The organism is Buttiauxella massiliensis, from assembly GCF_902500225.1.
Lineage (GTDB): Bacteria > Pseudomonadota > Gammaproteobacteria > Enterobacterales > Enterobacteriaceae > Buttiauxella > Buttiauxella massiliensis.
On sequence record NZ_LR722649.1, the window covers coordinates 57,672 to 173,014 of the forward strand.

Here is a 115,343-nt window from a genome sequence, read left to right on the forward strand (position 1 = left end):
TAGGTAATTTTGTCGCCCTTGATATTGCTATCTACCTGTTCCAGATATGCATTACCGGTCAGAACCACAAAGTCGTTTTGCAACTCATAGTGCATGGTCGCTGAGTGGCCGCTTACAGGCTTACCGCTATCCTGCATCTGATAGAAAGTGGCAGGATTACCATAACCATCAATCACTTCTTTACCTTGCTCACCGCCCGGGCGAGTCACAACGACTTTATCGGCGTTAATTTTGATACTGCCTTGCGTCACTATCACATTGCCGGTGAAGGTGACGACGTTGCCTTGCATATCCAGCGACTGTTGGTCAGATTCAATGTGAATCGGCTGATCGGTATCACCGGTCAGCGCAAATGCCGAAAAACTGGCGGCTAAAAGCGTACTGGTCAGTACTAAATTACGGCTGAGTTTGTTTATTCTGGATTTCATAGGATGTTCTAACCTTTTCAATCAGCTCGGCATTTTTGCTGCGTAAGTTTCCACGCATTTTGAGGCCGGTAGAGTTAAAGCTGGTTCCGTACAAGGTTACCTGGTCATCAGAGGCAACATCCTGAGTGACTAAATTAACCTGCGCATTGTCCGTGGTAATTTTGCGTAGCTGTGAATCTGGTGTCAGGGCTGTCAGCACCACATTTCCGTACAAATACAGCATCCGATCGTTAGTTAGTTTGGCGCGATCTGCCCGTAATGACCAGGTTGCCACTTTGTTTTCGTCATACTGTGTCATCACCGGATTGGTGAACCACGAAACAGCGGTATCGGAAAAGTATTCAACGTGTTCTGCGACCAGCCGATAATTTAAAGCACCTTCAGGACTGTAGGCGAGGGTCGTAGAATGTTCACTTTTATAGGTTGGCTCGTTACTATTCACTGTTTGTGGTGCAACAGTGTCTTTTTCGACCAGATTTACACCAATCAATACCAGTGCCAGCAATGAAAGCAGGATGATAACCCAACGTCTGGTCTTACTCATATAGATAGCCCTTTGGCCTCATCAAGCTTTCCTTGAGCCAGTAAAAGGAGATCGCAGACTTCGCGTACTGCTCCTCGTCCGCCAGCAATACGTGTAACGTAGTCGGCACGAGGAATAAGTAAAGGATGAGCATCCGCAACCGCGACACTCAAACCCACTTTAGCCATTACAGGCCAGTCGATTAAATCATCCCCGACATAAGCCACTTGCTCAGCTGGAATGGCGAGCTTATCTAATAGATCCTGAAAAGCCAGCAGCTTGTCAGATTGCCCTTGATAAAGATGGGTGATGCCAAGCGTTTCGCACCTGTCCTCAAGAAGTTTTGCTTTCCGGCCAGTAATAATCGCCACTTCGATATCAGAGGTTAGTGCACAGCGAATTCCATAGCCATCACGGACGTTGAATGCTTTCAGCTCTTCGCCGCTATTACCCATATAAATCAGGCCGTCAGACATTACACCGTCAACGTCTAAAATAAGCAGGCGCACGTTTGCTGCCTGCTCCATCACGCGCGTGCTTACAGGCCCATAACAAGTGGCAAGAGACGCTTCATGGTTACTCATTAAGGCTAATCCTTTGTTAAACCACGCCTGCGCGTAGCATGTCATGCATATGTACCACACCCAGTAGTTGCTCGCCATCTGCAACCAGTACTGAGGTTATATGGCGGGACTGCATCAAGTTCAGTGCATCAACCGCCAATAGCGTTGGGCGAACACGAATTCCGCCGACAGTCATGACATCTGCAATATTCAGGGAGTGGAGATCAACGCCCATATCAAAGACTCGACGTAAATCACCATCAGTAAAGATCCCTTCAATTTTCATCAGGGAGTCACAGATTACGGTCATACCCATATTTTTGCGCGTTATTTCCAGTAATGCATCGCGCAATGAAGCATCTTTACTGACATGCGGGATCTCATCGCCAGTGTGCATAATATCGCTGACACGTAATAACAGTTTACGTCCCAATGCACCGCCTGGGTGAGAAAGAGCAAAATCTTCTGCAGTAAAGCCACGAGCTTTCAGCAGAGCAACAGCAAGTGCGTCACCCATCACAAGCGTTGCCGTGGTGCTGGACGTTGGAGCCAGTCCTAACGGGCAAGCTTCCTGGGGAACCTTGACACAAAGATGGACGTCGGCCGCTTTGCCCATTGAGCTTTCCGGGCGACTTGTGATGCAAATCAGTGGTACCTGCAATCGTTTGAGAACCGGAATCAGCGCCAGAATTTCGTTAGATTCGCCAGAGTTAGAAATAGCGATAACAATATCTTGCGTGCTAACCATGCCGAGGTCGCCATGGCTTGCTTCACCTGGGTGGACGAAAAACGAAGGTGTACCGGTACTTGCAAAAGTTGCCGCCATCTTTTTACCAATGTGACCGGATTTGCCCATACCCATGACAACGACTTTGCCCTGGCAATAAAACATTTTTTCACAGGCCGCAGAGAAGTCTGTGTTGATGTATTGCCCAAGCTGATCCAGGCCTTCACGTTCGATCTTCAGTACTTCTTTACCTGCTTGCTGAAAGTCAAAACCCGGTTGTAATTCTATCTGTGACATAATTTCCGTTCCGCTTTACCCTACGACAGGTGATGCAATAAACCACAGCATCACAATCCATACGAAGAAACTACATGTTAACAGAGCACCTGCTGCCTTGCCGATAGAGCGTGATTTACGCCAGCAAAGTACTGCAAAAATGGCACTGACTACCAACATGACCCAATAGTCACGAGCAAAGGCATGTGGGTCAATTTCACCCGGTGCAATCAAGGCAGGAATACCCAATACCAAAACAATATTGAATATGTTCGAGCCGATGATATTGCCAATCGCAATATCGTCTTCACCTTTACGTGCACCTGCGATGGTCGTTGCAAGTTCAGGCAGGCTCGTGCCCACAGCAATAATCGTCAGGCCAATCACTAACTCGCTTATGCCAAAGTAATGTGCCAGTACGCTGGCGTTATCGATAACCATGCGAGTGGCCATCGGCATAATAATTAAAGCCACGGCGAGCCATAAAAATGCGACGGGACGGCTCCCTTCACGAGGAAGCTCTGCCAGCTGTTCGCGGGTCAGGTTGTCAGCACCTTCATTTCCGGCAAGGCGAGCTATTTTAATCGTAAACAGCAGATAAGCTACTGCGACAGCAATCAGTATTACGCCATCAAGACGGCTAAGCTGGTTATCAAAAAGAAGCCAGCCGATCACGCCACTGACGACTAACATTAGGGGTAATTCACGCCGTAGAATATCGGAATTCACGGTAAATGGATGCAAAAGTGCCGCTAAGCCGAGAATCAGTAAGATATTGGTGATATTCGAACCTAATGCTGTCCCCACCGCTAAATTCAATTGGCCATTTAGAGCAGCAGAGCTTGCAACGAGCAGTTCAGGTAATGATGTCCCGATGCTAACAACGGTTAAACCGATAAGGAGTGGCGGAACGCCGAAACTACGGCAAAGTATCGAGGCGGCGAACACCAGACGATCCGCGCCATAGACGACCAAAAGCAAACCGATAATTAACAGAGCTGTAGCTAACAGCATGCAAAATCCTTTATTCAGGTATAATCGCCGGTCTCTTGCTGTGAAAGTACCGGCAGAGCATACAGATCTGTAGGCCATGATGAATTCTTAATTCTGACTTTATGTGGCAGAAAAGTAAAACAAATGCCAGTTTTCGCTAATCAGGGCTGATAACATTCTGTGAAAATGTTGGGTTGGAACTGAGTTGCTATCCAATGCTTCGTCCGTGAACTTGATAAAAGGAAAGATGATGAGCCAGACGCAGACGAATCTGGTCGAAATTCGCGATGTTAGTTTTACTCGCGGCAGTCGGCGCATCTTTGACAATATTTCCCTGAACGTGCCCCGTGGCAAAATTACCGCCATCATGGGGCCATCGGGCATTGGTAAAACGACATTGCTGCGGCTGATTGGTGGTCAAATTCAGCCTGACAATGGCGAAATCCTGTTCGACGGTGAAAACGTGCCGGCAATGTCGCGCTCACGACTATATAACGTGCGTAAACGTATGAGCATGCTGTTTCAATCCGGCGCGTTATTTACCGATCTCAATGTCTTCGAAAATGTGGCGTACCCGCTTCGCGAACATCGCCGCTTACCGGAGGAGTTGCTGCATAGCACCGTTATGATGAAGCTTGAGGCGGTGGGATTACGTGGGGCCGCTAAACTGATGCCAAACGAACTCTCTGGCGGTATGGCTCGACGAGCCGCACTTGCGCGTGCCATAGCACTCGAACCTGACCTTATTATGTTTGATGAGCCATTCGTTGGTCAGGACCCTATTACAATGGGTGTGCTGGTTAAACTGATTTCAGAATTAAACAGCGCACTGGGTGTGACCTGTATTGTGGTTTCGCATGATGTACCTGAAGTGCTGAGCATTGCGGATTACGCCTATATTGCAGCTGATCAGCATATCGTCGCTGAAGGGACTCCAACCGCCTTGCGCGAAAATTGTGACCCTCGGGTTCGTCAGTTCCTTGATGGTATTGCCGATGGGCCAGTACCGTTCCGCTATCCAGCAACGGATTATCGGAATGACTTATTATCAAAAACAGGGAGTTAAGTTACTCATGCTCTTTAATGCACTGGCATCGTTCGGGCAGCGGGGACTGAAAACCTGCGCGTCATTCGGCCGGGCTGGGATAATGCTTTTTAATGCGCTGGTAGGGAAACCGGAATTCCGCAAACATGCGCCATTGCTGATTCGCCAGTTGTATAACGTCGGCGTATTGTCGCTGCTGATTATCATTGTTTCTGGTCTGTTTATCGGCATGGTTCTTGGCTTGCAGGGCTACTTAGTTCTGACTACTTATAGTGCGGAATCAAGCCTGGGGATGCTGGTTGCCTTGTCTCTAATGCGTGAGCTTGGGCCTGTCGTGGCAGCGCTGTTGTTTGCCGGACGCGCAGGTTCGGCTTTGACCGCAGAAATTGGCCTGATGAAAGCAACAGAACAGCTTTCCAGTATGGAGATGATGGCGGTTGATCCTTTGCGCCGTGTCGTTTCTCCTCGTTTCTGGGCTGGTGTAATTTCCTTGCCATTACTGACGCTTATCTTTGTCGCAGTAGGGGTATGGGGAGGGGCACTGGTTGGTGTGAACTGGAAGGGAATCGACTCTGGGTTCTTCTGGTCTGCCATGCAAGATGCCGTCAACTGGCGTACCGATCTGATTTACTGTGTTATCAAGAGCGTAGTGTTTGCGATAACCGTGACCTGGATTGCGTTATTCAATGGCTACGATGCTATTCCTACGTCCGCAGGGATTAGCCGGGCAACAACACGAACCGTTGTGCACGCTTCATTGGCCGTTTTAGGGCTGGATTTTGTGCTCACTGCACTGATGTTTGGGAATTAAGTTCATGCAAACTAAGAAATTTGAAACTGGGGTTGGGGCATTTTTAATTATTGCATTGGCAGCCATCGTCTTCTTGTGTCTGAAAGTGGCTAATGTCACTTCGCTGCGCAGTGAGCCAACGTATCGGGTTTACGCGACGTTTGATAACATAGGTAGCCTGAAAACCGGTTCTCCATTACGCCTTGGCGGCGTGGTGATTGGACGCGTTGATGACATTACGCTTGATCCAAAAACTTACTTACCGCGAGTCACTCTGGATATCGAAGAACGCTATAACCATATTCCTGACACCAGTTCGTTGGCTATCCGCACTTCAGGTTTACTCGGTGAGCAATACCTCGCACTGAACCTTGGTTTTGATGACCCTGAACTCGGTTCATCTATCCTTAAAGAGGGCGGCACGATTCAGGACACTAAATCAGCCCTGGTGCTGGAAGATCTGATTGGCCAATTCTTGTATAAGAGCGGTAATGGCGATAATCAGAAATCAGAGGATTCCTCATCGCAGGATTCAGAGAATAATAGTGCAGCGCCACAGCCTGGCACGACGCACTAATCTAAGAGGAAAAGTTTAATGTTTAAAAGACTTATTATGATTGCCATGTTGATTATTGCACCGCTGGCGAATGCTGCGGATCAAAGTAACCCGTACAAATTGATGGGTGAAGCGGCGCAAAAAACATTTGACAGATTGAAAAATGAGCAGCCTAAAATTCGTCAAAATCCCGATTATTTGCGTGAAGTTGTTGGGCAAGAACTTCTGCCATATGTGCAGGTGAAATACGCGGGTGCACTGGTACTGGGGCGTTACTACAAAGATGCAACCCCTGCACAGCGTGATGCCTACTTCAAAGCGTTCGAAGCGTATCTGAAACAGGCCTATGGCCAGGCGCTTGCGATGTATAACGGGCAATCCTACCAAATCGCACCTGAGCAGCCTCTGGGTGATGCCACCATTGTGGCGATTCGCGTAACGATCGTTGATCCAAACGGCCGTCCACCTGTGCGTCTTGATTTCCAGTGGCGCAAAAACACACAAACTGGTAACTGGCAGGCTTACGACATGATTGCTGAAGGTGTCAGCATGATTACCACTAAGCAAAACGAGTGGAGCGATATCCTGCGTACCAAAGGGATTGATGGTTTGACTTCTCAGCTGCAATCAATCTCTAAACTGCCAATTACCCTGGAAAATAAAAAGTAATGGCTGACGAACTTAACTGGCAGCGTGAAGCCGCAACGTTGCACCTGGCGGGTGAGTTAGATAGCGATACGGTGGGGCCAGTATGGCGCCAGCGTGAGCAAATCATGGCAGGTATCAAAGTGTTGAACCTCTCTGGTTTATCGCGTGTTGATACTTCAGGTTTAGCGCTTTTGATTCATCTTGTGGATTTCGCCAGGCGTCAAAATGTTGAGATAGAACTCCAGGGCGCCAGCGAGAACTTACAGACGCTGACTAAACTTTATAACCTGCCAGAAGACATCCTTCCTGCATTTGCAGGCTAGTGTTTTCATAGCGTTACTATCATTGCCCCTGATCTAATTGGATCAGGGGCTTTTTGCTTATTTAAGCCTGCGCCACTTTCCTCTAAGATGTGTGGCTTGTTTCCTTAACCGACGAATTATATCCCATGGAAAATCATGAAATTCAGACAGTGCTGATGAACGCACTGCCCCTCCAGGAAGTCCACGTCTCAGGCGATGGCAGCCATTTTCAGGTGATTGCGGTGGGTGAGTTATTCGCCGAGTTAAGTCGCGTGAAGAAGCAACAAACAGTTTATGCGCCATTGATGGAGCTGATTGCTGATAACCGTATCCATGCGGTTTCCATCAAGACCTATACTCCGCAAGAGTGGGATCGCGATCGTAAACTTAATGGTCTTTGAGCAATTCGCCACGGCGGGTTGTAACGATTTGAATTTAATAGAGAGCAGTTGCAATGGATAAATTTCGAGTTCAGGGGCCAACCCGACTAAGTGGTGAAGTGACGATCTCCGGGGCGAAGAACGCCGCGCTGCCGATCCTCTTCGCAGCACTGTTGGCCGAAGAGCCAGTTGAGATTCAAAACGTTCCAAAACTGAAAGACATTGATACCACAATGAAGCTGTTAAGCCAGTTGGGTACCAAAGTTGAACGTAACGGTTCAGTGTGGATTGACGCCAGTGAAGTAAATATCTTCTGTGCGCCTTATGATCTGGTTAAAACCATGCGTGCTTCTATCTGGGCGCTTGGGCCTTTGGTCGCACGTTTTGGCCAGGGCCAGGTTTCTTTACCTGGCGGCTGTGCCATTGGCGCACGTCCGGTTGATTTGCACATTACAGGTCTTGAACAGCTCGGTGCGGAAATCAAACTGGAAGAAGGCTACGTTAAAGCTTCTGTTCAGGGCCGTCTGAAGGGCGCGCATATTGTGATGGATAAAGTGAGCGTAGGCGCCACTGTCACCATCATGAGTGCTGCAACTCTTGCTGAAGGTACAACTATCATTGAAAACGCAGCCCGTGAGCCGGAGATCGTCGATACAGCGAACTTCCTCAACACGCTGGGTGCGAAAATAACTGGTGCAGGCACCGATCGCATTACTATCCAGGGTGTTGAACGTCTGGGTGGCGGTGTTTATCGTGTGGTGCCAGATCGTATCGAAACCGGTACTTTCCTGGTAGCAGCTGCGATTTCTGGTGGAAAAATTGTTTGCCGTAATGCTCAACCAGACACGCTTGATGCGGTACTGGCGAAACTGCGCGAAGCGGGTGCCGATGTTGAAGTTGGCGAAGATTGGGTTAGCCTGGATATGCACGGTAAGCGTCCGAAAGGTGTGACAATCCGTACTGCGCCGCACCCAGGCTTCCCTACAGACATGCAGGCTCAGTTCACTTTGTTGAACCTCGTGGCGGAAGGTACTGGTGTTATCACTGAAACTATTTTTGAAAATCGCTTCATGCACGTCCCAGAACTTATCCGTATGGGCGCACATGCAGAGATTGAGAGCAATACAGTGATTTGCCACGGCGTTGAGAAGCTATCTGGTGCACAAGTAATGGCAACCGACCTGCGCGCGTCAGCAAGCCTCGTTCTGGCGGGTTGTATCGCAGAAGGGACCACCGTGGTTGATCGTATTTACCACATCGATCGTGGCTACGAGCGCATTGAAGATAAACTTCAGGCGTTAGGTGCGAAGATTGAACGTGTGAAAGGAAATAGCGGCGAATAAAATTCGTTGTTAAAAAGAAAAACCGGGCTTGCCCGGTTTTTTTTATCTTTTCCGCATCAGACTCATTCGGTCAATGAACTGATGAGTTTGCGGATCGTAGTAGCGTGAAGGCCAAATCACCCAAGGTGAAGTTTCCAGTGCCTGTGCGATGATTAATTCACCTTTTGGCCAGGGTCGTGTCAACGTATTAGCCAAAGTTGAGGAGCTTAGACCTGCTTTCCGTGATTCAGCCGCAAGTGATGTTCCGCGTTTGCGTAGCCCTGCAATGATATCTGCCGGGTGCCAGTCAGTATTGTTACTTTCCATGTTTCTCCCTGTAACCGCTTCTATTTACCGGTTTACTCAATTGCGGTTATAGCACAGCATGGATCCAAAAGACTCCAATAAATAGCGTAAAAATTCAAATTTGTGTTAACACACACAAAGTGAATGAAACCAATGAATACAGGATTATAGGGAGAGTGGTTTTGAGGGCTGGAATAAATTTATTGGAAACTTAGTGCGCCTTTGAACGGCGCACTAAATAAAGATTAACGATCGCGTTGAACAGCCATGCGGGCCAGAGCAATTAAAGCTTCTTTGTACTCGCTTTCAGGCAGAACATTCAGAGCTGAAATAGCTTTGTCAGCTTCTTGTTCTGCTCGAAGTTGAGTCCATTCCAGCGAGCCACAGGCCGCCATAGCATCTAACACTGGCTGCAGTAAATGACGCCCGTTGCCTTGCTCAATAGCCTCACGAATCATTTTGGCTTGCTCAGCGTTACCGTTACGCATTGCGTGCAGTAAAGGTAGAGTCGGCTTGCCTTCGTTCAGGTCATCACCCACATTTTTACCAAGCGTTTGGCCATCGGCACTATAGTCCAGAAGATCGTCGATAAGCTGGAAAGCAGTCCCGAGATAGCGGCCATAATCCTGAAGTGCGAGTTCTTGTTCCGCAGTTGCATCAGCTAAAATACCTGAGCATTGAGCTGCAGCTTCGAACAAACGCGCTGTTTTGCTGTAAATCACCCGCATATAGCTTTCTTCAGTAATATCAGGGTCATTACAATTCATCAATTGCAGAACTTCACCCTCGGCAATGACATTCACCGCTTCGGACATCACTTCCAGAACCTTGAGCGAGCCTAGTTGAGTCATCATCTGGAATGCGCGGGTATAAATAAAATCACCAACTAGTACACTCGCGGCATTGCCAAATGCCGCGTTAGCCGTTGCCTTCCCGCGACGCATATCTGACTCATCAACGACATCATCATGAAGCAGTGTCGCGGTGTGGATAAATTCAATGAGAGCCGCAATATTGATATGCGCGCTACCCTGATAACCAAGCGTGCGAGCAGCAAGAACAGCAATCATTGGGCGGATACGTTTACCACCGCCACTGACGATGTAATACCCTAACTGATTGATCAATTGGACATCTGAATTCAACTGTTCAAGGATGACCGCATTGACTCCCGCCATATCTTGCGCGGTTAACTCGTTAATTTTTTCTAAATTCATCGCAAAAGTCTGGCTTAAAGTCCTGTTTACCACATGTCTTTATGGAATCACGTGAGGGTAGAGGAGTAATAATGTAGTACAGATTGTACTGAAAAAACGAGGCAGATAAACGGCTGGTGTGATGTTGCGTTTTTTTTCTACTCTGTTTCATGACAGGGCTTGTCAAAGGCTCTCGTTTTGCGTAATATTCGCGCCCTATTGTGAATATTTATAGCGCCACCTGAAACATACGTAGGGTGCGTGCGGAAAGCGGAGTTTTATATGTACGCGGTTTTCCAAAGTGGTGGTAAACAACACCGAGTAAGCGAAGGTCAAACCATTCGCCTGGAAAAGCTGGACATCGCAACTGGCGAAGCAGTTGAGTTCGCAGAAGTTCTGATGATCGCTAATGGTGAAGAAATCAAAATCGGCGTTCCTTTCGTCGATGGCGGCGTAGTTAAAGCTGAAATTGTTGCTCATGGTCGTGGCGAGAAAATTAAGATTGTTAAGTTTCGTCGTCGTAAACACTACCGTAAGCAGCAGGGTCATCGTCAGTGGTTCACTGATGTGAAAATCACCGGCATCAGCGCTTAATACAGGGGAGCATATTAAATGGCACATAAAAAGGCTGGCGGCTCTACTCGTAACGGTCGCGATTCCGAAGCTAAACGTCTGGGCGTAAAACGTTTCGGCGGAGAAGCAGTTCTGGCAGGCAGCATTATCGTTCGTCAACGTGGTACTAAATTCCACGCTGGCACCAACGTAGGTTGCGGCAAAGATCATACTCTGTTCGCTTTGACTGACGGTAAAGTTAAGTTCGAAGTTAAAGGTCCGAAAAACCGTAAGTTCATCAGCATCGTTGCTGAATAAGTTTTTCGCGTCCCGGTAACGGATAGAAGCCCCGCAACACGTTGCGGGGCTTTTTACATTCTGCGACCGGTAAATCAATGAAGTATTTTCTTCAGATTTCGGGTTGCAGGATTAGATCATGAAACAGCAGGCAGGGATTGGCATTCTCCTGGCGCTTACAACAGCAATTTGCTGGGGTGCATTGCCAATAGCGATGAAACAGGTGCTGACGGTAATGGAACCGCCAACAGTTGTTTTTTATCGCTTCCTGATGGCAAGTCTGGGTTTGGGTAGCATTCTCGCTATACGCGGAAAATTGCCTCCGTTGGCGTTGTTCAGAAAGCCACGTTGGTTGGGCCTACTCGCGATTGCAACGGGTGGCTTGTTCGGCAACTTTTTGCTGTTTAGTTCATCACTACAGTATTTAAGCCCGACGGCATCACAGGTTATTGGCCAGCTTTCCCCAGTGGGAATGATGGTGGCAAGTGTGGTGGTGCTAAAAGAGAAAATGCGCGGCACGCAGGTCATCGGAGCCATAATGTTACTTTGCGGGTTGGTGATGTTTTTTAATACCAGCCTGATAGAAATTTTTACCCGCCTGACAGATTACACCCTTGGGGTGATTTTCGGTGTTCTGGCGGCGACAGTGTGGGTCACCTATGGTGTGGCGCAGAAGGTATTATTACGCCGCCTGGCCTCGCAACAGATCCTCTTTTTGCTGTACACTTTATGTACTCTTGCGCTTTTTCCATTGGCTCAGTTGGATAAAATCTTCCAACTCAGTAATTGGCAACTGGCGTGTTTAGTTTTCTGTGGCCTGAATACACTGGTTGGGTATGGGGCACTGGCAGAAGCCATGGCACGGTGGCAGGCGGCACAGGTTAGCGCCATTATTACGCTAACTCCGCTGTTTACTTTGCTATTTTCAGATTTATTAGCGTTAGCCTGGCCCGATTTCTTCGCCATGCCGTTACTTAACCTTGTGGGTTATTGCGGCGCGTTTATCGTGGTTGCAGGTGCGATGTATTCAGCCATTGGTCACCGTCTTTGGGGACGCTGGCGCAAAACCGAAGCTGTTCTTCCAGTACAACGTTCGGGCGAATGATTTACGGAGAAGTGAAATGAAGTTTGTTGATGAAGCAACGATCCTGGTCGTAGCAGGTGATGGCGGTAACGGCTGCGTTAGCTTCCGTCGTGAAAAATATATTCCCAGAGGTGGCCCGGACGGTGGTGATGGCGGTGATGGCGGTGATGTGTGGCTTGAGGCTGACGAAAACCTCAACACCCTTATCGACTATCGCTTTGAGAAATCTTTCCGCGCTGAACGTGGTCAAAATGGCCAGAGCCGTGACTGTACCGGTAAACGTGGTAAAGACATTACCGTTAAAGTACCTGTAGGGACGCGTGTTATCGATCAAGGCACTGGCGAGACTATGGGTGACATGACCCAGCATGGTCAGAAGCTGATGGTTGCTAAAGGCGGCTGGCACGGTTTGGGTAACACCCGTTTCAAGTCATCTGTAAACCGTACACCACGCCAGAAAACCATGGGTACCCCAGGTGAGAAGCGTGATATCCAACTTGAGCTGCTGCTGTTGGCAGACGTGGGTATGCTTGGTTTGCCAAATGCGGGTAAATCTACCTTTATTCGTTCTGTCTCTGCGGCAAAACCAAAAGTAGCGGATTATCCGTTTACTACTCTGATCCCAAGCCTTGGCGTTGTTCGTATGGATAACGAGAAGAGCTTTGTGGTTGCCGATATTCCAGGGCTTATCGAAGGTGCAGCTGATGGCGCAGGCCTCGGCATCCGCTTCCTGAAACACCTTGAGCGTTGCCGCGTGCTGTTGCACCTCATCGATATCGCACCAATTGATGAATCCGATCCGGTTGAAAATGGCCGAGTCATCATTGGTGAGTTGGAGAAATACAGCGAGAAACTTGCTGAGAAGCCACGCTGGTTGGTATTCAACAAATGCGATTTGATGAGCAAAGAAGACGCCGAAGCGCGTGCAAAAGAAATTGCGACCGCAATGGGCTGGGAAGAGAAATACTACCTGATCTCTGCAGTTAACCGCGAAGGCGTTAATGCGCTGTGCTGGGATGTAATGGACTTCATCATTGCTAACCCGAAAATCGCTGAGCTCCAGCCGATTGCACCGGAAAAAGTTGAGTTCATGTGGGATGACTATCATCAGCAGCAACTCGATGCAGTGGAAGCGGAAGAAGACGAAGACTGGGATGACGACTGGGATGAAGATGACGACGAAGGTGTCGAAATCATCTACCAGAAATAAGACGTTATCTAAAAAAAGGCCGGAATTTTTCCGGCCTTTTTTTATTGGCTCTGCGAAGGTATCCAACAACTTGCTAGCAGACCAACCCCGTCAGGGCCGTTTTCCAAATCTAATCTACCATGGTGTAACTGCACAATACGCTGGACAATATTCAACCCAAGACCACTGCCACCATAACGTTCATCCATACGACGGAACGGGTCGGTAATCGTCTTGCGGTGCTGTTCATTAATTCCAGGTCCCTGATCAGCAACCATCAATGACGCGCCAGCACCCTGAGCGTCTAACGAAACCGTTATAATGCTTTTCATCGGGCTGTAACGGGATGCATTTTCCAGCAGGTTACGTAGCATCAGGCGCAGCAACACCGCATCCCCTTGCACCATATTTTCACTTTCTTTTGCCCAGATGATGGTTTGCTCGCGCAAGGTGACCATTTCGTCCATTTCCATTTTGAGCGGCGAAATAATGTCGCGTTGCCAGTTCAACGTATCGTAATGCCCACTCGCCAGAGCCTGCCCTGCACGCGAGAGCATCAGCAACTGCTCTATGGTATGCATCAGCTGATCTATTCGCTCCAACAACATAGGGGCTTGCTGAACGCCTGAGTTTGCCATCAACTCTAGGTGTAGTCGGATGCCGGCAAGCGGCGTACGAAGCTCATGGGCGGCATCTGCAGTAAATAAGCGTTCTTGCTGAATAGTATGAGCAAGCCTTGCCAGCAATTGATTCAGTGAATTGGTGACGGCAACCATCTCTTCCATGTCTGAATACATTGGCAGAGGGGTAAGATTATCAGCGGAACGATTAGCAAGGCTGGTGCGCAGGCGATTCAATGGACGGGTAATCCAGGTGATCGCCCAGAAAGAGAAGAACAATGTGAAACCAATCATCACCAGGGAAGGAACCAGCAATGAAGCAATAGCTTCGCGGATCTCTTTCTCTACATGCTGATTTCGTGCCTTGGCAGACAGCGTTTCACTGACCAGGAAACTGATTTGCTCACGACTTTCATGCCATAACCAAATGACACTAATTAGCTGGAAAAACAAAAGAATAAGAGCGAGAAGAATCATCAAACGCTGGCGCATGCTGTTCATGTTCGGCTCTCCAGTCGATAGCCAACACCACGCACGGTTTTTATTCTGTCTTTGCCTAGCTTGCGTCGAAGATTGTGGATATGCACTTCTAACGTATTTGAGCCAGGGTCATCCTGCCAACTGTAGATATCTTGTTGTAATGTTTCACGGTGCACCGTTTGCCCGATTCGCATCATCAAGCGTGTGAGTAACGCGAACTCTTTTGGCGTGATTTCAACAGGCAGATCTTGTAGCAGCACTTGCTGAGTTTGCAGGTTGAGTGTCAGATCATCATGCTGAAGAAGGTTATCGCTATGTCCCTGATAGCGGCGAATCAATGCCCGCGTACGGGCTTGTAATTCAGCTAGAGCAAAGGGTTTGACCAGATAATCATCGGCACCAGAGTCCAGACCGTTAACGCGATCTTCAAGAGCGTCACGTGCTGTTAATATCAACACTGGTGTACTGATACTACGGCGTCGCCATTGCCTCAAAAGAGTGGCACCATCTTTGTCTGGTAGGCCAAGATCGAGGATGATCATGCCATATTCACCACTTTCTATCAGTGCATCCGCTTCGGCGGCTGTCGTTGCACAATCGAGAGCATAACCCTCGTTGTTTAATGCCAGCACTAAGCCTTCCCGTAACAGTAAATCGTCTTCAACAATCAGCAGTTTCATAACTCAATTATTCTGGTAGATATCCTTATAGAGACGACTTTCAAAGCGCACTAATGGGATACGACGGTTACGTTGATCGGCAGGCTCAACAGCATAGCCTGACAAATATTGCACAAAGGCCATGCGCTGGCCGCTGGCAGTGGTGATAAATCCTGCAAGGTTATATACACCTTGCAGTGAGCCTGTCTTAGCCGAAACTTTGCCGTCAACACCCGCCTGATGTAGGCCAGCACGATACTGCAGCGAGCCGTCATAACCGGCCAACGGTAACATTGAGATAAAGTTAAGCTCAGTGTCATTCTGGGCGATGTATTGCAACACCTGCATCATGGTGGCGGGTGAAATCAGATTATGTCGAGACAACCCCGAACCATCTACCACGATACTATTACCTAAATCGACACCCGCTTTTTGTCGCAGGATTTGTCGTACTGCGTCAGCACCTGAACGCCAGGTCCCTGGGACGCCAAAACGGTTATGGCCGATGGTTCGAAAAACAGTATCGGCGATCATGTTGTCTGATTTCTTCAGCATTACCTTTAGCAAATCGTGCAGTGGTGCAGATTGCTTGCTGGCAATTACCGTTCCTGGGGTATTGGATTGCGTCTGACGCAATAAGGTCCCGCTGTAGCTTATCCCGGCCTCTTTCAGTTCGGCTTTCAAAATCGCGCCTGCGTAACTGGCTCCATCCTGTATTGCGAAGGCTAGCGGGAGGGGGTCTGCACGTTGTGTCATGCAGCCGGTAAGCGTAAAGCGATTCAGGTCGCCTGGCACCACATCCAGTTCACAATATTGTGCATCTGGTGAGCCTTTGGCGAGAGTTCTAACCTGGCTGAACATAACCACAGGATAGTAGGAAGCGATGCGGATGAAGGCTAAATCTTCAGCTTTTGGGGCACTATAGAGCGAAACAGAAAAACAGTTTCGGTCGACAATTGCAGCAGCAGGCGGGGCGCTAAAACACTGAGTCATATCATTCCACGGCCAGCCAGGCGCTTTGTCATGACTGGCGAATATGGATGTGTCGATCAGTACATTACCCTGAATTTGCTGTACGCCTGATTTTTTCAGGACAGCGACCATATTGCGAATATCCTGACGTTTTAGCGTAGGATCGCCACCAAATCGGGCAATAAGGTCACCTTGTAATACACCGTTACTGACTTGTGCATTACTTTCAAGCGTGGTGTTAAACCTGAAATCTGGGCCCAATTGTAATAATGCTGCCAGAGCCGTGATGACTTTTTGGGTACTTGCGGGCAGCGCCATCTGTTGACTGTGATAATCAATCAATGGGGCCGGCGCACCAATTTTTTGCACCATCAAAGCCAGGTTCGCGCCAGCGGGGAGCTGGGAAGTAAAGTCTTCAACGTTGGCGGCCTGGACGGTAAACACCACAGCGCTGGTCAATCCAATGACAAATCTAAAAAATCGCATAATCTCGCGGTAACAACCTGGAAACGTATCGTCATACTACGGTGCATCGCAGTGCAAAGTAAACGATGACCCTTAGTGAACTCCAGGGTAAAATACAGGTCAATTTGGAAACCGTTCCTGACCTGGTGCTTTGCTCCGGGTCAGTTTTATTTTGCTTAGTGCCAGGGGTTTGGCTTATTTAAAGCAAACCAGGCTCTGGATTCAGGAATGCCGTTTGGTAATTCTGAACAGGAAAGTTTTGAAGAGGTATAACAATGCAACCTATTCCGATGACCCTACGTGGCGCAGAAAGATTACGTGAAGAGCTGGATTTCCTGAAGTCTGTGCGTCGCCCACAAATTATTGCCGCAATTGCTGATGCTCGCGAACATGGCGATCTGAAAGAAAACGCTGAGTACCATGCCGCACGTGAGCAACAGGGTTTTTGTGAAGGCCGTATCCAGGATATCGAAGCGAAGCTGTCTAACGCTCAGATTATCGATATCACCAAAATGCCAAACAATGGCCGTGTCATTTTTGGCGCGAGCGTTACGGTTTTGAATCTGGATAACGACGAAGAGCAGACTTATCGCATTGTTGGTGATGATGAAGCTGATTTTAAACAGAATCTTATTTCAGTGAACTCACCGATTGCTCGTGGCCTTGTGGGCAAAGAGCAGGAGGATGTTGTTGTTATCCGCACGCCGGGCGGTGATGTTGAGTTCGAAATACTAAAAGTGGAATATTTATAATATCTGCTACGCTTTTTTATAGCGTGGCGTATTGTAAAGAAAGGAAAAAGGCCGCACCGCGGCCTTTTATCAACTAACAGAGCGTGGCATTTTGCACACTCTCTGCTTATTTTGGCAGAGAGATTTTGCGCTCTTTAGACGCGCGATAGAGCACCAGCGTTTTACCGATAACCTGTACGTTACAGGCGCCGGTTTCACGCACGATGGCATCCACGATCAAGGTTTTAGTTTCGCGATCTTCCGTTGCGATTTTCACCTTGATTAACTCATGATGTTCAAGCGCTTGTTCAATCTCGGCCAGTACCCCTTCGGTCAAACCGTTATTGCCAAGCATAACTACTGGCTTGAGCGGATGAGCAAGACCTTTCAGGTGCTGTTTTTGTTTAGTACTCAGATTCATCGTATTTTTTGCTTACGTTGGGATTGAAAACGGTTCATTCTACCGCCATATCTCCCGTATCGCCAATCGGCTGTGCTGATAACTCTTACAGCCTGCTATTCACGATGAACAAAGTTGGAATTTGAGATGACAGGTAAAAAGCGTTCTGCCAGCTCTAGTCGCTGGCTGCAGGAACACTTTAGCGATAAATATGTAATTCAGGCGCAGAAAAAAGGGTTACGTTCCCGAGCCTGGTTTAAACTTGATGAAATACAGCAAAGTGACAAACTTTTTAAGCCAGGAATGACTATTGTTGATCTTGGTGCTGCTCCCGGAGGCTGGTCACAGTATGTGGTGACTCAAATCGGGAATCAGGGGCGAATCATTGCTTGCGATCTTTTACCAATGGATCCTATCGTTGGTGTTGATTTCCTTCAGGGTGACTTTCGTGATGAATTAGTCGTGAAAGCTCTGTTGGATCGTGTTGGTGACAGTAAAGTTCAGGTTGTCATGTCAGATATGGCTCCAAATATGAGCGGGACACCGGCAGTTGATATTCCTCGGTCTATGTATTTAGTAGAGCTGGCACTGGAAATGTGTCGTGATGTTCTTGCACCGGGTGGTAGTTTTTTAGTGAAAGTGTTTCAGGGCGAAGGTTTCGATGAGTATTTGCGGGAAATTCGCTCCCTGTTTACGACAGTTAAAGTTCGTAAACCGGACTCTTCTCGTGCCCGCTCACGTGAAGTGTACATTGTAGCGACTGGGCGAAAAGTATAGTCCCCTGACGCTGTTTGTTAACACAGTTGTAATATGAGGTTAATCCCTTGAGTGACATGGCGAAAAACCTAATACTCTGGCTGGTCATCGCGGTTGTGCTGATGTCTGTGTTCCAGAGCTTTGGGCCCAGCGAGTCAAACGGCCGTAGGGTGGATTACTCCACTTTCCTGTCTGAAGTAAATCAAGACCAGGTTCGCGAAGCGAGTATCAATGGACGTGAAATCAAAGTTACCAAGAAAGATAGTAACCGATACACGACTTACATCCCCGTTAACGATCCTAAGCTGCTTGATAACCTGCTGACCAAAAATGTGAAAGTAGTAGGCGAACCGCCTGAAGAGCCAAGCTTGCTGGCTTCTATTTTCATCTCCTGGTTCCCAATGCTATTGCTGATAGGGGTCTGGATATTCTTTATGCGCCAAATGCAGGGCGGCGGTGGCAAAGGTGCCATGTCGTTCGGTAAGAGCAAGGCGCGTATGCTCACCGAAGACCAAATTAAGACCACTTTTGCTGACGTTGCGGGTTGTGACGAAGCAAAAGAAGAGGTTGCTGAATTGGTTGAGTACCTTCGTGAGCCAAGCCGCTTCCAGAAACTGGGCGGTAAAATCCCGAAAGGTGTGCTGATGGTTGGCCCTCCGGGTACCGGTAAAACCTTGCTGGCGAAAGCCATTGCAGGCGAAGCGAAAGTACCGTTCTTTACCATTTCCGGTTCTGACTTTGTTGAAATGTTCGTGGGCGTGGGTGCATCTCGTGTTCGTGATATGTTTGAACAAGCTAAGAAAGCGGCACCATGCATCATCTTCATCGATGAAATCGACGCCGTAGGCCGTCAGCGTGGCGCGGGTCTTGGTGGTGGTCACGATGAGCGTGAACAGACACTGAACCAGATGCTGGTTGAAATGGATGGATTCGAAGGTAACGAAGGTATCATCGTTATCGCTGCGACTAACCGTCCAGACGTACTTGACCCAGCGTTGCTGCGTCCAGGCCGTTTTGACCGTCAGGTTGTTGTTGGCCTGCCAGACGTGCGTGGCCGTGAGCAAATCCTGAAGGTGCATAGCCGCCGTGTGCCACTGGCTCCAGATGTCGATCCAGCAATCATTGCACGTGGTACTCCAGGCTTCTCCGGTGCAGATCTTGCAAACCTGGTGAACGAAGCTGCTCTGTTTGCTGCCCGTGGCAACAAGCGTGTGGTTTCCATGGTTGAATTCGAAAAAGCGAAAGACAAAATTATGATGGGTGCGGAACGTCGCTCCATGGTGATGACTGAAGCGCAAAAAGAATCCACCGCATACCACGAAGCGGGTCACGCAATTATTGGTCGCCTGGTTCCAGAGCATGATCCTGTGCATAAAGTAACTATCATTCCGCGCGGTCGTGCGCTGGGTGTGACGTTCTTCCTGCCAGAAGGTGATGCAATCAGTGCCAGCCGTCAGAAACTGGAAAGCCAGATTTCTACGCTGTACGGTGGTCGTCTTGCTGAAGAAATTATTTACGGTGCTGAGCATGTTTCTACCGGTGCGTCTAACGACATCAAAGTAGCAACATCTATCGCTCGTAACATGGTCACCCAATGGGGCTTCTCTGAGAAACTCGGTCCGTTGCTATATGCGGAAGAGGACGGTGAAGTGTTCCTGGGCCGCTCCGTGGCGAAAGCGAAACATATGTCCGATGAAACTGCACGTATCATCGATCAGGAAGTGAAGCTGTTGATTGAACGTAATTACGCTCGTGCTCGTCAGCTACTGAATGAAAATATGGATATTCTTCACACCATGAAAGACGCACTGATGAAGTATGAAACCATCGATGCGCCACAGATTGATGATCTGATGAATCGTCGTGATGTGCGTCCGCCAGCGGGCTGGGAAGAATCAAATAACGGCAACAACAATTCTGATAACAATGGTACACCACAAGCACCGCGTCCGGTCGACGAACCGCGTACGCCAAATCCTGGTAATACTATGTCAGAGCAGTTGGGCGATAAATAATTCGTCTCTGCCGGATATTACTGCAGTAATCTATAAAACCCTGGGCTTGTCCCGGGGTTTTTGTTTTTGTCTTAACCGAAGTCTATGCAGGGAATTTTGATGAAACTCACCGCTCAGGGCACTACGCTCGATCTTTCTCATCCTCATATCATGGGGATATTGAACGTCACACCAGACTCTTTTTCCGATGGTGGAAAGCACAATTCGTTAGTGGAAGCCTTAAAACACGCTAACGCGATGATCAATGCGGGCGCGACGATTATTGATATTGGTGGTGAGTCGACACGTCCGGGGGCGGCGGAAGTGAGTGTTGAGGAAGAGTTGTCCCGCGTGATCCCTGTGGTCGAAGCTATCGCCCAACGCTTCGAAGTGTGGATTTCTGTTGATACGTCCAAACCTGAAGTCATTCGTGAATCGGCACGGGTTGGGGCTCATATCATCAACGATATTCGCTCATTGCAGGAACCAGGGGCGCTTGAAGCAGCCGCTGAAACTGGTTTGCCCGTTTGCCTGATGCACATGCAGGGCGAACCTAAGAATATGCAGCAGGCTCCGCGTTACGATGATGTTTTTGCAGATGTGAATCGCTTTTTTATCGACCAAATAGCCCGCTGTGAAGCGGCAGGCATCGCAAAAGAAAAATTGTTGCTCGACCCGGGCTTCGGTTTCGGTAAAAATCTGACCCACAATTACCAACTTTTGGCCCGACTTTCCGAATTCCATCACTTTGGCTTACCGCTATTGGTGGGTATGTCGCGTAAATCAATGGTTGGCCAACTGCTTAATGTCGGGCCGGATCAACGCCTGAGTGGCAGTATTGCGTGTGCAGTTATTTCTGCGATGCAAGGGGCTAATATTATTCGAGTTCACGATGTAAAAGAGTCAGTCGAAGCGATGCGCGTGGTGGAAGCCACACTTTCAGCGAAGGAAAAAAAACGCTATGAGTAACCGTAAATATTTTGGCACAGATGGCATCCGCGGTCGTGTAGGCGATTCCCCGATTACCCCTGACTTTGTGCTTAAGCTCGGCTGGGCTGCGGGTAAAGTATTAGCACGCCACGGCTCGCGTAAGATTATTATCGGCAAAGATACTCGTATCTCTGGTTACATGCTGGAATCAGCTCTCGAAGCGGGCCTCGCTGCTGCGGGTTTGTCTGCTTCATTCACCGGTCCGATGCCAACACCTGCCGTTGCTTATCTGACCCGTGCATTCCGTGCTGAAGCAGGGATCGTTATCTCTGCATCGCATAACCCGTTCTATGATAACGGGATCAAATTCTTCTCAATCGACGGCACAAAACTGCCAGACGAAGTTGAAGAAGCCATTGAAGCGGAAATGGAAAAAGAGATCACCTGTGTTGATTCCGCGGAACTGGGCAAAGCCAGCCGTATTGTTGATGCGGCTGGTCGCTATATAGAATTCTGCAAAGGCACATTCCCTAATGAATTAAGCCTCAGTAGCCTCAAAATTGTTGTCGATTGCGCCAATGGAGCGACTTATCACATTGCGCCAAATGTGCTCCGTGAGCTGGGTGCTACGGTCATTACCGTGGGTTGTGAACCGAACGGCGTCAACATCAACGAAAAATGTGGTGCCACTGACGTACGTATGCTTCAGGAGCGCGTACTGGCTGAAAAAGCTGACATTGGTATTGCGCTTGATGGTGATGGTGACCGTGTCATCATGGTGGACAATCTGGGCCATAAAGTCGATGGCGACCAGATCCTCTACATCATTGCTCGTGAAGGGCTCCGTCAGGGCCAGTTGCGCGGTGGTGCCGTAGGTACACTGATGAGCAACATGGGGCTGGAGCTGGCATTGAAACAGCTCGGTATCCCGTTTGCACGTGCAAAAGTGGGCGACCGTTATGTTCTGGAAAAACTTCAGGAGAAAGGCTGGAGAATTGGTGCTGAAAACTCAGGTCATGTGATTCTGCTAGATAAGACCACCACTGGTGACGGTATCGTTGCAGGTTTGCAAGTACTTACCGCTATGGTGCGTAACCATATGAGCCTTCATGACTTGTGTAGCGGAATGAAATTATTCCCACAAGTTTTGGTTAACGTGCGCTTTACTGCGGGCAGCGGCGATCCACTTGAGCACGACACCGTGAAAAAAGTGACCGCTGAAGTTGAAGAAGCACTGGGTAACCGCGGCCGTGTCCTGCTGCGTAAATCCGGAACTGAACCTTTAATCCGCGTGATGGTAGAAGGTGAAGATGAAGCGCTGGTTATCGAGTATGCCAACCGCATCGCCGATGCCGTAAAAGCGGTTTAATTTATTACCGCTGTGTTTGTGTGAAAAGGCGGCATTTGCCGCCTGTTTTATATACAAATCCAAATGTATTGCTGTTTTTTTCTCCAGTCAGTGAAATGTGAATAAATTGCCCTTGCGCGTGACCCCGGCTTTGGTTAGTATTCTCACCCGCTTCAGTGGGTAAACTTAAACGTATCCGCTTGACTGGTTTGAAGCTTTGGTATGCGGTAATACCGCAAGGAACAGGTTGATAATATGTACGAAGCTCTTTTAGTTGTTTTCCTTATTGTAGCCTTGGGCCTTGTAGGTCTTATCATGCTGCAACAAGGTAAAGGCGCTGATATGGGAGCCTCCTTCGGAGCAGGCGCTTCCGCTACGCTGTTCGGTTCAAGTGGTTCTGGTAATTTCATGACCCGCATGACCGCTGTGTTAGCAACGCTGTTCTTTATCATCAGCCTGGTACTGGGTAACCTCAATACCAACAAAACCGATAAAGGAAGTGTGTGGGATAATTTAACTCAGCCAACAAAAACTGAGTCACAGCCAGCGGCACCTACCAAGCCGAGCAGCGATATCCCGCAGTAAGTAGTAAGCTTCAATACGGTAAGAAGTGATTACCGTGTTCAAAGTGCCGAGGTGGTGGAATTGGTAGACACGCTACCTTGAGGTGGTAGTGCCCGATTGGGCTTACGGGTTCAAGTCCCGTCCTCGGTACCAAAATATCTGCATTTCTTGCATTTTATGCAATATCGGCGTAATATTTGCCACGTTTTCGGACGCGGGGTGGAGCAGCCTGGTAGCTCGTCGGGCTCATAACCCGAAGGTCGTCAGTTCAAATCTGGCCCCCGCAACCACTTTCCCTGAGAGTTCTTTTTCAAATATACTGTGAACACCAGTTGGTGCCTCGCGAAGAATTTAGAAAAAAATTCTCCTGGATATTGTCCGAGCCGCATTCGCGGTGTACAGGGTTCAGTTATATAAAGCCTCGATTTATCGGGGTTTTTTGTTATCTGACTTTAGAATAACTGGGCTATATGCCCTTTTTTTATTTCTTGGGGGTGGGCTTGTCCACATTAGAGCAAAAATTAACAGAGATGATTTCAGCACCGGTCGAGGCGCTGGGCTATGAATTGGTAGGAATCGAATTTGTTCGAGGTCGCCAATCTACGCTGCGCATCTATATTGATAGTGAAGATGGCATCAATGTTGATGATTGTGCTGATGTCAGTCACCAGGTAAGTGCAGTTATGGATGTCGAAGACCCAATCACTGTGGCTTACAACCTGGAAGTTTCCTCACCAGGCCTTGATCGCCCAATGTTTACCGCCGAGCATTACGTCCGTTTTACCGGTGAAGAAGTAAGCATTGTATTGCGAATGGCCGTGCAAAACCGTCGTAAATGGCAGGGTATTATTAAAGCCGTAGAAGGTGAGATGATCACGGTTACGGTGGAAGGCAAAGATGAAGTGTTCGCGCTGAGCAACATCCAGAAAGCGAACCTGGTACCCCACTTTTAATAGTTTGGATTGAGGTGAAAACCCAGGATGAACAAAGAAATTTTGGCTGTTGTAGAAGCAGTTTCCAACGAAAAATCACTGCCGCGTGAGAAGATTTTCGAAGCGCTGGAAAGTGCACTGGCAACAGCGACCAAGAAAAAATACGAACAAGAGATTGATGTGCGCGTTAGCATCGATCGTAAAAGTGGTGACTTTGATACTTTCCGCCGTTGGGTCATTGTAGAAGAAGTTACTCAACCTACGCGTGAAATCACTCTTGATGCAGCTCAATTCGAAGATCCAGAGCTGAATGTTGGCGGATATGTTGAAGATCAGATTGAATCTGTAACCTTTGACCGTATCACTACTCAAACTGCAAAACAGGTTATCGTACAAAAAGTACGTGAAGCTGAACGTGCAATGGTGGTTGATCAGTTCCGCGAGCACGAAGGTGAAATCATCACCGGTGTGGTGAAGAAAGTTAACCGTGACAACATCTCTCTTGATCTCGGTAGCAACGCTGAAGCTGTAATTCTTCGCGAAGATATGCTGCCACGTGAAAACTTCCGCCCAGGTGACCGTATTCGCGGTGTGCTTTATGCTGTGCGTCCGGAAGCTCGTGGTGCTCAACTGTTTGTTAGCCGTTCCAAGCCAGAAATGCTGATCGAATTGTTCCGCATTGAAGTGCCGGAAATTGGCGAAGAAGTTATTGAAATCAAAGCCGCTGCTCGTGATCCTGGTTCTCGTGCGAAAATCGCCGTGAAAACCAACGACAAGCGTATCGACCCAGTAGGTGCTTGTGTCGGCATGCGCGGTGCGCGTGTTCAGGCAGTTTCTACTGAACTGGGCGGTGAGCGTATTGATATCGTGCTGTGGGACGATAACCCGGCACAATTCGTTATCAATGCTATGGCTCCGGCTGACGTGGCTTCCATTGTTGTTGACGAAGACAAACATACAATGGATATCGCGGTAGAGGCAGGCAATCTGGCACAAGCAATCGGTCGTAACGGACAAAACGTTCGTCTGGCTGCACAGCTGAGCGGCTGGGAACTCAACGTTATGACTGTTGATGACCTGCAAGCCAAGCATCAGGCTGAAGCACATGCTGCCATTGATACCTTTACCAAATACCTCGAGATCGACGAGGATTTTGCCACTGTATTGGTAGAAGAAGGCTTCTCCACCCTCGAAGAGTTGGCATACGTGCCGATGAAAGAGTTGCTGGAAATTGACGGCCTTGATGAAGATACAGTGGAAGCATTACGTGATCGCGCCAAAAACGCCCTCACCACACTGGCATTGGCGCAGGAAGAAAGCCTGGGCGATAACAAACCTCAAGAGGATCTGCTGAACCTCGAAGGTATGGATCGCAACCTGGCCTTTAAACTCGCTTCACGCGGTGTGAGCTCGCTGGAAGATTTGGCTGAGCAAGGTGTCGACGATCTGTCAGATATTGAAGGTTTAACCAACGAGAAAGCCGGGGAATTGATTATGGCTGCTCGCAATATCTGCTGGTTTGGCGGCGAAGCGTAATAAACTGTAGCAGGAAGGAACAGCATGACAGATGTAACCGTAAAAGCGCTGGCCGCAGAGATTCAGACCTCCGTGGACCGCCTGGTACAGCAATTTGCTGATGCAGGGATCCCTAAGGCTGCTGATGATTCCGTCTCGGCCCAGGAAAAACAGACATTACTGGCGCACCTGAATCGTGAACACGGTTCTGCGCCAGATAAGTTGACATTACAGCGCAAAACGCGCAGTACTTTAAACATTCCAGGTACCGGTGGGAAAAGTAAATCGGTACAAATCGAAGTCCGCAAGAAGCGCACCTTTGTGAAACGTGATCCGCAAGAGACAGAACGTCTTGCCGCGGAAGAACAGGCGCAGCGTGAAGCGGAAGAGCAAGCCCAACGTGAGGCGCAGGAAGCTGCCAATCGTCAGGCGCAAGAAAAAGCTAAACGTGAAGCTGAAGATAAAGCTAAGCGTGAAGCCGCTGATAAAGCGAAACGTGAAGCTGCGGAAAAAGACAAAGTGAGCAATCAACAAGACGATATGACGAAAAGCGCCCAGGCAGATAAAGCCCGTCGCGAAGCTGAAGCTGCAGAGCTTAAGCGCAAAGCTGAAGAAGAAGCCCGTCGCAAATTAGAAGAAGACGCCCGCCGTGTAGCTGAAGAGGCCCGTAAAATGGCTGAAGCTAACGCAGGTGTTTGGACGGAAGAAGAGAAAGTGGAAGACGACAAATCTGATTACCATGTAACCACTTCTCAACACGCTCGCCAGGCTGAAGACGAAAACGACCGCGAAGTTGAAGCTGGCCGTACTCGTGCTCGTACTGCGACAACTAAAGCACCACGCCAGAAGAAAGGCGGCAAACACGGCGAGTCTAAAGCTGACCGTGAAGAAGCGCGTGCTGCAGTTCGTGGTGGTAAAGGCAAGCGTAAACCAAGTTCTCTGCAGCAAGGCTTCAACAAGCCTGCGCAGGCAGTTAACCGTGACGTCGTTATCGGCGAAACAGTGACTGTTGCAGAACTGGCTAACAAAATGGCTGTTAAAGGCTCTCAGGTCATTAAAGCGATGATGAAACTGGGTGCTATGGCGACCATTAACCAGGTCATCGACCAGGAAACCGCACAGCTGGTTGCCGAAGAGATGGGCCACAAAGTTATCCTGCGTCGTGAAAACGAGCTGGAAGAAGCGCTGATGAGCGACCGTGACACTGACGCAGTTGCTGAGTCACGTGCTCCAGTTGTTACCATCATGGGTCACGTTGACCACGGTAAAACTTCCCTGCTCGACTACATTCGTTCTACTAAAGTAGCGTCTGGCGAAGCGGGTGGTATTACCCAGCACATCGGTGCATACCACGTAGAAACTGACAACGGTATGGTTACCTTCCTGGATACCCCGGGACACGCAGCGTTTACTTCTATGCGTGCTCGTGGTGCTCAGGCGACGGATATCGTTGTTCTGGTTGTTGCTGCAGACGATGGCGTAATGCCACAAACTATCGAAGCTATCCAGCACGCGAAAGCGGCGCAGGTACCGGTAGTCGTTGCGGTGAACAAAATCGATAAGCCAGAAGCTGATCCAGACCGCGTTAAGCAGGAACTGTCTCAGTACGGCATCATGCCAGAAGAGTGGGGCGGTGAAAGCCAGTTCATCCACGTATCTGCTAAAGCAGGTACCGGTATTGACGAACTGCTGGACGCAATCCTGCTGCAAGCTGAAGTTCTCGAACTGAAAGCAATGCGTGATGGTATGGCGAGCGGTGTAGTTATCGAATCCTTCCTGGATAAAGGTCGTGGCCCGGTAGCAACTGTTCTGGTTCGTGAAGGTTCCCTGAACAAAGGCGACATCGTTCTTTGTGGCTTCGAATATGGCCGTGTTCGTGCAATGCGTGACGAAATGGGTCGTGAAGTTACTGAAGCTGGTCCGTCTATTCCTGTTGAAATCCTTGGCCTGTCTGGTGTTCCGGCAGCGGGTGATGAAGTAACAGTTGTTCGTGACGAGAAAAAAGCTCGTGAAGTTGCTCTGTATCGTCAGGGTAAATTCCGCGAAGTTAAACTGGCTCGCCAGCAGAAATCTAAACTGGAAAACATGTTCGCCAACATGACCGAAGGCGAAGTGTCCGAAGTGAACGTTGTGCTGAAAGCGGACGTTCAGGGTTCTGTTGAAGCGATCAGCGATTCCCTGCTGAAACTGTCTACCGATGAAGTTAAAGTTAAAATCATCGGTTCCGGTGTTGGTGGTATCACTGAGACTGACGCAACGCTTGCTGCAGCTTCTAACGCTATTCTGGTTGGCTTCAACGTTCGTGCTGATGCCTCTGCACGCCGCGTTATCGAGTCAGAAAGCCTGGATCTGCGTTACTACTCCGTCATCTACCATTTGATTGACGAAGTTAAAGCAGCAATGAGCGGCATGCTGTCTCCGGAACTGAAACAACAGATCCTCGGCCTGGCCGAAGTTCGCGACGTGTTCAAATCACCGAAATTTGGCGCAATCGCAGGTTGTATGGTTACCGAAGGTGTGGTCAAACGTCACAACCCAATCCGTGTTCTGCGCGACAACGTTGTTATCTATGAAGGCGAGCTGGAATCCCTGCGCCGCTTCAAAGATGACGCTAACGAAGTTCGTAATGGTATGGAATGTGGTATCGGCGTGAAGAACTACAACGATGTGCGTGTTGGTGATGTGATCGAAGTATTCGAAATCATCGAAATCCAACGTACCATCGCCTGATATCAGCCGGGTACATAGCTAATATCTTTAGGGGGCCGAGCGCCCCCTGATTTTATGGAGAATTTATTATGGCGAAAGAATTTGGTCGCCCACAGCGTGTTTCCCAGGAATTGCAGAAAGAGATCGCAATCATCCTGCAGCGCGAAATTAAAGACCCGCGTCTGGGCATGATGACCACCGTTTCTGGTGTCGAAGTGTCACGCGATCTGGCTTATGCCAAAGTGTTTGTAACCTTCCTGAACGATAAAGACGAACAAGCAGTGAAAGAAGGCATTAAGGTTTTACAGGATGCTTCTGGCTACATTCGTTCTTTGCTGGGCAAAGCAATGCGCCTGCGTATCGTGCCTGAACTGACTTTCTTCTACGATAACTCGTTGGTTGAAGGTATGCGCATGTCGAATCTGGTATCTAACGTCATCAGAAACGATGATGAGCGCCGTGTAAACGATACGGATGACAGCAAGGAGGATTAATGAGTCGTCCTCGTCGTCGTGGTCGTGATATCCACGGAGTACTGTTGTTAGATAAACCTCAGGGTTTATCTTCGAACGATGCATTGCAGAAAGTGAAGCGTATTTATAACGCTAACCGTGCCGGCCATACCGGAGCGCTTGACCCACTTGCAACTGGCATGCTGCCGATTTGCCTCGGTGAAGCGACAAAGTTCTCGCGTTATCTGCTCGACTCCGATAAGCGTTACCGTGTTATTGCCCGCCTTGGGCAGCGCACTGATACTTCTGATGCTGATGGCACAATCGTTCAGGAGCGTCCAGTAACCTTTACCGAGCAAGAGTTGGCGCAAGCACTAGATAGCTTTCGTGGTGAAACACAGCAAGTTCCATCGATGTACTCCGCACTGAAATATCAAGGCAAGCCGCTTTATGAGTATGCGCGCCAGGGTATCGAAGTGCCGCGTGAAGCACGGTCTATCACGGTTTACGAACTACTGTTTATTCGCCATGAAGGCAATGAACTTGAGTTGGAAATTCACTGTTCTAAGGGAACATACATCCGAACTATCACTGATGATTTAGGTGAAAAACTCGGTTGTGGTGCTCATGTGACTTTCCTGCGCCGTCTTGCGGTGAGCAAGTATCCTGTTGAACGCATGGTGACACTTGAGCAATTGCATGCATTGCTTGAGCAAGCACAAGCGCAAGAAATTGAGCCATCGGTGCTGTTAGATCCATTATTGATGCCAATGGATAGTCCGGCTTCAGACTTCCCAATCGTGAATTTATTACCTGCTGTTGCGGGTTACTTCAAGAATGGGCAGCCAGTGCAAGTGGCGGGTAGCCCGGCAGAAGGGCTAGTCCGCGTCACCGAAGGTGATGAAGGCAAATTTATCGGCATGGCTGAAATTGATGATGATGGACGCGTAGCGCCTCGTCGTCTGGTTGTTGAGTATCCGCTCTGACACCTGGAGTTGCCTTGCGATAAGAGGTGGCTACAGGTAAAATGGCGCGGCTTAACTTTCATACCTTTGTTTAACATTGTTGTGAAAGTGCACTGGGGTTGCTGAATTAGAGATCGGCACTCTATCTTTTTATCTATAATTTTGGAGTTTAAAATGTCTCTAAGCGTTGAAGCTAAAGCAAAAATCGTTTCCGAGTTTGGTCGTGGTTCTAACGACAGCGGTTCTACCGAAGTTCAGGTTGCACTGCTGACTGCTCAGATCAACCACCTGCAGGGTCACTTCTCTGAGCACAAAAAAGATCACCACAGCCGTCGTGGTCTGCTGCGTATGGTTTCTCAGCGTCGTAAACTGCTCGACTACCTGAAGCGTAAAGATGTAGCACGTTACACCAGCCTGATCGAGCGTCTGGGTCTGCGTCGCTAAGTCTTGCGAGTTTCAGAAAAAGGGGCCTTTTAAGGCCCCTTTTTTCAACCAGATGGCAGCAATTCTATGGAAACTAATGTATTGTTGCAGTGTATGATCTTTGTTGCAGAGGTTCGCGCGGCTAATGAGAGGCTTTATCCGCAAGGGTGGGTTAGGGTTGTCATTAGTCGCGAGGATGCGATAAAGATCGGGTTAAATGGAGCAAGTGCAATCACCTGCTACCAAAGATTATTAAGGATATTATTTTGCTAACTCCGATTGTCCGTAAATTTCAATACGGTCAGCATACGGTCACAATAGAGACCGGTATGATGGCTCGCCAGGCTACCGCAGCAGTAATGGTAAGCATGGACGACACCGCTGTATTCGTGACCGTAGTCGGTCAGAAAAAAGCGAAAGCAGGCCAGGACTTCTTCCCACTGACTGTTAACTATCAGGAGCGTACTTACGCTGCTGGTCGCATCCCAGGTAGCTTCTTCCGTCGTGAAGGCCGTCCAAGCGAAGGCGAAACACTGATCGCGCGTCTGATTGACCGCCCAGTGCGTCCGCTGTTCCCGGAAGGTTTCGTGAACGAAGTTCAGGTTATCGCGACCGTTGTTTCCGTGAACCCACAAGTTCACCCAGACATCGTTGCAATGATCGGCGCATCTGCCGCTCTGAGCCTGTCTGGTATTCCATTCAACGGCCCAATTGGCTCTGCACGTGTTGGTTATATCAATGACCAGTATGTTCTGAACCCAACTGCTGACGAACTGAAAACCAGCAAGCTGGATCTGGTTGTTGCCGGTACCGAAGGTGCTGTGCTGATGGTTGAATCCGAAGCTGAACTGCTGAGCGAAGACCAGATGCTGGGCGCGGTAGTATTTGGCCACGAACAACAGCAAGTTGTTATTCAGAACATCAACTCTCTGGTTGCTGAAGCTGGCAAACCACGTTGGGACTGGCAGCCAGAAGCCGCTAACGAAGCGCTGAATGCGCGCGTTGCTGCACTTGCTGAATCCCGTCTGAGCGATGCTTACCGTATTACTGATAAGCAAGAGCGTTACGCACAAGTCGACATCATCAAATCTGACGTTATCGCTGCACTCTCAGCTGAAGACGATTCAATTGATGCTGGCGAAGTAAGCGACATCCTGCATGCTATCGAGAAAAATGTTGTTCGTAGCCGTATTTTGGCTGGTGAACTGCGTATCGATGGTCGCGAAAAAGACATGATCCGTGGTCTGGATGTGCGTACTGGCGTTCTGCCACGTACTCACGGTTCTGCACTGTTCACCCGTGGTGAAACTCAGGCGCTGGTTACAGCAACTCTGGGTACCGCACGTGACGCACAGAACCTGGATGAGTTGATGGGCGAACGTACCGACAACTTCCTGTTCCACTACAACTTCCCTCCGTACTCCGTAGGCGAAACCGGCATGGTCGGTTCTCCTAAGCGTCGTGAGATTGGTCATGGTCGTCTGGCTAAGCGTGGCGTACTGGCTGTTATGCCAGAAGCTGACCGCTTCCCGTACACCGTACGTGTAGTGTCTGAAATCACTGAATCTAACGGTTCTTCTTCCATGGCTTCCGTATGTGGTGCTTCTCTGGCACTGATGGATGCAGGCGTGCCAATCAAAGCCGCTGTAGCCGGTATTGCGATGGGTCTGGTTAAAGAAGGCGAGAACTTTGTTGTTCTGTCTGACATCCTTGGTGACGAAGATCACCTGGGTGACATGGACTTTAAAGTTGCTGGTAGCCGTGAAGGTATCTCTGCACTGCAGATGGATATCAAAATCGAAGGTATTACCCGCGAAATCATGCAGGTGGCTCTGAACCAGGCTAAAGGTGCGCGTCTGCATATCCTTGGCGTGATGGAACAGGCTATCAACGCTCCGCGTGGCGATATCTCTCAGTTCGCTCCACGTATTCACACAATCAAAATCAACCCAGACAAGATCAAAGACGTGATCGGTAAGGGTGGTTCTGTGATTCGTGCGCTGACTGAAGAAACCGGTACAACTATCGAAATCGAAGATGACGGCACCGTGAAAATCGCGGCGACCGATGGCGAGAAAGCGAAGTTTGCTATTCGTCGTATCGAAGAGATCACTGCTGAAATCGAAGTCGGCCGTATCTACCAGGGTAAAGTTACTCGTATCGTAGATTTCGGTGCATTCGTTGCTATCGGCGGCGGCAAAGAAGGTCTGGTGCACATTTCTCAAATCGCTGACAAGCGCGTAGAGAAAGTGACTGACTACCTGCAGATGGGTCAAGAAGTTCCAGTTAAAGTACTGGAAGTTGACCGCCAGGGCCGTGTTCGTCTTAGCATCAAAGAAGCAACTGAGCAGTCCCCAGCGGAAAGCGCAGCACCAGCTGCACCAGAAGCTGAGTAAGCTATACCGATTAAGCTCTCCATGGCGACATGGAGAGCTATTTATTACGGGGCAGGGAGTCTCGTTTTAGAGCCGGCGGACAGGACGTCATCCATATGTTGTCTTCGGGAGTGGGAAATGAAGCCTTTTTTGCGCTGGTGTTTCGTTGCGACAGCTCTCGCGCTGGCAGGATGCAGCAACTCCTCCTGGCGTGAACGTGAAGTCCTGGCGGTGCCATTGCAGCCGACTTTGCAGCAAGAAGTCATTCTTGCACGCATGGAACAGATACTTGCCAGCCGGGCTTTAACCGATGATGAGCGCGCGCAGCTTTTATATGAGCGCGGAGTGTTGTATGATAGCCTTGGCTTGCGGGCTCTAGCGCGAAATGATTTTTCACAAGCGTTGGCAATCCGCCCCGATATGCCTGAAGTATTCAATTACTTAGGTATATATTTAACGCAGGCAGGCAATTTTGATGCTGCCTATGAAGCGTTTGATTCTGTACTTGAGCTTGATCCAACTTACAACTATGCGCATTTAAATCGCGGTATCGCCCTCTACTACGGTGGTCGTTATCGTTTAGCGCAAGATGATCTGCTAGCGTTTTATCAAGACGATCCCAATGATCCTTTCCGTAGTCTGTGGCTCTACATTGCTGAAAGCAATTTAGATGCAAAGCAGGCTAAAGTGGCGTTACAACAGCGCCTCGATAAATCGGACAAAGAACAATGGGGATGGAACATTGTCGAGTTCTACCTGGGGAACATTAACGAAAAAACGTTAATGGAACGCCTCGAGGCGGACGCAACGGATAACACCTCGCTCGCTGAGCATCTCAGTGAAACCAACTTCTATTTAGGTAAGTACTACCTAAGTCTGGGGGAAAAGGACAGCGCCACGGCACTGTTCAAGTTAGCGGTCGCTAACAACGTACACAACTACGTTGAGCATCGTTATGCATTGTTGGAATTAGCGCTCTTGGGCCAGGAGCAAGATGACCTGGCAGAATCGGACCAGCAATAGCTGACGAACATCGATCAGCCCATAAACTTTTTAATTAAAGTCATCACCTTAACGGGTGAGGGCGTTTTTGTTCGTTAATCAACCAAATTTGAGCCGGTTCACACTTTTCAATGAAAATTGCAGGTCAATTTCACGATGAGTTATGTAGACTGGCCGCCATCTACGAGGCACGTGTACTACATGACTGACATCATCGAGACTACTACTATCGAAACTACTTTTTCTGATCTGGGTCTTAACGACTCCATCCTTAAAGCCCTGAACGATCTGGGTTACGAAAAACCATCTCCAATCCAGGCAGAGTGTATCCCACAGCTGCTTGCTGGCCGCGATGTACTGGGTATGGCCCAGACGGGTAGCGGCAAAACTGCAGCGTTCTCTTTACCGCTGCTGCACAACCTTGATCCAGAGCTGAAAGCACCACAAATTCTGGTGCTGGCACCGACCCGCGAACTGGCGGTTCAGGTTGCTGAAGCCATGACGGATTTCTCTAAACATATGCACGGCGTAAACGTTGTAGCCCTTTACGGTGGCCAGCGTTATGACGTGCAACTGCGCGCCCTGCGTCAGGGACCACAAATTGTTGTTGGTACCCCAGGTCGTCTGCTTGACCACTTAAAACGCGGTACGCTGAACCTGTCCAGCCTGAAAGGTCTGGTACTGGACGAAGCTGACGAAATGTTGCGTATGGGCTTCATCGAAGACGTTGAAACCATCATGGCTCAGATTCCAGAAGGTCATCAGACCGCTCTGTTCTCTGCAACTATGCCAGAAGCAATTCGTCGTATTACCCGTCGCTTCATGAAAGATCCGCAGGAAGTTCGCATCCAGTCTAGCGTTACTACTCGCCCGGACATCAGCCAGAGCTACTGGACTGTGCACGGCATGCGTAAGAACGAAGCGCTGGTACGTTTCCTTGAGTCTGAAGATTTTGATGCGGCGATCATCTTCGTTCGTACCAAAAACGCAACTCTGGAAGTAGCAGAAGCACTGGAGCAAAGCGGCTACAACAGTGCTGCACTGAACGGTGACATGAACCAGGCGCTGCGTGAGCAAACTCTGGAACGTCTGAAAGACGGTCGTCTGGATATCCTGATTGCAACCGACGTTGCAGCTCGTGGCCTGGACGTTGAGCGTATCAGCCTGGTTGTTAACTACGACATCCCAATGGATTCTGAGTCTTACGTTCACCGTATCGGCCGTACAGGTCGTGCAGGTCGTGCTGGTCGTGCTCTGCTGTTCGTTGAGAACCGTGAGCGTCGTCTGCTGCGTAACATCGAACGCACCATGAAGCTGACTATTCCTGAAGTTGAACTGCCAAACCGTGATCTGCTGAGTGAGCGTCGTCTGGCTAAGTTTGCAGCTAAAGTTCAGCAGCAACTGGAAAGCAGCGATCTGGATCTGTACCGTGGCCTGCTGGCGAAAATCCAACCTTCTGCTGAATCAGAAGAAGCGCTGGATATGGAAACACTGGCTGCAGCACTGCTGAAAATGGCACAGGGCGAACGTCCTCTGATCCTGCCACCAGATGCACCAATGCGTCCACGTCGTGAATTCCGTGAACGCGATGAGCGTTTCGAACGTTCAGACCGTGCTCCACGTGGCGATCGTCCAGATCGTGCACCACGCGGTGACCGTCCAGAGCGTTCAGATCGTCCACAGCGTGATGGCGATGCACCACGTCGCGAACGTCGTGATGTTGGCGATATGGAACTGTACCGTATTGAAGTTGGTCGTGATGATGGTGTTGAAGTTCGTCATATCGTTGGCGCTATCGCTAACGAAGGTGATATCAGCAGCCGTTACATCGGTAACATTAAGCTGTTCGGTACTCACTCTACTATCGAACTGCCAAAAGGCATGCCGGGCGAAATCCTGCAGCACTTTACCCGTACTCGTATTCTGAATAAACCAATGAATATGCAGTTGATGGGCGATGCACAACCTCGTACTGACCGTGGCGGCGAACGTCGTGGCGGCGGTGCTGGTGCAGGTGCTGGCCGTAGCTTCGGTGGCGGTGGTGAGCGTCGTGAAGGCGGTCGCGGTCCACGTCGCGATGGCCCTGCAGGTGCTGGTGCACCACGTAGCTTCAGCGGCGAACGTCGTGAAGGCGGTCGTGGCCCACGTCGTGAAGACGGTGCAGCTCCTGCTCGTCGTCGTACCACAGAAGCATAATCACAGAAGTTTATGCCTGCTGTTTACCAGCAGGCAGTGATAAAAATCCTGGTTAATGCAACCGGGATTTTTTTTATCCAAATTGTACTCATGTACTGGTACAATGTAGCGCAGTAAGCCTGTCGCTTCGACAGTCGTTCATTGTCTCAGGAATTCGTATGGCAACTTTAGCAACCACCCACGCCTCGCCGTCTATTTTCGGTGGGGTAATGATTATTGGCGGCACTATTATTGGTGCAGGAATGTTCTCTCTGCCGGTGGTGATGTCTGGGGCGTGGTTCTTCTGGTCTATTGCAGCGTTATTAGTGACCTGGTTTTGTATGCTGCATTCCGGATTGATGATTCTGGAAGCGAACCTCAACTACCGCGTAGGCTCAAGTTTTGACACCGTAACCAAAGATTTGCTGGGCAAGGGTTGGAACCTGATCAATGGCCTTTCCATTGCATTTGTACTCTACATCCTGACCTACGCCTACATTTCGGCAAGCGGCTCGGTGATTCACCACACGCTTGGCAAAATGTCTGTCGATTTTCCCGCAAGGTTCGCCGGGTTGATATTTGCCTTTGTTGTCGCTTTTATTGTTTGGCTCAGCACCCGTGCAGTCAGTCGCATGACGACCATCGTGCTTGGCGCAAAAATTCTGACTTTCTTTATGACGTTTGGCGGCCTGATGTGGCATGTCGAACCCGCAACGCTGCTGGATAGCAAAGCAGTTAACCCAAGCTATTTGCCCTATCTCTTTATGACGTTGCCATTTTGCCTCGCCTCATTTGGCTATCACGGCAATGTGCCGAGCCTGATGAAGTATTACGGCAAAGATCCACAGACTATTAAGCGTTGCCTTGTCTGGGGAACGCTGATGGCGTTGGTGCTGTACATCATTTGGTTGGTGGGCAGTATGGGAAATATTCCGCGCAGTGATTTTATTGCCATTGCCGACAAAGGCGGAAATATTGATGTGCTGGTCGGTGCATTGAGTGGCGTACTGAAAAGTCGCGCGTTGGATTTGCTGCTGATCGTTTTCTCCAACTTCGCCGTTGCCAGCTCCTTCCTGGGCGTGACCCTGGGCTTATTCGATTATCTGGCCGATCTGTTTAAATTTGACGACTCACCTGTAGGTCGCTTGAAAACCGCGTTAGTGACTTTCATCCCGCCAATGTTAGGGGGTGTTATCTGGCCTGATGGGTTTATCTACGCGATTGGATTTGCGGGACTTGCAGCGACTATCTGGGCGGCAATTGTTCCAGCTCTTCTGGCAAAAGCTTCTCGCAAGAAATTCGGCAGCCCGATTTACCGGGTATGGGGTGGGAATAAAATGATTGTGCTGATTCTTATCTTCGGTGTGACTAACGCCGCCATCCATATCCTTTCAAGTTTCGATTTACTGCCGGTTTATCACTAAAATTTCGCCCCTCAAGCGAGGGGCGGAAACCTTACAGGCTCTCGTACACATCCATCGCCAGATCAAAAGAATGCAGGCGAGCTTGGGTATCAAAAATCTGGCCATTAACCATAATTTCATCAGCCTGCGTTTCACGCAGCAATGAGATCAGACCGTGGCGTACTTTCGCAATATCTCCCACCAGAGACATGCTCAATGCCTGCTGCACGCCATATTTCTCTGCCGGGCTCCAGAAGCTATCCATGTTTTCAATCGGCGGTGGCAACTGGCCCGTTTCACCACGACGTAATTTAGCGAAAGCTTGCTGCATCGAAGTAAACAGGAATTCGGCATCGCGGTTGCTGTCGGCGGCAATAATATTGATGCACACCATCGCATACGGTTTTTCCAGGCGGGCAGACGGTTTGAACTGGGCACGATAAAGTTGCAGCGCCTGGAACAACATATCGGGTGCAAAGTGCGAAGCAAAGGCAAACGGCAACCCGAGTTGCGCTGCCAGTTGGGCGCTATACAGGCTTGAACCCAGAAGCCAGACAGGAATTTTAGTGTTGTAGCCAGGAACCGGGCGCACTGCCGGGTTTGGGTCGGTAGCATCAAACCATGACACCAGTTCACCGACATCGCGGGGGAAGTTGTCGATATCGCCACTCATATGGCGGCGCAATGCCATCATGGTGCGCTGGTCGCTTCCCGGCGCGCGGCCTAACCCTAAATCAATACGCCCAGGATAAAGCGTTTCCAGCGTACCAAACTGTTCGGCAATCACTAACGGTGAATGGTTCGGCAACATTACGCCACCGGAACCGAGACGCAACGTTTCGGTATTCGCCGCCAGATAGCCAATCAACACGGATGTCGCGGCACTGGCGATACCGGTCATATTGTGGTGCTCTGCCAGCCAGTAGCGGTGATAGCCCCGCTTTTCCGCCAGTCGCGCTAAATCTAAAGATCGATGGAAAGCATCGCGAGGCTGAGAGCCTTGAGGGATTGGGGCGAGATCGAGTAGTGAAAAAGGAGTTTGAGACATAACGGCTCACTCTGTTTATTGATGATTGTCTTTCAGTATTGCCGAAAACCATCAACAATTAAGTAACAAAGTGAGCCTTTTCTCAGCTCTGAGTAACCAACTCTAAGCCAGCAACGCGTCGCCAGTAGCCATTACAATCGTTTTGCTGTGCCAGAGATAACGGCGCATTGCCATTCTCATTTTTGCGGAAGGCTTCCAGAACGCGGAGTGTTTCCATACCCATCGGTGATAAACGCACCATATCGACTAAGCCTTTCATCGACGCCAGTTCATTTCCGAGGTTGTACACATAGCCGCTCATGGTCTGAATGCCATTAAGCACAAACACTTGCTGATTCTCCTGAGACAACATGTTGCGGCCGACAGGGTATTTAATGCAGCAGGTTTCGCATTCATCTTTTGGCTTGTCTTCGGAACGCGCGGTGAAGCAGCGTGCGGAATAAGCCAAAGGCAAATGACCATAGCTGAGCACTTCGACTTCAAACTTATTGCGAATACCCAACTCATCACACTGAGTGAGCATGTTTGCCAACCAGTCACGCGAAAGCTCAACCGGCATACACCAACGAACCATGCCTTGTTTGTGCAGCAAGCGTAACGTGACCGCGTTATAGCAGTTGAGCGCGTGGCCTGCGACAAACGGCAGTTTGCGTTCTGCCGCCATATTCACAGCACCGAGGTCATTGGCTTCAATCAGGAAATCACCATTCTCGACGTAGCGTTTGAGCTCGTTTAATTCAGACGGTGCCTGAACCAGCGCCAAAGTCGAAAGCACAACTTGCTTGCCCTGGCCTGCAAGGCTCTTCGCCATATCCAGCCAGTCGCCGGTTTTGGTCGCGCGACGTTTGCTACATACCGATTCACCAAGATAAATCGTTTCGGCACTACTGCTTGCCGCAGCCTGGTAAAATTTTTCCAACGTCTCTTTTGGCCAGTAGTAAAGCACTGGCCCTAATGAATATTTCATGGTCATCCCTACTGCCATTTACGGTGATAGGCACCGAGAGTGGTTTGCGTGCCTTCGGCCATCGCTCCCAGATCTTCCATCCACGCAGGTTTCGCACGGTAGTTTTCCGGATCAGCCATACACAGATCGATTGCCTGACGCCAGACTTTCGCGACCTGGCTGACATAGGCCGGGCTACGCTGGCGGCCTTCGATTTTCACCGACGCAATATTCGCGGCTAATAATTCAGGCAGCAGTTCAAGTGTGTTCAGGCTGGTTGGCTCTTCAAGCGCGTGATATTTCTGATCGTCAACCAGATAGCGACCTTTACACAGCGTTGGATAACCTGCGTTTTCACCATCCTGATACCTGTCGATAAGTACATCATTGAGGCGTGATTCAAGGCCTTGCGGAGTTTGCTGCCAACGCACAAAGCGCGCAGGGGAACAGGCCCCCACTGTGTTAGGCGACTCACCGGTCAGGTAGGAGGAAAGATAGCAACGCCCTTCGGCCATAATGCACAGGCTACCAAAAGCAAAAACCTCTAGCGGTACAGGGGTCACGCGAGCCAGCTGTTTTACCTGATGAATGGATAACACGCGTGGTAAAACAACGCGCGCAACGTCGAAGTTGCGATGATAAAAGCGGACTGCTTCTTCATTGGTGGCGGAGGCTTGTACCGATACGTGGCGCTCAATATGCGGATAACGCTCAGCCGCGTATTCAAGCATGGCGAGGTCGGCCAGAATTAAAGCGTCGGCTCCGAGTTGCGCTGCCATATCTACTGCACGTTGCCAGCGCACGTAGCCGTCCGGATGCGCAAACGTATTGATAGCGATATGCAGTTTACGGCGATGCTGATGCACGTAACTTACCGCTTCTTGCAGTTTCTTCTCCGTGAAATTCAGTCCAGCAAAATGGCGGGCGTTGGTATCATCTTTAAGACCAATGTAAACCGCATCGGCACCATTATCGATGGCCGCTTTCAACGCCGGTAAGTTTCCAGCTGGGCAAAGCAACTCCATAATTTATCCTGAATCATTGGGTAACCTGAGAGGAAACCCATGCGGCCCAGTATCGGACAGCAAAATTGTTAACGAACTGGGATTTTAGTTAACCCGACCGCGACAAATTTTGATTTAAGGCAGCTAATGGCGTATTGATGAAATCAATATGATGGTATTGATAACCCGCAAACTTGTTGATTTACACCGCTACGGAGAATGGCTGGTGTGGCAAAATGGTGGTTAAATTTCTCAAGGAGTAAAGCTTGTGTTGGATAAATTGCGTTCACGCCTGGTCCATCTTGGCCCGTCACTGTTAAGAACACCGGTTAAACTGACGCCCTTTGCTCTAAAGCGCCAGGTGCTTGAACAGGTTCTTGGCTGGCAGTTCCGTCAGGCAATGGAAGAAGGTGAACTCGAATTTCTTGAGGGACGCTGGTTAAGTATTGAAGTGCGTGATCTCGGTCTAAAATGGTTTACTTCGGTACAAGATAATAAACTGGTTGTGCGTGAAGATGCTCCGGCTGATGTGAGTTTCAGTGCGACAGCCAACGATTTGTTGATGATCGCTGCGCGTAAACAAGATCCCGATACCCTGTTTTTCCAACGCCGCCTGATGATTGAAGGTGACACTGAACTGGGTCTGTATGTCAAAAATTTAATGGATGCCATTGAGCTGGATGCGATGCCAAAACCACTACGCATGCTGCTACTGCAACTGGCTGATTTTGTCGAAGCGGGAATGAAACACAAACCTGCTCCAGAAAGTAACTCGGTAGGTGAGCCATGCTAATTCGTGTAGAAATACCTATTGATGCTCCTGGCATCGATGCATTACTTCGTCGTTCTTTTAACGGCAATGGCGAAGCTGATTTAGTGAAGGATTTACGAGAAGACGGCCTGTTAACTCTGGGTGTGGTTGCCACAGATGACGAAGGTCAGGTCGTTGGTTATGCCGCATTCAGTCCGGTTGCGGTAGAAGGTGAAGAACTTCAGTGGGTTGGTCTGGCACCACTGGCTGTAGACGAAGCTTATCGCGGCCAGGGGCTGGCGAAAAAACTGGTTTACGAAGGACTCGATTCACTCAATGAATTTGGTTATGCCGCCGTTGTGACATTGGGCGAACCTGCGCTATATAGCCGCTTTGGTTTTGTTCCGGCAGCGCAACACGGTTTACGTTGTGCCTGGCCTGATACCGAAGCCTATTTTCTGATTCATCCACTGGCCGATGATGCGCTCAATGGCGTTTCGGGACTGGTGGAATATCACGAACATTTCAATCGAGAGTTTTAATCCCCTTCATCTTTCGTATCACAGCGGTGTTGGCTGCGTTCATGCACCCCAGTCACTTACTTGAGTAAGCTCCTGGGGATTTACTCACTTGCCGCCTTGCTGCGATACGAAATCTATTGGGGATTGAGTTAAGATGCCTGCCAACAGGTCTTCAAAAGGCAAAATCCCGGCCACTAACATCTCTTTCTGCGCTTTAGTTAGCTGCTTGATGCGATACTCCAGGCGCAACGCGCTTGAGCGATCGCCCACCAGATGGCTAAAGGCCAATGTTAACTCACCTTTCCCCCGCAATGCTTTCGCACCTTTACCTGCTTGATGCTGAGAGAAACGGCGCTCAACATCGGTAGTAATGCCCGTATATAAACGGTTATCGAGGGTGCGGACTAAATAGAGATACCAGGGGGACATAGGTCGGGCGCATAATTGATGTTTTCCGCAGAATATCACTCTTCAGGTTGCACATGGAAACTCTCAATGCCATTAGTCGTTGGCTGAACAAACAGCATGTACTGACTTACTGCGCAGGCAGTAATGGTGATTTATGGTGCGCAAATGCGTTCTACTTATTTGATGAACAACGCGTCGCTTTCTACCTGTTAAGCGAAACGCATACCCGCCATGGTGAGTTGATTGGTCAACAAGCCAACGTGGCCGGAACGGTTAATGGGCAGCCCAAAACCGTGGCGTTAATTCGTGGCGTACAGTTTCGCGGTGAAATCACGCTGGTTGCAGAGCAAGAAGCCGACAGCCTACGTGCTCGTTACTGCAAGCGCTTCCCAGTAGCGCGAGTGATGAAGGCGCCGGTGTGGGAAATTCGCCTTGATGAAATAAAAATGACCGACAACACGCTCGGTTTTGGTAAAAAGCTCCACTGGCTGCGAGATGACACTAAACTTGGTTAATAAGCTACAGGAGATCTTATGAACCGGGTTTTGATTACGGGGGCCACAGGCCTTGTTGGTGGGCACTTACTGCGCATGCTAATCAATGAGCCACAAATCAGTCATATCGTTGCTGCAACACGGCGCCCCTTGCCTGCAATGAGTAAAGTCACCAATCCCTACGATCCTCAGTTGAGTGATGCACTCACACAATTAAGCGAGCCGATTGATACAGTCTTTTGTTGCCTTGGTACCACCATGAAAGAAGCGGGCAGCAAAGAAGCTTTTGTGCTGGCGGATTACACGCTGGTGGTGGACACCGCAATCACCGGGCTGCGTCTGGGTGCTAAACAGATGCTGGTGGTTAGCGCCATTGGCGCAAATAGCAAATCGCCATTCTTTTATAACCGGGTAAAAGGTGAGATGGAAGAGGCATTGATAGCGCAACAGTGGCCGCGTCTGACGATTGCTCGTCCATCCATGCTGCTTGGCCATCGGGAATCACAACGCTTAAATGAGTCGCTGTTTGCACCTTTGTTCAAAATCATGCCTGGGAAGTGGAAGTCCATTGAAGCAAGGGATGTGGCGAAAGCAATGCTGCATGAGGCGCTTAAACCTGCAGGCGAGGGTGTGAATATTCTGGACTCAAGTCAGTTACGTGAAATAGCAAAAGCCCCATAAGGGGCTCTATCGCAAATGATGTACGACCTGGTTGCTGCTGCCGCGCCAGACCAGCGCTGGGTCTTTCAAATCCTGAACGAACTTGCCATCTATTAGCACGTTAATTAAATCAACCACTTCGCGCTGAGCTTCGGTTAATTCATCAAGCGTGTAACCCGTCCAAATCCAGATATCTTTGCCAGGGCATTCCGCCCGCACTCGCTGCACCAGCTTCAGCACATCCGCGATGTTTTGCGGATGAAGCGGATCGCCGCCCGAAAGCGACAGACCCTGGCGGCGAATACGAGTGTCATTCAGATCGGCAATAATCCGGTCTTCCATTTCCTGGGTGAACGGCATACCTGAATTTAACCGCCAGGTGCTTTTGTTATAGCAGCCTGGGCATTCATGTACGCAGCCGGAAACGAACAGCGTGCAGCGTGTTCCCGGCCCGTTAACAATGTCTACCGGATAGTATTGATGCACATTCATTTTCGCTTTGCTCTGACGTTAATTGCTTTGCGAAGAATCTAACTGCCCGTTACCCAAATGCTTCACGCGGCGCTTCACTTCTTCCTGCTTGCCAGCGTTAAACGGACGTGCATCCGGGCTACCGAGATAACCACAAACACGGCGTGTTACCGATACACGAGCGGCATCGTGGTTGCCACATTTCGGGCAGGTAAAGCCTTTGCTGGTGCATTCAAACTCACCGGTAAAGCCACACTCATAGCACTCATCAATTGGTGTATTGGTGCCGTAATACGGAACGTGCTTGTAGCTGTAATCCCACACATCTTCCAGTGCTTGCAGGTTATGCTGGATGTTCGGGTATTCGCCGTAACAGATGAAACCACCGTTTGCCACCGGCGGGTACGGCGCTTCAAAGTCGATTTTGTCGTACGGGTTAACTTTCTTCTCAACATCCAGGTGGAAGCTGTTGGTGTAGTAACCTTTGTCGGTCACGCCTGGAACCACGCCAAACTCAGCGGTATCAAGACGGCAGAAGCGGTCACACAGGTTTTCACTTGGTGTGCTGTACAGGCTGAAACCGTAGCCAGTCTCTTCTTTCCAACTGTCGGTTGCCTGGCGCAGGCGTTCCACAATCGCTACAGCTTTCGCGCGTAATTCTTCGCTGTCGTAAACGTGCTGGTTACCAAACAGGGCATTCACCGTTTCGTGGATGCCGATGTAACCCAGAGAAATCGACGCGCGGCCATTTTTGAAGATCTCAGAAACGTCGTCGTCTGCTTTCAGACGCACACCGCAAGCCCCTTCCATATATAGGATCGGTGCAACACGCGCTTTCACACCTTCCAGACGAGCGATACGCGTCATCAGAGCTTTATAAGCAAGTTCCAGGCGCTCATCGAGCAGCGTCCAGAAGGTAGCTTCATCACCTTTTGCTTCCAGCGCAATACGTGGCAGGTTCAGGCTGATAACGCCGATGTTGTTACGACCATCATGAATCTGCTCACCGTTTTCTTCGTACACACCCAGGAAACTGCGACAACCCATTGGCGTTTTGAACGAGCCAGTGACTTTAACGACCTGGTCGTAATTCAGAATGTCCGGATACATGCGTTTGCTGGCACATTCCAGAGCGAGCTGTTTGATGTCGTAGTTCGCATCGTCAGCCTTGTGGTTCAGGCCATCTTTAATGGCGAAAACCAGTTTCGGGAACACCGCAGTTTTACGGTTTTTACCCAGACCCGCGATGCGATTACGCAGAATAGAGGTCTGAATCAGGCGTGATTCCCAGCTAGTTCCCAGACCGAAACCGAAGGTCACGAATGGCGTTTGGCCATTAGCGGTATGGAGCGTGTTCACTTCATATTCCAGCGACTGGAAAGCGTCGTAGCACTCTTTTTCAGTGCGTGAAAGCGCATAACCTTTAGCGTCCGGGATCTGCCATTCTTCGGCGGTTTTGCGGTGTTTCTCAAAGCTTTCTGTAACAAATGGCGCCAGCACTTCATCAATACGGTTAATAGTGGTGCCGCCATAAATGTGGCTGGCAACCTGGGCAATGATTTGTGCGGTAACCGCTGTTGCTGTTGAGATAGATTTTGGCGGCTCAATTTCCGCATTACCCATTTTAAAGCCGTGCGTCAGCATGCCTTTAAGATCGATAAGCATGCAGTTAAACATCGGGAAGAACGGCGAGTAATCCAGATCGTGGTAGTGAATATCACCACGTTCATGCGCCAGAACCACATCACGCGGTAACAGGTGCTGTGAGGCGTAGTGTTTAGCCACAATACCGGCTAACAAGTCGCGCTGAGTCGGGATAACTTTGCTGTCTTTATTGGCATTTTCATTGAGCAAAGCGGAGTTGGTTTGTTCTACCAGACCCCGAATTTCCTGGTTCAGGCGGCCACGCTTCTCACGTTCAATATCGCGGTCGTGGCGATATTCGATGTAAGCGCGTGCAAGTTGCTTGTAGTCACCGGCCATTAATTGGTTTTCGACGGCGGTCTGGATTTCACCAATATCAACCTGGTTACGACCTTCCATCTGCGCACGGACAATATCTGCTACGGTGGCGCAATAGTCTGCGTCATCGACTCCCGCTGCTTTAGCTGCACGAAGAATAGCTTCTTTTATGCGCTCTGAAGTGAAAGGTACTTTGCACCCGTCTCTTTTCATCACATGCGGTGTCATGGTTTCTCCATATTTAAAAATGTTATCCACAAAGGATTAGAATTGCCTACGGGCTGTAATTGCTCGGGCTGTCATAGGCTTTCTGTTTTCTGGCCTACGTTTATCCACAGATAATCCCCAGAATCATCTGTGGAACATGTTGTTATAATAGTCGATAACTACAACATGTTGGGGCGGGGTGCATTTTAAGGTCTATATGTAGTGATTTGCATCAAAGATGTTTGCGGTTTTATTGATGCAGAACAAAGTAAATCAGGCGTAGCAGGAAGGATGGGCGGTGAGGGAAAATCTTTAAATTTGAAGGAGGAGATCTCCCTCAAATATGAGGGAGAAATCGGGTAAGGATTAACCTTGCAACCAATAGACAGCCTCGAATGGCCGTAAACTTATCTCGCCAGGTTTACCTACAGCATCAGAATAGTTGCTCATCAGTACATCCCAGTCACCTTCGAAGGCTTCCGGCATCCACCACTGGTTTTCACGGCTGAGATTGGCTGCGACAATCAATGTTTGCCCTTGCCACTCGCGGCGATAACACCATAAATACGGGTGCTCCGGCAGCAAATCCTGATAACTACCCCAGGTGAAAACAGGGTTTGCTTTGCGCAATTTAATCAGTTGCTGGTAGGCGTAAAACACCGAATCCGGGTCATCCACTGCTGTTTTAGCATTGATGGTTTGATAGTTATCGCAAAGGTTAATCCACGGTGTTCCCTGGGTGAAACCTGCGTTTTCGCCATCGTCCCACTGCATCGGTGTGCGGCTGTTATCGCGTGATTTGCTGGCAAGAATAGCCAGCAGATTATCGCTATCCCGGCCTTGCGCACGCAGTTCGGCGTACATGTTGTGGCTTTCCACATCGCGATAATCAACGATGCGTTTAAAGTGTGGATTGGTCATCCCCAGCTCTTCGCCCTGGTAAATATATGGCGTGCCTTGCATACCGTGCAGCACCATGCCCAGCATTTTTGCTGCCGGAACGCGCAGTTCGCCTTCATCACCAAAGCGCGACACAATGCGCGGCTGGTCGTGGTTACACCAGAACAGGGCATTCCACGCCACGTTGTGCATACCTTGCTGCCAGTGGCTGAAAATAGCTTTCAGTGCCACATAATCTGGAGCCGCCAGCGCCCATTTTTGCCCGTTGGGATAATCCACTTTCAGGTGATGGAAGTTGAAAGTCATCGACAGTTCATCGCTGTTAAGCGCCGCGTATTGCTGGCAATTATCAAGCGTGGTTGACGACATTTCGCCAACCGTCATCAGCTCGCGTGGCACAAACACATCGCGGCTCAACTCTTGCAGATATTCGTGAATGCGCGGCCCGTCGGTGTAGAAACGACGCCCGTCACCGCCTTCAATATCGTCCGGGAAATCCTGATCTTTCGACACCAGATTGATCACATCAAGACGCAAACCGTCTACGCCGCGATCGGCCCAGAACTCACAAATCTTCTTCAGTTCAGAACGAACCTGTGGGTTTTCCCAGTTCAGATCCGCCTGCTCTGGCGCAAACAGATGCAGATAATACTGGCCGCTTTCCGCATGCCAGCGCCAGGCGTTGCCGCCGAATTTAGAGCGCCAGTTGTTTGGCAACACATCCGGCGTGCCGTCGCGCCAGATATAAAATTCGCGGTATGGGCTCTCTTTATTGAGCGCTTCGTGGAACCAGGCGTGCTGAGTGGACGTATGGTTAAACACCATATCCAGAATGATGCGGATGCCGCGGTCATGCGCTTCAGCGACAAGCTTGTCGAAATCATCCAGGGTGCCGTAAGTCGGATCAATCGCGCAGTAGTTGGCAACGTCATAGCCATTATCAATCTGCGGAGAGATATAAAAAGGGGTCAGCCAAATGGCGTCAACGCCCAGCAGTTTGAGGTAATCGAGGCGTTTGATGACACCAATCAGATCGCCAGTGCCGCTGCCGGTCGTGTCCTGAAAACTCTTCGGGTAGATTTGGTAGATGACGCCATGTTGCCACCAGGGAGTTGTATTCATAAATCATTCCTAAACGCCCGTCATACTTCGAGCCGCAGCTGTGTTGGCTGCTCTCGTTCACCCCAGTCACTTACTCTAGTAAGCTCCTGGGGATTCACTCCTTTGCCGCCTTGCTGCAACTCGAATTATTTAGGGCATATTTTGAAAACCAAATTATAAAAAACTAAACCACTAACAACGTGCCCTGACGATGTTTGCGCTTATACATCACGCTGGTCAGTATGATTGGAACCACCACCGCAATCAGAATCGCCAGGGAATATACTTCCCAATAACGCGGCTGGATGGACAAAATACCCGGCAAGCCGCCGACGCCAATCCCGTTCGCCATCACCCCGCTCAAGCCACACAACAAGCCTGCGATACCTGATCCAATCATCGCGCACAGCATCGGGAAGCGGTATTTCAGGTTAATGCCATACATTGCCGGTTCGGTCACGCCGAGGAAGGCGGAAATCGCTGCCGGAACGGAAATCTCACGTTCGTTATGCTTACGGCTGCAAATAATGATGCCGACAACAGCAGATGCCTGAGCAATGTTAGACAGCGCAATCAGCGGCCACACTGGCGTTCCGCCCATGCTCTGAATCATCTGCATATCGATGGCGAGCGTCGTCTGGTGGACACCGGTAATCACCAGCGGTGCGTACAGGAAGCCAAACAGCGCGGCACCAACTGGCGCAAAACTTCCCGTCATCAAATGGCGAACCGCAAAGGCCACGCCATCACCAATCCAGCGGCCAAACGGGCCGATAAACGCGTGAGCCAGGAATACCGCCAGAATCAGCGAACACACAGGCACTATTACAAGATAGAGGTAATCTGGAACAATGCGTTTCAGACGCGTCTCAATAAAGCCCAAAGCCAGGCCGGCTAACAACGCTGGAATCACCTGTGCCTGGTAGCCGACTTTCTCGATAGTGAACCAGCCAAAGTTCCACACTTCTGGAATTTTGCTACCTAATTCATAGGCATTCATCAGCTGTGGTGATACCAGCGTGACGCCGAGCACAATCCCAAGGATAGGCGTTCCACCCATTTTCCGCACAGCTGACCAGCAAATACCGACTGGCAGATAGAAGAAAATTGCCTCGCCAATCAACCATAAGAAGTCGTAGATCGATTGCAGGGAAGGGTGCATTTGCGCGAGCGTAAGCCCGTTGCTCATTGGCAAATCGCCAATCACATTACGGAACCCGAGGATCAAACCACCGCTGATCAACGCCGGTAATAAAGGGAAGAAGATCTCTGCAAAGTGGGAAATAAGCTGTTCGTGCCATTTCATGTTCTGACGCGCAGCAAGTTTCGCTTGTTCTTTATCTGCGGTGCTGTGCCCTGTGGCGGCGATCAATGCCTGGTAGTAATCGCCCACTTCCGGACCAATCACCACCTGGAACTGCCCGGCGTTGGTAAAGCAGCCTTTAACCATCGGCAGCTCTTCAATCTCTTTCGGTTTCGCAATTGCGGTGTTGTTCAATACAAAGCGTAAGCGGGTGATGCAGTGACTGACGGTAGCAATGTTTTCACGCCCGCCGACCAGTTCTATCAGCTTATCGATATCCTGTTGTTTCACTTTGGCCATGATGAGGTTCCAGAGTAAGGAGAGAGTTTTTATCTGCCGCAAGGTTATCTTTTAATCTTCCCAACGAAAATGGGAACGTTCCCGAAATCCAGCGACGATCACAATAAACCGTCATCGTGGTGATTTACTGGAGAGTGCTGGGGATAACGATCTGGCGCAGATCGCGTGCTTGTGTGACTTGCCCGATCAACTGCAATACCGCCTGGCGGCCTGCTTCCGCATAGCCGGGATCGACGGTAATAATCTCCGGATGCAGGAACTTCATTAGAGGCGTATTACCGACGCTCGCCAGTTGCAGCGTGTTGCTCTGGTGTTCCTGCAAATATTTGCTGGCACCCAGAGCGAGGGTATCGGTGGCGCATAACAGGGCGGTGGTCTCCGGCAGCAAAACTTCGGCGACGTGTTCGTAACCCTGTTTCATCGCCAGCCCCGGCAGGGCTACATTTGGCGCCAACTGATGTTGTTTGCAGAAGGCGAGATAGGCTTCATGGCGGCGTAAACCGGTGGTCACATCGCTATGCGGTACGCCGAGGAAACTGATCTGGCGATGGCCTTGCTCATAAAGACGCGACATTAAGGTATTGATTGCCCCTTCGTCGTCATAACAAACCGAGGCAAATCCTTTGGCATCGCGCGCCATCAGCACCAGCGTCGATTGCCACGGGGCGAGCATCTTTTCATTGATACCGGTAAAACCGAACAGGATCACGCCGTCGATATTGCGCCGCTTGAGCATGCCGAGGTGTTCTTCCACCAGGTCCGGGTCGAACTGGCTTTCCATCATGATCGGGTCGTAACCCTGCTCGTAAAGCGCAGGCAGCATGGTTTGTACAGCAAGATTTTCCGATAACGAATCCAGACGCGTCACAATAATGGCGACGACTTTATCGCTCTGGCCCCGCATGGCACGCGCCGAACGGGAAGGAGAAAACCCTTCCTGCTGCATCACCGCTTCCACGCGTTCTCGCGTACGGGCACTGACACCGCTTTCATTATTCAGAACACGCGAAACGGTGGATTTACCGACACCGCTTAAACGGGCGATATCTTTTATCGTGAGGCGGCTTTGCATAACAATCCTTATTCCCGGCAATCAATTGCTCATTAGAGTACGGCGGCGAAACAATATCACAAGGGAAAAAATTCTGGTTTACGTTAGATTGATGTTTCGTAGCGTAGAATGCCCGCGACTAATGTGATGACTTTTCTTTTAACCGGAGGCGACATGGAACCTGATCCCAGTCCAGACCCTGTAATGACAGGAATAATCCGGTAAAAAACCCTTCTCAATAAGAAGTGGCAGCCTTACCGGATAGCGTAAGGCAGCGGCTTCAATCGTCCTTTTCGATTTGTCCCTGCTGATGAAAAAATTTGATCTGTAAGGTCGGCTGAGCCGCGCCTGCATGTCACCAGGCTCCATATTATGTGGGGCCGAGGGACTCTTTTATGCTGTTAAAAAATCTCACCCGGCAGTTGTTCGCACAACTGGGCCGTCACCTGCCTCGTCGCTTGATCCAGCGCGACCTGATGCCCGATGACAATACTGTTGCTCACGCACAAGAAGTTCCGGCTTCATTGAGCGAATCCTGCCTGAAATATGCACAAGCATCCGAAGATCAACTGTATCGTGATTTCCAGAGCAACCCGGAAGGGCTGAACGCGCGTGAAGTTGAAAACGCGCTCGAACGCCTCGGCCCGAACCAAATCCCGGCGCAAAAACCGTCGCCGTGGTGGGTTCATTTGTGGCTGTGCTATCGCAACCCGTTCAACATCTTGCTGACAATCCTCGGCATTGTTTCCTATTCCACCGAAGACCTGTTTGCCGCAGGCGTCATTGCGCTGATGGTGGTGATCGCCACCTTGCTTAATTTTGTGCAGGAAGCGCGCTCTACTAAGGCGGCGGACACGCTCAAAGCGATGGTCAGCAACACAGCCACCGTGCTGCGCGTGGTGAATGAAAACGGTGAAAACGAGTTTGTCGAAATCCCGCTCGACCAACTGGTGCCGGGGGATATCGTCAAACTGGCGGCGGGCGACATGATCCCAGCGGATTTGCGCGTCATTCAGGCTCGCGATCTCTTCGTCGGCCAGGCATCGCTAACTGGTGAATCGTTGCCGGTTGAAAAGGTGGCAGTCAGCCGCGATATGTCGCACAACAACCCGCTGGAATGCGACACTCTGTGTTTTATGGGCACCAACGTAGTGAGCGGCACGGCGCTCGCAATGATCATTTCCACCGGCGGCAACACCTGGTTTGGGCAACTGGCCGGGCGCGTCACCCAGCAAGAAAGCGAGCCGAACGCGTTCCAGAAAGGCATCAGCCGTGTGAGCTGGGTGCTGATCCGCTTCATGCTGGTCATGACGCCAATCGTGCTGCTGATTAACGGCTTTACCAAAGGCGACTGGTGGGAAGCGGCGCTGTTCTCACTCTCCGTTGCCGTCGGTTTGACGCCTGAAATGCTGCCGATGATTGTTACTTCAACGCTGGCTCGCGGGGCGGTAAAACTCTCGAAACAGAAAGTGATCGTCAAACACCTCGACGCGATTCAGAACTTCGGCGCGATGGACATTCTGTGCACCGATAAAACCGGCACGCTGACGCAAGATCGTATCGTTCTGGAAACTCACACCGACATTCTTGGCGCGGTGAGTAACCACGTTCTGCACACCGCCTGGCTCAACAGCCATTATCAGACCGGGCTGAAAAACCTGCTTGATGTCGCGGTGCTGGAAGGGGTTGATGAGGATCATGCGCGTAACGCAGCCACACGCTGGCAAAAAGTGGACGAGATCCCGTTCGACTTTGAACGCCGCCGTATGTCGGTGGTGGTTTCTGAGCAGCCGGATGTGCACCAGTTGATCTGCAAAGGCGCGCTGCAGGAGATCCTCAACGTCTGCACGCAAGTGCGTTATGGCGATGAAATCGTGCCGCTAAGCGAATCCATGTTGGCGCGTATTCGCCGCGTGACCGACGATCTGAATCGCCAGGGTTTGCGTGTGGTGGCGGTGGCGACCAAATTCCTGCCGGCGCGCTGTGAAGATTATGGCCGCGTGGATGAATCCGACCTGATCCTCGAAGGCTACATCGCGTTCCTCGATCCACCGAAAGAAACAACCGCACCTGCATTGAAAGCACTCAAAGCCAGTGGCATTGCCGTTAAGATCCTGACCGGGGATAGCGAGCTGGTAGCGGCGAAAGTGTGCCGTGAAGTGGGGCTGGATGTTGGAGACCTGGTTATCGGTAGCGATATCGAAAACATGGCCGACGAAGAGCTGGCGGCGCTGGCGTTGCGTACCACGCTGTTTGCCCGCCTGACGCCCATGCATAAAGAACGCATCGTGCGCCTGCTGCGCGGCGAAGGCCATGTAGTTGGATTTATGGGCGATGGCATTAACGATGCGCCAGCTCTGCGTGCGGCAGACATTGGTATCTCGGTGGATGGAGCGGTCGATATTGCGCGTGAAGCCGCAGATATCATCTTGCTGGAAAAGAGCCTGATGGTGCTGGAACAGGGCGTAATTGAAGGGCGCAGAACTTTCGCCAACATGCTGAAATACATCAAAATGACTGCCAGTTCTAACTTCGGTAACGTGTTCAGCGTACTGGTGGCGAGCGCCTTCCTGCCGTTCTTGCCGATGTTGCCGTTGCACTTACTGATTCAGAACCTGCTGTACGATGTCTCACAAGTTGCGATTCCATTCGATAACGTTGATGACGAGCAAATCAAGAAACCGCAGCGCTGGAACCCGGCAGATTTAGGGCGCTTTATGGTGTTCTTCGGGCCAATCAGCTCCATTTTCGATATTCTGACGTTCTGCGTGATGTGGTGGGTGTTCAAGGCAAACGTGCCAGAAGCGCAAACCTTGTTCCAGACTGGCTGGTTTGTAGTGGGTCTGCTATCACAAACATTGATTGTGCATATGATTCGTACTCGTCGCATCCCGTTCATTCAGAGCCGTGCCGCCTGGCCGTTGATGATCATGACGCTGGTGGTGATGGTAGTTGGCATCAGCCTGCCGTTCACTCCGCTGGCAAGCTACCTGCAACTTCAGGCGCTGCCGCTGAGCTACTTCCCATGGCTGATTGCGATCCTCGCCGGATACATGACGCTGACTCAGTGCGTAAAAGGTTTCTATAGTCGCCGGTACGGCTGGCAATAATCTTAATATTGGCGGGATGTGATCTACATCCCGTCAGTTCCCTCCATAACCTTGATGAATATTTCCGCACGTGTTACCAGATTGTTTTTGCTTTTTTCTGGCCCGTCATTGTTAAAGGAATATTCATGTTTAAATCAATACGTTTGAGCCTGCTGGCAGGTTGCATCGCTGCAACTTGCCCGGCCTGGGCCGCACCAGCTGGTGATTTGCCACTGATGCCCTGGCCGCAGGAAGTTAACCGTCCGGCAGCGGAAGGCATGCTGCAAATTGATAACGCCGTTTCCATTAAAATCAGCGGCGACAAACTCCCCGGTGCAACCGATCGCTGGCGTCAGAGAATTTCCCAGCAAACGGGCTGGCAGCTCCAGCCCGCTCAGGCAAATCCCGCTAAACCGACTATTGATATCCAAATCAAAAAAGCTGTTGATCCTTTACCTCAACTTAACAGCGATGAAAGCTACGAATTAAGCGTCACTGCAGACGGCGTGAAGCTCACGGCCAACACGCGATTTGGCGCGATGCGCGGCATGGAAACGTTGCTCCAGCTGATTCAAAACGGCCCGGAAAACACGGCTATTGCGTTTGTCGCCATCAAAGACCAGCCTCGCTTCCCGTGGCGTGGATTGTTAATCGACTCCGCCCGCCACTTCATGCCAATCAAAGATATTCTGCGTCAGTTAGATGGCATGGCCGCCGCCAAAATGAACGTGCTGCACTGGCATTTAACCGACGATCAGGGCTGGCGCTTTGCTTCCACTGCGTATCCAAAATTGCAGCAGTTGGCGAGCGACGGTGATTTTTACACCCAGGCGCAGATGAAAGAAGTGGTGCGCTACGCGACTTCGCTTGGCATTCGAGTGGTGCCAGAAATGGACTTGCCAGGACACGCATCGGCGATTGCGGTGGCTTATCCTGAACTGATGAGCGCGCCGGGGCCATATCAAATGGAGCGCCATTGGGGCGTGCTAAAACCGCTGCTCAACCCAACCAAAGACGCGGCGTATAAATTTGTCGATACCATGATTGGCGAGCTGACGGCGATTTTCCCGGACGGCTATTTGCACATCGGCGGCGATGAAGTTGATGATGAACACTGGCAAAATTTGCAAGAAATCCAGGCGTTTATGAAGCAGAACAATTTGGCGGATACCCACGCATTGCAGACGTACTTCAACCAGCGCCTGGAGAAGATCCTCGAAAAACATCACCGTCACATGATGGGCTGGGATGAGATCTATCACCCGGATCTGCCGAAAAGTATTTTGATCCAATCATGGCAGGGACAGGATGCGCTGGGGAGCGTCGCTGCGAACGGGTACAAAGGCATTCTCTCCACCGGCTTCTATCTGGATCAGCCGCAGTCCACCGCTTACCACTATCGCAACGAGATCCTGCCGCAGGGCCTGAACGGCATCGACAAAATTACCGAAGCTGACAGCGCCCAAAGTTGGTTCTTCAATATGCCGCGCCTGAAAGGCAGTGCAGTGGAAGGCAGTTTCACTCTGGTGAGCAGCCAAACGGCATGGCGTGGCTTTATCGACTTTAAAGGTAAATCCCGCCGCGCGGTACGCGATATTAAATGGTTGAGCCCAACCCAGGTGACGTTCACCGTCGATACCTGGATGGGAGAAACACGCCCGGTATTAACGCTCGATAAAGACAAATTGAGCGGATATATGCTGGTGGGCAATGTGCGTTACCCTGCAACTGGCCAGAAATTAGATGACGTGCCTGATGGCATACAGCCGGTGGTGCCAACCCCTGAGCAGATGAGTAATATCCTCGGTGGCGAGGCGGCTCTGTGGGCTGAAAACGTGGCATCTCCATTACTGGATATCAAGCTGTGGCCGCGTGCCTTTGCGGTCGCTGAACGTTTGTGGTCCGCCGAAGATGTGAAAGATATCGATAATATGTATCAGCGTTTGCAGGCGATAGATGCGTGGTCAACCGTTTCAGTTGGCCTACAGCAGCACGCTGCTGCAGCTCTACAAATGACGCGCCTTGCGGGCACGGCAGAAATTATGCCGTTGCAGATTCTCGCTCAGGCGGTTGAACCGGCGCAGTACTACACGCGCCAGCATCTGAAATTCCAGGCGGGTAATTACCATCATTTCGAGCCGCTAAACCGCTTTGCTGATGCACTAGGCGCAGAAAGCAACCAGGTGCGTGCGCTCGATATGTGGGCTGATAAACTGGTGGCCGACCCGGAAGACAGTAACAGTGCTGAGTCGCTGCGCCATACCTTTGCACGTTGGCAAAGTAATACGCCAGATGTGCTGGAGTTAATCAACGGTAATTATCAGCTTAAGGCGTTAAAACCGGTGGCTGAAAATGTCGATAAGCTGGCGGGAATAGGGCTGCGTTTAACGGATTTGGTCGCTAAACAGGGAACGTTGAGCGCTGATGAAGTTCAGGGGATTCAAAAACAGCTCGATGAAGCGGCGCAAACGCAGGATGAAGTGGTGATTGCGGCGGTGTATCCATTGCAGAAATTGTTGCGGGCGAGTGTGAAGTAGGCTGTACAGAAGAGCCATCCGACAAAACAAAAGGCCGCGAAAGCGGCCTTAAATTCAATCGTTAGCGGCGAATGGCAATCGCTTCGATCTCAATCTTCACATCTTTAGGCAGACGAGCTACTTCCACGCAAGAACGCGCTGGGAAAGTCGCTTTGTGCTCATTAAAGAAAGCTTCGTAGGTTGCGTTTACGGTCGCAAAGTCATTCAAATTTTTTACGAAAACAGTCGTTTTAACGATATCGCCCACTTTCAGGCCCGCGGCTTCAACAATCGCCTGCACGTTTTCCAGAGACTGGCGCGCTTGTGCTGCCACGTCTTCCGGTACGGTGCCTGTTTTTGGGTCAACCGGGATCTGGCCAGAAGTGATAATCATGCTGCCAAGATCGACACCCTGAACATATGGGCCGATTGCTGCTGGGGCGTTTTCGGTGCTGATGGTACGAGAAGACATTTTCATTCCTTATGAGAAGTGATAAAGCTCCCGTCCATTATAGGGACGAGAGCTTTAGCGGCAATGATTAATCTGCCAGCACAACGTAATGTGAGAACTCCTTCTCACAATATTTGCATTTGAGACTGATGTTCTCGTCGCGTTTTTTCACTGCGAACGAAGAGTGAACCGGTTCGCTGCGGCTGATGCAGTTGGTATTAGGGCAAACCAACACTCTATCAATGCGTGAAGGCAGGCTCGGTTTGCTCTTACCGACCACTTCATATTCATCGATACGGTTAACCGTTGCATGTGGTGCATACAGCGCCAGTTGGTTAACTTGCTCATCCGTCAGGAAAGTGTTTTCGATTTTAATCAGGTCTTTGCGACCCTGCTCTTTTGAAGGCAAGTTCAGGCCGATGGTGATGCGCTGGTCGGTTTCAGTTAACTGGAAAAGAGTCAGTAACTTAAAGCCCACCTGTGCAGGAATATGATCGATAACGGTACCGCGTTTAATCGCTTCAACTTGTAATTTGTTGTCGTGTGTCATCTTAATCTTCCTCTCACTCAAACCAGTTCAGGTTGCAAAACTAACGCCAGCAGAGCCTGGCGGGCATAAATACCGTTGCCTGCCTGCTGGAAATACCAGGCGTGCGGAGTTTTATCGACATCTGTAGTGATTTCATCAACGCGTGGCAGCGGGTGTAGCACTTTCATGTTCTCGCGGGCATCGGCAAGGTCTGCTGCACGCAGGACAAACTGCGCCTTCACGTTGGCGTATTCAGACGGGTCCAGGCGCTCTTTCTGTACGCGAGTCATGTACAGAATATCCAGCTCGCCTACAACGTCGTCAATAGCTTCATGGCAGCTCCAGACGATGCCTTTTTCATCCAGCATATCGAGAATGTATTTCGGCATTGCCAGCGCGTTTGGCGCGATAAAGTAGAAGCGGTTACCTTCAAATTTCGCCAGAGCTTGTGCCAGAGAGTGCACGGTGCGGCCATATTTCAGGTCACCGACCATGGCGATATTCAGGTTTTCCAGACGACCCTGCGTTTCCTGGATGGTGAACAGATCCAGCAGCGTTTGTGTTGGGTGTTGGTTGGCACCATCACCTGCGTTCAACACCGGTACATTGCCTGAGAACTCCGTTGCCAGGCGTGCAGCACCTTCTTGCGGATGGCGCATTACGATTGCATCAACATAGGTGCTGATAACTGAAATAGTATCGGCCAGTGTCTCGCCTTTCTTACCCAGCGAGGTATTGCTGCTGTCGGAGAAGCCGACAACCGATGCACCCAGGCGGTGAATCGCGGTCTCAAAAGAGAGACGAGTACGCGTTGAAGCCTCAAAGAAACAGCTGGCCACAACGATATGTTTCAACAGTTCAGGTTGCGGATTAGCTTTCAGTTTTGCCGCCGTAGACAACACCAGTTCAAGTTCTTCACGACTGAGATCGTTTATGGAAATGATATGTTTTTGATATAGGGGGTTAGCCATGTTTATCTCCTGTTCTCGGGCGTCGGGCAAAAAAAAAGCCCCTCAATGAGGGGCCTTTGGAATTGATTGCTGCAACGGAGAAAAAAACAGGTTAGCGCCGTCTTTTAGACGACGTGGTGTGGCAATTTTTTGAACACACTGGACCATGCTTCCTCCGGCAAATTGTGGCGCATTATACGCATGTGGGAGGACACTTCAAGGGATAAATTCACATATTTTGGTCATTAGCAATCGGTTGCTGTGAATATTTATCCGACTCTAATGTAATCCAAGGGTTTGCATAACTCGCCGATGGACCTGTGCGGTTTTTTGTACCTCGCGTGGTGCAATCCATACAATGCTGCTGCCCGCTACTACGCCTAAAATTTCTGGCACGGCACGATAATCGAGAATTCTTGCTATGGCCCGCCCGTATCCATGAACGGCATGAATCATGACAAACTCAGCATTATGCTCGACGCTAATTACCATCTCCGCTATTGAACGTGCTGCATCCGGTGCGGGTTGAGATTGCGGATTTAATGCATAAATTTTCTGACCTTTGGCGTTACGTATTTTGATAACGCCAAGCAATTTCAGCAGACGGGACACCGTAGACTGACTAATGTTTTCAAATCCGTGGAGCTGCATATCGCGGCGCAGTTCTTCTTGCGATTGATAGCTTTTATGGACAATGAGTCTTTGGCAGAGTGTTAGCTGATTATGATCCTTCTCCGAGGGGGCGTGGGATACGCTCATTGCATTCACCATTCCTTGATTTATCAGGCGACTAATTTACGCCGCTTATAAATTTAAACTGTTCGGTTGATCGGATTTTTCAAGGTTTATCAATAATAAATGTTGCAAATTGTTATTTTTAAAGAATTTAACGCCCCATAAGGGGCGTTAAACATATCAAGTAATCTGTATTGAGCCGGAAACAACCAGTTTTAACGTCCAGGCCGCTAACAGTAGAATTGCTGCAGCGATTGCCCATTCATAACCCTTCAGCATTTGTTGCCCTTGCTGTTTCTTCTGCCACAGGAAGACCACAAGCCCTGGGGTGAATAGCAACGAACTCAGTAGCATTGAGTCGCCAGCGGCGTAGCAAAGCCAGAAACCGTAAACGGTGGCGATAACGCCGAGTATCAAACCGCTGGTGCGTGATTCTCCTTTCGCATAGCGTTCGCCCGTCCAGGCCAACTTCAGCCCATAGGCGGCGCTAAACAGGTACGGCGGCAGAATGGCGGCGGTTGCGATAGAGAACAGCGCCTGATAACCCGCCTGGTAGAACAGAGTGAGAATCAGGAATAACTGGATCAGGCCGTTGGTTATCCACAATGAGAACGAAGGTGAATGTCTGGCGTTCTCCCTGGCGAAGATTTTCGGGAAGATCCCGTCTTTGGCGGCAACGCGAGGCAGTTCTGCGGCAAAAAGCGTCCAGGCGAGCAGGGCACCTGCAACTGAAAGAATAACGCCACCGGCAACAAATTTAGCACCCCATGGCCCAACCACACTCTCCAGCACACCGGCCATAGAAGGGTTTCTCAGCCCGGCAAGTGACGCCTGATCCAAAATCCCCATCGACAGCACGCTGACCAGCACATAGATTGCCAGTGCGCCCAGCAAACCAATCACTGTAGCCTTACCGATATCGCTACGATTTGCGGCACGAGCAGAAACGACGGTCGCCCCTTCAATACCGATAAACACCCATGTGGTCACCAGCATAGTATTTTTCACCTGATCAAACAGCTCAGGCGCGGTGCCGTTGACGAGCATCATGCGGCCCCAGAAGTCGGCTGTGAAGACACCGATCTTAAAGGCTATCAACACCGCAACGATAAACACCAGCAGGATAACCACTTTGACGACGGTGAGGATCGTGTTGATGTAAGCCGCTTCACGTACGCCGCGCAGGACCAGTGCGTGTACCAGCCACAGCACTATAGATGCGCCGATTATCGACGGCAGGTTATTACCATCGCCGAATACCGGGATGAAAAAGCTCATCGCGCTAAACAGTAATACCGCGTAGGAAACGTTGCCCAGCCAGGCGGAGAACCAGTATCCCCATGCGGACTGGAAGCCGATGAAATCGCCAAATCCAGCGCGAGCGTAGCTATAGACGCCCCCTTCAAGTTCCGGACAACGGGAGCTGAGGTTTTGATAGATAAAGGCGAGACATAACATCCCGACTCCGGTAATTACCCAACCAATGAGTAACGCGCCCGGTGAGGCGACGGAGCCAAAGTTTTGCGGCAGGCTGAATACCCCACCGCCAATCATTGAACCAATTACCAGCGCAACCAGCGCGCTAAGCCCTAATTTTGTTTCTTTTGTTGTGGATGTCTCGGCGACATCTCCGTGGGTAGCATCGGCCATTTTCCTTTCCTCTTGCTGTGGGATGCAGCATGAATGCACGGGGGCGGCGAGGGCATCCCCGCCGCCAGTGCGAATTACTCTCCGAGCGTGGCAACCATGACGGCTTTAATCGTATGCATACGGTTTTCGGCTTCATCAAAGACAATTGAATGCGCTGATTCAAAGACTTCTTCAGTCACTTCCAGCCCTTTCAGGCCGTATTCCTGCTCGATTTCTTTACCGACTTTGGTGTGTTCGTTATGGAAGGCTGGCAGGCAGTGCATGAATTTCACATTCGGGTTGCCAGTGGCGTTGATGACATTTTGGTTAACCTGATAGGGGGTCATGATACTGACGCGCTCAGCCCAGGCTTCTTTAGGCTCGCCCATAGAAACCCACACATCGGTGTAGAGGAAATCAACGCCTGCCACACCTTCTTCGACGCTATCGGTCAACATGATGCGACCACCGGTTTCTTTAGCAATCGCGCGGCATTGCTCAACCAGGGCAGGTTCAGGCCAGAAGGCTTTTGGCGCGACCAGGCGAATATCCATACCCATTTTCGCAGCACCCACCATCAGGGAGTTGCCCATGTTATTGCGAGCATCACCCAGATAAGCGAAGGCGATATCCTGAAGTTTTTTGTCCGGCGCGTGCTCAAGCATGGTCATCAAATCCGCGAGAATTTGAGTCGGGTGATATTCATTGGTCAGACCGTTCCACACCGGAACACCTGCGTACTCGCCCAGTTCTTCGACGATATCCTGGCCGTAGCCGCGGTATTCAATGCCGTCGTACATGCGGCCTAAAACGCGGGCAGTATCTTTCATGGATTCTTTATGGCCGATTTGCGAGCCGCTTGGGCCGAGGTACGTCACCAGCGCACCCTGATCGAACGCGCCGACTTCGAATGCGCAGCGCGTGCGGGTGGAGGTTTTTTCGAAAATCAGCGCGATGTTTTTGCCCACCAGGGTTTTCTTCTCAGTACCTGCTTTTTTGGCGGCTTTCAGTTCGCGAGACAAGTCGATCAGGTACTGGATTTCTACAGGTTTGAAGTCCAGCAGTTTCAAAAAGTTGCGGTTTTTCAGATTGATAGTCATTTTTTTATCCTTTTGAAATTATTAAGCAATACGGATCAGCGTACCTTTCTCACCCGCCAGAATTGCCGGGCCATCCTCGAGCGCACCAATTCCGGCAATGCCGTGGCACTGGGCGACGAACTTGCTGCAGGCGGCGACCTTCGGCCCCATCGAACCTGCATCGAATTTCATGGCATCCAGTTCCTGCGGCGTAATATGAGAAATTGGTCGTTGAGTTGGTGTGCCCCAATCGAGATAGACGGCGTCGGCATCGGTGAGGATCAACAGCGCATCGGCTTCGATCTGGCGCGCCAGCAATGCGGCGGAAAGATCTTTATCAATCACCGCTTCGATACCGTGGTAGCCGTCGGCTTTTTCGACTACCGGAACACCGCCACCACCGTTGCAAATCACCAGGTGATCGCGCTGAATAAGGGCTGTGATCGCATCGCTTTCCACAATCTGTTTTGGTTGTGGGGATGGCACTACGCGGCGGAAATACTGGCCGTCGGCTTTAACTGTCCAGCCCTTTTCCGCAACCAGCATGTCGGCTTGCGCCTTGTCATACACCGGGCCGATGTACTTCGTTGGGTTTTCGAACGCGGGGTCGTTGGCGTCCACTTCTACCTGAGTCAGCAATACGCTGACTTCCCGGTTTGGCAGCTGATTTTTCAGCGATTGCTGTAGCATGTAGCCAATCATTCCCTGGCTTTCGGCCCCAAGAATGTCGAGCGGATATGGCGTCACTTTTTCATATGCACTGTTTTGTAGTGCCAGTAACCCGACCTGCGGACCATTTCCATGAACCAGCACGACACGCCAGGAGGAGGTGAGTTGCGCGATGGTTTTAGCCGCTAAATCAATGTTCTTACGCTGTATTTCCGCTTCCAGAGGCTCGCCGCGTTTCAATAGCGCGTTGCCGCCGAGTGCTACAACCAGTGTCGGTTTGTGTTCCATGTCATCTCTCCCTGGATTAAATGCCGTCGCGTTCTAACGGGCAACTCATGCAGCGTGCGCCACCGCGACCACGACCCAGCTCGTCACCAGGAATCGGCAAGACTTTGATGCCCGCTTTGTCGTACTTCTCGTTGGTCCAGATATTGCGTTCATAGCCAATGACCACACCCGGGCGCACGGTTAACACGTTGTTGGCGTCATTCCATTGCTCACGCTCCGCTTCAAACGCATCACCGCCAGTGGTGATTAAACGGACCTGATCAATACCCAGCGCCTGTTCGATGGCGTGCAGCAGGTTTGGCTCCTGGTGGCGTTTGATGCCGCCACGGCCATCCGGGGTTAATGTCCAGCACTGCGCGTCTTTGCGGACCACTTCCGGGTAAACGGAGAAGGTGTCGATATCGATGTGTGTCATCACGGTATCGAGGTGCATACAGGAGCGGTGTTTAGGCAGTTCAACGGCAATAACGCGAGTGGCTTGTTGATGTTTGAATAATGATTCAGCGAGGAACTCGACACCTTGCGGAGTGGTGCGTTCAGACAAACCAATTAATACCGCACCACGACCAATGACTAATACATCACCACCTTCTAATGTTGCGTGGTCGTAATTAATATTGTCATCGCCATAATATTTAATAAAGTTTCCGTCGGTAAATGTTGGATGCCAACGGTAAATCGCTCGCAGGTTATTTGTTTCACGTTGGCGTGCGGCTTTCGCCATTGGGTTAATAGATACGCCATTATAAATCCAGCAGGAAGTATCGCGGGTGAATAAATGGTTAGGGAGCGGTTTCATAATAAAGTCGGTGACTTCATGGGTATCGACAACCATATTTTGAATATAAGTTGGAATTTCGCCATAAGTCAGGCCGCCGCTCAGCCTGCGTGCCAGTTCGCGGTGTGGCATATCGGCAAGCCAGCTGCGAATATCGGAGGCAAATGCCGGGCCAAGGCGGTAGTCAGAAATCTGTGTTGCCAGCAGCCAGGCCTTGGCATCGCTGACATCCAGCGTTTGAGTCAGAAGGTCTGTCAGTAATAAAACCTCAACCCCCTCACCGCGTAATGTATTAGCAAATATATCGTGTTCTTCGCCAGCGCGTTCTACAGATAAAACGTCGTCGAATAATAATTCCTGGCAATTAGATGGGGTGAGTCTTTTCAGGCTCAGATTAGGGCGATGCAGCATTACACTGCGAAGTTGTCCAATTTCGGAACCAACATAGTGCTTGTCCATGACTATTCCTTTGCATTAATCCTGAGATGAAAATATCAGTGGTAATAGTTAACTATTACCGCAATTTAAATAGGCTTTCGAAATGTATTCGAGGCGTATATTAATTTCATGGGGGATATTTAATGTGAGCTTAATCACGCACTCAAGGGACTTTTTAATTCTCTGTTAATTAATTGATAGCTGTCATGGAATTATAAATAAAGTCATAAATCAGTCTGAATAACTACGCGAAATTATGCATATTCTATTTTATTAGTGTTAACCCAATGTTATTGGGTAACCAAAATGATGTTTTTTAACTTATTGAAATATATCTCTATTTTAAAATTTAAATATAACTATGCATAAAGCCGTATTTTTCATCCACAGCATGGGAAAATAAAAAAAATAGTTATGACTAAACTTGCGCTTATTTACCAGGTTTAAAATGTGACTGGTGGTTAGTTTTAAATAATTTTGTTTTTTAAACAGAAGGTTACGAACTATCTCAGCGGGATCTATTTTGAGGTTATGCTTTTTTTATGCATAAAAACCTCATGGCTGATACAAAGCTGTAACATGTTTTGAGCTAAACATGCGCCAGCACAGGTTTTCTTAAAAAATTCATGGCGGCAAAAGGTGAATGCTCGTATAAATACCGTAATAAAACATCGTTTCAAAAAGGTATAAATCATGATTATTGGCAACATTCATTCTTTGCAATCCTGGCTTCCTGAAGAACTGCGTCAGGCGATTGAGCACGTTAAACAGCACATCACGCCTGAAACACCATTAGGCAAGCATGATATCGACGGCAACCGTCTGTTTATGCTGGTTTCTGAAGACTCTACGCAACCCATTGCAGAGCGCCCGGCAGAGTTCCACCAGCGCTATCTGGATATCCAGATTGTGATGCGCGGTCTGGAAGGTATGACGTTTAGCTGCCTGCCAGCTGGTACGCCGGAAACTGACTGGCTGGCGGATAAGGACATCGCGTTCCTGCCAGAAGGCGAGCAGGAAAAAACCATCGTGTTAAATGAAGGGGATTTCGTGGTGTTCTATCCAGGTGAGGTGCATAAACCTTTGTGCGCGGTGGGGAAACCTGCGACCGTGCGTAAAGTCGTTGTGAAGATGCTGGTTGGATAACGGAATTTTGCCGTAACCCTCTCCCATGGGAGAGGGAAGGCTGTAGTTACTTCGTAAGTGTCGCGACCATCACCGCTTTAATGGTGTGCATCCGGTTTTCAGCCTGATCAAACACGACGCTATTTGCCGACTCAAACACCTCGTCCGTAACTTCCATACCGCCGTGCAGGCCATATTGCTCCGCCATCTGTTTGCCAAGCGTGGTTTGGTCATCATGGAAAGCAGGTAGGCAGTGCAGGAATTTCACCTGCGGATTGCCGGTCAGCGCCAGCATCGCGCTATTAACCTGATAAGCCCGCAGCAAGTTAATACGCTCGGCCCATTTCTCTTTGGCCTCACCCATAGATACCCACACATCGGTATAAATGAAGTCAGCTCCTTTAACGCCTGCGGCAACATCTTCAGTCAGCGTTATTTTCCCACCGTTGTGAGCGGCCATAGCCTGGCACTCTGCCACCAGATTTTCATCAGGCCAGCATGCTTTTGGGGCCACAAGGCGCAAATTCAGCCCGGTAAGTGCGGCGGCTTCGAGCATGGAATTGCCCATGTTGTTACGCGCATCACCCGCATAGACCAGCGTCATCTGCTGGAAGGTTTTGCCAGGCAGTTGTTCCTGCATTGTCAGTAGGTCGGCCAATAATTGCGTAGGATGAAACTCGTTCGTCAGCCCATTCCATACCGGTACACCGGCAAACTGCGCCAGTGTTTCAACGATTTCCTGACCAAACCCGCGATACTGAATACCGTCATACATACGGCCTAGTACACGCGCCGTATCTTTAATTGATTCTTTATGCCCAATCTGGCTTCCGCTTGGGCCGAGATAAGTGACGCGAGCACCCTGGTCAAATGCGGCAACTTCGAAAGAGCACCTCGTACGAGTCGAGTCTTTTTCGAAGATGAGCGCGATGTTTTTTCCAGTAAGATGCTGAATTTCAGTGCCTTTTTTCTTTTCGTTTTTTAGTTTGGCAGAAAGCGCAAGTAATTCATGAAGCTGTGCAGGAGTGAAATCCAGTAATTTAAGAAAATGCTTTTGATAGAAATGACTCATATTTTCCTCGCATGGCATAAGCCATTTATTGAATTAATATTCAATTTATATGTATGAATATTCATTTGCAACCCCCGATGGATAAATCTTTATCGGGAAAGGTGGAGGCAAACTCAGCCGTGTGTGAAAATAGAAGTATCTGCCTACAAATTGAGGAAAGGGCCATGGCAAATCCAGAACTACTCGAAGAGCAACGCGAAGAAACGCGTTTGATTATTGAAGAATTACTGGAAGACGGCAGCGATCCTGACGCGCTGTATACTATCGAGCATCACCTTTCCGCAGACGATTTCGAAACTCTTGAAAAAGCAGCTGTTGAAGCTTTCAAAATGGGTTACGAAGTTACTGACCCGGAAGAGCTCGAAGTGGAAGAGGGTGATACCGTTATCTGCTGTGATGTGCTGAGTGAAAGTGCGTTAAAAGCTGAGCTGTTGGATGAGCAAGTAGAACAACTGCTGAACCTCGCTGAGAAATTCGGTGTGGAGTATGACGGTTGGGGCACTTACTACGAAGATCCGAATGGCGAAGACGGTGAAGAAGGTGATGACGACGAAGATTTAGCCGACGAAGACGACGACGGCGTACGCCACTAATCTCTTCTGTGCAGCGGCGATTGCCGCTGCACATCAAGGAAAGATAACTCCCCATTATGAACTACCCTCAACTCCTCTCCCCGGTACTGAATTTTCTGCACTGCCCAACGCCTGATGCATGGATTGAAAAAGCCCGCCAGCCGGAGCATTTGCCATTGCTGCTGACTGACCATCTGGTGTGCGAACTCAAGGCTGCGCAAACGGCGATGTTTTTGATTCGCAAATATGTTGCCGATAAAAGCAGTGCGCAGTTTTTACTTGATTGGCTAAAACCCTATGAAGATTTCGCTTTCCGTGAGGGAGCCGAACCTGATTTTGTCGCGCTGCATAAAACCCTGAGCAAGAACGTCATGCCGCAAACGCAGAGTGCCTGGGGCCAGCAACTTATCGACAGCATGGTATTGTTGATTAAAGAAGAGCTGCACCACTTTTGGCAGGTGCGCGAGATCATGATCGCCCGCAATATTCCCTACGTGAAAATGACCGCCAGCCGTTACGCCAAAGCGCTGCTGAGCCAAACGCGAACGCATGAGCCGGTTATGCTGGTGAATAAACTGATTTGTGGGGCATATATCGAGGCGCGATCCTGTGAGCGTTTCGCCGCTCTGGCACCGCATCTGGATGATGAACTACAGAAATTCTATTTGTCGCTGCTGCGTTCGGAAGCGCGGCATTATCAGGATTATTTAGCGCTGGCAGAACAGATTGCGGGTGGGGATATCAGTGACCGTGTACGTTTCTTTGGCGAAGTCGAAGCTGCATTAATTAGCAGCCCGGACGAAGAGTTTCGTTTCCACAGCGGCGTACCTTTCTTTTAAACAGCAAGCTCGTGAATTGCCCCTGCCTATGGCTTCCCTTGAATTGCTTAAGGCTTGAACAGCTTCGCGCTTATCGCTAAGGTAAGCGCGTTTTTACCTTCCTGGAAAGTATCATGATAACCATCGCCCTTATTGACGACCACCTTATCGTCCGCTCCGGCTTTGCACAGCTGTTGGGGCTGGAGCCGGATTTTCAGATTGTGGTTGAGTTCGGCTCCGGGCGCGAAGCGCTGGTCGGGCTGCCGGGGCGCGGCGTGCATGTGTGTATTTGCGACATCTCGATGCCGGATATTTCCGGGCTGGAACTGCTCAGCCAGCTACCCAAAGGGATGGCGACGATTATGTTGTCGGTGCACGACAGCCCGGCACTGGTGGAGCAGGCTTTAAACGCGGGCGCGCGCGGCTTTCTGTCAAAGCGCTGTAGCCCGGATGAGCTGATTGCCGCCGTGCATACGGTGGCGACGGGTGGCTGCTACCTGACGCCAGACATCGCCGTTAAACTGGCGGCCGGACGGCAGGATCCGCTAACCAAACGTGAGCGCCAGGTGGCGGAAAAACTGGCCCAGGGCATGGCGGTGAAAGAGATTGCCACCGAGCTTGGGTTGTCGCCTAAGACGGTTCACGTGCATCGCGCCAATCTGATGGAAAAACTCGACGTCAGTAACGATGTCGGGCTGGCTCACCGCCTGTTTGACGGATGGTGATGCAACCTTTTTTCTCACGGCTTATCTCCATCGTCGCCAGCTTTTTTATCTTTACGGCCAGTTGGTTTTGCCTGTGGAGCATTAGCTTGCACCTGGTGGAACGGCCTGATCTTGCCGTGCTGCTGTTTCCTTTTGGCCTGCGTTTAGGGCTGATGCTGCAATGCCCGCGTGGCTACTGGCCCGTATTGCTCGGTGCGGAGTGGTTGATGCTCGTCTGGCTGGCGCAGGAAGTCGCACTGGCGCATCTTCCGTTGTTAATGGTCGGCGGAGTGCTCACTCTCCTGCCCGTGGCGCTGATTTCCCGCTACCGCCATCAGCGCGACTGGCGCACCTTGCTGCTTCAGGGTGGGGCGCTGATTGCTGCCGCACTATTACAGTCGTTGCCGTGGCTCGGGCAAGGGCAGGAGACCCTGAACGCGCTGTTGCTCACGCTGACCGGCGGGTTAACCCTGGCCCCAACCTGCCTGGTTATCTGGCATTACCTCACCAGTACCGTCTGGCAGCCGCTGGGGCCGGGACTGGTTTCACAGCCGGTGAACTGGCGTGCTCGTCACCTTATCTGGTATCTGCTGCTGTTTGTGGTCAGCTTGTGGCTACAACTTGGACTACCAGCCGAACTTTCCCGCTTTACCCCATTTTGCCTGGCGTTGCCGATTATCGCCCTGGCCTGGCATTACGGCTGGCAGGGTGCGCTGATCGCGACGTTGATGAACGCCATTGCGCTGATCGCCAGCCAAACCTGGCACGATCACCCGGTGGATCTGCTGCTTTCGTTGCTGGCACAAAGCCTGACCGGGCTGTTGCTGGGCGCGGGGATCCAACGCCTGCGTGAACTTAACCAGTCCCTGCAAACTGAGCTTGCGCGCAATCGCCGTCTTGCTGAACGCCTGATGGAAACCGAGGAGAGCGTGCGGCGCGAAGTGGCGCGTGAACTCCATGACGATATCGGCCAGACCATTACCGCGATTCGTACCCAGGCGGGGATTGTGCAGCGCCTGGCACCGGGTAACGAAGGGGTCAAATTGGGTGGGGCGCATATCGAACAGTTGTCCCTTGGGATTTATGATTCGGTACGCCGCCTGCTGGGACGGCTGCGCCCACGCCAGCTGGATGATTTATCTCTGGAACAGGCGATTCGTTCGTTGATGCGTGAAATGGAGCTGGAAAGCCGTGGCATCGTCAGCCACCTCGACTGGAAAATCGACGAGCCGCTACTGAGCGAAAGCCAGCGCGTTACGCTGTTCCGCGTCTGCCAGGAAGGGCTGAACAACATTGTGAAACACGCCAGTGCCAGCGCAGTAACGATCCAGGGCTGGCAGCAGGACATGCGCCTGATGTTGGTGATTGAAGATGACGGCAGCGGCCTGCCGTCCGACTCCGGGCAGCAAGGTTTTGGCCTGGCAGGTATGCGTGAACGGGTTACAGCGCTCGGCGGAACCCTCACTATTTCCTGTACTCACGGCACGCGCGTCAGCGTCAGTTTGCCATTGCGATACGCGTAAGGACTGACGATGTTCACTTTCCTGAAAGCCCCACCGGCGGCGACGCCAGTCAGCGATAAAGCTGAAATTGATGCGCGCTATAGCTACTGGCGTCGGCACATTCTGATCACCATCTGGCTGGGCTATGCGCTGTTTTACTTCACCCGTAAAAGCTTTAATGCCGCCGCGCCGGAAATCCTCGCCAGCGGCGTGATGACACGTACCGACATCGGCCTGTTGGCTACGCTGTTTTACATAACTTATGGGCTGTCGAAATTTTTCTCCGGCATCGTCAGTGACCGCTCAAACGCCCGTTATTTTATGGGGTTGGGGCTTATCGCTACCGGTGTTGTGAACATTCTTTTTGGTTTCTCCACCTCCCTTTGGGCATTCGCGTTGCTGTGGGTACTGAATGCTTTTTTTCAGGGCTGGGGTTCGCCGGTATGCGCCCGTTTGCTCACGGCATGGTACTCCCGCACCGAGCGCGGTGGCTGGTGGGCGGTATGGAACACCGCGCATAACGTCGGTGGGGCGCTAATCCCGATGGTGGTTGGCGCGGCGGCACTGCATTACGGCTGGCGTGCCGGGATGATGATCGCCGGTTCACTGGCTATTCTGGCCGGGTTATTTCTCTGCTGGCGTCTGCGCGATCGCCCGCAAACCGTAGGCTTGCCGCCGATAGGTGACTGGCGGCACGATGAACTGGAAATCGCCCAACAGCAGGAAGGCGCAGGGCTGACTCGCCGGGAAATCCTCTACAAATACGTACTGGGGAATCCCTATATCTGGCTGCTGTCACTGTGCTATGTCCTGGTTTACGTGGTGCGGGCGGCGATCAACGACTGGGGTAATCTCTACATGTCGGAGACTCTGGGCGTGGATTTGGTCACTGCGAACTCGGCGGTAACGATGTTTGAGCTGGGCGGGTTTATCGGCGCACTGGTGGCAGGCTGGGGATCGGACAAACTCTTCAATGGCAACCGTGGGCCAATGAACCTGATATTTGCCGCCGGGATTTTGCTCTCGGTAGGCTCGCTATGGCTGATGCCGTTTGCCAGCTACGTGATGCAGGCGGCCTGTTTCTTCACCACAGGATTCTTTGTGTTTGGCCCGCAGATGCTTATCGGCATGGCGGCAGCGGAGTGTTCCCACAAAGAGGCAGCGGGAGCCGCGACCGGCTTTGTTGGCCTATTCGCTTATCTTGGCGCATCTTTGTCTGGCTGGCCGCTGGCGCGTGTGATCGATATCTGGCATTGGAACGGTTACTTCGCGGTTATTGCCATCGCGGCAGGCATTTCTGCGCTGCTGTTGCTGCCGTTCCTGAATGCCCAGTCCCCACGCGTCCGTAGCGAAGCGTGATACATCTCACCTTTTTACCTCGAATGGCGCAAAACTAAGAAATTTTCCAGGTTGTTCCTGGAAGCCATCTCAGGCCAAAGCCGCTGCTGATTTTTACAATGCCTGCTATCACGCAGGTTTTTAAATCAGGAGTAACCCATGCTGGCCTTATTAAATCAGGTGCGCAAGCCGACCCTGGATTTGCCGCTCGATGTGCGGCGCAAGATGTGGTTCAAACCGTTCATGCAGTCTTACCTGGTAGTCTTTATTGGCTACCTGACCATGTATCTGATCCGTAAGAACTTCAACATTGCGCAGAACGACATGATCTCTACTTACGGGTTGAGCATGACGCAACTGGGGATGATAGGCCTGGGCTTCTCCATCACCTACGGCGTGGGTAAAACCCTGGTTTCCTACTACGCAGATGGCAAAAACACCAAGCAGTTCCTGCCGTTTATGCTGATCCTCTCGGCTATCTGTATGCTCGGCTTTAGCGCCAGTATGGGGACCGGCTCGGTCAGCCTGTTTATGATGATTGCCTTCTACGCCCTGAGCGGTTTTTTCCAGAGCGCGGGCGGTTCGTGCAGCTACTCCACCATCACCAAATGGACACCGCGCCGCAAGCGTGGAACCTATCTGGGGCTGTGGAATATCTCCCATAACCTTGGCGGTGCGGGTGCAGCAGGCGTGGCGCTAATTGGCGCGAACGTCCTGTTCGACGGTCACGTCATTGGCATGTTTATCTTCCCATCCATCATCGCGCTGGTTGTTGGCTTCATTGGCCTGCGTTATGGCAGCGACTCCCCTGAGTCTTACGGCCTGGGCAAAGCTGAAGAGTTGTTTAGCGAAGAAATCAGCGAAGAAGATAAAGAGACCGAAGACGAATCGATGACCAAATGGCAAATCTTCGTGGAGTACGTGCTGAAGAACAAAGTTATTTGGCTACTGTGCTTCTCCAATATCTTCCTCTACGTGGTGCGCATCGGTATTGACCAGTGGTCCACTGTTTATGCCTTCCAGGAGCTGAAGCTCTCCAAAGAAGTGGCGATCCAGGGCTTTACCCTGTTTGAAGTAGGGGCATTGGTCGGCACGTTGCTGTGGGGCTGGTTGTCGGATCTGGCGAATGGTCGTCGTGCGCTGGTGGCCTGCGTTGCGCTGGCATTAATCATCGCGACTCTTGGCGTTTATCAGCACGCCAGCAACCAGTATGTCTACCTGGCATCGCTGTTCGCGCTGGGCTTCCTGGTGTTTGGTCCACAATTGCTGATTGGTGTGGCGGCAGTGGGCTTCGTTCCGAAAAAAGCTATCGGTGCGGCTGACGGCATCAAAGGTACTTTCGCCTATCTGATTGGCGACAGCTTCGCTAAGTTAGGGCTTGGGATGATTGCCGACGGGACGCCAATCTTTGGCCTGACTGGCTGGGCAGGGACTTTCGCAGCACTGGATGCCGCGGCAATTTGTTGTATCGTACTGATGGCGATGGTTGCGGTGATGGAAGAGCGAAAAATCCGCCGTGATAAGCGAATTCAACAGTTAGCGACCCAATAAAAAGTTGCAGGGTTTACTGGATTGAATAAATTCAGTAAACCCGTTTAAACGGTTACAGAGACTTAATCATCCGCACTTCGCAATCCACATGGCCAGTGCAGCCAAGTGGTTCAGAAATATGTTCAAAGCCCAGACGTTCATACAGCGCGATGGCTTCAGTCAGAAACGCTGTGGTTTCCAGGTAGCAGCGCTTAAAGTCTTTTTCACGGGCAAAATCCATTGCCTGCAACGCCAGGCGTTTTGCCAACCCTTTGCCACGCACTACCGGCAGGAAATACATCTTCTGCAATTCACAAATGTCCGGTTCGCTGCACGTTAACGGCGCGACACCACCACCACCGACGACTTCACCATCCACTTCCACAACCCAATAGGCATGACCCGGTTGGCTGTAGACCTGATAAAGCTCATCGAGATTCGGATCTGCCACGGTATAGCCTTTATCGGCGGTTAAGCCGTATTCAGCAGAGACTTCGCGGATAACGCGCGCGATGGCCGCATTGTCCTGGGGGGTTATCCGGCGCAGTGCGATTTCAACCGGAGCAGCAAGATTCATAGCGTGGACTCATTGATGATGGGGATAAATATTGAATATTTAAATACCACTGTGAAAGTTAATAAGCAAGTTCCTAAAGTAGTGAGGAAATCCCGAACCGGATTATTTCGAAGCAACTTGCTGTGGTTAAATGCTGACCGTTAAGTGTTTCATTTTCAATAAGGATTGATATGTTTGATCAGCAGGGAACTCCAGAAGTTAACCACTCAAGGAATATTACTTTTCAAGGCACAGGCAGCGGCTATTTTGGCGTATGCATTGTTAATTTTCTACTCACTCTTGTCACGTTTGGTATTTTTGCACCGTGGGCCTACGTGCGTTGTAAGCGTTATATTTACAGCAATACCGAGTTATCTGGCTCACGATTTTCTTACAACGTGAAAGGTGGATCACTATTCATAAGCTGGCTTTGCCTTTTTGTTTTCTTTGGGGCTTTAGAATTTTCAATCATTAAACAAAGCAGTCCTTTGTCATTTTGCCTGTTAGCGATATTGATATTGTTCATGCCCTATTTAGTTATTCAAAGTCTGCGTTATCAGCTGCAATCAACAACGCTAAATAATGTACGGTTCAATTTTAATGCATCAGGATTTAAAGCCTGGTGGGTGATGATGGGTGCGCCATTATTAATGCTCGCAGGTGTGCTTTTAATCTGCTCGATGATTGTCTATACCGCAAGTTCGGCCTCTTTGTTTGAAATGGAGAGGATTGTTATCACGATTGTTATTGCCATGATTGTTGGCATCCTGGGGTTTGGTGCAGTGCAGGGCGTTGCCGTCGGCATGTGGTTGAATTTATTATTCAATGGATTAAGCTTTGGAACGCAAAAATTTGCGGCTACTGTCAGTGTCAAAAAATGTGTGATGTTCAGTATTATCGGGATGCTTCTTTTGACGCCGTTCTTATTGCTGGTGTTGAAGTTAATAGCGCCGACTATTGTACACGTTGTTTTATCTGGCGGCATGATGTCACCGGACGAGCTGGCATCAGTTCAAGGAACAATCCTGATTTGTTATTTGATTTATCTGTTTGGACTCATCGTTAGCTTTAGCTATTTATACGTGATGATGCGTAATTATTATTATAAGCACGTATTGCTGAGTGAAAAAATAGCTTTCCGCTCCACTTTGACATTAGCCGGATTTGTTGGCCAGCTTGTTATTAATGGCTTAATCACTTTCTGCACATTCGGTATTGCCTACCCGTGGGCACGTATTCGTTACTGCCGCTATCTGGCAAAAAACACCTGGGTTGATGGCGATTTAGATGACTTGGAATTGCAGGATCACGACGATAAAATTGCCACCGATGTGGTGAGCCGAATTTCACGTGGGCTGGTACCTAATCTTAATTTATAGCATTCAAGCTTGATGGCATCATAAAAAAGGCCGGGAAATCTCCCGGCCTTCTCATATCAAAGCACTCAATTACAGCGCAGCGATAGTTTCTTTCTGCTCAGCCAATTTCACTTTAGCTTCGCCGCATGCCGCCAGACGTTCGCGTTCTTTTGCGACAACGGCTTCTGGCGCGCGCGCCACAAAACCTTCGTTAGACAGCTTGTTTTCGATGGATGTAATTTCAACATCCAGCTTCGCCATCTCTTTGTCCAGACGCGCAAGCTCAACTGCTTTGTCGACCAGGCCTGCCATTGGGATCAGCAGCTCTGCACCTTCGATGATTTTGGTCACGGAAACCGGGCCTTTATCATCAGCAGGCAGCAGGGTGATGCTTTCCAGACGCGCCAGGTTTTGCAGGAAGGTACGGTTCGCATTTACGCGACGTTCCGCTTCTGCACTGACGTTACGCAGCAATACTGGCAGTGGTTTGCCCGGAGAGATGTTCATCTCAGCACGCACGTTACGCACCGCGGTGATTGCCAGCTTCAGCCACTCGGTATCTGCAAACGCAGCTTCATCGTCCTGTGCGCTGTTATACGCCGGGAACGGTTGCAGCATGATGGTATCTGCGGTAATGCCTTTGAAGGTCTTCACGCGCTGCCAGATGGTTTCAGTGATGAATGGAATGATTGGATGCGCAAGACGCAGCAAACCTTCCAGCACGTTAATCAGCGTATTACGCGTGCCGCGCAATTCCGCTTCAGTGCCGCTGTTCATTACCGGTTTGGTCAGCTCCAGATACCAGTCACAGAACTGGTTCCAGGTGAATTCGTACAGAATGTTGGCAGCGATATCAAAGCGATAGCTGTCCAGCGCTTCACGGTACGCTTTCACAGTGCGGTTGAATTCCGCCAGAATCCAGCGGTCTGCCAGAGACAGAACCATTTCGCCGCCGTTAAAGCCGCAATCCTGGTCTTCGGTATTCATCATCACGAAACGGCTGGCGTTCCACAGCTTGTTACAGAAGTTACGATAACCTTCCAGGCGCTTCATGTCCCAGTTGATGTCGCGACCAGTAGACGCCAGAGCTGCTAGCGTAAAGCGCAGCGCATCGGTACCGTGTGGCTCAATACCGTTCGGGAATTGCTTCTCGGTGCGCTTACGGATTTTCTCAGCCAACTGCGGCTGCATCATGTTACCGGTACGCTTCTCAAGCAGGTCTTCCAGGGAGATACCGTCAACCATATCCAGTGGATCGATTACGTTACCCTTGGACTTGGACATTTTCTGCCCTTCGTCGTCGCGGATAAGACCGGTCATGTAGACAGTTTTAAACGGAACCTGTGGTTTGCCGTCTTCATCTTTGATGAAGTGCATGGTCAGCATGATCATGCGCGCAATCCAGAAGAAGATGATGTCGAAGCCGCTAACCATCACGCTGGTTGGGTGGAAGGTGCGTAGCGCTTCGGTATTCTCAGGCCAGCCGAGGGTGGAGAATGTCCACAGGCCAGAAGAGAACCAGGTGTCGAGAACGTCTTCGTCTTGATTCAGTGCAACGTCGTCGCCAAGGTTGTTTTCAGCGCGAACTTCCGCTTCATCACGGCCAACATATACATTGCCTTCGGCATCGTACCAGGCCGGGATACGGTGACCCCACCACAGCTGACGAGAAATACACCAGTCCTGAATATCACGCATCCAGGAGAAGTACATGTTTTCGTACTGCTTCGGCACGAACTGAATGTCGCCTTGCTCAACTGCTTCTACCGCGACTTTCGCCAGAGGTGCAGTGCGCACGTACCATTGGTCAGTCAACATTGGCTCAATAACGACGCCGCCACGGTCGCCGTATGGAACGGTTAAATCGTGTGGTTTGATCTCTTCGAGCAGGCCCATTTCATCGAACGTAGCAACTACCGCTTTACGCGCCGCGAAACGTTCTAATTTCTGGAACTGAGCTGGGATCTCATTGCTATACACATCGGCTTCTTCGCCGTTGGTATCAAACACTTCTGCGCTCTCACGGATATCACCGTCGAAGGTCAGAATGTTGATCATTGGCAGGGCGTGACGACGGCCAACTTCGTAGTCGTTAAAGTCGTGAGCAGGCGTGATTTTCACGCAACCGGTGCCTTTTTCCATGTCGGCGTGTTCATCACCCACGATTGGAATAAGACGGTTAACCAGCGGCAGAACAACAAATTTGCCAATAAGATCTTTATAACGCGGATCTTCCGGGTTCACTGCTACGCCGGTATCACCGAGCACGGTTTCTGGACGAGTTGTGGCGACAACCAGGTAATCTTTGCCGTCAGCGGTTTTTGCGCCGTCAGCCAGTGGATAACGCAAGTGCCACATAGAACCTTTAGATTCGCGGTTTTCAACTTCCAGATCGGAAATTGCGGTACGCAGTTTCGGGTCCCAGTTTACCAGGCGTTTGCCACGATAAATCAGATCTTCTTTGTACAGGCGGACGAACACTTCTTTCACCGCGTTGGACAGGCCTTCATCCATGGTGAAGCGTTCGCGCTCCCAGTCTACGGAGTTGCCGAGACGACGCATCTGACGGGTGATGGTGCCACCAGACTCTGCCTTCCATTGCCAGATTTTGTCGATAAAGGCGTCACGGCCATAATCATGGCGTGTTTTGCCTTCTTCGGCGGCAATTTTGCGCTCGACGACCATCTGGGTCGCGATACCGGCGTGGTCAGTCCCCGCCTGCCACAGAGTATTTTTACCCTGCATGCGCTGGTAACGAATCATGGTATCCATGATCGTTTGCTGGAAGGCGTGACCCATATGCAAGCTGCCGGTAACGTTCGGCGGCGGGATCATGATGCAGAAGCTTTCCTGGCTGGTGTCGCCATTTGGCTTAAAGTAGCCCTGCTGTTCCCAGTGCTCGTAAAGCGGCTGTTCGATATCTTGCGGGTTATATGTCTTTTCCATTGTCTGCTATGTCGTTCCCGGCGGGGTATGAGTCGCCGTAGTCAAGTGGAAACCAGCAACGCGGTACGCCTTATAGCGATCACGGGCCAGTTGTTTTTGAGTGTCTTCGTAAGGTACGAAGTCTATCACTTCATGGAAAGCGGTGGCAAAATCTGCGAACTGTGGCAACAGGCTAATCAGCACATCGCGCGGAGAACTACCGCGTCGTTGCGGCCAGGCCAATTCTACCGGGGCACCATAACGCGGCCCTTCACCGGCAAGATTATGCGGGACAAATGCGTGCGCGTCGCGCTGCCAAAGTGCTTCATCCAGACGGATAGCTTGTTGTTCATCAACACAAGCAATCAGCAGGCGTTTTCCTGCACGAAAGCTTTCTGCCGCCAGTTCACACACCAACGCTTCAACGGCACTCAACTCACCGGAAGGCGTGTCGTTGTCGAGCAGGTAGAACGTCGCGTTTTTCATTAAGCCAGCTTTTTCTATTGAATGGTGTTTCACTCAAACCCTCTCTTGGGTGAGGGTTTGAGTGAGGGCGTTAAATTACTCTTCGCCGTTAAACCCAGAACGGTTCAACAGGAATTGTGATAACAGCGCTACAGGGCGGCCGGTTGCGCCTTTGGCTTTACCTGAACGCCAGGCGGTACCTGCGATATCCAGGTGTGCCCAGTTGTACTTACGGGTAAAGCGCGACAGGAAGCAGGCAGCGGTGATTGCACCGCCTGGACGGCCACCAATGTTTGCCATATCAGCAAAGTTTGAGTCCAACTGATCCTGATACTCATCAGCAATAGGCAGACGCCATGCGCGGTCACCGGCTTGTTCAGACGCGCCGATCAGTTCGTGAGCCAATGGATTGTGGTTAGACATCAAACCGGTGATGTGATGGCCAAGAGCAATCACACAAGCACCTGTCAGCGTCGCCACATCGATAACCACATCAGGTTCGAAGCGCTCAACGTAAGTCAGCACATCGCACAGAACCAGGCGGCCTTCAGCGTCGGTGTTCAGCACTTCAACTGTCTGGCCGGACATCGTGGTCAGCACGTCGCCTGGGCGATAAGCACGCCCGCCAGGCATGTTTTCACAACCCGCCAGCACGCCAATCACGTTAATCGGCAGATTCAGCTCTGCAACCATACGCATTACGCCGTATACGGAAGCCGCACCGCACATGTCGTATTTCATCTCGTCCATGCCTTCGGCAGGTTTGATAGAAATACCGCCGGAGTCAAACGTCAGGCCTTTACCGACCAGCACAATTGGGCGCACATCAGGGTCGGTGCTGCCTTTGTATTCGATAACCGACATCAGCGATTCGTTCTGGGAACCATCACCTACTGCGAGGTAGGAGTGCATGCCCATTTCTTTCATCTGCTGTTCGCCAATCACGCGAGTAACAACGTTTTTGCTGTAAGAATCAGCTAACTGACGCGCCTGGGAAGCCAGATAAGCCGCGTTACAGATGTTTGGTGGCATGTTGCCAAGATCTTTTGCCGCTTTAATACCAGCAGCAATCGCCAGACCGTGCTGAATGGCGCGCTCACCACTCGTCAGTTCGCGGCGGGTTGGCACGTTAAAGACCATTTTACGCAGCGGGCGGCGTGGCTCGCTTTTATTGGTTTTTAACTGGTCGAAGCTATACAAAGATTCTTTTGCCGTTTCTACTGCCTGGCGTACTTTCCAATAAGTATTACGGCCTTTTACGTGCAACTCGGTCAGGAAGCATACGGCTTCCATTGAACCGGTATCGTTCAGAGTATTAATGGTTTTCTGGATAACCTGCTTATACTGACGTTCATCCAGTTCACGCTCTTTGCCACACCCAATCAGTAGAATGCGCTCTGAGAGGACGTTTGGAACGTGGTGGAGCAACAAAGTTTGACCGGGTTTCCCCTCGAGCTCACCACGGCGCAAAAGCGCGCTGATGTAGCCATCGCTGATTTTATCGAGTTGTTCGGCGACCGGGGACAGGCGACGCGGTTCAAAGACTCCCACAACGATGCAGGCACTACGCTGTTTCTCGGGACTACCGCTTTTTACACTGAACTCCATGCACTACGCTCCTGAATCTTAAAGACAACGGCGGTGGCTACAGCTAGAATTGCAAGCTTTCGTAACTCATCTCCGCGGTTGCGATGACTTCGTGTTAATCTTACGAGTATGTTTTTTTACGGTTTCGGCAACGTCATTTAAATCACCCTGCGTCAGTATTATGCCGGGCTTTTTAATCTTAGCGATGTTTTCGACGACTCAAGAGAATAAATGACGTATAAGCGATGAAACAAGCGATTTTCCTGCAAAAAGACTCGTTTTCACAGGCGTATTTAATGTGATTATCATAAGATATCTGGTTCGGGAGACGCTCAAAAGCCAACTTGCGATCCTCTTCATCCTGCTACTGATCTTCTTTTGTCAGAAGCTGGTCAGGATTCTCGGGGCGGCGGTTGACGGCGATATTCCGACAAACCTCGTACTTTCTCTGTTAGGACTTGGTGTGCCTGAAATGGCGCAGCTCATCCTTCCACTTAGCCTTTTCCTTGCGCTGCTCATGACGCTAGGCCGACTGTATACCGAAAGTGAAATCACGGTAATGCATGCCTGTGGTTTGAGTAAAGCTGTGCTGATCAAAGCTGCAATGATCCTCGCACTCTTTACCGGTGCAATTGCAACAGTCAACGTAATGTGGCTTGGGCCGTGGTCTTCTCGTCATCAGGACGAAGTATTGGCTGAGGCCAAAGCTAACCCTGGTATGGCTGCACTTGCTCAAGGGCAATTCCAGCAAGCGACCGACGGCAACTCAGTTTTGTTCATTGAAAGCGTTGACGGCTCAAGTTTTAAAGACGTTTTCCTCGCTCAGTTGCGCCCGAAAGGTAATGCGCGTCCATCGGTAGTGGTTGCGGATTCCGGCCATTTATTTCAACGCCCTGACGGTTCGCAGGTTGTGACGCTCAATACCGGTACGCGTTTTGAAGGTACAGCATTGCTGCGCGATTTCCGTATTACTGACTTCAAGGATTATCAGGCGGTTGTAGGGCACCAGACGGTGGCGCTTGACCCTGAAGATTCCAGTCAGATGTACATGAAAGCTCTGTGGACTAACGATGCGCCAAATGCTCGCGCTGAACTGCATTGGCGTCTGACACTCATTATGGCCGTTGTCATTATGGCGTTGATGGTGGTGCCATTAAGTGTGGTGAACCCACGGCAGGGGCGAGTGCTTTCAATGCTTCCGGCGATGTTGTTATATCTGATTTTCTTCCTGCTTCAGACCTCGCTGAAATCGAATGCGGCGAAGGGGAAAATCGATCCGATGATCTGGATATGGTTGGTTAACCTGGTCTATTTTGCCATCGCGATTGCCCTCAATGTGTGGGATACGGTGCCTATGCGCCGGCTACGTGCAAGCTTTAGCAGAACACGAGGAGCGGCATAAATGTTTGGTGTTCTCGACCGATATATCGGTAAAACCATCTTCACCACCATCATGATGACGCTGTTCATGCTGGTGTCGCTGTCGGGCATTATTAAGTTTGTCGACCAGTTGAAAAAGGCCGGGCAGGGCAGCTATTCAGCAATGGGCGCAGGTGTATATACCGTCCTTAGCATTCCAAAAGATATCCAGATCTTCTTCCCGATGGCGGCACTGCTTGGTGCTCTACTTGGGTTGGGGATGCTGGCGCAGCGTAGTGAACTGGTGGTGATGCAAGCTTCTGGTTTTACGCGTATGCAAATTGCGCTGTCAGTAATGAAAACGGCTATTCCGTTGGTGTTACTGACCATGGCGATTGGTGAATGGGTTGCTCCGCAAGGCGAACAAATGGCCCGTAACTATCGTGCACAACAGATGTATGGCGGTTCTTTGCTGACAACTCAGCAAGGCTTGTGGGCTAAAGATGGCCAAAGTTTTGTCTATATCGAGCGCGTTAAAGGCGATAACGATTTGGCGGGCGTGAGTATTTATAGTTTTAACAAAGAGCGTCGTCTGCAATCTGTTCGTTATGCGGCATCGGCCCAGTACGATGTAGAACATAAGGTATGGCGTTTGTCACAGGTTGATGAGTCAAACCTGACAAATGAGAAGCAAATTACCGGTGCTCAAACCGTTAGCGGTGAGTGGAAAACCAACCTGACCCCAGACAAACTAGGTGTTGTGGCGCTGGACCCGGACGCGCTTTCTATCAGCGGCCTGCACAATTATGTGAAATACCTGAAATCCAGTGGCCAGGACGCCGGGCGTTACCAGCTCAACATGTGGAGCAAAATCTTTGCGCCACTCTCCGTTGCGGTAATGATGCTGATGGCCCTGTCATTCATCTTTGGCCCACTGCGTAGCGTGCCAATGGGTGTGCGGGTTGTCACTGGTATCAGCTTTGGTTTCGTCTTCTACGTGCTTGACCAAATCTTTGGCCCGCTAAGTCTGGTTTACAGCATCCCGCCGATTTTGGGTGCGTTGTTACCAAGTGCGACGTTCTTCCTTATCAGTCTGTGGATGATGATGAAGCGCTCCGGCTAATAATACCCTTCATACTTCAAGCTGCACCTGCGTTGGCTGCACTCGCAAATCCCAGTCACTTACTTATGTAAGTTCCTGGGAATTTGCTCTCTTGCCGTCTTGCTGCAACTCGAATTATTTTGGGTATAGATAGTTAACGTGTAGAAATTACCGTTTCCGCCCACCCATAATACTGCCTAAAACTCCGCGAATAATTTGGTTCGTTACCTGGCGTGCCGCACTCTTCGCCAAGGTTTGCACGACGCCATCTTTCTTGCCGCCACGCGGCCCTGTAGTGCCAAACAGAATATCTTTCAGCCCGCCGAGAATGCCGTCATCAACGGCTACTGATTCACCTTTAGCGGGTGGTGCATTTTGTTGCTCACCTGCCGCCTGAACACCTTGTTGTAAGCGCTCATACGCCGATTCCCTGTCGACCGTTTCATCGTATTTACCGTATAACGGTGAATGGTTCAAAAGCCCGTTGCGTTCATCGTCAGTGACCGGCCCCATCCGTGAACAAGGGGCGATAACCATGGCTCGCTCAACCACCTTCGGGCTGCCTTTTTCATCCAGCAAAGAGATCAGTGCCTCGCCTGTTCCTAGCTCCTGAATTGCTTTTTCGGTATCGAACTTTGGATTTGCGCGCATGGTTTGCGCGGCAGTTTTAACGGCTTTCTGATCTTTAGGCGTAAAGGCACGCAGCGCATGTTGAATGCGGTTACCAAGCTGGCCGAGCACGGTATCCGGAATATCAGATGGGTTTTGGGAAACAAAATAGACCCCGACGCCTTTGGAACGAATCAGGCGAATTACCTGCTCGATTTTGTCCAACAATACCTGTGGAGCATCATTAAACAACAGATGAGCTTCGTCGAAGAAGAACACCAGTTTTGGTTTTTCCAGGTCGCCCGCTTCAGGTAATTGCTCATAGATTTCCGAAAGCATCCACAGCAGGCTGGCGGCGTACAGTTTCGGCATCTGATAGAGCTTTTCGGCCGATAGAATATTGATAATTCCTTTACCATTAGCATCAGTGCGCATCCAGTCTTTGATATCCAGCATCGGTTCGCCAAAGAAATATTCGGCCCCCTGTTGTTCAAGCTGCAACAGCCCACGCTGAATGGCACCAACCGATGCACTGCTAATGTTGCCATACTGATTCTGGAACGATTTTGCGTTATCGCCGATGTACTGCGTCGCCGCGCGCAGATCTTTAAAATCGAGCAGCAATAGACCCTGATCGTCGGCAATGCGGAAGATGATTTGCAGTACGCCGGACTGCACTTCATTGAGGTTGAGCAGGCGTGAAAGTAGCAATGGGCCAAGATCGGACACCGTTGCTCGCACCGGGTGGCCTTTTTCGCCAAAAATATCCCATAAGACAACTGGATTGCTATGAGGTGACCAGTCAGTCACACCAATTTTGGCAAGCCTTGCGAGCAGCTTTTCGGATTCAGCACCTTCTCGCGCAATACCCGTGAGGTCGCCTTTTACATCAGCCATAAATACTGGCACACCGATTTCTGAAAATGACTCGGCCAGTTTTTGCAGCGTCACGGTTTTACCAGTGCCCGTAGCCCCGGTTATTAGCCCGTGACGGTTTGCCATGTTGGGCAACAGATGCAGTTCTTGTTCGGTGGTTCTGGCAATCAGGAGCGGCGCAGTCATGGTGATTTTCCTGTGGCAACATTTCCATAAGCATAGCAAGTGGATAGGGAACGTCATCACGCAAAAATCCTTGTTTGCGGCAGCTCTCGCAGCAAAGGCTATGCTTTGCATATGTATTACTTATTGTTGGGAAACTATGTCCAGATTCTTCTTTAATGACCGTCAGCAAATGGTCGACGACGCCATCGAAGGCGTGATTATCAGCTCTCGTTTTCATAACCTGGCCCGGTTAGATACCGATCCCGCTATTCGCGTGGTGGTACGTAAAGACTGGAACAAAAGCAAAGTAGCGATTATTTCTGGCGGTGGTTCGGGCCATGAACCTGCGCACGCAGGCTTTGTTGGTAAGGGGATGCTCACCGCTGCGGTATGTGGCGACCTGTTCGCTTCGCCAAGTGTGGATGCGGTATTAAACGCCATTGTGGCCGTGACTGGCGACCGTGGTTGCCTGCTTATCGTCAAAAACTATACCGGTGACCGCCTGAATTTCGGGCTGGCAGCCGAGAAAGCTAAAAAGCACGGCCTGAAAGTGGAGATGGTTATTGTTGGCGATGATATTTCGCTGCCCGATAACAAACAGCCACGCGGCATTGCCGGGACAGTACTGGTACACAAAATTGCGGGCTTTGCCGCAGAGCAGGGGAAATCATTGAGTGATGTTCGAGACATCGCGCAAAGTGCCTGCGACAGTATTGCCAGCATCGGTGTCGCCATGCAAACCTGCAATCTTCCCGATCAAAACGAGGAAGAAGGGCGCATCAAAGGCGGTCACGTTGAGTTAGGGCTGGGTATTCACGGCGAACCTGGAGCAAGCACCGTTGCCAGCCAGAACAGCCAGAAAACAGTGGCTACGCTGGTAAAACATTTGCGTAAAAAAACCGGTAAAGAGGCAAGGCTTGCGGTGCTGGTCAACAACCTGGGCGGCGTGTCATCGCTGGAAATGGCCATCCTGACTAAAGAGTTGATGCATTCAGAAATGAAAGAGCAAATCGATTATTTGATTGGCCCTGCACCGCTGGTTACCGCGCTCGATATGAAAGGTTTTTCGCTCTCGGCCATTGCTCTGAATGAGACATTTATTAAAGCGCTGCAAGCAGATGTCGAAACCACAGGCTGGCACCCAATGGTAAAACTCCATGCGATGCCGATGCAAAAACACAGCGTCATTCGCGAGGGAACGCATGCAAAAGCGTCGGAAAACGACACGGTTAAAGCACTGGTAGGCCGCATCACGCAGACGCTTATTGAGCAGGAAAAAGTGTTGAATGCCCTGGATGCTAAAGTCGGGGATGGTGACACCGGCTCCACGTTTGCACTGGGGGCGCGAGATATCGCGCAGCTTAACGATGACGGAGAGCTGCCATTAAATGATACCGCAGCACTCCTGGAGTTAGTCGGAGAACGCCTGGCAACAGTCATGGGTGGTTCAAGCGGCGTGCTGATGTCTATTTTCTTTACGGCAGCCGGGCAAAAAGTCGCTAAAAAGCAAAAAATTGCAGATGCGTTATTGTTTGGCCTTGAGCAAATGAAACGCTACGGCGGGGCCGAGTTGGGAGATCGTACCTTAATTGATGCCTTGCAGCCTGCACTTGAAGCGCTCAAAGATAGCGACCTGAACGCTGCTGTGAACGCTGCTGTGAAGGCTGCACAAGATGGTGCGGAGGCAACGGCGCAAATGCACAAAGCCAATGCCGGGCGCTCGTCATACGTGAACAGCGATAACCTGAAAGGGGTGAAAGATCCTGGTGCGGTGGCGATTGCGGCGGTATTTGCCGGGTTGAAGTAATTGCATTGTGATTGTGTCGGATGTCGCTGGCGCTAATCCGACCTACAATTGCATGATTTGGCAGGAGATAGATGTTGCTCAAGCCTGCCCGTTCAATGCCATCTGCGTTAACCAAAGCCGTGTATCAAACTCCAGTTGGTGATATTGCGGCTCCATATGGCAGCACAGCGAATAGAATGCTTTGTTGTGATCTTTCTCTTTTAGGTGCGCCAGTTCGTGAACCACAATCATGCGCAAAAAGGCTTCTGGCCCATTCTTAAATACCGTCGCGACACGAATCTCCGCTTTGGCTTTCAGCTTGTTCCCCTGAACGCGCGAAACCGCAGTATGCAGACCCAGCGCGTTATTCAAAACATGGATCTTGCTGTCATAGGCGACTTTATTAATCGGCGGCGCATTGCGCAGATACTGGTTCTTCAGATCTTGCGTCCACGCATATAGCGCTTTATCGGTCGTGATGTTGTGCGTATCCGGATACCGTTTTTGCAGCACCTCGCCCAGACGTTGTTCCGCAATCAATGTTCTGACCTGTGCGAGCAAATGCTCGGGATAGCCTTGAAGGTAGGTTAAATTGCTCATTAGATCTCGCTCGCTCGACGTCTTTCAAAAGGCAGTTGCGCAGTTTGAGGAAAAAAAAGGGTATACTCACGCCCCCATTCGGGGATAAGCAGAAATTTTACCATCCAGGAGGGCCGATGAGCCAATTAGACGACGGTTTCCGTTCACTGACACTAAAACGTTTTCCAGAAACGGACGACGTTAACCCACTACAGGCGTGGGAAGCTGCCGATGACTATCTTTTGCAGCAACTGGACGAAATCGAAATCAGTGGCCCGGTCCTGATTTTTAACGACACTTTCGGGGCGCTGGCTTGCGTGCTGGCTGAACACAAGCCATACAGCATCAGTGACTCATATCTTAGCGAACTGGCTATCCGTGAGAACTTGCGTGAGAACGGCATCGTTGAATCCAACGTAACGTTCCTTGATAGCACCGTTAAATACCCAGAAGCGCCAGCCGTGGTCCTGATTAAGATCCCTAAAACGCTGGCACTGCTTGAGCAACAGCTTCGTGCGTTGCGCCATGTTGTGACCCCTGAAACACGTATTATCGCGGGTGCAAAAACGCGTGATATTCACAACTCAACTATCGAGTTGTTTGAAAAGATTCTTGGGCCAACCACCACGACGCTTGCGTGGAAAAAAGCGCGTCTGATCAACACGACGTTCAATGCTCCGGCAATTAAAGAAGTACCCGAAACGCTGAACTGGAAACTGGAAGGCACGCCGTGGACGATTCATAACCACGCTAACGTATTCTCCCGTACTGGTCTGGATATTGGTGCTCGCTTCTTTATTGAGAATCTGCCGACAGGCCTTGAAGGTGAAATTGTTGATTTAGGTTGTGGTAACGGCGTGGTCGGCCTGCACCTGTTGGATCAGAACCCGGATGCGAAAGTGGTATTTGTTGATGAATCACCGATGGCCGTGGCATCTAGCCGCAAGAACATCGAATTCAACATGCCAGAAAACCTGGAACGCTGCGAGTTCATGATTAATAACGCATTGTCCGGTGTTGAGCCATACCGTTTTAACACCATTCTGTGCAACCCACCGTTCCACCAGCAGCATGCCCTGACCGATCAGGTTGCGTGGGAAATGTTCCACCACGCCCGTCGTTGCCTGCAAAATGGCGGCGAGCTATACATCGTTGCTAACCGCCACCTGGATTACTACCACAAACTGAAGAAGATCTTCGGTAACTGTGACACCGTGGCTACGAACAAGAAATTCGTCGTATTAAAAGCCGTGAAACTAGGCCGTCTTCGCTAAATTTCCAGCGCTAAACGGGTGCCCTGCGCGATTGCGCGCCGGGCATCCAGCTCCATCGCCACATCCGCACCACCAATCAAATACAGTGTTTTCCCCAGTTCACGCAGCGGCTCAACCAGTTCACGACGTGAATCCTGACCGGCACAAATAATCACGTTATCGACCGCCAGCGTCTGCGACTCTCCACCGACCGTAATATGCAGCCCTTCATCGTCAATTCTTTCGTAAGTCACACCCGCCACCATTTTCACGCCACGCGCTAACAGCGTTGTGCGATGGATCCAGCCTGTTGTTTTGCCCAACCCTTCGCCTGGCTTACTGGTTTTGCGCTGCAGCATCACAATCTGACGTGGGCTTTTATGTAGATGTACGCCTTCCGGGCGTAAACCGCCCGCATGTTGCAGGCTAGTATCGATACCCCATTCCACGCAAAACTCTGCGATGTTCTGGCTGGTGGATTCCCCTTCCTGGCTTAAATACATCGCGGTATCAAAGCCAATCCCGCCAGCACCGATGATTGCCACACGGTTACCCACTGGTGCTTTCTCGCGTAGCACATCGATGTAATTGAGGACTTTAGGATGCATGATGCCGTCAATAAGCGGCAGGCGTGGCTCGATGCCGCAGGCGAGAATAACCTCGTCGAACTCTTTGAGCATTGGCGCGGTGACGTACTGATTAAGGCGAACTTCAACGCCCGTCAGCCCCAGCATGCGGCGGTAATAGCGTAGCGTTTCGTAAAATTCCTCTTTGCCGGGGATCTGCTTGGCAATATTAAACTGCCCACCGATTTCTGAAGCGGCATCGAATAATGTCACTTTGTGGCCACGTGCCGCGGCGTTGATCGCAAAAGCGAGTCCTGCGGGACCGGCTCCCACCACTGCCAGGTTTTTAAGCACGGCGGCAGGTACAACAGGCATTTTTGTTTCATGGCAGGCGCGCGGGTTCACCAGGCAGGAAGTGACTTTGCCGAGGAAAATCTGATCCAGACACGCCTGATTACAGCCGATGCAGGTATTGATCTCATCTTCACGCCCTTGCTCGGCTTTGGAAACAAACTCGGCATCGGCGAGGAATGGCCGTGCCATCGACACCATATCGGCGTCACCTTCGGCAAGGATCCTTTCGGCTGTTTGCGGATCGTTAATTCGGTTGGTTGTGACCAACGGTATCGAAACCTGGCCCTTTAGTTTGCGCGTTACCCAACTGAATGCACCGCGTGGCACAGGTGTTGCGATGGTTGGAATACGCGCTTCGTGCCAGCCAATACCCGTGTTAATCAGCGTCGCGCCTGCATTTTCAATGGCTTTGGCAAGCTGAACAGCCTCTTCAAAAGTACCGCCACCCTCTACTAAATCGAGCATCGACAGGCGGTAAATAATTATGAAATTAATCCCAACTCTTTCACGAACTGCGCGTACCACTTCGATAGCAAAACGCATGCGTCGGGTGTAGTCGCCACCCCACTCGTCATCGCGCTGGTTGGTTCTTGCCGCCAGAAACTGGTTAATCAAATAACCTTCGGAACCCATGATTTCCACGCCGTCGTATCCGGCTTGCTTCGCAAGGCTCGCACACTGAGCAAACTCTTCAATCAGCGTGAGGATTTCATCATGGGTCAATGCATGCGGCTTAAACCGGTTAATTGGAGCCTGAATAGCGGAAGGGGCGACTGGGTTTGGTTGGTAGCTGTAGCGCCCTGTGTGCAGGATTTGCAGGGCAATTTTCCCACCTTCACGGTGCACGGCGTCGGTCACGATCTGGTGATGAGCTAGTTGGCTTTCATTGTTGAGTACAGCGCCGCTTTCCACGCCAACACCTGAAGGGGAAGGGGCAATGCCGCCAGTCACAATCAATGCCACACCGTGACGCGCACGCTCGGCATAAAAGGCGGCTAAACGCTCGGCGCCATTCGGATGTTCTTCAAGTCCGGTATGCATCGAACCCATCAGCACACGGTTTTTAAGCTGGGTGAAACCCAGATCTAGCGGGGCAAACAGCGACGGATAGCTCATATTCTCTTCCTGAAAAGGTCATTATTATTATGTGGTCGGATGAGTTAGTAATTTAGCGGGATGTAGCGTAAATGTGGGAAAGTTGTCTGATGATTGTGACGTGATTCAAAGAACGATGAGGTTTTCCGCAAGGGCAAAGGATTTAAATCTTCCCCCTGGAAAAGATATTTTCTTCTTATTCCAGAGGGCATAGCTAACTGACCTTTCCGTCAAAGAGAAGGGCGCATCACCAGACCTGGAGCCTGCCACATCGAAGTGGTTAAACCGCTATCCACCAGCGTGAGCTGGTCGGCATACACCTTCGTCCATTTACGTTTCATCTCGTCATACAGCTCACGGTGCGCCCGATTTGGCGTGAATTCGCGTTGCCATTGCACAAGACGCTCACCCGCTTCGGCAAGGTCGTTAAACAATCCAGCACCTACGCCTGCGGCAATAGCACAACCGAGTGCCGTCGCCTCTTTAACGACGGGCACACGCACTGGTAACCCTGTTACATCACTCAGGATCTGGCTCCACAACGCCCCTTTAGAACCCCCGCCTGCAAATACCAATGATTCAAACTGGATGCCAGAAAAACCGGAAATCTGCTCAAGATTGCACGCAGAGACAATCGCAGCATTCTCTTCTAATGCCCGGAATAGTGTCGCTTTATTGCATTTTTCGGGGTCGATTGAGAGGTTAATAAACGACGGTGCCGCGTGATACCACTGTTTGAAATGCATGGCGTCGGAGAAAATCGGCATCACGCCGTGAGAGCCCGCAGGAACTCGCGCAGCCATATCTTCGAGTAGGGCGTAAGTGTCTACGCCAAGCCTTTCTGCCAGCAGTTTTTCTTCAGCGCAGAAGGCATCCCGGAACCAACGCATCGTCAGGCCGGTGAAGAAGCTGATGGATTCCGCCTGCACCATGTTGCTGATGACATGGGGGTTAATGCGGATATTCATCTCTGGATCGGTTTTGATAGCAGGCAGATTCACTACCTGCTGCCAGAACGTACCGCCTAAAACTGCCGCCTGTCCGGCGCGTACTACGCCAAGACCGACACAACCTAGCTGCACATCGCCACCCCCCATAACCACCGGAGTGCCAGCCAGTAAACCGCTCTGCTGTGACGCTTCTTGCGTTACACCACCAAGTACCGTACCGGTTTCTTTAACTGGCGAGAGAATATCTGCCCGCAATCCAGCCATATCCATCAGTGACGGTTGCCAGTCACGGGTCGCCAGATCAAGCATTCCTGTTGTACCCGCATTAGAAGGATCAACCGCCAGCTCGCCGCTGAGTTTTGCTGCCAGCCAGTCGCTGATCATGGTCACGGTCGCGGCCTGGCGATAAATATCCGGACGGTGATGCGCAAGCCACAACAGGCGCGGCATCGCGCTTAGCGCCAGCGTTTGACCAGAAACATGATAAACCTCGGATTCAAACTGGAAATCGTGGATCTCTTTAAGTTCGCTGACTTCACGGCTGGCGCGGGCATCAACGTTGGCACATGCCCAGATAGGATCGCCGTTACGATCGTAGAGCACGATCCCTTCGCGCATTGAACAGCAGGAAACTGCGCTGATAGCACCAGGTGGAAGATGTGCTTTTTGGAGAGCTTCACGAATGCACTGGCAGGCAAGCTGCCAGTTGGTTGAGAGGTCAAACTCCATCGATCCGGGGACATCGGTGATGCTTAAATGTTTCCATTCAGCCTGGCCGACGGCAATCTGGTGGCCTGAAGTATCAAAGATGACGGCGCGAATACTGCCCGTCCCAGCGTCTAATGCCAACAAGTAACTCATTGATTATCCCCGCAAGCTAAGGCGCGAGGTTAATTAGCCAAAGCTAACACCGCCCGCGCAGTCTCTTCTTCCGTCACCAGGCCGTTTATTCGCAGGCCTCGAAGTGCGGCATAAATAGCGTCCGCTTTGTCCACGCCTCCCGCGACACCCACAATGGTTGGAAGATGCGCCAGGTCGTCGAGCGTTACGCCAAGCAGTTCGCGGTGAATTTCCAGAGCTTCCACCAGTTCGCCATCCGCTTGCAGGAAATAGCCAAGAATATCGCCCACAGCACCTTTGCGGGCGTACATCAGTTGTTCTCCCTCGCTGATATAACCGGAACGTAAGATGGTTGCATCTCGCTTCTGGTTGATAGCGCCGATACCCACCACGGCGACATCAGCGGCCGTGGCTGCGAGAATGACATCCCGCACGCTCGACTCCATGCGTAAAATCTCCGCCACTTGTGGCGATGAAACCCGCAGTGGTGCCGGAATCATGCTAACGCTACATGCTGCATCCAATTGGCCGATGCCGGTCATATATGGCCCAACACCGCCGGAAAGTGTTACCAGACGAATCTGTTGCGAGCTGATAAAACCACTCAAATGTTGGAGGCAATTCATCGTTGCCTCACCAAATCCCACCGCCAGCAACTGCCCCGGTTCCAGAATCCCCATCAGTGATTGCGCTGCGCCAATGCCTAACCGCGTGTTCATCGGCGGGGTGTTATGCGCGGGAAGTACACGCGCAATTTTGAGGCCGAATCGCTGCTGCAACTGGGTTTCCAGTGCCAGGCATCCTTCAAAACGCGAGTTAATCTGTACGCGAATCACCCCAGATTGACGCCCTTTCTCCAGCAAGCGTGAAATCTTTAAACGTGGCAGCCCTAGCCGCTCACCAATGTCATTCTGTGTCAGGCCGTCGTGGTAGTAAGACCAGGCCACGCGTGCCAATAGCTCTTCTTCGGCCATGGGGAGTGCTGCTAGTTTCCCTTCTTCTGCTGCTCGTTTATCGCTCATAAGTGAACTCTTATTAAAATTTAGATCATATGTTCGAAGGTGCGGGGCAAGAAAATGTGAAGCACACGGCAAAAAGATCATTTTCAGATGCAAATGGTTTAGCTGATCTATTTAAAAATTTTGTGATCTCTGCCCTGTTGTAAAAATTACCCGGCGTCTACGCTTTTGAACATTATTAATTCAATTTCTCTTTTGTTCAATTGTGGAGTGACGATGCCAAACACCACCGCAATGCTTGAAGCACAACAGATAAGCAAACAGTTTTCTGGTGTGAGCGTGCTCAAAGCCATTGATTTTGCTCTGTATGCAGGGCAGGTCCACGCATTGCTGGGCGGTAATGGGGCAGGGAAATCCACACTGATGAAGATTTTTGCCGGTGTGGAAACCCCAGATAGCGGTGAACTGAAGGTACAAGGCAAAGCATTTGGGCGGCTCAAACCAGGTCAGGCGCATGAGTTAGGCATTTACCTTGTGCCGCAGGAACCGATGCTGTTCCCCAATCTGACGGTGCGCGAGAACATCCTTTTTCGGCTGCCGCGGCAAAATGATATGGAAAAGCGCCTGCAAGAGAAAATGCAGCAGCTTGAATGTCAGATCCCACTTAGCGCTACAGCCAGCACGCTGGAAGTTGCCGATCAACAGATGGTCGAGATCCTGCGCGGTTTAATGCGTGAAGCGAAGATCCTGATCCTGGACGAGCCTACCGCGTCCCTTACACCTGGCGAAACCGAACGGCTATTTCGCCAGATCCGCGCTTTGCAAAGTCTTGGAGTGGGCATTGTGTTTATCTCCCACAAATTGCCGGAAATTCGCCAGCTTGCCAGCCATATCTCAGTGATGCGTGACGGTGCCGTAGTGTTACAAGGTGAAACTGCGCAGCTTCTTGATGAGCAGCTGATTAATGCCATGACACCGAACGATCGCCAACACGCGTTAAGCGATACACAAAAATTGTGGCTGGCATTGCCGGGAAATCGTCGCACCGAACCACAGGATTTTCCGGTACTGCGCGTAGAGGAGCTGACCGGTGAGGGATTTATCGATCTTAGTTTTGAACTGTATGCAGGTGAGATCGTAGGCCTGGCCGGACTGGTGGGATCCGGGCGTACTGAACTGGCAGAAACGCTCTATGGTTTACGCCCGGTTCGCGGTGGACATATTTATTTAGAAAATCGCGAAATCAGCGGCGATCGTACCAAATCACGGCTCGATCGTGGGCTGATTTACTTGCCAGAGGATCGCCAGGTTTCCGGGCTATTCCTTGATGCGCCGATCCGCTGGAATACAGTGGTGCTGAATGAGTCGGGCCTGTGGCAACAAAGCAGGCGGGAGTCCGCGATAGTGGAACGTTACCACCGGGCGCTTGGGATCAAACTCAACGATGCCGGGCAGACGGTGCGCACGCTTTCCGGTGGCAACCAGCAAAAAGTCCTGCTGGCGCGATGCCTTGAAGCCAATCCGCTGCTGCTCATCATTGATGAGCCAACGCGCGGTGTGGATGTGGCGGCGCGAGCGGATATCTATCAGTTGATCAAAAGTGTGGCGGCGCAAAATGTTGCGGTGCTGATGATCTCATCCGATCTTGATGAGTTCAGCGGGCTTGTGGATCGCGTGCTGGTGATGCACCAGGGCGCCATGAATGGTGAGTTACGTAAGCCTGCAATCACTGTGGATCGCATGATGAGTATGGCGTTTGGCGGAGGTAAAGCATGAAAACATTGCTGCGCAACCGTGAACTCAGCGCGCTGCTGGCGATAGTTGCCCTATTTGGCGTGTTGGTCGCACTCAATCACAGCTACTTCAGCTTGCAAACGCTAAGCATGATATTCACCAGCGCTCAGATCCTGATCCTACTGGCGGTAGGGGCTTCGATGGTGATGCTGACGCGCAATATCGACGTTTCCGTGGGGTCTACTGTAGGGCTGTGTGCAATTGCTGTCGGCGTGGCGCTTAACAGCGGCTTCAGCTTGCCGGTATCGATGCTTTTTGCCTTGTTGATTGGCGCGGTGGCGGGTTTCTTTAATGGGATTTTAGTCGTCTGGCTGCGCATTCCCGCGATTGTAGCAACGCTTGGTACGCTCGGGCTTTATCGCGGCGGTATGTTGTTATGGACAGGAGGCAAATGGATTGAAGGACTGCCCCCTAATCTGAAATCGCTCTCCGAACCCGTCGCTTTGGGGATTTCCCCGCTTGGTTTTACGGTTCTTGCTTTAGTGGCTATCGCTGCCTGGGTATTTGCACGAACCGCTTTCGGGCGTGATTTTTACGCTGTTGGCGACAACCTGGCCGCTGCTCGCCAGCTTGGTGTTTCGGTAAACCGCACCCGTCTTATGGCATTCACTTTCAATGGCATGCTGGCGGCTATCGCCGGGATTATCTTCGCTTCGCAAATTGGTTTTGTACCTAATCAAACCGGCAGCGGGCTGGAGATGAAAGCTATCGCAGCTTGTGTGCTGGGCGGTATCTCTCTGCTTGGTGGTACTGGAACGGTCATTGGTGCATTTCTCGGCGCATTTTTCCTGACGCAAATCGACACCGTTCTGGTGCTCTTCAAACTCCCTGCCTGGTGGAATGACTTTATTGCAGGTCTGGTTTTACTCGGCGTACTAGTGCTGGATGGGCGGTTACGCCAGGCACTGGCGCACCATCAGCGGGCGCAAAAATACAGCCGTTTTGTACCGCCATTACCGGGTGCGAAAAATGTGCGGCCTTTTCCTCGTAAGAAAAAGGATGTGGCGTAGATGAAGCTAAAACTCAACTGGGAAGTGGCGCTGCTTCTTATTCTGGTGGCTGAAATCTTGCTGTTCGGAGCAATTAACCCACGCATGTTAGATATCAATATGCTGCTGTTTAGCACCAGCGATTTTATCTGCATCGGCATAGTGGCGCTGCCGCTGACGCTTGTGATCATCAGCGGTGGCATTGATATTTCGTTGGGCTCAACGATTGGCCTGTGCGCTATTGCGCTGGGGGTGATGTTGCAGGCGGGTTTGCCAATATCTGTGGCCATAATTTTGACCCTGGCAGTCGGCCTGCTGTGCGGATTGTTTAATGCGGCATTGATTCACTACACCGGCATCAGCCCGCTGGTTATCACGCTCGGCACGCTTTATCTGTTCGGCGGAGCGGCATTGCTGCTTTCCGGTATGGCGGGTGCGACGGGTTATGAAGGTATTGGTGGCTTTCCGGATGCATTTACCAACTTCTCCAATCTGACGCTTTTCGGTCTCCCCATTCCGCTGGTGATGTTTGCCTTTATCACGTTGATTTTCTGGCTACTGACCCACCGCGCACGCTTTGGTCGCCATATCTTTCTAATTGGGCAAAACCCGCGTGCGGCGCGTTATGCGGCACTGCCGGTGAACGGCTCACTGTATGGCGTCTACGGCATGGTGGGGTTGGCGTCGGCTATTGCGGCGATTGTGCTGGTTTCGTATTTCGGTTCGGCGCGCTCTGATTTAGGGCGTGACCTGTTAATGCCTGCTCTAACGGCGGCAGTGCTGGGTGGGGCGAATATTTATGGCGGTTCCGGTTCGATTTTAGGTACCGCGCTGGCGGCGTTATTAGTCGGGTATTTGCAACAAGGTTTACAGATGGCTGGCGTGCCTAATCAGGTATCGAGTGCGTTGTCCGGTGCGCTGTTGATTGTGGTGGTCATTGGTCGTTCGGTGAGTTTGCACCGCGAATATCTACAAGCGGCGTGGCGTCGTTTGCGCGGTAACAGAAAACTAACGGGAGTGTGATTATGAAGCAGACAACAAAACGCGTCCTGCAACTCAGTGCATGGGCATTAGCTTTTGGTGTGGTTAGTGTGCAAGCCGCCGACAGGATTGCCTTTATTCCAAAACTGGTTGGCGTGGGCTTCTTTACCAGCGGTGGTAATGGCGCGATGCAGGCGGGCAAAGATCTCGGTGTTCCGGTGACTTACGATGGGCCAACTGAACCAAGCGTCTCCGGCCAGGTGCAGCTTATCAACAACTTCGTCAATCAGGGTTATAACGCGATTATTGTCTCAGCGGTTTCGCCTGATGGGCTGTGCCCTGCGCTTAAACGCGCCATGCAGCGCGGGGTAAAAGTGCTGACCTGGGACTCTGATACTAAGCCTGAATGCCGCAGTATTTACATCAACCAGGGAACGCCGCAACAGCTCGGCGGCATGCTGGTGGATATGGCGGCCAAACAAGTTACTAAACCTGCTGCCAAAGTTGCATTCTTCTACTCGAGCCCAACGGTGACGGATCAAAACCAATGGGTGAAAGAGGCAAAAGCGAAGATTGCGAAGGATCATCCAGAATGGGAAATCGTCACCACACAGTTTGGCTATAACGATGCCACCAAATCTCTGCAAACTGCCGAAGGGATCTTAAAAGCGTACCCGGATCTGGATGCGATCATTGCGCCCGATGCTAACGCATTACCTGCTGCCGCACAGGCTGCTGAAAATCTGAAACGCACCAATGTGGCGATTGTCGGTTTCAGCACGCCGAACGTCATGCGCCCGTATGTTGAACGCGGCACTGTTAAAGCCTTCGGTCTATGGGACGTAGTGCAACAGGGTGAAATTGCGGTGAACGTCGCAAATACCATGCTGAAAAAGGGCGATCTTAACGTTGGTGACACTGTTGATGTGGCGAAAATTGGCAGCCTGAAAGTCGAGCCGAATAGCGTACAGGGCTATCAGTATGAAGCGAAAGGCAACGGTATTGTGCTGCTGCCGGAGCGCGTAGTGTTCACCAAAGAGAACATCGGTAAATATGACTTCTGAGGAGGGAAAAATGGCAGATCTTGATGATATCCGCGAAGGCAAAGATTACGGCATTGGCCGTCCTCAGGAGAACAAAGCGTTTTACCTGAAGGGCAGCGGGGCGCTGGACTGGGGAATGCAGTCGCGCCTGGCGCGAATCTTTAACCCTGATTCCGGGCGCACCGTGATGCTGGCCTTCGACCACGGTTATTTCCAGGGTCCGACGACGGGCCTTGAGCGCATTGATTTGTCGATTGCGCCGCTATTCCCGGAAACGGACGTGCTGATGTGTACGCGCGGTATTTTACGCAGCGTGGTTCCGCCAGCCACCAACAAACCGGTGGTGTTGCGGGCCTCAGGCGGGAATTCAATTCTCAGCGAATTATCGCGTGAAAGTGTGGCTGTGACGATGGAGGATGCGTTGCGCCTCAACGCCTGTGCGGTGGCGGCGCAGATTTATATCGGCAGTGAATACGAGCATCAGTCGATCAACAACATCATCAAGCTGGTGGACGAAGGCACACGCTATGGCATTCCAACTCTCGCTGTAACCGGTGTGGGTAAGGAGATGGCGCGTGATGCGCGTTATTTCTCGCTCGCCAGCCGAATCGCTGCAGAAATTGGGGCGCAGTTTGTGAAAACCTATTTTGTCGAAGAGGGTTTCGAGAAGGTTGCTGCCAGTTGCCCTGTGCCGATTGTTATCGCCGGGGGTAAAAAATTGCCGGAACAAGAGGCGCTGGAGATGTGTTTCCGGGCCATCGACCAGGGCGCATCGGGCGTGGATATGGGGCGTAATATCTTCCAGTCAGACGCGCCGCTCGCCATGCTAAAAGCGGTGAAAAAGGTGGTGCATGAAAATGTTCCCGCCCGCGAAGCGTATCAATTTTGGCTGGATGAAAAACACCATGGAGGCAAGGCATGAACGTGACGCTGGTGGAAATTAATATTAAACCGGAGCGCGTGGACGAGTTTATGGATGTGTTCCGTGCCAATCATGAAGGCTCAATCAAAGAGCCGGGGAATCTGCGTTTTGATGTGTTGCAGGACCCGGATATTGCTACGCGGTTCTTTATTTATGAGGCCTACCAGGACGATGAAGCCGTGCTGGCGCATAAGCAAACGCCGCATTACTTAGCGTGTGTTGATAAGCTTGAAGGGATGATGTCAGAACCGCGTAAGAAACGCAGTTTTGTGGGGTTGTTGCCTTAGGTGTGATGCCGTTTAGCCCTCTCCTTCAAGGAGAGGGTTAGGGTGAGGATGGTTCGAAACTAACGAATAAACTCAGCAAAGCTTGCGGCATTTTGCTTCAGATATTCCGGGAAGTCCCCGCTTTGCAGATCCACAACCTTAAGGTTTCTTTCTCGCGCCCAGATATCTAGCCCGTTCTCAATCGCATTCTGGATATGTTCTTGATTATTCAGCTCTGGCGTGTCGTATTCGGTATGCGAAATCGTCGACATTTTTTCTGAAATTCGTTCTGCGGTCATGATCCACGAAAAGTGCCAGCCACCATTTTGAATGGTTTTTGTCCTGAATTTTAGATAGTTCCATTTGAACCACTGCTTATGCAAAGCGGAACGTTTTAAATTACGTAACGTTTCTGGTTGGCCCATAAAGAAGGTTTTTAAGTTTTTATAACTCGTTATGCGCGGTGCGGGGCAAATACGGGCTTTACCATCTTTATTAAAGACTTGTAGATTAAATTGATAGTTGTAAAACGTTTGATACAGAACTGAGCACAAATAATAAGGTTTGTGTTTTGCAATCGCATCAGGATGTATTATTTCATCAACATCAGAAATAATAATCGTGTCGTCATCTTTCGCCCCTTCAAGCCCTTTCATGATGGCATTACGCGTACGTGATTCATTGGTCCAGCAGTCTGCATCAGGCTTTTCGTCAAAGACGACGTAGATAATTTTGTCCTTAAATTTCGAGAACTTATTGATATCAAAATGCAACTCTACCGGCAGGCCAGTAAAGGAGTGAGTTGATTCAACAATAACAAATTTATCAACATAGTCGTTGAGTACATTGAGCCGTAAATCCAGCAACATATCTTCATCGTAATAGAGGAAGCAGTCGTAAATCATGAGGAGGCGACCAGGTTTAATAATTTTTGAGAGGCGCAGTGTATAACGTTCAATTAGCGAAAAAAATAAGCCTGCTTATTATACCCCCCGGCACTTGATCTCCGGGGGATAATTCAGTCAAAGAACTAACTCTGTTTTATTAGTGCTAGCGTAAAGTGATTTCAATGCCTTCCGCGCACAGCCCAACACATGTTCACACTGCTCAATCGTGATAGTCAGTGGAGGCTCAACACGAATGGTTTTCGAATTGTTGAGCGTTCCGGCGACCAGCACCTGCTGGCGGAACATAACACTTGCAAAGTTATAGCCAATTTCGTTGTCGCTAAACTCGATGGCAATCAATAAACCTTGCCCGCGGGCATCAACCACCAGTTCCGGAAACTCGCGTTTCAGGGCCTGGAAGCCATCCACCAACAGTTGTCCTTTCTGTTGCGCTTGTGCCGGTAGATTCTGTTCAAGCAGCACATGAATGGTTGCAAGTGCAGCCGCGCAGGCCAGCGGATTGCCGCCAAATGTTGTGGTGTGCAGGAAAGGATTATCAAACAGCACAGAAAATACTTCTTCTGTCGCAACGGTGGCACCAATCGGCATTACGCCACCGCCGAGTGCTTTGGCGAGGCATAAAATATCAGGCTGCACGTTCTCATGTTCACAGGCGAACATTTTGCCCGTACGTCCCATACCGGTTTGCACTTCATCGAAAATCAGTAGTGCACCAAATTCGTCGCAAAGCTTACGCACCGCAGGCAAATACCCGGCTGGTGGGATAATCACACCGCCTTCACCTTGAATAGGTTCAAGGATTACGGCTGCGACATCATCGCCGGTTTTACGGCATTCGCTTAACATAGTGCGCATCGCGTCTATATTGCCGAACGGAACATGCCTGAAACCCGGAAGTAACGGCATAAACGGTTTACGGAAAGCCGATTTTGCTGTTGCTGACAACGCCCCGAGAGATTTGCCATGAAACGCGCCACTGGCTGCGATAAAGGTAAATTTCCCGCGTGGAGATTGATAGGCCTTGGCGAGTTTAATCGCGGCTTCAACTGATTCTGTACCGCTGTTGCTAAAGAAGCTGTATTTGAGTTTACCCGGAGTGAGGGTCGCAAGCGTTTTGGCGAGCATCGCCCGTAAGGGGTCGAGCAGCTCCTGACTGTGCAGGGGTTGTTTTTCAAGCTGATGCTGTACGGCGGATACCACTGTTGGATTACGGTGCCCCACGTTAAAAATGCCGAACCCACCCAGACAATCTAAATATTCCTTACCCTGGGTGTCGACAAGCGTATTTAAACTACTCGCTTGCCACTCTACGGCTCCGTAATCCCCGCCGGCGGTCACTGATTTGCGATACTCAAGAAAACCCGGATTCACATGCTGTTGGAAGTTTTCGATAACCTCTCGGTTTAGCGCTTTCATCTCCTCATGGGTGAGTGTCTTCTTTTCGATGATGTTCAAAGCGTGCGCTGTGCAGGCAAGAGCCGAAGCGCTAGTCGGTAACCTGTTCAAAATGTGCTCCTGGGAATGGCGTATCACGCGATACACATAACAAGTATTGCAGGGAATACGCCACTTCGCTTCCCCTAACAAAAATCAGGATAAACGATCTGGGGGATTTGGGATTGCGTAATAATTAATCACAAAGAGTCACGTTTTGCGGCTAAATATGCTGGTCAGAGGCGAGTTTGCTATGTGATATCTGGTTTTATTGCACCATAACCATGCGTCATGCTGCTTATTGGTGCGTTTACAGGTTGCCGCTTACGCGGCATCCATGCGGTGCTCGCCTCGCACCAGAGCAGCGCGGTCAAACTCATGTTTAATGATGCCGCCTGCCATATATGCTGCGCGGTCCGACATATGCGCAATCACATCGGCATCATGGCTAACGAGCAGATAGGTCATGCCGAACTGTTGTTTGAGGCGATTTAACAGATTGAGAATTTCGGCCTGCACCGACATATCGAGTGCCGAAGTGGGTTCATCAAGCAGCAGAATTTTAGGCCGCAATAGCAGCGCTCGCGCAATAGCGACACGTTGGCGCTGCCCGCCGGAAAGCTGGTGCGGATAGCGCTTCATTGTATCCGTTGGTAGCCCTACCTGAAGGAGCGCCTCTTCCACGCGATCAGCTATTTGCACTTCCCCATGAATTATTAGCGGCTCAGCCAGCGTGCGATAAATGTTGTGATTAGGGTGCAAAGAGGCATACGGGTCCTGAAACACCATTTGCACGTTACGGCGCAAATCACCCTGAAAACGCACGCCGGGTTTAATTACCCCATCCAGCAGTTTTACTCCACCTTGCCACTCGCGTTGTAAACCCGCAAGGACGCGCAAAATAGTAGATTTCCCACACCCTGATGCGCCAATTAAACTGAATGTTTCCCCTGAATTAATGGCGAAACTGGCATCGCGAACGGCGGTTTTGGTCTGGCCTTTCGCGCTAAATTGCACGCATAGATTACTGACTTCAACGATCGCCATGATGTTCTCCCTGTAAATTCTGGCTGCGGTCTAAAGTCGGTAGCATCATGCCGTAAGTTGCAGCGTTAGGGCGGCATGTCCAGAGCGTACGGGTATAAGGATGTGTTGCTGCGGCAAGCTGACTGGCAGCCATCTCATCCACTTTTTGTCCCTGATACATCACCAGTACACGTTGGCAATGCTGTGCAACAAGCGGCAGATCGTGGCTTATCAGCAACATTGCCATCTGGCGCTGCTCGCACTGTTCAACCAGCAGTTCCAGAATCTGGTTGCGCAGACGAGCATCCAGCGCAGAAGTCGGTTCGTCGGCGATCAACACTTTTGGATTGTTGACCAGAGCGATTGCGATCATCACGCGTTGCCCCATGCCGCCGGAGAGTTCTGCTGGGTAGCGTGACAGCACATTTTCCTGTAACCCAACAGCGCAGATCACTTCATGGATCCGCTCACGGCGCTGTGAACCAGATAGCTTTTGATGCAAGCGCAGTGCTTCATCAATTTGCTGTGCAACGCTTTTCACCGGGTTGAGTGCGTAGCGTGGGTCTTGTAAAACCATCGCGATATCATTACCACGCAGGCGTTGCCAGTCACGGTTACGCATACTGAGCAGATCGTTATCCAACACTTTGAGCTGAGTTGCGCTTACCTTGCCCGGTTTACGCACCAGACCCATTAACGCTCTGGCGGTCATCGATTTACCCGATCCCGATTCGCCTACCAGTGCCAGTCGTTCGTTACCTAGCGTGAATGAGAGATTATTTACGACCCGAGCGCCCGGGTAATCAATGTTCAGATCACGAACTTCAATACGATTCTCAGTCATTTCCAGGCTCCAGCACGTCGCGCAATCCATCACCCAGTAAGTTAAACGCCAGGCTGCTAATCAAAATGGCGGTACCTGGAATTGCGGCAATCCACCACTGATCGAAAATAACCTGCATACCGTCAGCGATCATCGAACCCCATTCTGCCATTGGCGGTCTTGCCCCCAGGCCTAAGAAACCCAACCCCGCTGCGGCTAGAATAATCCCAGCTAAGTCGAGCGCCAGGCGCACAATCGCCGAAGGTAAACACAGCGGCAGAATATGGCCGGCTAAAAGGCGTGTCCCACGAATTCCCATCATTTCTGCGGCGGCGAGATAGTCACTATGGCGCAGGCGCTGAATTTCGCTGCGCGCCTGGCGCGCATAGGCAGGCCAGGTGGTCAGCGCCAGTGCGAGTGCACCGTTGATAAGCCCTGGGCCAAGCATTGCCACAAAAGCAAAGGCCAGAATCAGGCGTGGCATCGACATAACTACGTCGGTAAAACGCATTAACACCCGCTCCAGCCAACCGCCGTAATAGCCCGAAAGAATACCGATCAGCAGCCCAACGGGGAGCGTGATCACTGTGACTAGCAACACCAGGCCAAGAGCAGGGCGTGAGCCATAAATCAGACGTGAGAGCAGGTCGCGACCATAGCTATCGGTGCCCAACCAGTGCTGAGCATTGGGTGCCTGCAGACGTGCTGCGGCATCCTGCCAGTTCGGATCAAACGGTGCGAGTAGCGGAGCGAAGATGGCAATCAGCACTAGCAGGGTAATGATGATTAACCCGCACAGTGCCGCCGGTGAGCGCAATGTGCGGCGTAAAAAGAGATAAGACGGCATTAGCGCACCCTCGGATCGGTGACACGCACCAGCACGTCAGTCAGATTGTTGATAATGACAAACGACACGCCAATCAACAATGTGCCGCCCATAATCGCTGTGGTGTCGCCCGCAAATAGAGCGGTGGTGAGATAGCGCCCAATACCCGGCCAGGAGAAGACCGTTTCAGTCAGTACCGCACCTTCGAGCATGCCGGTGTACGCCAGCGCAATAACCGTAAACAATGTGCCGCGAATATTGGGCAGCACATGGCGCACCAGAATCGCCATCTCCCCGGCGCCTTTGGCGCGTGCCAGCGTGATGTACTCTTTGTTCATTTCGCTCAGGCAGGCGGTGCGCGTGAGGCGCGTAATGCTCGCCAGCGAGTAATAGGCCAGCAGCAACACCGGTAAAGTCAGGTGGTTGATGGCGTTCATAAACGCATCACGATCGCCAGATAGCCAGGTATCGACCAACACAAAGCCAGTTTTGGCTTCCACGCTGTACTGATAAATATCGTCCAGACGCCCCGGCCCGGCACTCCATTGAAGCCGCGCATAGAAAAACGCCAGCATCAGCAGCCCCAACCAGAAGATAGGGACTGAATTGCCAAGCAGTGTGAACGTGCGTACTGCTAAATCCCACGGTGAGCCGGCAAATCGAGCACAAAGCACACCAAAAATAACGCCCATAACGCTGCCAATAATCAGCGCTAGGGTCGCAAGTTCAAGTGTTGCCGGGAAGGCGGCGAGTAAATCGTGTAATACAGGCTGCCCAGTGGCGCTGGCGGTGCCTAAATCTCCATGAGCAAGACTGGTCAGGTAATGCCAGAACTGAACGGGAAGGGGCTGGTCCAGACCAAGCTGGTGGCGCACCTGATCGTAAGTGGCCTGGCTTGCATGATCGCCAACGATTTGCAGTACACGATCCACTGGGGAAAGTGCCGACAGGGCAAAAGTGATAAGCAGTAAACCGATAATCGTTAGCGCCAGGGTAAACAGCCCCTGGAGCAGCGTCAACAATGAGCGGCTTACGCGACTCGAGGCTGAAAGGTTGGAGATGTCTGACATGTGGAACTCTTCTTAAACATATTTCGCGGATTGTCTCCTTCCCCCTAAGAGAAAGGAGACAAAGCAGTTATTTGCTCACTCGATCGTAATACACCATATCCGCATTCAAACCTTGCTGGTAGCCCTTCACATTCTCACGCACCACGATCTGGGTTTTACCCTGATCAACAAATACGTACGGCGAATTGTGCTGAACTTCTTCCTGTATTTTTTTATACAGATCCAGGCGTTTCGCCGGGTCAGCTTCCGCAACTGCGGCCAGAGTTTGCTTGCTCAACTCCGGGATTTGCCAGCCGTTTAAGCCTGCAACGGTACTTGCTTTGCCATCGTTATAAGCAAAGGCACTGGCGTTGGAGTGGGCGTCAAAGTAATCCGGGATCCACAGACGAATCGCCGCCTGATGCTGTTTAGCACGAACACGAGCGTACACCTGGCTGCCTGCGGCTGGCAGAAGATCAATCTTCACGCCGCCCTGAGCAAAGCTTGCCTGCATAGACTGCGCGATAGTGATAAACGGTGGTTTATTTTCTACATCCAGCGTGAAGTGCGCGTCTTTGATGCCTGCTTTAGCGAGGATCTCTTTCGCTTTTGCCGGGTCAAATTTGAATGGATTGTTGTCCAGAGCCCCGGCGAAACCAACCGGCAGGAAACTTTGGTGAATAAAGTACTGGCCTTTCAACAGATCTTTGGTGATGCCCTGGTAATCCACCAGATAACGAGAGGCTTCCCAGAGGGCAGGGTTTTTCAGCAGCGGGTTAGCATTATTACCGGCGTTGAACACCATATAGTTCTGCTCGGCAGAAGGGATGCTCAACACTTTCACGCCCGGTTTTCCTTCCAGCGCGCTGGTCTGATCCGCACCCAGGTCGCGGGCAATATCCGCGTCACCTTGCTGAATCAGCAAGCGGCGAGCGGCAGGGTCTGGCACGTTTTTAATAATGATATTTTTAACTTTAGGCGCGTCACCCGGTGAGGTTGGGTTCGCGTCTAACACAATCGCCTGATGCGGCTGGTAAACGCGCATCTTGAACGGGCCGCTGCCAGCCGAGTGCATTTTCAGCCATTCGTTACCGAAATCACCCGCTTTCGCGTTCGGGGTAACGGCTTTTTCATCCACGATAGAGGCAATCGGCGTGGAGAGAATATTCAGTGCTACCGCCGGGCTAACATCAGCCGTCCAGTGCAATTCCAGCGTGTGGTCATCGACCTTTATCAACTGGCTGGCGATATTGTCTGGCTGCCAGCCAAGTACGTTAAGAATAAACGCCGGGGACTTATTAAGTGTCACCGCGCGGGTATAAGAGAAGATCACGTCTTCCGGGCGCAGTGGATTACCCGATGAGAATTTGGCATCCGGGCGCAGTTTAATGGTCAGTTTTTTGTTAGCCGCATCGCCCTGCCAGCTTTCTGCCAGCACCGCGACTAATTTGGCCGGGTCTTCACGGTCGGCCTGCACCAGGCGCTGGTAAAGGCTTGGCACCGTTTGAATGCTCGACAGTTCATTAGCTTCCGCAGGATCAAGGCTGACGATATCGTCCAGTCCCTGGGCAACAATTAAAGTATTTGGCGGTGTGGCGGCAAAGCTGCTTGCGGAGATCGCAGCCAGCAGTAGTAATGGCAGTAATTTTCTTTGCATATTGCACCCTGCGTAAAAGATAGGAATTCTTTATGAGTTGTTATTCGCGGACTGGGTTACGTTAGGTGAGTAATGGATATTCACAAAGTCCAAAAAATACTTTGCTTATAAATTTTAGACATAACCAATTCCTTCCAGGAATGAGGGTTAAAGCCCGAAATGAAAACGCCGGGCATTGGCCCGGCGCTTTTGATGCTGCTAAAAATTACTCGTTGATGCGCGGGTGCTGATCCACCAGATTGGTACGCTTCGCCTGTAATTCTTCAATCTCACGGTCGATATCTTCGATTTTTTGCTCGATGTTATCGTGGTGTTCCTGAACAATTTCACGCGCTTCGGCGATATCAGAGGCCGCAGGCGTTGCGCCTTTCAGCGGTTTATTCGCCGTCTCTTTCATGGTCAGGCCGGTAATCAAGCCGACAACCGCCACCACCATCAGATAATACGCTGGCATCATCAGGTTTTCGGTCGATTCCACTAACCACGCCGCAACCGTTGGGGTCACACCCGCAACCAGCACCGAAATATTAAAGGCACTGGCTAAGGCACTGTAACGAATATGCGTCGGGAACATGGCGGGCAGAGTCGAAGCCATCACCCCAGTGAAGCAGTTCAGCACGACTGCCAGAATCAGCAGCCCGGCGAATATCAGCCCCAGCACATTACTGTTAATCAGAATAAAGGCCGGGATCGCCAGAACAAGCAATGCCAAGCTACCGACGACGATAAATGGACGGCGGCCAAAACGGTCACTCAGCAGGCCAATCATCGGCTGCACAAACAGCATCCCAATCATAATGGCGATAATAATCAGCACGCCGTGCTCTTCGGAATAATGCAGATTGTGCGACAGGTAACTTGGCATATACGTCAGCAACATATAGTAGGTGACGTTGGTGGAAATAACGATACCGACACAGGTCAGCAGGCTGCGCCAGTGTTTGGTTGCAATCTCCTTGAACGAGACTTTTGGGCCATCAGTCAGACCTTCTTTATCGCCTTGTTCAAGCTTTTCGATGTGCTGCTGGAACGCTGGAGTTTCTTCCAGTGCATGGCGCAGATACAGGCCGATAATCCCTAATGGCAACGCCAGGAAGAACGGCAGACGCCAGCCCCATTCAAGGAAGTTAGCTTCACCGACGATAGCGGTAATCAGCACCACGACACCCGCACCACAGACAAAACCGGCGATGGAACCGAAGTCCAGCCAACTGCCCATAAAGCCGCGTTTACGGTCTGGTGAGTATTCGGCGACAAATATCGAAGCACCAGTGTATTCACCACCCACTGAGAACCCTTGCGCCATTTTCGCAAGTAACAACAGGATTGGCGCCCAGATACCAATAGTCGCGTACGACGGAATCAGGCCAATACAGAAGGTACTCAATGACATAATGATGATGGTAATGGACAGGATCTTCTGGCGACCATATTTGTCACCGAGCATGCCGAAGAACAGACCACCCAACGGGCGAATCAGGAAGGGAACGGAGAAGGTACCCAGTGCGGCAATCATCTGCACACTAGGGCTGGCATCCGGGAAGAAAACCTTACCGAGGGCGTAAGCAACAAAGCCGTATACGCCGAAATCAAACCATTCCATCGCATTGCCAAGCGATGCGGCGGTAATTGCCTTTTTGAGGCGACTATCGTCGATGATGGTGACGTCACTGACCTTAATAGGTCTGACTTTCTTTTTCCTTTTTAACATTATTATCCTCTTTTTCCTTGCGGGGGCGAAACGGCCCCGTACTAAGTGTAGTGTGCCGATTGCAAATTGAAGGTCAAAACTCCAGCACTTAGCGTCACTATGACATTTTCATTAATAACTTCATGAAATTAATGGGAAATGTGTTCTCCATCCAAAATCATTATAAAAAATATGGCTTAGTTAAAAAAGTGTGATCGCCGTCAAGTTTAACCGCTAAAGTAAAATTTTGCAGCGCCGAAATAACAATACAACTAAAAATATTAACAATTGGATAACCTGCCAAGGGAGTTGCTATGACTGCGCGCGCGGCTGCTACACAGCATGAATACCTGCTTGATGACGACACGACATTGATGTCGACAACCGATTTAAAAAGCACAATCACCCATGCGAACGACGCATTTGTGAAGGTGAGTGGTTACCATCTTCATGAACTCACCGGGCAGCCCCACAACCTCGTGCGTCATCCCGATATGCCCAAAGCCGCCTTTGCCGATATGTGGTTCACCCTGCAAAAAGGTGAGCCGTGGACCGGTATCGTTAAAAATCAGCGCAAAAACGGCGACTATTACTGGGTAAGGGCGAATGTTGTGCCGGTGGTTCGCAATGGCAAGACGACGGGCTATATGTCAATTCGTACTAAAGCGAAGCCTGGAGAGATCGCCGCGGTCGAGCCGCTGTATAAAGCGCTCAAAGAAGGGCGCTGCAAACGTCGCCTGTTTAAAGGCCTGGTTTTGCGTAAAAGCTGGCTGGGGAAATTACCCGCGTTACGGCTGCGGGGCCGTATTCGTATGATCATGAGTTGCGTGTTTGTGCTGATGATGGCCGCTTCTTTATCGTTAGGTCTGGGTTCGCTTCCGGTGTTGATTAGCGTGCTGGCGAGTGTGGTGGCTTGCTTGCTGCTCGAATGGCAAATTGCGCGCCCGCTGGAAAATGTCGCCCGCCGGGCGCTGGAAGTCGCCACCGGAGATCAACAGCATGTGCAGCATCTTGCGCGAACGGATGAAATTGGTATGACGCTGCGTGCCATTGGCCAGCTAGGTTTGATGTGCCGCTGGCTAATTCATGATGTCAGCCATCAGGTTGAGAACGTGCGCAGCGGCAGCGAAACGCTGGCCCAGGGCAATGTGGAGCTCAATGAGCGCACGCGCCAGTCGGTGGTCAATGTGCAGCAAACCGTTACCACTATGGGCCAGATGGCGGTGTCGTTGCAGAACAATTCAGAAACTGCCGCAGCCGCTGATAAGCTTTCAAGTTCCGCGAGCGAGGCCGCAGCCCACGGTGGCAAGGCGATGGAAACTGTTGTGACTACCATGGATGACATCGCCGACAGTACGCAACGTATCGGCTCCATTACCAGCCTGATCAATGACATTGCCTTCCAGACCAATATCCTGGCGCTTAACGCGGCGGTAGAGGCAGCACGCGCTGGAGAGCAGGGCAAAGGTTTTGCTGTAGTTGCCGGAGAAGTGAGAAACCTGGCGCAACGCAGTGCAACGGCGGCGAACGATATCCGCAAGCTGATTGATGCCAGCGCCAGTAAAGTGCAATCCGGTACCATTCAGGTTCACGAAGCTGGGCGCACCATGAATGATATTGTTTCCCAGGTGCGAAATGTCACGCAGCTGCTTGGGCAAATCAGCCTTGCCACTTCAGAACAGGCAGAAGGGTTATCTGATTTAACCCGCGCGGTGGCTGAACTGGATGCCATCACGCAAAAAAATGCGGCATTGGTCGAAGAAAGCGCAGAAGTGTCGGCGATGGTGAAACATCGGGCAACGCGTCTGGAAGATGCCGTGACGGTTTTGCATTGATGTTAAATGGCACATTTTTCACCCCATGTCGGTGGATTATTAGCTAGTCTGGGACTAATTGAATTTTTACTCACGACCCTATCAATGGAGAGCGTTATGACTCAGTCGTCCCAGATTAACCGCCGCTTTGTGCTGGCGAAACGCCCGCAAGGCATGCCGACCAGTCAAGATATCAAGCTGGAAGAAGCGCCTGTCCCGCAACCCGCTGCAGGACAATTACTGCTGCGCACGCTCTATTTATCTCTCGATCCGTATATGCGCGGGCGCATGGATGATGCCGAATCTTATACGCCACCACTTGCCATTGGCGATGTGATTGGCGCGGGCACCGTGTGCCGTGTCGAAAAATCCGAACATGCGGACTATAAAGCGGGTGATCTGGTCCTGGCCTATACCGGCTGGCAGGATTACGCATTGTCTGATGGCAGTGATGTGCAAAAACTCGATCCGAATATGCAGCACCCTTCATATGCGCTTGGTTTGCTCGGCATGCCTGGTTTTACCGGGTATATGGGGCTGACCGATATTGGCCAGCCAAAAGCCGGAGAAACCGTGGTGGTCGCAGCAGCCAGCGGTGCAGTGGGGTCGGTTGTCGGGCAAGTGGCAAAACTGCTGGGCGCAAAAGTCGTAGGGATTGCAGGGGGCGCGGATAAATGCCGTTACGTCACTGAAACGCTGAAATTTGACGCCTGCATTGACCACAAAGCCCCAGATTTTGCCGAACAGCTGAAAAAAGCCTGTGACAAAGGCATTGATGTCTATTTTGAAAATGTCGGCGGCGCCGTGTTTGATGCGGTTCTGCCACTGCTGAACACCAAAGCACGTGTGCCGGTATGTGGTGTTATCAGCCAGTACAACGGTGCTAATAGTGCATTTGAACAGGACAGATTACCGCTGCTGATGGGCACGATCCTTAAAAAACGCCTGCGTGTGCAAGGCTTTATTATTTCTCAGGATTACAGCGACAGCTACCCGCAATTCTTTAAGCAGATGAGCCAGTGGCTGGCGGAAGGTAAAATCCAGTTCCGCGAAGATATTGTTGATGGCCTGGAACACAGCGTGGAAGCATTCCGCGGTTTGTTGAGCGGCAAGAACTTTGGCAAGGTGATTGTTAAAGTCGCAGAGTGATGTATAAAGCGGCGCAGTTCGCGCCGCTTTTATTTATCTTTAAATGGCCCGTCAATCACTGAATTTCTCGCTAACAAATCCGATGTGAACACATTCTCTTTCGACAAATATCCACCATCTAGCATCGATATTAAGCGGTTGATCACCTCGCTTATCATATCGCTCACCGGATCTTTGATACTGGTTAAAGCAGGTGAGAGATAAGGTGCGGTAGGTATATTATCGAAACCGATAATTGATATTTCATGAGGCACCGAAATACCCAGATCGTTTAATTGTTTCATTGCACCAACCGCCATTTCATCGTTACTGGCGAGGATTGCGCTGATCTTGTTTTTGCGCGCAAGCAACGTTTCAACTGCCGCAACTCCGCTGGCTGGCGTCCATTTTCCTTGTGCAATCAGATCTTCATTTACACCAATATCGTATTGATTTAATGCTTCTTTATAGCCTGATAAACGCTCAATAGCGGTAGGGGAGTCCATTGAGCCGGTAATAAAGGCAATATCGCGATGCCCGCGTTCAATAAGATATTTTGTTGCCTGGAAACTGGAGCCTTTATGATCACAAAAAACGCAGTGGCTTTGGTTTTTTCTTAATTTTCGGTTAACCACCATAATGGGTTTTTTATGCTGCTCAATAATCAAATCCATTTCATCAATGGTTAAAAATCGCGGGTAAATAATGACCGCATCGCAGCGTAAATCGAGCAGAAACTGAATAGCTTCCCTTTCTTCCTGCGCACTGTGTTTACCATCGACCAGAATAAGCTGGCGACCATTGTCTTCTAATTTCTTCGCCGCCTGAGAAAGTATTTCGCTGAAATAACTGCCGTGATAAAGCGTGTTGGTGACCACTAAACCAATGCATTCCGATTTATTGGTCGCCAGATTACGCGCCAGTAAATTGGGCCGATACCCCGCCTCCTCAATGGCTTTATAGACCTGCTCTTTCGTGGCTTCGCTGACGTATCCCTTCCCGGACAGAACACGTGAAACAGTGGCTTTAGAGACACCGGCTTTTTTTGCCACTTCTAGCATTGTCGACATTGGAGCTTCCTGGCTTTGATCAATGCGCCCATTTTACACATTCCGCGGCGACAAAATACTGCCCCATACCCGTCATACTCCAAGCTGCTTCTTTGTTGGCTGCGTGATCTCGCCCGGGTCACTTACTTAAGTAAGCTCCCAGGGACTCGTTCCTTTGCCGCCTCGAAGCAACTCGAATTATTTAGGGTATGAAAGCGGTGATAGTGGCCTTAAAAGGCTGATTATGGCGATCGTAATCACAAAATTAACAATATGTAAAATTAGTGTTTGATCTGTTTGTTTTGCCTGGTCAATCTAATGTGGAACCGGTTACCTATTTCTCGGACTCCCTACAAGTCGATGCGGTGTCACCGGAAAATATATTCATAACATCATGAATTTAAATAAAAAGAGTGATAACTCATGGCTAAGAATTATGCGGCAGTATCTCAGTCGATAGTCGACGCAATTGGTGGCGCAGGTAACGTTGGCGCGGTGACTCATTGCATGACGCGTTTACGATTCGTACTCAATGACGACAGCATCGTAGATACAGCAAAACTGAAAGCTATCAATGGCGTGATGGGTGTCGTTCGTAGCGAAAATCAGTGCCAGGTGATTATCGGCAACACCGTTTCTCAGGCTTATGCTGAAGTGCTAAAACTCCTGCCAGAAGGGATGCAGCCAGCCGAGTCTACACAAGGGAAAGGCAAAATCACCCTCAAACGCATTGGTGCCGGGATTCTGGATGCGTTGATTGGCACCATGTCACCGCTGATTCCAGCCATTATTGGTGGCTCGATGGTGAAACTACTCGCCATGATTCTGGATATGACGGGCGTCTTTGAAAAAGGCTCCTCAACGCTTGTCATTCTGAATGTGATTGGTGATGGCGCGTTCTTCTTCCTGCCAGTCATGGTCGCGGCTTCTGCGGCAGTAAAATTCAAAACCAATATGTCGCTGGCTATCGCCATTGCTGGCGTGCTGGTTCACCCAAACTTTGTTGATTTGATGGCGAAAGCGGCCCAAGGCCAACACGTTGAATTTATGGGGATGTCGGTCACTGCGGTGAAATACACCTACACCGTTATCCCAGCGCTGTGCATGACCTGGATCCTCTCTTATATCGAAAGATGGGTTGATCGGATTACGCCTGCAGTAACGAAAAACTTCCTGAAACCGATGCTGATTGTGCTTATCTCAGCCCCGATTGCCATCATGCTGATTGGCCCGCTGGGTATCTGGATTGGTACCGGTATTTCTTCACTGGTTTACACCATCCACCACTACCTTGGTTGGTTGTCGGTGGCGATTATGGGCGCGCTGTGGCCACTGCTGGTGATGACAGGCATGCACCGTGTATTCACGCCGTCTATTATTCAAACCATTGCAGAGACGGGTAAAGAAGGGATGGTTATGCCATCTGAAATCGGTGCCAACTTATCACTTGGCGGTTCATCTTTAGCGGTGGCATGGAAAACGAAAAACCCTGAACTGCGCCAGACGGCTCTTGCTGCGGCAGCCTCTGCAATTGTGGCGGGCATTTCTGAACCTGCGCTTTACGGCGTGGCGGTGCGCCTTAAGCGCCCATTGATTGCGGCATTAATCAGTGGTTTTGTCTGCGGAGCGGTCGCCGGAATCGGCGGGCTGGCGAGCCATTCGATGGCCTCTCCTGGTTTATTTACCAGCGTGCAGTTCTTTGACCCCGCAAATCCAATGAGCATCGTATGGGTGTTTGGCGTGATGATCCTGGCTGTCGTGCTCTCTTTCTTCCTGACACTGTTACTGGGCTTCGAAGATATCCCGGTTGAACAAGAACAAAGTAAAGAGAAAGAACAAGTACAGCCAAACGCCGTTGTTGCATCCGTAAGCGCTAACTAATTTAGAAGAGGAATCTCATGACATCATCAACTTTTCCAGATGGTTTTTTATGGGGCGGTGCGATTGCGGCGAACCAGGCTGAAGGCGCATATCTTGAAGGCGGTAAAGGGCTAACCACGGTTGATACCATCCCGCATGGTAAAGACCGTATGTCGGTAAAACTGGGTATCGAAAAGCGTTTTAGTTTGCGTGATGACGAATACTACCCGAGCCATGTCGGTATCGATTTCTATCATCGTTACAAAGAAGACATCGCACTGATGGCCGAAATGGGTTTCACCGTATTTCGTACTTCCATTGCCTGGAGCCGTATTTACCCTAATGGTGATGAATTAACGCCAAACGCGGAAGGCATCGCTTTTTACCGTGACATGTTTGCCGAGTGCAAAAAGTACGGTATAGAACCGCTGGTCACACTGTGCCATTTCGATGTGCCAATGCATCTGGTGAAAGAGTACGGTTCCTGGCGTAACCGCAAAATGGTGGAGTTTTTCACCCGCTATGCGCGCACCTGTTTTGAAGCGTTCGATGGGCTGGTGAAATACTGGCTCACTTTCAACGAAATCAATATCTTGCTGCATAGCCCATACTCTGGCGCAGGTCTGGTATTCGAAGAAGGCGATAATAAAGAACAAGTGAAGTACCAGGCGACGCACCACGAACTGCTGGCAAGCGCCCTGGCGACTAAAATCGCCCACGAAGTGAATCCGAACAATCAGGTGGGCTGTATGTTAGCGGGTGGGAATTTCTACCCGTACTCCTGCAAGCCTGAAGATGTCTGGGCGGCGCTGGAAAAAGACCGTGAGAACTTGTTCTTTATTGATGTACAGGCGCGTGGTGCTTATCCGGCTTATACCAAACGCTTGTTCCGCGAGAAAGGTTTTGAGCTTGAGGTGCAGCCTGGTGATGACGAAATCCTTAAAAATACCGTCGATTTTGTCTCATTCAGTTACTACGCTTCGCGTTGCGCTTCGGCTGATATGAACGATCAAAACAGCAATGCGGCAAACATCGTGAAATCCCTGAAAAACCCGCATATTCAAGCGAGTGAATGGGGGTGGGGTATTGACCCGCTGGGTCTGCGCATCACTATGAACATGATGTACGACCGTTACCAGAAACCGTTATTCCTGGTGGAAAACGGACTCGGTGCAAAAGACGAAATTAACGAGCAGGGTGAAATCAACGACGACTATCGCATCAGCTATTTGCGTGAGCACATCAAAGCGATGGCAGATGCTATCGACGACGGTATCCCGGTTATGGGTTACACATCGTGGGGCTGCATTGATTTGGTATCGGCTTCGACCGGGGAAATGAGCAAGCGTTACGGCTTTATCTACGTTGACCGCGACGACCAGGGTAACGGCACGCTCGCCCGCACGCGCAAAAAATCGTTTTACTGGTACAAGAAAGTGATTGCCAGTAACGGTTCTGATTTGAGCTAACTTGTGCGTCATTCGGGCAGGCTTTGTAGCCTGCCCGCAGTAAAACATTTAAACCCGCACCACCATCTCCAGAGCATCGCTATCCTGTAACCAGTCACGTGTATTAATCCGTAGCATCTCCATAAAGGTATTTCCAGCCGTTGAGAGACGAGCGATATTGGGGCACAAAATGCAGATGCTGCTGGCGGGAAGCACTTCGCGTAGCACCAGCGGACGCAGGTTCGGGCTGTAGCCGGGAAAGCGCAGACGCACTGACGTCCACATACTTACCGCATCCGTCTGTTCCATCATACGGGCCATAATCCACGGCGATGAGCAGTGAATAATGTTTTGCGGTAGCGGTAGGTTATAACGACGAAAAACTTGCCCAAGAATCGAATGCTCACCGGGTTCGTCCCAGTCCAGCCACGGGTAATCCATCAATTTCTTCAAAGAGGTGGTGTGCGTTACGGGGTGCTTAATTCCGGCAATCACTGTGTTGCTCAAAGCGTATAGCGTTTCGTAATACATACCGTTTTGCACCGCATTGCTGGCGGTGGTTATCACTGCAATATCCAGTCGCTGGTTCTCAAGCGCGTCGTGAATTTGCTGCGGGCGGCCTTCCATTACGATGAGTTTCACGCCGGGATAACGCGCCTGAAATTGAATCAGCGTGTTGGTAAATGGCCCGTAGGATGCGGCAGAAGTAAAACCTACCCGTAACTGGCGCATGGCTTTGCCAAGCAGATTGTCGATTTCATCCCGTGCCTGATGTAGCGAACGATCGATGTCCCGTGCATGGCGCAGCAAAACCTGCCCATACTCATTTAATGTTACGCCGCGTGATGAGCGTTGCAGAATCGGCATGCCGATTTCAGCTTCCATTTCCTGAATTGTTTTAGAAATGGCAGGTTGTGTGAGGTGTAACGCCTTTGCCGCTTTACCGATGCTGCCTTGCGCGGCAACTTCCAACAAAATATCTAACTGATTTAGTTTGATTTTCAATTTTCCGTCCCGCCAGAATCATCACCGTGGTGCAAAATTTGCTCTCTTACAATACAAATAAGATAACCAAAGGCATAACTAATTTTTATGATTGTAATGTTCTTTTTTTATGCAGATAGTTAAAACAACCCCTCCCAGTTGTTTACATCTGAGTAACAAAGAAGGACGTGAGCATGAAACAGCGTGTCAGCTATGCCCAGGTGGATGCCGAGATGTCAGCCTCGCTTCCGTATGATGCGCCGTTGGTCCCGGAGCGCGCTA

The 115,343-nt window shown here is 50.7% G+C and carries 106 protein-coding genes and 2 tRNA genes (2 of these 108 cut by a window edge); 59 read left to right on the plus strand and 49 right to left on the minus strand.

The genetic code is table 11. The features are described 5' to 3' along the window. The 5 genes in view from lptA to GC128_RS02575 are tightly spaced (at most 16 nt apart) and all read right to left on the minus strand, a layout consistent with a single transcriptional unit that may run on beyond the window. Nucleotides 1-428: the 5' portion of a lipopolysaccharide ABC transporter substrate-binding protein LptA gene (lptA, locus tag GC128_RS02555; RefSeq protein WP_151992975.1), read on the minus strand. The gene continues 133 nt to the left of window position 1, outside the view; only the first 428 of its 561 coding nucleotides appear in the window; it begins with the start codon at nucleotides 426-428; the stop codon falls past the left edge of the window. Continuing rightward, complete coding sequence (lptC, locus tag GC128_RS02560; protein WP_151992976.1) at nucleotides 397-972, minus strand: LPS export ABC transporter periplasmic protein LptC; 576 nt, start codon at nucleotides 970-972, stop codon at nucleotides 397-399. Before lptC ends, lptA begins: the two co-directional genes overlap by 32 nt. After that, the gene (gene kdsC, locus GC128_RS02565) at nucleotides 969-1,535 is read right to left on the minus strand and encodes a 3-deoxy-manno-octulosonate-8-phosphatase KdsC (protein WP_151992977.1); all 567 of its coding nucleotides are present in this window, start codon (nucleotides 1,533-1,535) and stop codon (nucleotides 969-971) included. Before kdsC ends, lptC begins: the two co-directional genes overlap by 4 nt. A 16-nt stretch (nucleotides 1,536-1,551) precedes the next feature. Beyond that, the gene (gene kdsD / locus GC128_RS02570; protein ID WP_151992978.1) at nucleotides 1,552-2,538 is read right to left on the minus strand and encodes an arabinose-5-phosphate isomerase KdsD; all 987 of its coding nucleotides are present in this window, start codon (nucleotides 2,536-2,538) and stop codon (nucleotides 1,552-1,554) included. A 15-nt stretch (nucleotides 2,539-2,553) separates the two neighbouring features. Continuing rightward, complete coding sequence (locus GC128_RS02575) at nucleotides 2,554-3,531, minus strand: calcium/sodium antiporter (protein ID WP_151992979.1); 978 nt, start codon at nucleotides 3,529-3,531, stop codon at nucleotides 2,554-2,556. A 229-nt stretch (nucleotides 3,532-3,760) separates the two neighbouring features. Here GC128_RS02575 and mlaF point away from each other — a divergent pair, with 229 nt between their 5' ends. The 7 genes from mlaF (at nucleotide 3,761) to murA (ending at nucleotide 8,574) form a co-directional block, all read left to right on the plus strand. Then, complete coding sequence (gene mlaF / locus GC128_RS02580; RefSeq protein WP_064514090.1) at nucleotides 3,761-4,576, plus strand: phospholipid ABC transporter ATP-binding protein MlaF; 816 nt, start codon at nucleotides 3,761-3,763, stop codon at nucleotides 4,574-4,576. Nucleotides 4,577-4,583: 7 nt separating this feature from the next. Then, nucleotides 4,584-5,366, plus strand: coding sequence for a lipid asymmetry maintenance ABC transporter permease subunit MlaE (gene mlaE / locus GC128_RS02585; RefSeq protein ID WP_151992980.1), 783 nt, complete (start codon nucleotides 4,584-4,586; stop codon nucleotides 5,364-5,366). Nucleotides 5,367-5,370: 4 nt separating this feature from the next. Then, on the plus strand, nucleotides 5,371-5,922 hold the full coding sequence (gene mlaD, locus GC128_RS02590; RefSeq protein WP_134184814.1) for an outer membrane lipid asymmetry maintenance protein MlaD: 552 nt from the start codon (nucleotides 5,371-5,373) through the stop codon (nucleotides 5,920-5,922). An 18-nt stretch (nucleotides 5,923-5,940) separates the two neighbouring features. After that, nucleotides 5,941-6,570, plus strand: a complete 630-nt coding sequence (gene mlaC, locus GC128_RS02595) for a phospholipid-binding protein MlaC (RefSeq protein ID WP_151992981.1) — start codon at nucleotides 5,941-5,943, stop codon at nucleotides 6,568-6,570. Then, on the plus strand, nucleotides 6,570-6,872 hold the full coding sequence (gene mlaB / locus GC128_RS02600; RefSeq protein WP_151992982.1) for a lipid asymmetry maintenance protein MlaB: 303 nt from the start codon (nucleotides 6,570-6,572) through the stop codon (nucleotides 6,870-6,872). The genes mlaC and mlaB overlap by 1 nt, the downstream gene beginning before the upstream one ends. A gap of 125 nt (nucleotides 6,873-6,997) precedes the next feature. Then, a complete protein-coding gene (ibaG, locus tag GC128_RS02605) occupies nucleotides 6,998-7,252 on the plus strand; it encodes a BolA family iron metabolism protein IbaG (RefSeq protein ID WP_151992983.1) in 255 nt (84 codons plus the stop codon). Between the two features lie 53 nt (nucleotides 7,253-7,305). Continuing rightward, a complete protein-coding gene (gene murA / locus GC128_RS02610; protein WP_034459732.1) occupies nucleotides 7,306-8,574 on the plus strand; it encodes a UDP-N-acetylglucosamine 1-carboxyvinyltransferase in 1,269 nt (422 codons plus the stop codon). Between the two features lie 42 nt (nucleotides 8,575-8,616). Here murA and sfsB read toward each other — a convergent pair whose 3' ends face one another. Both sfsB and ispB read right to left on the minus strand, forming a co-directional pair. Next, a complete protein-coding gene (gene sfsB, locus GC128_RS02615; protein ID WP_151992984.1) occupies nucleotides 8,617-8,880 on the minus strand; it encodes a DNA-binding transcriptional regulator SfsB in 264 nt (87 codons plus the stop codon). Nucleotides 8,881-9,104: 224 nt separating this feature from the next. Continuing rightward, nucleotides 9,105-10,076 (minus strand): octaprenyl diphosphate synthase, encoded by a 972-nt coding sequence (ispB, locus tag GC128_RS02620; RefSeq protein WP_064514078.1) that lies wholly within the window; start codon nucleotides 10,074-10,076, stop codon nucleotides 9,105-9,107. A 261-nt stretch (nucleotides 10,077-10,337) separates the two neighbouring features. On the opposite strand from ispB, the gene rplU reads away from it, so the two are divergent. The 4 genes from rplU to cgtA all read left to right on the plus strand — a co-directional run bounded on the left by rplU (nucleotide 10,338) and on the right by cgtA (nucleotide 13,198). Continuing rightward, on the plus strand, nucleotides 10,338-10,649 hold the full coding sequence (rplU, locus tag GC128_RS02625; protein ID WP_034498836.1) for a 50S ribosomal protein L21: 312 nt from the start codon (nucleotides 10,338-10,340) through the stop codon (nucleotides 10,647-10,649). A gap of 18 nt (nucleotides 10,650-10,667) precedes the next feature. Further along, nucleotides 10,668-10,925: a 50S ribosomal protein L27 gene (rpmA, locus tag GC128_RS02630; protein ID WP_024549632.1), complete on the plus strand. Its 258-nt coding sequence runs from the start codon at nucleotides 10,668-10,670 to the stop codon at nucleotides 10,923-10,925. Nucleotides 10,926-11,043: 118 nt separating this feature from the next. After that, a complete protein-coding gene (locus GC128_RS02635) occupies nucleotides 11,044-12,009 on the plus strand; it encodes a DMT family transporter (protein WP_151992985.1) in 966 nt (321 codons plus the stop codon). 16 nt (nucleotides 12,010-12,025) lie between these two features. Beyond that, complete coding sequence (gene cgtA, locus GC128_RS02640) at nucleotides 12,026-13,198, plus strand: Obg family GTPase CgtA (RefSeq protein WP_151992986.1); 1,173 nt, start codon at nucleotides 12,026-12,028, stop codon at nucleotides 13,196-13,198. Nucleotides 13,199-13,239: 41 nt separating this feature from the next. Here the strand turns inward: cgtA and pmrB are convergent, their stop codons facing one another. The 3 genes from pmrB to dacB are packed head-to-tail and all read right to left on the minus strand — an operon-like array spanning nucleotide 13,240 to nucleotide 16,394. After that, a complete protein-coding gene (pmrB, locus tag GC128_RS02645; RefSeq protein ID WP_151992987.1) occupies nucleotides 13,240-14,298 on the minus strand; it encodes a two-component system sensor histidine kinase PmrB in 1,059 nt (352 codons plus the stop codon). Further along, on the minus strand, nucleotides 14,295-14,957 hold the full coding sequence (pmrA, locus tag GC128_RS02650; protein ID WP_151992988.1) for a two-component system response regulator PmrA: 663 nt from the start codon (nucleotides 14,955-14,957) through the stop codon (nucleotides 14,295-14,297). Before pmrA ends, pmrB begins: the two co-directional genes overlap by 4 nt. A 3-nt stretch (nucleotides 14,958-14,960) precedes the next feature. Beyond that, on the minus strand, nucleotides 14,961-16,394 hold the full coding sequence (dacB, locus tag GC128_RS02655) for a serine-type D-Ala-D-Ala carboxypeptidase (protein ID WP_151992989.1): 1,434 nt from the start codon (nucleotides 16,392-16,394) through the stop codon (nucleotides 14,961-14,963). Between the two features lie 254 nt (nucleotides 16,395-16,648). On the opposite strand from dacB, the gene greA reads away from it, so the two are divergent. Further along, complete coding sequence (greA, locus tag GC128_RS02660; RefSeq protein WP_034459707.1) at nucleotides 16,649-17,125, plus strand: transcription elongation factor GreA; 477 nt, start codon at nucleotides 16,649-16,651, stop codon at nucleotides 17,123-17,125. A gap of 106 nt (nucleotides 17,126-17,231) precedes the next feature. On the opposite strand, the gene yhbY is transcribed toward greA, so the two are convergent. Then, entirely contained in the window at nucleotides 17,232-17,525 is a 294-nt protein-coding gene (yhbY, locus tag GC128_RS02665) for a ribosome assembly RNA-binding protein YhbY (RefSeq protein ID WP_064514066.1), read from the minus strand. 126 nt (nucleotides 17,526-17,651) lie between these two features. On the opposite strand from yhbY, the gene rlmE reads away from it, so the two are divergent. The 18 genes from rlmE (at nucleotide 17,652) to mtr (ending at nucleotide 37,068) form a co-directional block, all read left to right on the plus strand. Beyond that, on the plus strand, nucleotides 17,652-18,281 hold the full coding sequence (gene rlmE / locus GC128_RS02670) for a 23S rRNA (uridine(2552)-2'-O)-methyltransferase RlmE (RefSeq protein WP_064514064.1): 630 nt from the start codon (nucleotides 17,652-17,654) through the stop codon (nucleotides 18,279-18,281). A 56-nt stretch (nucleotides 18,282-18,337) separates the two neighbouring features. Next, nucleotides 18,338-20,275, plus strand: a complete 1,938-nt coding sequence (ftsH, locus tag GC128_RS02675; RefSeq protein ID WP_151992990.1) for an ATP-dependent zinc metalloprotease FtsH — start codon at nucleotides 18,338-18,340, stop codon at nucleotides 20,273-20,275. A gap of 99 nt (nucleotides 20,276-20,374) precedes the next feature. Further along, the gene (gene folP / locus GC128_RS02680; RefSeq protein ID WP_151992991.1) at nucleotides 20,375-21,223 is read left to right on the plus strand and encodes a dihydropteroate synthase; all 849 of its coding nucleotides are present in this window, start codon (nucleotides 20,375-20,377) and stop codon (nucleotides 21,221-21,223) included. Next, nucleotides 21,216-22,553, plus strand: coding sequence for a phosphoglucosamine mutase (gene glmM / locus GC128_RS02685; protein WP_034459694.1), 1,338 nt, complete (start codon nucleotides 21,216-21,218; stop codon nucleotides 22,551-22,553). The genes folP and glmM overlap by 8 nt, the downstream gene beginning before the upstream one ends. 234 nt (nucleotides 22,554-22,787) lie before the next feature. Further along, complete coding sequence (secG, locus tag GC128_RS02690; RefSeq protein ID WP_034459692.1) at nucleotides 22,788-23,117, plus strand: preprotein translocase subunit SecG; 330 nt, start codon at nucleotides 22,788-22,790, stop codon at nucleotides 23,115-23,117. Between the two features lie 45 nt (nucleotides 23,118-23,162). Continuing rightward, nucleotides 23,163-23,249: transfer RNA gene (locus tag GC128_RS02695), tRNA-Leu, on the plus strand. A 60-nt stretch (nucleotides 23,250-23,309) separates the two neighbouring features. Then, nucleotides 23,310-23,386, plus strand: a tRNA-Met gene (locus tag GC128_RS02700). A gap of 210 nt (nucleotides 23,387-23,596) precedes the next feature. Beyond that, nucleotides 23,597-24,049 carry a ribosome maturation factor RimP gene (rimP, locus tag GC128_RS02705; RefSeq protein WP_151992992.1) on the plus strand — a complete coding sequence of 151 codons (453 nt, stop codon included), beginning with the start codon at nucleotides 23,597-23,599 and terminating at the stop codon, nucleotides 24,047-24,049. 27 nt (nucleotides 24,050-24,076) lie between these two features. Continuing rightward, a complete protein-coding gene (gene nusA, locus GC128_RS02710) occupies nucleotides 24,077-25,564 on the plus strand; it encodes a transcription termination factor NusA (RefSeq protein ID WP_064555429.1) in 1,488 nt (495 codons plus the stop codon). Between the two features lie 24 nt (nucleotides 25,565-25,588). Continuing rightward, a complete protein-coding gene (gene infB, locus GC128_RS02715) occupies nucleotides 25,589-28,273 on the plus strand; it encodes a translation initiation factor IF-2 (RefSeq protein WP_151992993.1) in 2,685 nt (894 codons plus the stop codon). Between the two features lie 68 nt (nucleotides 28,274-28,341). Next, complete coding sequence (rbfA, locus tag GC128_RS02720) at nucleotides 28,342-28,746, plus strand: 30S ribosome-binding factor RbfA (RefSeq protein ID WP_034459684.1); 405 nt, start codon at nucleotides 28,342-28,344, stop codon at nucleotides 28,744-28,746. Continuing rightward, nucleotides 28,746-29,690, plus strand: coding sequence for a tRNA pseudouridine(55) synthase TruB (gene truB, locus GC128_RS02725; protein ID WP_151992994.1), 945 nt, complete (start codon nucleotides 28,746-28,748; stop codon nucleotides 29,688-29,690). The genes rbfA and truB overlap by 1 nt, the downstream gene beginning before the upstream one ends. 153 nt (nucleotides 29,691-29,843) lie before the next feature. Then, complete coding sequence (gene rpsO / locus GC128_RS02730; protein ID WP_064514052.1) at nucleotides 29,844-30,113, plus strand: 30S ribosomal protein S15; 270 nt, start codon at nucleotides 29,844-29,846, stop codon at nucleotides 30,111-30,113. 245 nt (nucleotides 30,114-30,358) lie between these two features. Further along, on the plus strand, nucleotides 30,359-32,488 hold the full coding sequence (gene pnp / locus GC128_RS02735) for a polyribonucleotide nucleotidyltransferase (protein ID WP_151992995.1): 2,130 nt from the start codon (nucleotides 30,359-30,361) through the stop codon (nucleotides 32,486-32,488). A gap of 117 nt (nucleotides 32,489-32,605) precedes the next feature. After that, nucleotides 32,606-33,490, plus strand: coding sequence for a lipoprotein NlpI (gene nlpI / locus GC128_RS02740; RefSeq protein ID WP_064514048.1), 885 nt, complete (start codon nucleotides 32,606-32,608; stop codon nucleotides 33,488-33,490). A 110-nt stretch (nucleotides 33,491-33,600) separates the two neighbouring features. Then, nucleotides 33,601-33,678 (plus strand): protein YrbN, encoded by a 78-nt coding sequence (yrbN, locus tag GC128_RS02745; protein WP_110510645.1) that lies wholly within the window; start codon nucleotides 33,601-33,603, stop codon nucleotides 33,676-33,678. Further along, entirely contained in the window at nucleotides 33,671-35,665 is a 1,995-nt protein-coding gene (locus tag GC128_RS02750; RefSeq protein WP_151992996.1) for a DEAD/DEAH family ATP-dependent RNA helicase, read from the plus strand. The genes yrbN and GC128_RS02750 overlap by 8 nt, the downstream gene beginning before the upstream one ends. 158 nt (nucleotides 35,666-35,823) lie before the next feature. Then, complete coding sequence (gene mtr / locus GC128_RS02755) at nucleotides 35,824-37,068, plus strand: tryptophan permease (protein WP_151992997.1); 1,245 nt, start codon at nucleotides 35,824-35,826, stop codon at nucleotides 37,066-37,068. Between the two features lie 31 nt (nucleotides 37,069-37,099). Here mtr and GC128_RS02760 read toward each other — a convergent pair whose 3' ends face one another. The 3 genes from GC128_RS02760 to ubiU form a co-directional block, all read right to left on the minus strand. Next, entirely contained in the window at nucleotides 37,100-38,095 is a 996-nt protein-coding gene (locus GC128_RS02760; protein WP_151992998.1) for a luciferase-like monooxygenase, read from the minus strand. Between the two features lie 82 nt (nucleotides 38,096-38,177). Continuing rightward, entirely contained in the window at nucleotides 38,178-39,062 is an 885-nt protein-coding gene (locus tag GC128_RS02765) for a U32 family peptidase (RefSeq protein ID WP_151992999.1), read from the minus strand. An 8-nt stretch (nucleotides 39,063-39,070) separates the two neighbouring features. Further along, a complete protein-coding gene (gene ubiU, locus GC128_RS02770) occupies nucleotides 39,071-40,066 on the minus strand; it encodes a ubiquinone anaerobic biosynthesis protein UbiU (RefSeq protein ID WP_034459665.1) in 996 nt (331 codons plus the stop codon). Between the two features lie 247 nt (nucleotides 40,067-40,313). Between ubiU and ubiT the strand changes: the two genes are divergently transcribed. Together ubiT and GC128_RS02780 are read left to right on the plus strand one after the other, a co-directional pair. Beyond that, nucleotides 40,314-40,838: a ubiquinone anaerobic biosynthesis accessory factor UbiT gene (gene ubiT, locus GC128_RS02775; protein ID WP_034459662.1), complete on the plus strand. Its 525-nt coding sequence runs from the start codon at nucleotides 40,314-40,316 to the stop codon at nucleotides 40,836-40,838. Then, entirely contained in the window at nucleotides 40,832-41,338 is a 507-nt protein-coding gene (locus GC128_RS02780; protein ID WP_151993000.1) for a GNAT family N-acetyltransferase, read from the plus strand. Before ubiT ends, GC128_RS02780 begins: the two co-directional genes overlap by 7 nt. 84 nt (nucleotides 41,339-41,422) lie before the next feature. Here GC128_RS02780 and GC128_RS02785 read toward each other — a convergent pair whose 3' ends face one another. Next, nucleotides 41,423-41,746: a GIY-YIG nuclease family protein gene (locus GC128_RS02785; protein ID WP_151993001.1), complete on the minus strand. Its 324-nt coding sequence runs from the start codon at nucleotides 41,744-41,746 to the stop codon at nucleotides 41,423-41,425. Nucleotides 41,747-41,799: 53 nt separating this feature from the next. Between GC128_RS02785 and GC128_RS02790 the strand changes: the two genes are divergently transcribed. Both GC128_RS02790 and GC128_RS02795 read left to right on the plus strand, forming a co-directional pair. Continuing rightward, nucleotides 41,800-42,240, plus strand: coding sequence for a YhbP family protein (locus GC128_RS02790; protein WP_151993002.1), 441 nt, complete (start codon nucleotides 41,800-41,802; stop codon nucleotides 42,238-42,240). Nucleotides 42,241-42,258: 18 nt separating this feature from the next. Next, complete coding sequence (locus tag GC128_RS02795) at nucleotides 42,259-42,900, plus strand: NAD(P)H-binding protein (RefSeq protein WP_151993003.1); 642 nt, start codon at nucleotides 42,259-42,261, stop codon at nucleotides 42,898-42,900. A 6-nt stretch (nucleotides 42,901-42,906) separates the two neighbouring features. Here GC128_RS02795 and nrdG read toward each other — a convergent pair whose 3' ends face one another. The 5 genes from nrdG to treR all read right to left on the minus strand — a co-directional run bounded on the left by nrdG (nucleotide 42,907) and on the right by treR (nucleotide 50,195). After that, nucleotides 42,907-43,371 carry an anaerobic ribonucleoside-triphosphate reductase-activating protein gene (gene nrdG, locus GC128_RS02800; protein ID WP_151993004.1) on the minus strand — a complete coding sequence of 155 codons (465 nt, stop codon included), beginning with the start codon at nucleotides 43,369-43,371 and terminating at the stop codon, nucleotides 42,907-42,909. A gap of 18 nt (nucleotides 43,372-43,389) precedes the next feature. Continuing rightward, the gene (gene nrdD / locus GC128_RS02805) at nucleotides 43,390-45,540 is read right to left on the minus strand and encodes an anaerobic ribonucleoside-triphosphate reductase (RefSeq protein ID WP_151993005.1); all 2,151 of its coding nucleotides are present in this window, start codon (nucleotides 45,538-45,540) and stop codon (nucleotides 43,390-43,392) included. A 345-nt stretch (nucleotides 45,541-45,885) separates the two neighbouring features. Then, nucleotides 45,886-47,541, minus strand: coding sequence for an alpha,alpha-phosphotrehalase (treC, locus tag GC128_RS02810; RefSeq protein ID WP_151993006.1), 1,656 nt, complete (start codon nucleotides 47,539-47,541; stop codon nucleotides 45,886-45,888). A gap of 163 nt (nucleotides 47,542-47,704) precedes the next feature. Continuing rightward, entirely contained in the window at nucleotides 47,705-49,123 is a 1,419-nt protein-coding gene (treB, locus tag GC128_RS02815; RefSeq protein ID WP_151993007.1) for a PTS trehalose transporter subunit IIBC, read from the minus strand. 124 nt (nucleotides 49,124-49,247) lie between these two features. Further along, entirely contained in the window at nucleotides 49,248-50,195 is a 948-nt protein-coding gene (treR, locus tag GC128_RS02820) for a trehalose operon repressor TreR (RefSeq protein WP_151993008.1), read from the minus strand. A gap of 374 nt (nucleotides 50,196-50,569) precedes the next feature. On the opposite strand from treR, the gene mgtA reads away from it, so the two are divergent. Together mgtA and GC128_RS02830 are read left to right on the plus strand one after the other, a co-directional pair. Then, the gene (gene mgtA, locus GC128_RS02825; protein ID WP_193216214.1) at nucleotides 50,570-53,284 is read left to right on the plus strand and encodes a magnesium-translocating P-type ATPase; all 2,715 of its coding nucleotides are present in this window, start codon (nucleotides 50,570-50,572) and stop codon (nucleotides 53,282-53,284) included. 125 nt (nucleotides 53,285-53,409) lie between these two features. Beyond that, complete coding sequence (locus tag GC128_RS02830; protein ID WP_151993009.1) at nucleotides 53,410-55,800, plus strand: beta-N-acetylhexosaminidase; 2,391 nt, start codon at nucleotides 53,410-53,412, stop codon at nucleotides 55,798-55,800. A 61-nt stretch (nucleotides 55,801-55,861) separates the two neighbouring features. On the opposite strand, the gene ridA is transcribed toward GC128_RS02830, so the two are convergent. The 8 genes from ridA to arcA all read right to left on the minus strand — a co-directional run bounded on the left by ridA (nucleotide 55,862) and on the right by arcA (nucleotide 63,346). After that, a complete protein-coding gene (ridA, locus tag GC128_RS02835) occupies nucleotides 55,862-56,251 on the minus strand; it encodes a 2-iminobutanoate/2-iminopropanoate deaminase (protein WP_151993010.1) in 390 nt (129 codons plus the stop codon). Between the two features lie 67 nt (nucleotides 56,252-56,318). After that, nucleotides 56,319-56,780: an aspartate carbamoyltransferase regulatory subunit gene (gene pyrI, locus GC128_RS02840; RefSeq protein ID WP_151993011.1), complete on the minus strand. Its 462-nt coding sequence runs from the start codon at nucleotides 56,778-56,780 to the stop codon at nucleotides 56,319-56,321. Nucleotides 56,781-56,797: 17 nt separating this feature from the next. Further along, nucleotides 56,798-57,730, minus strand: a complete 933-nt coding sequence (gene pyrB, locus GC128_RS02845; protein WP_064560964.1) for an aspartate carbamoyltransferase — start codon at nucleotides 57,728-57,730, stop codon at nucleotides 56,798-56,800. Nucleotides 57,731-57,988: 258 nt separating this feature from the next. Then, a complete protein-coding gene (locus GC128_RS02850) occupies nucleotides 57,989-58,468 on the minus strand; it encodes an arginine repressor (protein ID WP_226811972.1) in 480 nt (159 codons plus the stop codon). A 156-nt stretch (nucleotides 58,469-58,624) separates the two neighbouring features. After that, entirely contained in the window at nucleotides 58,625-60,094 is a 1,470-nt protein-coding gene (gene arcD / locus GC128_RS02855; RefSeq protein ID WP_151993013.1) for an arginine-ornithine antiporter, read from the minus strand. 74 nt (nucleotides 60,095-60,168) lie between these two features. Further along, on the minus strand, nucleotides 60,169-61,173 hold the full coding sequence (gene argF, locus GC128_RS02860) for an ornithine carbamoyltransferase (protein WP_151993014.1): 1,005 nt from the start codon (nucleotides 61,171-61,173) through the stop codon (nucleotides 60,169-60,171). A gap of 21 nt (nucleotides 61,174-61,194) precedes the next feature. Beyond that, nucleotides 61,195-62,109, minus strand: a complete 915-nt coding sequence (locus GC128_RS02865; RefSeq protein WP_151993015.1) for a carbamate kinase — start codon at nucleotides 62,107-62,109, stop codon at nucleotides 61,195-61,197. 16 nt (nucleotides 62,110-62,125) lie between these two features. After that, nucleotides 62,126-63,346, minus strand: coding sequence for an arginine deiminase (gene arcA / locus GC128_RS02870; RefSeq protein WP_151993016.1), 1,221 nt, complete (start codon nucleotides 63,344-63,346; stop codon nucleotides 62,126-62,128). A 672-nt stretch (nucleotides 63,347-64,018) separates the two neighbouring features. Here arcA and GC128_RS02875 point away from each other — a divergent pair. Continuing rightward, on the plus strand, nucleotides 64,019-64,471 hold the full coding sequence (locus tag GC128_RS02875; RefSeq protein ID WP_151993017.1) for a YhcH/YjgK/YiaL family protein: 453 nt from the start codon (nucleotides 64,019-64,021) through the stop codon (nucleotides 64,469-64,471). A gap of 46 nt (nucleotides 64,472-64,517) precedes the next feature. On the opposite strand, the gene argF (GC128_RS02880) is transcribed toward GC128_RS02875, so the two are convergent. Next, nucleotides 64,518-65,522, minus strand: a complete 1,005-nt coding sequence (gene argF / locus GC128_RS02880; protein ID WP_151993018.1) for an ornithine carbamoyltransferase — start codon at nucleotides 65,520-65,522, stop codon at nucleotides 64,518-64,520. Continuing rightward, nucleotides 65,519-65,587: a putative translational regulatory protein ArgL gene (gene argL, locus GC128_RS23270; RefSeq protein ID WP_407643460.1), complete on the minus strand. Its 69-nt coding sequence runs from the start codon at nucleotides 65,585-65,587 to the stop codon at nucleotides 65,519-65,521. Before argL ends, argF (GC128_RS02880) begins: the two co-directional genes overlap by 4 nt. A 99-nt stretch (nucleotides 65,588-65,686) precedes the next feature. Here argL and rraB point away from each other — a divergent pair, with 99 nt between their 5' ends. The 6 genes from rraB to uhpT all read left to right on the plus strand — a co-directional run bounded on the left by rraB (nucleotide 65,687) and on the right by uhpT (nucleotide 72,007). After that, a complete protein-coding gene (rraB, locus tag GC128_RS02885; RefSeq protein ID WP_064513995.1) occupies nucleotides 65,687-66,115 on the plus strand; it encodes a ribonuclease E inhibitor RraB in 429 nt (142 codons plus the stop codon). A 56-nt stretch (nucleotides 66,116-66,171) separates the two neighbouring features. Continuing rightward, a complete protein-coding gene (gene miaE, locus GC128_RS02890) occupies nucleotides 66,172-66,933 on the plus strand; it encodes a tRNA isopentenyl-2-thiomethyl-A-37 hydroxylase MiaE (RefSeq protein WP_151993019.1) in 762 nt (253 codons plus the stop codon). Between the two features lie 113 nt (nucleotides 66,934-67,046). Continuing rightward, the gene (uhpA, locus tag GC128_RS02895) at nucleotides 67,047-67,637 is read left to right on the plus strand and encodes a transcriptional regulator UhpA (RefSeq protein WP_151993020.1); all 591 of its coding nucleotides are present in this window, start codon (nucleotides 67,047-67,049) and stop codon (nucleotides 67,635-67,637) included. Then, entirely contained in the window at nucleotides 67,637-69,139 is a 1,503-nt protein-coding gene (gene uhpB / locus GC128_RS02900) for a signal transduction histidine-protein kinase/phosphatase UhpB (RefSeq protein ID WP_151993021.1), read from the plus strand. Before uhpA ends, uhpB begins: the two co-directional genes overlap by 1 nt. 9 nt (nucleotides 69,140-69,148) lie before the next feature. Further along, entirely contained in the window at nucleotides 69,149-70,477 is a 1,329-nt protein-coding gene (gene uhpC / locus GC128_RS02905) for an MFS transporter (protein WP_064513986.1), read from the plus strand. Between the two features lie 138 nt (nucleotides 70,478-70,615). Beyond that, nucleotides 70,616-72,007, plus strand: a complete 1,392-nt coding sequence (gene uhpT / locus GC128_RS02910) for a hexose-6-phosphate:phosphate antiporter (protein WP_151993022.1) — start codon at nucleotides 70,616-70,618, stop codon at nucleotides 72,005-72,007. A gap of 52 nt (nucleotides 72,008-72,059) precedes the next feature. On the opposite strand, the gene GC128_RS02915 is transcribed toward uhpT, so the two are convergent. Continuing rightward, entirely contained in the window at nucleotides 72,060-72,563 is a 504-nt protein-coding gene (locus GC128_RS02915) for a GNAT family N-acetyltransferase (protein ID WP_064513981.1), read from the minus strand. Nucleotides 72,564-72,733: 170 nt separating this feature from the next. On the opposite strand from GC128_RS02915, the gene GC128_RS02920 reads away from it, so the two are divergent. Then, a complete protein-coding gene (locus GC128_RS02920; protein ID WP_151993023.1) occupies nucleotides 72,734-73,921 on the plus strand; it encodes a YjgN family protein in 1,188 nt (395 codons plus the stop codon). 69 nt (nucleotides 73,922-73,990) lie between these two features. On the opposite strand, the gene GC128_RS02925 is transcribed toward GC128_RS02920, so the two are convergent. From GC128_RS02925 to pepA, 3 genes are all read right to left on the minus strand, one after another. Continuing rightward, complete coding sequence (locus GC128_RS02925; RefSeq protein ID WP_151993024.1) at nucleotides 73,991-76,846, minus strand: valine--tRNA ligase; 2,856 nt, start codon at nucleotides 76,844-76,846, stop codon at nucleotides 73,991-73,993. 6 nt (nucleotides 76,847-76,852) lie between these two features. Further along, entirely contained in the window at nucleotides 76,853-77,311 is a 459-nt protein-coding gene (locus tag GC128_RS02930; protein ID WP_034459595.1) for a DNA polymerase III subunit chi, read from the minus strand. 75 nt (nucleotides 77,312-77,386) lie between these two features. Then, nucleotides 77,387-78,898: a leucyl aminopeptidase gene (gene pepA, locus GC128_RS02935; RefSeq protein WP_151993025.1), complete on the minus strand. Its 1,512-nt coding sequence runs from the start codon at nucleotides 78,896-78,898 to the stop codon at nucleotides 77,387-77,389. Between the two features lie 277 nt (nucleotides 78,899-79,175). Between pepA and lptF the strand changes: the two genes are divergently transcribed. Together lptF and lptG are read left to right on the plus strand one after the other, a co-directional pair. Beyond that, nucleotides 79,176-80,279 (plus strand): LPS export ABC transporter permease LptF, encoded by a 1,104-nt coding sequence (lptF, locus tag GC128_RS02940; RefSeq protein WP_151993026.1) that lies wholly within the window; start codon nucleotides 79,176-79,178, stop codon nucleotides 80,277-80,279. Further along, entirely contained in the window at nucleotides 80,280-81,359 is a 1,080-nt protein-coding gene (gene lptG / locus GC128_RS02945; protein WP_151993027.1) for an LPS export ABC transporter permease LptG, read from the plus strand. Nucleotides 81,360-81,506: 147 nt separating this feature from the next. Here lptG and GC128_RS02950 read toward each other — a convergent pair whose 3' ends face one another. Further along, nucleotides 81,507-83,009, minus strand: a complete 1,503-nt coding sequence (locus GC128_RS02950; protein WP_151993028.1) for a helicase HerA-like C-terminal domain-containing protein — start codon at nucleotides 83,007-83,009, stop codon at nucleotides 81,507-81,509. A 136-nt stretch (nucleotides 83,010-83,145) separates the two neighbouring features. On the opposite strand from GC128_RS02950, the gene GC128_RS02955 reads away from it, so the two are divergent. Further along, nucleotides 83,146-84,795 carry a glycerone kinase gene (locus tag GC128_RS02955; RefSeq protein WP_151993029.1) on the plus strand — a complete coding sequence of 550 codons (1,650 nt, stop codon included), beginning with the start codon at nucleotides 83,146-83,148 and terminating at the stop codon, nucleotides 84,793-84,795. Nucleotides 84,796-84,873: 78 nt separating this feature from the next. Here the strand turns inward: GC128_RS02955 and GC128_RS02960 are convergent, their stop codons facing one another. Continuing rightward, complete coding sequence (locus tag GC128_RS02960; protein WP_151993030.1) at nucleotides 84,874-85,374, minus strand: M48 metallopeptidase family protein; 501 nt, start codon at nucleotides 85,372-85,374, stop codon at nucleotides 84,874-84,876. Nucleotides 85,375-85,490: 116 nt separating this feature from the next. On the opposite strand from GC128_RS02960, the gene rlmG reads away from it, so the two are divergent. Continuing rightward, nucleotides 85,491-86,627, plus strand: a complete 1,137-nt coding sequence (rlmG, locus tag GC128_RS02965; protein ID WP_151993031.1) for a 23S rRNA (guanine(1835)-N(2))-methyltransferase RlmG — start codon at nucleotides 85,491-85,493, stop codon at nucleotides 86,625-86,627. Here rlmG and GC128_RS02970 read toward each other — a convergent pair. The 3 genes from GC128_RS02970 to lsrR form a co-directional block, all read right to left on the minus strand. After that, entirely contained in the window at nucleotides 86,624-88,642 is a 2,019-nt protein-coding gene (locus tag GC128_RS02970) for an oxidoreductase (RefSeq protein WP_151993032.1), read from the minus strand. The genes rlmG and GC128_RS02970 overlap by 4 nt on opposite strands. 209 nt (nucleotides 88,643-88,851) lie before the next feature. Continuing rightward, nucleotides 88,852-90,432: an autoinducer-2 kinase gene (gene lsrK / locus GC128_RS02975; RefSeq protein WP_151993033.1), complete on the minus strand. Its 1,581-nt coding sequence runs from the start codon at nucleotides 90,430-90,432 to the stop codon at nucleotides 88,852-88,854. Nucleotides 90,433-90,461: 29 nt separating this feature from the next. Beyond that, nucleotides 90,462-91,433 carry a transcriptional regulator LsrR gene (gene lsrR, locus GC128_RS02980; protein WP_151993034.1) on the minus strand — a complete coding sequence of 324 codons (972 nt, stop codon included), beginning with the start codon at nucleotides 91,431-91,433 and terminating at the stop codon, nucleotides 90,462-90,464. Nucleotides 91,434-91,664: 231 nt separating this feature from the next. On the opposite strand from lsrR, the gene lsrA reads away from it, so the two are divergent. From lsrA to lsrG, 6 genes are read left to right on the plus strand one after another with little or no spacing between them, the layout of a single operon-like run. After that, a complete protein-coding gene (lsrA, locus tag GC128_RS02985; RefSeq protein ID WP_151993281.1) occupies nucleotides 91,665-93,146 on the plus strand; it encodes an autoinducer 2 ABC transporter ATP-binding protein LsrA in 1,482 nt (493 codons plus the stop codon). Continuing rightward, a complete protein-coding gene (gene lsrC / locus GC128_RS02990; protein WP_151993035.1) occupies nucleotides 93,143-94,174 on the plus strand; it encodes an autoinducer 2 ABC transporter permease LsrC in 1,032 nt (343 codons plus the stop codon). Before lsrA ends, lsrC begins: the two co-directional genes overlap by 4 nt. Beyond that, on the plus strand, nucleotides 94,175-95,176 hold the full coding sequence (lsrD, locus tag GC128_RS02995) for an autoinducer 2 ABC transporter permease LsrD (RefSeq protein WP_151993036.1): 1,002 nt from the start codon (nucleotides 94,175-94,177) through the stop codon (nucleotides 95,174-95,176). A gap of 2 nt (nucleotides 95,177-95,178) precedes the next feature. After that, nucleotides 95,179-96,198 carry an autoinducer 2 ABC transporter substrate-binding protein LsrB gene (gene lsrB / locus GC128_RS03000; protein WP_151993037.1) on the plus strand — a complete coding sequence of 340 codons (1,020 nt, stop codon included), beginning with the start codon at nucleotides 95,179-95,181 and terminating at the stop codon, nucleotides 96,196-96,198. A 10-nt stretch (nucleotides 96,199-96,208) separates the two neighbouring features. Next, nucleotides 96,209-97,099, plus strand: a complete 891-nt coding sequence (gene lsrF, locus GC128_RS03005; RefSeq protein ID WP_151993038.1) for a 3-hydroxy-5-phosphonooxypentane-2,4-dione thiolase — start codon at nucleotides 96,209-96,211, stop codon at nucleotides 97,097-97,099. Continuing rightward, nucleotides 97,096-97,386: a (4S)-4-hydroxy-5-phosphonooxypentane-2,3-dione isomerase gene (gene lsrG / locus GC128_RS03010; RefSeq protein ID WP_151993039.1), complete on the plus strand. Its 291-nt coding sequence runs from the start codon at nucleotides 97,096-97,098 to the stop codon at nucleotides 97,384-97,386. Before lsrF ends, lsrG begins: the two co-directional genes overlap by 4 nt. Nucleotides 97,387-97,445: 59 nt before the next feature. Here lsrG and GC128_RS03015 read toward each other — a convergent pair whose 3' ends face one another. The 8 genes from GC128_RS03015 to proP all read right to left on the minus strand — a co-directional run bounded on the left by GC128_RS03015 (nucleotide 97,446) and on the right by proP (nucleotide 106,799). Beyond that, nucleotides 97,446-98,270, minus strand: a complete 825-nt coding sequence (locus GC128_RS03015; protein ID WP_151993040.1) for a glycosyltransferase family 17 protein — start codon at nucleotides 98,268-98,270, stop codon at nucleotides 97,446-97,448. Between the two features lie 117 nt (nucleotides 98,271-98,387). Beyond that, nucleotides 98,388-99,779, minus strand: a complete 1,392-nt coding sequence (ygjG, locus tag GC128_RS03020) for a putrescine aminotransferase (protein ID WP_226811974.1) — start codon at nucleotides 99,777-99,779, stop codon at nucleotides 98,388-98,390. A 252-nt stretch (nucleotides 99,780-100,031) separates the two neighbouring features. After that, entirely contained in the window at nucleotides 100,032-100,754 is a 723-nt protein-coding gene (locus GC128_RS03025) for an ABC transporter ATP-binding protein (RefSeq protein ID WP_151993042.1), read from the minus strand. Next, nucleotides 100,741-101,577: an ABC transporter ATP-binding protein gene (locus tag GC128_RS03030; RefSeq protein WP_151993043.1), complete on the minus strand. Its 837-nt coding sequence runs from the start codon at nucleotides 101,575-101,577 to the stop codon at nucleotides 100,741-100,743. The genes GC128_RS03025 and GC128_RS03030 overlap by 14 nt, the downstream gene beginning before the upstream one ends. Beyond that, on the minus strand, nucleotides 101,570-102,403 hold the full coding sequence (locus tag GC128_RS03035; RefSeq protein WP_151993044.1) for an ABC transporter permease: 834 nt from the start codon (nucleotides 102,401-102,403) through the stop codon (nucleotides 101,570-101,572). Before GC128_RS03035 ends, GC128_RS03030 begins: the two co-directional genes overlap by 8 nt. Continuing rightward, nucleotides 102,403-103,452 carry an ABC transporter permease gene (locus GC128_RS03040; protein ID WP_151993045.1) on the minus strand — a complete coding sequence of 350 codons (1,050 nt, stop codon included), beginning with the start codon at nucleotides 103,450-103,452 and terminating at the stop codon, nucleotides 102,403-102,405. The genes GC128_RS03035 and GC128_RS03040 overlap by 1 nt, the downstream gene beginning before the upstream one ends. Nucleotides 103,453-103,519: 67 nt before the next feature. After that, nucleotides 103,520-105,088 carry an ABC transporter substrate-binding protein gene (locus GC128_RS03045; RefSeq protein ID WP_151993046.1) on the minus strand — a complete coding sequence of 523 codons (1,569 nt, stop codon included), beginning with the start codon at nucleotides 105,086-105,088 and terminating at the stop codon, nucleotides 103,520-103,522. A 205-nt stretch (nucleotides 105,089-105,293) separates the two neighbouring features. Beyond that, on the minus strand, nucleotides 105,294-106,799 hold the full coding sequence (gene proP / locus GC128_RS03050) for a glycine betaine/L-proline transporter ProP (protein WP_151993047.1): 1,506 nt from the start codon (nucleotides 106,797-106,799) through the stop codon (nucleotides 105,294-105,296). A gap of 293 nt (nucleotides 106,800-107,092) precedes the next feature. Here proP and GC128_RS03055 point away from each other — a divergent pair, with 293 nt between their 5' ends. Together GC128_RS03055 and GC128_RS03060 are read left to right on the plus strand one after the other, a co-directional pair. Further along, nucleotides 107,093-108,613 carry a methyl-accepting chemotaxis protein gene (locus GC128_RS03055; protein WP_151993048.1) on the plus strand — a complete coding sequence of 507 codons (1,521 nt, stop codon included), beginning with the start codon at nucleotides 107,093-107,095 and terminating at the stop codon, nucleotides 108,611-108,613. Nucleotides 108,614-108,709: 96 nt separating this feature from the next. Next, entirely contained in the window at nucleotides 108,710-109,741 is a 1,032-nt protein-coding gene (locus tag GC128_RS03060; protein ID WP_151993049.1) for an NADP-dependent oxidoreductase, read from the plus strand. Between the two features lie 29 nt (nucleotides 109,742-109,770). Here the strand turns inward: GC128_RS03060 and GC128_RS03065 are convergent, their stop codons facing one another. After that, entirely contained in the window at nucleotides 109,771-110,790 is a 1,020-nt protein-coding gene (locus tag GC128_RS03065; protein WP_151993050.1) for a LacI family DNA-binding transcriptional regulator, read from the minus strand. 402 nt (nucleotides 110,791-111,192) lie between these two features. Between GC128_RS03065 and ascF the strand changes: the two genes are divergently transcribed. Both ascF and GC128_RS03075 read left to right on the plus strand, forming a co-directional pair. Continuing rightward, complete coding sequence (gene ascF / locus GC128_RS03070) at nucleotides 111,193-112,650, plus strand: PTS cellobiose/arbutin/salicin transporter subunit IIBC (protein ID WP_151993051.1); 1,458 nt, start codon at nucleotides 111,193-111,195, stop codon at nucleotides 112,648-112,650. A gap of 17 nt (nucleotides 112,651-112,667) precedes the next feature. Further along, nucleotides 112,668-114,098, plus strand: a complete 1,431-nt coding sequence (locus tag GC128_RS03075; protein WP_151993052.1) for a 6-phospho-beta-glucosidase — start codon at nucleotides 112,668-112,670, stop codon at nucleotides 114,096-114,098. Between the two features lie 48 nt (nucleotides 114,099-114,146). On the opposite strand, the gene GC128_RS03080 is transcribed toward GC128_RS03075, so the two are convergent. Further along, nucleotides 114,147-115,082: a LysR family transcriptional regulator gene (locus tag GC128_RS03080; protein WP_151993053.1), complete on the minus strand. Its 936-nt coding sequence runs from the start codon at nucleotides 115,080-115,082 to the stop codon at nucleotides 114,147-114,149. Nucleotides 115,083-115,255: 173 nt separating this feature from the next. Between GC128_RS03080 and GC128_RS03085 the strand changes: the two genes are divergently transcribed. Further along, nucleotides 115,256-115,343, plus strand: the 5' end (the start) of a protein-coding gene (locus tag GC128_RS03085; RefSeq protein WP_151993054.1) for an MFS transporter. Its footprint extends 1,247 nt past the window's final position; the window shows 88 of its 1,335 coding nt (coding positions 1-88); the start codon lies at nucleotides 115,256-115,258; the stop codon falls past the right edge of the window.

What these genes read in the sequence shown, in the direction of transcription:
- rplU (WP_034498836.1), top strand. Translation starts at nt 10,338, where the DNA reads ATGTACGCGGTTTTCCAAAGTGGTGGTAAACAACACCGAGTAAGCGAA.
- uhpC (WP_064513986.1), top strand. Translation starts at nt 69,149, where the DNA reads ATGTTCACTTTCCTGAAAGCCCCACCGGCGGCGACGCCAGTCAGCGAT.
- GC128_RS02790 (WP_151993002.1), top strand. Translation starts at nt 41,800, where the DNA reads ATGGAAACTCTCAATGCCATTAGTCGTTGGCTGAACAAACAGCATGTA.
- GC128_RS03035 (WP_151993044.1), bottom strand. Translation starts at nt 102,403, where the DNA reads ATGCCGTCTTATCTCTTTTTACGCCGCACATTGCGCTCACCGGCGGCA.
- GC128_RS03025 (WP_151993042.1), bottom strand. Translation starts at nt 100,754, where the DNA reads ATGGCGATCGTTGAAGTCAGTAATCTATGCGTGCAATTTAGCGCGAAA.
- mlaF (WP_064514090.1), top strand. Translation starts at nt 3,761, where the DNA reads ATGAGCCAGACGCAGACGAATCTGGTCGAAATTCGCGATGTTAGTTTT.
- GC128_RS02920 (WP_151993023.1), top strand. Translation starts at nt 72,734, where the DNA reads ATGTTTGATCAGCAGGGAACTCCAGAAGTTAACCACTCAAGGAATATT.
- treB (WP_151993007.1), bottom strand. Translation starts at nt 49,123, where the DNA reads ATGGCCAAAGTGAAACAACAGGATATCGATAAGCTGATAGAACTGGTC.
- GC128_RS02760 (WP_151992998.1), bottom strand. Translation starts at nt 38,095, where the DNA reads ATGTCTCAAACTCCTTTTTCACTACTCGATCTCGCCCCAATCCCTCAA.
- mlaC (WP_151992981.1), top strand. Translation starts at nt 5,941, where the DNA reads ATGTTTAAAAGACTTATTATGATTGCCATGTTGATTATTGCACCGCTG.
- yrbN (WP_110510645.1), top strand. Translation starts at nt 33,601, where the DNA reads ATGAAAATTGCAGGTCAATTTCACGATGAGTTATGTAGACTGGCCGCC.
- lsrD (WP_151993036.1), top strand. Translation starts at nt 94,175, where the DNA reads ATGAAGCTAAAACTCAACTGGGAAGTGGCGCTGCTTCTTATTCTGGTG.
- GC128_RS02875 (WP_151993017.1), top strand. Translation starts at nt 64,019, where the DNA reads ATGATTATTGGCAACATTCATTCTTTGCAATCCTGGCTTCCTGAAGAA.
- lsrF (WP_151993038.1), top strand. Translation starts at nt 96,209, where the DNA reads ATGGCAGATCTTGATGATATCCGCGAAGGCAAAGATTACGGCATTGGC.
- argF (WP_151993014.1), bottom strand. Translation starts at nt 61,173, where the DNA reads ATGACTATCAATCTGAAAAACCGCAACTTTTTGAAACTGCTGGACTTC.
- uhpA (WP_151993020.1), top strand. Translation starts at nt 67,047, where the DNA reads ATGATAACCATCGCCCTTATTGACGACCACCTTATCGTCCGCTCCGGC.
- truB (WP_151992994.1), top strand. Translation starts at nt 28,746, where the DNA reads ATGAGTCGTCCTCGTCGTCGTGGTCGTGATATCCACGGAGTACTGTTG.
- GC128_RS02575 (WP_151992979.1), bottom strand. Translation starts at nt 3,531, where the DNA reads ATGCTGTTAGCTACAGCTCTGTTAATTATCGGTTTGCTTTTGGTCGTC.
- lsrG (WP_151993039.1), top strand. Translation starts at nt 97,096, where the DNA reads ATGAACGTGACGCTGGTGGAAATTAATATTAAACCGGAGCGCGTGGAC.
- nusA (WP_064555429.1), top strand. Translation starts at nt 24,077, where the DNA reads ATGAACAAAGAAATTTTGGCTGTTGTAGAAGCAGTTTCCAACGAAAAA.
- rlmE (WP_064514064.1), top strand. Translation starts at nt 17,652, where the DNA reads ATGACAGGTAAAAAGCGTTCTGCCAGCTCTAGTCGCTGGCTGCAGGAA.
- folP (WP_151992991.1), top strand. Translation starts at nt 20,375, where the DNA reads ATGAAACTCACCGCTCAGGGCACTACGCTCGATCTTTCTCATCCTCAT.
- GC128_RS02750 (WP_151992996.1), top strand. Translation starts at nt 33,671, where the DNA reads ATGACTGACATCATCGAGACTACTACTATCGAAACTACTTTTTCTGAT.
- GC128_RS02830 (WP_151993009.1), top strand. Translation starts at nt 53,410, where the DNA reads ATGTTTAAATCAATACGTTTGAGCCTGCTGGCAGGTTGCATCGCTGCA.
- lptC (WP_151992976.1), bottom strand. Translation starts at nt 972, where the DNA reads ATGAGTAAGACCAGACGTTGGGTTATCATCCTGCTTTCATTGCTGGCA.
- ispB (WP_064514078.1), bottom strand. Translation starts at nt 10,076, where the DNA reads ATGAATTTAGAAAAAATTAACGAGTTAACCGCGCAAGATATGGCGGGA.
- nrdD (WP_151993005.1), bottom strand. Translation starts at nt 45,540, where the DNA reads ATGACACCGCATGTGATGAAAAGAGACGGGTGCAAAGTACCTTTCACT.
- GC128_RS03030 (WP_151993043.1), bottom strand. Translation starts at nt 101,577, where the DNA reads ATGACTGAGAATCGTATTGAAGTTCGTGATCTGAACATTGATTACCCG.
- pyrI (WP_151993011.1), bottom strand. Translation starts at nt 56,780, where the DNA reads ATGACACACGACAACAAATTACAAGTTGAAGCGATTAAACGCGGTACC.
- ftsH (WP_151992990.1), top strand. Translation starts at nt 18,338, where the DNA reads ATGGCGAAAAACCTAATACTCTGGCTGGTCATCGCGGTTGTGCTGATG.
- GC128_RS03065 (WP_151993050.1), bottom strand. Translation starts at nt 110,790, where the DNA reads ATGTCGACAATGCTAGAAGTGGCAAAAAAAGCCGGTGTCTCTAAAGCC.
- arcA (WP_151993016.1), bottom strand. Translation starts at nt 63,346, where the DNA reads ATGGACAAGCACTATGTTGGTTCCGAAATTGGACAACTTCGCAGTGTA.
- rraB (WP_064513995.1), top strand. Translation starts at nt 65,687, where the DNA reads ATGGCAAATCCAGAACTACTCGAAGAGCAACGCGAAGAAACGCGTTTG.
- cgtA (WP_151992986.1), top strand. Translation starts at nt 12,026, where the DNA reads ATGAAGTTTGTTGATGAAGCAACGATCCTGGTCGTAGCAGGTGATGGC.
- GC128_RS02635 (WP_151992985.1), top strand. Translation starts at nt 11,044, where the DNA reads ATGAAACAGCAGGCAGGGATTGGCATTCTCCTGGCGCTTACAACAGCA.
- kdsD (WP_151992978.1), bottom strand. Translation starts at nt 2,538, where the DNA reads ATGTCACAGATAGAATTACAACCGGGTTTTGACTTTCAGCAAGCAGGT.
- mlaB (WP_151992982.1), top strand. Translation starts at nt 6,570, where the DNA reads ATGGCTGACGAACTTAACTGGCAGCGTGAAGCCGCAACGTTGCACCTG.
- ridA (WP_151993010.1), bottom strand. Translation starts at nt 56,251, where the DNA reads ATGTCTTCTCGTACCATCAGCACCGAAAACGCCCCAGCAGCAATCGGC.
- dacB (WP_151992989.1), bottom strand. Translation starts at nt 16,394, where the DNA reads ATGCGATTTTTTAGATTTGTCATTGGATTGACCAGCGCTGTGGTGTTT.
- mgtA (WP_193216214.1), top strand. Translation starts at nt 50,570, where the DNA reads ATGCTGTTAAAAAATCTCACCCGGCAGTTGTTCGCACAACTGGGCCGT.
- greA (WP_034459707.1), top strand. Translation starts at nt 16,649, where the DNA reads ATGCAACCTATTCCGATGACCCTACGTGGCGCAGAAAGATTACGTGAA.
- lsrB (WP_151993037.1), top strand. Translation starts at nt 95,179, where the DNA reads ATGAAGCAGACAACAAAACGCGTCCTGCAACTCAGTGCATGGGCATTA.
- secG (WP_034459692.1), top strand. Translation starts at nt 22,788, where the DNA reads ATGTACGAAGCTCTTTTAGTTGTTTTCCTTATTGTAGCCTTGGGCCTT.
- GC128_RS02915 (WP_064513981.1), bottom strand. Translation starts at nt 72,563, where the DNA reads ATGAATCTTGCTGCTCCGGTTGAAATCGCACTGCGCCGGATAACCCCC.
- ubiU (WP_034459665.1), bottom strand. Translation starts at nt 40,066, where the DNA reads ATGGAGTTGCTTTGCCCAGCTGGAAACTTACCGGCGTTGAAAGCGGCC.
- rpsO (WP_064514052.1), top strand. Translation starts at nt 29,844, where the DNA reads ATGTCTCTAAGCGTTGAAGCTAAAGCAAAAATCGTTTCCGAGTTTGGT.
- nlpI (WP_064514048.1), top strand. Translation starts at nt 32,606, where the DNA reads ATGAAGCCTTTTTTGCGCTGGTGTTTCGTTGCGACAGCTCTCGCGCTG.
- lsrC (WP_151993035.1), top strand. Translation starts at nt 93,143, where the DNA reads ATGAAAACATTGCTGCGCAACCGTGAACTCAGCGCGCTGCTGGCGATA.
- yhbY (WP_064514066.1), bottom strand. Translation starts at nt 17,525, where the DNA reads ATGAATCTGAGTACTAAACAAAAACAGCACCTGAAAGGTCTTGCTCAT.
- GC128_RS03055 (WP_151993048.1), top strand. Translation starts at nt 107,093, where the DNA reads ATGACTGCGCGCGCGGCTGCTACACAGCATGAATACCTGCTTGATGAC.
- mtr (WP_151992997.1), top strand. Translation starts at nt 35,824, where the DNA reads ATGGCAACTTTAGCAACCACCCACGCCTCGCCGTCTATTTTCGGTGGG.
- rpmA (WP_024549632.1), top strand. Translation starts at nt 10,668, where the DNA reads ATGGCACATAAAAAGGCTGGCGGCTCTACTCGTAACGGTCGCGATTCC.
- GC128_RS02925 (WP_151993024.1), bottom strand. Translation starts at nt 76,846, where the DNA reads ATGGAAAAGACATATAACCCGCAAGATATCGAACAGCCGCTTTACGAG.
- glmM (WP_034459694.1), top strand. Translation starts at nt 21,216, where the DNA reads ATGAGTAACCGTAAATATTTTGGCACAGATGGCATCCGCGGTCGTGTA.
- GC128_RS03040 (WP_151993045.1), bottom strand. Translation starts at nt 103,452, where the DNA reads ATGTCAGACATCTCCAACCTTTCAGCCTCGAGTCGCGTAAGCCGCTCA.
- treC (WP_151993006.1), bottom strand. Translation starts at nt 47,541, where the DNA reads ATGAATACAACTCCCTGGTGGCAACATGGCGTCATCTACCAAATCTAC.
- GC128_RS03060 (WP_151993049.1), top strand. Translation starts at nt 108,710, where the DNA reads ATGACTCAGTCGTCCCAGATTAACCGCCGCTTTGTGCTGGCGAAACGC.
- GC128_RS03015 (WP_151993040.1), bottom strand. Translation starts at nt 98,270, where the DNA reads ATGATTTACGACTGCTTCCTCTATTACGATGAAGATATGTTGCTGGAT.
- lsrA (WP_151993281.1), top strand. Translation starts at nt 91,665, where the DNA reads ATGCTTGAAGCACAACAGATAAGCAAACAGTTTTCTGGTGTGAGCGTG.
- pyrB (WP_064560964.1), bottom strand. Translation starts at nt 57,730, where the DNA reads ATGGCTAACCCCCTATATCAAAAACATATCATTTCCATAAACGATCTC.
- uhpT (WP_151993022.1), top strand. Translation starts at nt 70,616, where the DNA reads ATGCTGGCCTTATTAAATCAGGTGCGCAAGCCGACCCTGGATTTGCCG.
- mlaD (WP_134184814.1), top strand. Translation starts at nt 5,371, where the DNA reads ATGCAAACTAAGAAATTTGAAACTGGGGTTGGGGCATTTTTAATTATT.
- GC128_RS02850 (WP_226811972.1), bottom strand. Translation starts at nt 58,468, where the DNA reads ATGAGCGTATCCCACGCCCCCTCGGAGAAGGATCATAATCAGCTAACA.
- miaE (WP_151993019.1), top strand. Translation starts at nt 66,172, where the DNA reads ATGAACTACCCTCAACTCCTCTCCCCGGTACTGAATTTTCTGCACTGC.
- GC128_RS02785 (WP_151993001.1), bottom strand. Translation starts at nt 41,746, where the DNA reads ATGTCCCCCTGGTATCTCTATTTAGTCCGCACCCTCGATAACCGTTTA.
- rlmG (WP_151993031.1), top strand. Translation starts at nt 85,491, where the DNA reads ATGAGCCAATTAGACGACGGTTTCCGTTCACTGACACTAAAACGTTTT.
- lptG (WP_151993027.1), top strand. Translation starts at nt 80,280, where the DNA reads ATGTTTGGTGTTCTCGACCGATATATCGGTAAAACCATCTTCACCACC.
- GC128_RS02780 (WP_151993000.1), top strand. Translation starts at nt 40,832, where the DNA reads ATGCTAATTCGTGTAGAAATACCTATTGATGCTCCTGGCATCGATGCA.
- argF (WP_151993018.1), bottom strand. Translation starts at nt 65,522, where the DNA reads ATGAGTCATTTCTATCAAAAGCATTTTCTTAAATTACTGGATTTCACT.
- arcD (WP_151993013.1), bottom strand. Translation starts at nt 60,094, where the DNA reads ATGGCCGATGCTACCCACGGAGATGTCGCCGAGACATCCACAACAAAA.
- lsrK (WP_151993033.1), bottom strand. Translation starts at nt 90,432, where the DNA reads ATGAGTTACTTGTTGGCATTAGACGCTGGGACGGGCAGTATTCGCGCC.
- ibaG (WP_151992983.1), top strand. Translation starts at nt 6,998, where the DNA reads ATGGAAAATCATGAAATTCAGACAGTGCTGATGAACGCACTGCCCCTC.
- GC128_RS02795 (WP_151993003.1), top strand. Translation starts at nt 42,259, where the DNA reads ATGAACCGGGTTTTGATTACGGGGGCCACAGGCCTTGTTGGTGGGCAC.
- GC128_RS02930 (WP_034459595.1), bottom strand. Translation starts at nt 77,311, where the DNA reads ATGAAAAACGCGACGTTCTACCTGCTCGACAACGACACGCCTTCCGGT.
- GC128_RS03075 (WP_151993052.1), top strand. Translation starts at nt 112,668, where the DNA reads ATGACATCATCAACTTTTCCAGATGGTTTTTTATGGGGCGGTGCGATT.
- GC128_RS02955 (WP_151993029.1), top strand. Translation starts at nt 83,146, where the DNA reads ATGTCCAGATTCTTCTTTAATGACCGTCAGCAAATGGTCGACGACGCC.
- mlaE (WP_151992980.1), top strand. Translation starts at nt 4,584, where the DNA reads ATGCTCTTTAATGCACTGGCATCGTTCGGGCAGCGGGGACTGAAAACC.
- GC128_RS02950 (WP_151993028.1), bottom strand. Translation starts at nt 83,009, where the DNA reads ATGACTGCGCCGCTCCTGATTGCCAGAACCACCGAACAAGAACTGCAT.
- kdsC (WP_151992977.1), bottom strand. Translation starts at nt 1,535, where the DNA reads ATGAGTAACCATGAAGCGTCTCTTGCCACTTGTTATGGGCCTGTAAGC.
- proP (WP_151993047.1), bottom strand. Translation starts at nt 106,799, where the DNA reads ATGTTAAAAAGGAAAAAGAAAGTCAGACCTATTAAGGTCAGTGACGTC.
- infB (WP_151992993.1), top strand. Translation starts at nt 25,589, where the DNA reads ATGACAGATGTAACCGTAAAAGCGCTGGCCGCAGAGATTCAGACCTCC.
- GC128_RS02970 (WP_151993032.1), bottom strand. Translation starts at nt 88,642, where the DNA reads ATGAGCTATCCGTCGCTGTTTGCCCCGCTAGATCTGGGTTTCACCCAG.
- rbfA (WP_034459684.1), top strand. Translation starts at nt 28,342, where the DNA reads ATGGCGAAAGAATTTGGTCGCCCACAGCGTGTTTCCCAGGAATTGCAG.
- murA (WP_034459732.1), top strand. Translation starts at nt 7,306, where the DNA reads ATGGATAAATTTCGAGTTCAGGGGCCAACCCGACTAAGTGGTGAAGTG.
- treR (WP_151993008.1), bottom strand. Translation starts at nt 50,195, where the DNA reads ATGCAAAGCCGCCTCACGATAAAAGATATCGCCCGTTTAAGCGGTGTC.
- lsrR (WP_151993034.1), bottom strand. Translation starts at nt 91,433, where the DNA reads ATGAGCGATAAACGAGCAGCAGAAGAAGGGAAACTAGCAGCACTCCCC.
- pmrA (WP_151992988.1), bottom strand. Translation starts at nt 14,957, where the DNA reads ATGAAACTGCTGATTGTTGAAGACGATTTACTGTTACGGGAAGGCTTA.
- pepA (WP_151993025.1), bottom strand. Translation starts at nt 78,898, where the DNA reads ATGGAGTTCAGTGTAAAAAGCGGTAGTCCCGAGAAACAGCGTAGTGCC.
- nrdG (WP_151993004.1), bottom strand. Translation starts at nt 43,371, where the DNA reads ATGAATGTGCATCAATACTATCCGGTAGACATTGTTAACGGGCCGGGA.
- sfsB (WP_151992984.1), bottom strand. Translation starts at nt 8,880, where the DNA reads ATGGAAAGTAACAATACTGACTGGCACCCGGCAGATATCATTGCAGGG.
- GC128_RS02960 (WP_151993030.1), bottom strand. Translation starts at nt 85,374, where the DNA reads ATGAGCAATTTAACCTACCTTCAAGGCTATCCCGAGCATTTGCTCGCA.
- pmrB (WP_151992987.1), bottom strand. Translation starts at nt 14,298, where the DNA reads ATGAACAGCATGCGCCAGCGTTTGATGATTCTTCTCGCTCTTATTCTT.
- uhpB (WP_151993021.1), top strand. Translation starts at nt 67,637, where the DNA reads ATGCAACCTTTTTTCTCACGGCTTATCTCCATCGTCGCCAGCTTTTTT.
- GC128_RS03045 (WP_151993046.1), bottom strand. Translation starts at nt 105,088, where the DNA reads ATGCAAAGAAAATTACTGCCATTACTACTGCTGGCTGCGATCTCCGCA.
- GC128_RS02865 (WP_151993015.1), bottom strand. Translation starts at nt 62,109, where the DNA reads ATGGAACACAAACCGACACTGGTTGTAGCACTCGGCGGCAACGCGCTA.
- ascF (WP_151993051.1), top strand. Translation starts at nt 111,193, where the DNA reads ATGGCTAAGAATTATGCGGCAGTATCTCAGTCGATAGTCGACGCAATT.
- GC128_RS02765 (WP_151992999.1), bottom strand. Translation starts at nt 39,062, where the DNA reads ATGAAATATTCATTAGGGCCAGTGCTTTACTACTGGCCAAAAGAGACG.